Origin of the sequence: Ornithinimicrobium cryptoxanthini (assembly GCF_023923205.1) — a bacterium.
Classification (GTDB): domain Bacteria; phylum Actinomycetota; class Actinomycetes; order Actinomycetales; family Dermatophilaceae; genus Ornithinicoccus; species Ornithinicoccus cryptoxanthini.
Window position 1 is genome coordinate 1,428,226 of sequence record NZ_CP099490.1, and the last position, 115,343, is coordinate 1,543,568.

The 115,343-nt window shown below is 69.8% G+C and carries 101 protein-coding genes, 1 tRNA gene and 1 pseudogene (2 of these 103 only partly in view); 59 read left to right on the top strand and 44 right to left on the bottom strand.

Features of this window, described 5'->3' with window-relative positions:
- A protein-coding gene (locus NF557_RS06645; RefSeq protein WP_252622854.1) for an NAD-dependent succinate-semialdehyde dehydrogenase crosses the window boundary here: on the top strand, positions 1–721 show its 3' portion. The gene continues 776 nt to the left of window position 1, outside the view; the window shows 721 of its 1,497 coding nt (coding positions 777–1,497); its start codon lies off the left edge, out of view; it ends in the stop codon at positions 719–721.
- A 94-nt stretch (positions 722–815) separates the two neighbouring features.
- Here NF557_RS06645 and NF557_RS06650 read toward each other — a convergent pair whose 3' ends face one another.
- From NF557_RS06650 to NF557_RS06675, 6 genes are all read right to left on the bottom strand, one after another.
- Positions 816–1,505 carry a GntR family transcriptional regulator gene (locus NF557_RS06650; protein ID WP_252622856.1) on the bottom strand — a complete coding sequence of 230 codons (690 nt, stop codon included), beginning with the start codon at positions 1,503–1,505 and terminating at the stop codon, positions 816–818.
- Positions 1,502–2,248, bottom strand: a complete 747-nt coding sequence (locus NF557_RS06655) for a maleate cis-trans isomerase family protein (RefSeq protein ID WP_252622858.1) — start codon at positions 2,246–2,248, stop codon at positions 1,502–1,504. The genes NF557_RS06650 and NF557_RS06655 overlap by 4 nt, the downstream gene beginning before the upstream one ends.
- Positions 2,249–2,287: 39 nt before the next feature.
- A complete protein-coding gene (locus tag NF557_RS06660) occupies positions 2,288–3,514 on the bottom strand; it encodes a M20 family metallopeptidase (RefSeq protein ID WP_256855750.1) in 1,227 nt (408 codons plus the stop codon).
- Positions 3,515–3,639: 125 nt separating this feature from the next.
- A complete protein-coding gene (locus NF557_RS06665; protein ID WP_252623985.1) occupies positions 3,640–4,827 on the bottom strand; it encodes an aminotransferase-like domain-containing protein in 1,188 nt (395 codons plus the stop codon).
- 110 nt (positions 4,828–4,937) lie between these two features.
- A complete protein-coding gene (locus NF557_RS06670) occupies positions 4,938–6,191 on the bottom strand; it encodes a M24 family metallopeptidase (protein ID WP_252622861.1) in 1,254 nt (417 codons plus the stop codon).
- On the bottom strand, positions 6,188–7,027 hold the full coding sequence (locus NF557_RS06675; protein ID WP_252622864.1) for a maleate cis-trans isomerase family protein: 840 nt from the start codon (positions 7,025–7,027) through the stop codon (positions 6,188–6,190). The genes NF557_RS06670 and NF557_RS06675 overlap by 4 nt, the downstream gene beginning before the upstream one ends.
- A gap of 64 nt (positions 7,028–7,091) precedes the next feature.
- Between NF557_RS06675 and NF557_RS06680 the strand changes: the two genes are divergently transcribed.
- The 4 genes from NF557_RS06680 to NF557_RS06695 all read left to right on the top strand — a co-directional run bounded on the left by NF557_RS06680 (position 7,092) and on the right by NF557_RS06695 (position 11,592).
- Complete coding sequence (locus NF557_RS06680; protein ID WP_252622866.1) at positions 7,092–8,090, top strand: D-2-hydroxyacid dehydrogenase; 999 nt, start codon at positions 7,092–7,094, stop codon at positions 8,088–8,090.
- Positions 8,087–9,583: an amidase gene (locus NF557_RS06685; protein ID WP_252622868.1), complete on the top strand. Its 1,497-nt coding sequence runs from the start codon at positions 8,087–8,089 to the stop codon at positions 9,581–9,583. The genes NF557_RS06680 and NF557_RS06685 overlap by 4 nt, the downstream gene beginning before the upstream one ends.
- A 2-nt stretch (positions 9,584–9,585) precedes the next feature.
- Positions 9,586–10,098 (top strand): DUF3830 family protein, encoded by a 513-nt coding sequence (locus NF557_RS06690; protein ID WP_252622870.1) that lies wholly within the window; start codon positions 9,586–9,588, stop codon positions 10,096–10,098.
- Between the two features lie 93 nt (positions 10,099–10,191).
- Positions 10,192–11,592, top strand: coding sequence for an MFS transporter (locus NF557_RS06695; RefSeq protein ID WP_252622872.1), 1,401 nt, complete (start codon positions 10,192–10,194; stop codon positions 11,590–11,592).
- A gap of 25 nt (positions 11,593–11,617) precedes the next feature.
- On the opposite strand, the gene NF557_RS06700 is transcribed toward NF557_RS06695, so the two are convergent.
- Together NF557_RS06700 and NF557_RS06705 are read right to left on the bottom strand one after the other, a co-directional pair.
- On the bottom strand, positions 11,618–12,100 hold the full coding sequence (locus NF557_RS06700; protein ID WP_252622873.1) for a DUF456 domain-containing protein: 483 nt from the start codon (positions 12,098–12,100) through the stop codon (positions 11,618–11,620).
- 115 nt (positions 12,101–12,215) lie between these two features.
- Positions 12,216–12,449 (bottom strand): DUF7455 domain-containing protein, encoded by a 234-nt coding sequence (locus tag NF557_RS06705; RefSeq protein WP_252622875.1) that lies wholly within the window; start codon positions 12,447–12,449, stop codon positions 12,216–12,218.
- A gap of 215 nt (positions 12,450–12,664) precedes the next feature.
- On the opposite strand from NF557_RS06705, the gene NF557_RS06710 reads away from it, so the two are divergent.
- Positions 12,665–14,743 (top strand): DNA gyrase/topoisomerase IV subunit B, encoded by a 2,079-nt coding sequence (locus NF557_RS06710; RefSeq protein ID WP_252622877.1) that lies wholly within the window; start codon positions 12,665–12,667, stop codon positions 14,741–14,743.
- Between the two features lie 21 nt (positions 14,744–14,764).
- Here NF557_RS06710 and NF557_RS06715 read toward each other — a convergent pair whose 3' ends face one another.
- Positions 14,765–15,919, bottom strand: a complete 1,155-nt coding sequence (locus NF557_RS06715; RefSeq protein WP_252622879.1) for an MFS transporter — start codon at positions 15,917–15,919, stop codon at positions 14,765–14,767.
- A 235-nt stretch (positions 15,920–16,154) separates the two neighbouring features.
- Here NF557_RS06715 and NF557_RS06720 point away from each other — a divergent pair, with 235 nt between their 5' ends.
- Genes NF557_RS06720 through NF557_RS06740 form a run of 5 tightly spaced genes read left to right on the top strand, consistent with a single transcriptional unit; the run spans position 16,155 to position 21,751 of the window.
- Complete coding sequence (locus NF557_RS06720) at positions 16,155–17,441, top strand: ABC transporter substrate-binding protein (RefSeq protein ID WP_306254956.1); 1,287 nt, start codon at positions 16,155–16,157, stop codon at positions 17,439–17,441.
- A 3-nt stretch (positions 17,442–17,444) separates the two neighbouring features.
- On the top strand, positions 17,445–18,416 hold the full coding sequence (locus NF557_RS06725) for a carbohydrate ABC transporter permease (RefSeq protein WP_252622889.1): 972 nt from the start codon (positions 17,445–17,447) through the stop codon (positions 18,414–18,416).
- Positions 18,413–19,321 (top strand): carbohydrate ABC transporter permease, encoded by a 909-nt coding sequence (locus tag NF557_RS06730; RefSeq protein WP_252622891.1) that lies wholly within the window; start codon positions 18,413–18,415, stop codon positions 19,319–19,321. Before NF557_RS06725 ends, NF557_RS06730 begins: the two co-directional genes overlap by 4 nt.
- A complete protein-coding gene (locus NF557_RS06735; protein WP_252622901.1) occupies positions 19,318–20,730 on the top strand; it encodes a GH1 family beta-glucosidase in 1,413 nt (470 codons plus the stop codon). Before NF557_RS06730 ends, NF557_RS06735 begins: the two co-directional genes overlap by 4 nt.
- A 13-nt stretch (positions 20,731–20,743) precedes the next feature.
- The gene (locus NF557_RS06740; protein ID WP_252622902.1) at positions 20,744–21,751 is read left to right on the top strand and encodes a LacI family DNA-binding transcriptional regulator; all 1,008 of its coding nucleotides are present in this window, start codon (positions 20,744–20,746) and stop codon (positions 21,749–21,751) included.
- Positions 21,752–22,006: 255 nt separating this feature from the next.
- Here NF557_RS06740 and NF557_RS06745 read toward each other — a convergent pair whose 3' ends face one another.
- On the bottom strand, positions 22,007–22,594 hold the full coding sequence (locus NF557_RS06745) for an NADPH-dependent FMN reductase (RefSeq protein ID WP_252622904.1): 588 nt from the start codon (positions 22,592–22,594) through the stop codon (positions 22,007–22,009).
- Positions 22,595–22,761: 167 nt separating this feature from the next.
- Between NF557_RS06745 and gdhA the strand changes: the two genes are divergently transcribed.
- Together gdhA and NF557_RS06755 are read left to right on the top strand one after the other, a co-directional pair.
- Positions 22,762–24,105 carry an NADP-specific glutamate dehydrogenase gene (gene gdhA, locus NF557_RS06750; RefSeq protein ID WP_252622906.1) on the top strand — a complete coding sequence of 448 codons (1,344 nt, stop codon included), beginning with the start codon at positions 22,762–22,764 and terminating at the stop codon, positions 24,103–24,105.
- 317 nt (positions 24,106–24,422) lie between these two features.
- Positions 24,423–25,715: a hypothetical protein gene (locus NF557_RS06755; protein WP_252622908.1), complete on the top strand. Its 1,293-nt coding sequence runs from the start codon at positions 24,423–24,425 to the stop codon at positions 25,713–25,715.
- Positions 25,716–25,806: 91 nt separating this feature from the next.
- Here the strand turns inward: NF557_RS06755 and NF557_RS06760 are convergent, their stop codons facing one another.
- Positions 25,807–26,436, bottom strand: coding sequence for a DedA family protein (locus NF557_RS06760; RefSeq protein WP_252622909.1), 630 nt, complete (start codon positions 26,434–26,436; stop codon positions 25,807–25,809).
- A 166-nt stretch (positions 26,437–26,602) separates the two neighbouring features.
- Between NF557_RS06760 and NF557_RS06765 the strand changes: the two genes are divergently transcribed.
- Positions 26,603–28,072, top strand: a complete 1,470-nt coding sequence (locus NF557_RS06765; RefSeq protein WP_252622911.1) for an APC family permease — start codon at positions 26,603–26,605, stop codon at positions 28,070–28,072.
- A 278-nt stretch (positions 28,073–28,350) separates the two neighbouring features.
- Positions 28,351–30,474, top strand: coding sequence for a DEAD/DEAH box helicase (locus NF557_RS06770; protein WP_252622913.1), 2,124 nt, complete (start codon positions 28,351–28,353; stop codon positions 30,472–30,474).
- An 87-nt stretch (positions 30,475–30,561) separates the two neighbouring features.
- Here the strand turns inward: NF557_RS06770 and NF557_RS06775 are convergent, their stop codons facing one another.
- From NF557_RS06775 to NF557_RS06815, 9 genes are all read right to left on the bottom strand, one after another.
- Positions 30,562–31,242: a hypothetical protein gene (locus tag NF557_RS06775; protein ID WP_252622915.1), complete on the bottom strand. Its 681-nt coding sequence runs from the start codon at positions 31,240–31,242 to the stop codon at positions 30,562–30,564.
- Between the two features lie 227 nt (positions 31,243–31,469).
- Positions 31,470–32,093: a DUF6318 family protein gene (locus tag NF557_RS06780; RefSeq protein WP_252622916.1), complete on the bottom strand. Its 624-nt coding sequence runs from the start codon at positions 32,091–32,093 to the stop codon at positions 31,470–31,472.
- Between the two features lie 139 nt (positions 32,094–32,232).
- On the bottom strand, positions 32,233–32,898 hold the full coding sequence (locus tag NF557_RS06785) for a GTP pyrophosphokinase (protein ID WP_252623987.1): 666 nt from the start codon (positions 32,896–32,898) through the stop codon (positions 32,233–32,235).
- A gap of 172 nt (positions 32,899–33,070) precedes the next feature.
- Positions 33,071–34,234, bottom strand: coding sequence for an ABC transporter permease (locus NF557_RS06790; RefSeq protein ID WP_252622917.1), 1,164 nt, complete (start codon positions 34,232–34,234; stop codon positions 33,071–33,073).
- A complete protein-coding gene (locus NF557_RS06795; RefSeq protein ID WP_252622919.1) occupies positions 34,231–35,394 on the bottom strand; it encodes an ABC transporter permease in 1,164 nt (387 codons plus the stop codon). Before NF557_RS06795 ends, NF557_RS06790 begins: the two co-directional genes overlap by 4 nt.
- Before the next feature lie 2 nt (positions 35,395–35,396).
- Entirely contained in the window at positions 35,397–36,374 is a 978-nt protein-coding gene (locus NF557_RS06800) for an ABC transporter ATP-binding protein (RefSeq protein WP_252622921.1), read from the bottom strand.
- A gap of 139 nt (positions 36,375–36,513) precedes the next feature.
- Complete coding sequence (locus NF557_RS06805) at positions 36,514–37,329, bottom strand: maleylpyruvate isomerase family mycothiol-dependent enzyme (protein WP_252622923.1); 816 nt, start codon at positions 37,327–37,329, stop codon at positions 36,514–36,516.
- Positions 37,330–37,399: 70 nt separating this feature from the next.
- A complete protein-coding gene (locus NF557_RS06810) occupies positions 37,400–39,052 on the bottom strand; it encodes an AMP-binding protein (protein WP_252622925.1) in 1,653 nt (550 codons plus the stop codon).
- 75 nt (positions 39,053–39,127) lie between these two features.
- Entirely contained in the window at positions 39,128–41,578 is a 2,451-nt protein-coding gene (locus NF557_RS06815; protein WP_252622927.1) for a DNA gyrase/topoisomerase IV subunit A, read from the bottom strand.
- A gap of 146 nt (positions 41,579–41,724) precedes the next feature.
- On the opposite strand from NF557_RS06815, the gene NF557_RS06820 reads away from it, so the two are divergent.
- The 3 genes from NF557_RS06820 to NF557_RS06830 all read left to right on the top strand — a co-directional run bounded on the left by NF557_RS06820 (position 41,725) and on the right by NF557_RS06830 (position 45,959).
- Complete coding sequence (locus NF557_RS06820; protein ID WP_252622929.1) at positions 41,725–42,636, top strand: PfkB family carbohydrate kinase; 912 nt, start codon at positions 41,725–41,727, stop codon at positions 42,634–42,636.
- A 112-nt stretch (positions 42,637–42,748) separates the two neighbouring features.
- Positions 42,749–44,134, top strand: coding sequence for a pyridoxal phosphate-dependent decarboxylase family protein (locus tag NF557_RS06825; protein ID WP_252622931.1), 1,386 nt, complete (start codon positions 42,749–42,751; stop codon positions 44,132–44,134).
- Positions 44,135–44,210: 76 nt separating this feature from the next.
- The gene (locus NF557_RS06830; protein ID WP_252622933.1) at positions 44,211–45,959 is read left to right on the top strand and encodes a cell wall-binding repeat-containing protein; all 1,749 of its coding nucleotides are present in this window, start codon (positions 44,211–44,213) and stop codon (positions 45,957–45,959) included.
- 83 nt (positions 45,960–46,042) lie between these two features.
- Here the strand turns inward: NF557_RS06830 and NF557_RS06835 are convergent, their stop codons facing one another.
- Positions 46,043–46,663, bottom strand: coding sequence for a nitroreductase family protein (locus tag NF557_RS06835; RefSeq protein ID WP_252622934.1), 621 nt, complete (start codon positions 46,661–46,663; stop codon positions 46,043–46,045).
- A 439-nt stretch (positions 46,664–47,102) separates the two neighbouring features.
- Here NF557_RS06835 and NF557_RS06840 point away from each other — a divergent pair, with 439 nt between their 5' ends.
- The 3 genes from NF557_RS06840 (at position 47,103) to NF557_RS06850 (ending at position 51,768) form a co-directional block, all read left to right on the top strand.
- Positions 47,103–47,606: an RNA polymerase sigma factor gene (locus tag NF557_RS06840; RefSeq protein ID WP_252622936.1), complete on the top strand. Its 504-nt coding sequence runs from the start codon at positions 47,103–47,105 to the stop codon at positions 47,604–47,606.
- Positions 47,603–49,060, top strand: a complete 1,458-nt coding sequence (locus tag NF557_RS06845) for a beta propeller repeat protein (protein WP_252622938.1) — start codon at positions 47,603–47,605, stop codon at positions 49,058–49,060. Before NF557_RS06840 ends, NF557_RS06845 begins: the two co-directional genes overlap by 4 nt.
- Before the next feature lie 71 nt (positions 49,061–49,131).
- Positions 49,132–51,768 carry a bifunctional acetate--CoA ligase family protein/GNAT family N-acetyltransferase gene (locus NF557_RS06850; protein ID WP_252622940.1) on the top strand — a complete coding sequence of 879 codons (2,637 nt, stop codon included), beginning with the start codon at positions 49,132–49,134 and terminating at the stop codon, positions 51,766–51,768.
- Between the two features lie 15 nt (positions 51,769–51,783).
- Here the strand turns inward: NF557_RS06850 and NF557_RS06855 are convergent, their stop codons facing one another.
- Entirely contained in the window at positions 51,784–52,599 is an 816-nt protein-coding gene (locus NF557_RS06855; RefSeq protein ID WP_252622942.1) for a hypothetical protein, read from the bottom strand.
- Between the two features lie 80 nt (positions 52,600–52,679).
- Here NF557_RS06855 and NF557_RS06860 point away from each other — a divergent pair, with 80 nt between their 5' ends.
- From NF557_RS06860 to NF557_RS06885, 6 genes are all read left to right on the top strand, one after another.
- Positions 52,680–53,261: a DUF5998 family protein gene (locus NF557_RS06860; protein ID WP_252622949.1), complete on the top strand. Its 582-nt coding sequence runs from the start codon at positions 52,680–52,682 to the stop codon at positions 53,259–53,261.
- Positions 53,262–53,274: 13 nt separating this feature from the next.
- Positions 53,275–54,438: an alkaline phosphatase family protein gene (locus tag NF557_RS06865; protein ID WP_252622950.1), complete on the top strand. Its 1,164-nt coding sequence runs from the start codon at positions 53,275–53,277 to the stop codon at positions 54,436–54,438.
- A gap of 10 nt (positions 54,439–54,448) precedes the next feature.
- Positions 54,449–55,156 carry a thymidine kinase gene (locus NF557_RS06870; RefSeq protein ID WP_252622952.1) on the top strand — a complete coding sequence of 236 codons (708 nt, stop codon included), beginning with the start codon at positions 54,449–54,451 and terminating at the stop codon, positions 55,154–55,156.
- Complete coding sequence (locus NF557_RS06875; RefSeq protein WP_252622954.1) at positions 55,153–56,628, top strand: MFS transporter; 1,476 nt, start codon at positions 55,153–55,155, stop codon at positions 56,626–56,628. Before NF557_RS06870 ends, NF557_RS06875 begins: the two co-directional genes overlap by 4 nt.
- Positions 56,629–56,765: 137 nt before the next feature.
- A complete protein-coding gene (locus NF557_RS06880) occupies positions 56,766–57,032 on the top strand; it encodes a hypothetical protein (protein WP_252622956.1) in 267 nt (88 codons plus the stop codon).
- Positions 57,033–57,084: 52 nt separating this feature from the next.
- Positions 57,085–57,528: a hypothetical protein gene (locus NF557_RS06885; RefSeq protein ID WP_252622958.1), complete on the top strand. Its 444-nt coding sequence runs from the start codon at positions 57,085–57,087 to the stop codon at positions 57,526–57,528.
- Between the two features lie 28 nt (positions 57,529–57,556).
- Here NF557_RS06885 and NF557_RS06890 read toward each other — a convergent pair whose 3' ends face one another.
- Positions 57,557–57,946, bottom strand: coding sequence for a hypothetical protein (locus tag NF557_RS06890; RefSeq protein ID WP_252622960.1), 390 nt, complete (start codon positions 57,944–57,946; stop codon positions 57,557–57,559).
- Positions 57,947–58,006: 60 nt separating this feature from the next.
- Positions 58,007–59,515, bottom strand: a complete 1,509-nt coding sequence (gene sepH / locus NF557_RS06895; protein ID WP_252622962.1) for a septation protein SepH — start codon at positions 59,513–59,515, stop codon at positions 58,007–58,009.
- Between the two features lie 111 nt (positions 59,516–59,626).
- On the opposite strand from sepH, the gene NF557_RS06900 reads away from it, so the two are divergent.
- From NF557_RS06900 to NF557_RS06930, 7 genes are all read left to right on the top strand, one after another.
- On the top strand, positions 59,627–60,301 hold the full coding sequence (locus tag NF557_RS06900) for a trimeric intracellular cation channel family protein (protein ID WP_252622964.1): 675 nt from the start codon (positions 59,627–59,629) through the stop codon (positions 60,299–60,301).
- The gene (locus NF557_RS06905) at positions 60,298–61,542 is read left to right on the top strand and encodes a ferrochelatase (RefSeq protein ID WP_370584437.1); all 1,245 of its coding nucleotides are present in this window, start codon (positions 60,298–60,300) and stop codon (positions 61,540–61,542) included. Before NF557_RS06900 ends, NF557_RS06905 begins: the two co-directional genes overlap by 4 nt.
- A 329-nt stretch (positions 61,543–61,871) precedes the next feature.
- Positions 61,872–62,171 (top strand): DUF4193 domain-containing protein, encoded by a 300-nt coding sequence (locus tag NF557_RS06910; RefSeq protein ID WP_252622966.1) that lies wholly within the window; start codon positions 61,872–61,874, stop codon positions 62,169–62,171.
- Between the two features lie 49 nt (positions 62,172–62,220).
- Entirely contained in the window at positions 62,221–62,715 is a 495-nt protein-coding gene (dut, locus tag NF557_RS06915; RefSeq protein WP_252622968.1) for a dUTP diphosphatase, read from the top strand.
- A gap of 6 nt (positions 62,716–62,721) precedes the next feature.
- Complete coding sequence (locus NF557_RS06920; protein ID WP_252622970.1) at positions 62,722–63,459, top strand: DUF3710 domain-containing protein; 738 nt, start codon at positions 62,722–62,724, stop codon at positions 63,457–63,459.
- Positions 63,456–63,818 carry an OB-fold nucleic acid binding domain-containing protein gene (locus NF557_RS06925; RefSeq protein ID WP_252622971.1) on the top strand — a complete coding sequence of 121 codons (363 nt, stop codon included), beginning with the start codon at positions 63,456–63,458 and terminating at the stop codon, positions 63,816–63,818. The genes NF557_RS06920 and NF557_RS06925 overlap by 4 nt, the downstream gene beginning before the upstream one ends.
- Positions 63,811–64,524 carry a DUF3159 domain-containing protein gene (locus NF557_RS06930; protein ID WP_252622973.1) on the top strand — a complete coding sequence of 238 codons (714 nt, stop codon included), beginning with the start codon at positions 63,811–63,813 and terminating at the stop codon, positions 64,522–64,524. The genes NF557_RS06925 and NF557_RS06930 overlap by 8 nt, the downstream gene beginning before the upstream one ends.
- 14 nt (positions 64,525–64,538) lie before the next feature.
- On the opposite strand, the gene NF557_RS06935 is transcribed toward NF557_RS06930, so the two are convergent.
- Both NF557_RS06935 and NF557_RS06940 read right to left on the bottom strand, forming a co-directional pair.
- Positions 64,539–65,771, bottom strand: coding sequence for a class I SAM-dependent RNA methyltransferase (locus NF557_RS06935; protein WP_252622975.1), 1,233 nt, complete (start codon positions 65,769–65,771; stop codon positions 64,539–64,541).
- Complete coding sequence (locus NF557_RS06940; RefSeq protein WP_252622977.1) at positions 65,755–67,719, bottom strand: APC family permease; 1,965 nt, start codon at positions 67,717–67,719, stop codon at positions 65,755–65,757. Before NF557_RS06940 ends, NF557_RS06935 begins: the two co-directional genes overlap by 17 nt.
- A gap of 148 nt (positions 67,720–67,867) precedes the next feature.
- Here NF557_RS06940 and NF557_RS06945 point away from each other — a divergent pair, with 148 nt between their 5' ends.
- The 5 genes from NF557_RS06945 to NF557_RS06965 all read left to right on the top strand — a co-directional run bounded on the left by NF557_RS06945 (position 67,868) and on the right by NF557_RS06965 (position 73,994).
- On the top strand, positions 67,868–68,515 hold the full coding sequence (locus NF557_RS06945; RefSeq protein WP_252623992.1) for a potassium channel family protein: 648 nt from the start codon (positions 67,868–67,870) through the stop codon (positions 68,513–68,515).
- A gap of 10 nt (positions 68,516–68,525) precedes the next feature.
- Positions 68,526–69,224 (top strand): potassium channel family protein, encoded by a 699-nt coding sequence (locus tag NF557_RS06950; RefSeq protein WP_252622979.1) that lies wholly within the window; start codon positions 68,526–68,528, stop codon positions 69,222–69,224.
- 109 nt (positions 69,225–69,333) lie between these two features.
- Complete coding sequence (gene acnA / locus NF557_RS06955; RefSeq protein ID WP_252622981.1) at positions 69,334–72,156, top strand: aconitate hydratase; 2,823 nt, start codon at positions 69,334–69,336, stop codon at positions 72,154–72,156.
- A gap of 196 nt (positions 72,157–72,352) precedes the next feature.
- A complete protein-coding gene (locus tag NF557_RS06960; protein WP_252622983.1) occupies positions 72,353–73,243 on the top strand; it encodes a VOC family protein in 891 nt (296 codons plus the stop codon).
- Between the two features lie 43 nt (positions 73,244–73,286).
- Positions 73,287–73,994, top strand: a complete 708-nt coding sequence (locus NF557_RS06965) for a hypothetical protein (protein ID WP_252622985.1) — start codon at positions 73,287–73,289, stop codon at positions 73,992–73,994.
- 10 nt (positions 73,995–74,004) lie between these two features.
- On the opposite strand, the gene NF557_RS06970 is transcribed toward NF557_RS06965, so the two are convergent.
- Positions 74,005–75,234 carry an NAD(P)/FAD-dependent oxidoreductase gene (locus NF557_RS06970; protein WP_252622987.1) on the bottom strand — a complete coding sequence of 410 codons (1,230 nt, stop codon included), beginning with the start codon at positions 75,232–75,234 and terminating at the stop codon, positions 74,005–74,007.
- A 16-nt stretch (positions 75,235–75,250) separates the two neighbouring features.
- On the bottom strand, positions 75,251–75,880 hold the full coding sequence (gene folE, locus NF557_RS06975; RefSeq protein ID WP_252622989.1) for a GTP cyclohydrolase I: 630 nt from the start codon (positions 75,878–75,880) through the stop codon (positions 75,251–75,253).
- Positions 75,881–75,972: 92 nt separating this feature from the next.
- Between folE and NF557_RS06980 the strand changes: the two genes are divergently transcribed.
- Positions 75,973–76,692 carry a helix-turn-helix transcriptional regulator gene (locus tag NF557_RS06980; protein ID WP_252622991.1) on the top strand — a complete coding sequence of 240 codons (720 nt, stop codon included), beginning with the start codon at positions 75,973–75,975 and terminating at the stop codon, positions 76,690–76,692.
- Here the strand turns inward: NF557_RS06980 and NF557_RS06985 are convergent.
- From NF557_RS06985 to NF557_RS07000, 4 genes are read right to left on the bottom strand one after another with little or no spacing between them, the layout of a single operon-like run.
- On the bottom strand, positions 76,689–77,531 hold the full coding sequence (locus NF557_RS06985; protein WP_252622993.1) for an iron ABC transporter ATP-binding protein: 843 nt from the start codon (positions 77,529–77,531) through the stop codon (positions 76,689–76,691). The genes NF557_RS06980 and NF557_RS06985 overlap by 4 nt on opposite strands.
- Complete coding sequence (locus tag NF557_RS06990) at positions 77,528–78,562, bottom strand: iron chelate uptake ABC transporter family permease subunit (protein WP_252622995.1); 1,035 nt, start codon at positions 78,560–78,562, stop codon at positions 77,528–77,530. Before NF557_RS06990 ends, NF557_RS06985 begins: the two co-directional genes overlap by 4 nt.
- The gene (locus NF557_RS06995; protein WP_252622997.1) at positions 78,559–79,575 is read right to left on the bottom strand and encodes an ABC transporter permease; all 1,017 of its coding nucleotides are present in this window, start codon (positions 79,573–79,575) and stop codon (positions 78,559–78,561) included. Before NF557_RS06995 ends, NF557_RS06990 begins: the two co-directional genes overlap by 4 nt.
- Before the next feature lie 44 nt (positions 79,576–79,619).
- Positions 79,620–80,606 (bottom strand): siderophore ABC transporter substrate-binding protein, encoded by a 987-nt coding sequence (locus NF557_RS07000; protein ID WP_252622998.1) that lies wholly within the window; start codon positions 80,604–80,606, stop codon positions 79,620–79,622.
- 253 nt (positions 80,607–80,859) lie between these two features.
- Between NF557_RS07000 and NF557_RS07005 the strand changes: the two genes are divergently transcribed.
- The 3 genes from NF557_RS07005 (at position 80,860) to NF557_RS07015 (ending at position 85,222) form a co-directional block, all read left to right on the top strand.
- Positions 80,860–81,222 carry a hypothetical protein gene (locus tag NF557_RS07005; RefSeq protein WP_252623000.1) on the top strand — a complete coding sequence of 121 codons (363 nt, stop codon included), beginning with the start codon at positions 80,860–80,862 and terminating at the stop codon, positions 81,220–81,222.
- Between the two features lie 111 nt (positions 81,223–81,333).
- Complete coding sequence (dxs, locus tag NF557_RS07010) at positions 81,334–83,199, top strand: 1-deoxy-D-xylulose-5-phosphate synthase (protein ID WP_252623002.1); 1,866 nt, start codon at positions 81,334–81,336, stop codon at positions 83,197–83,199.
- A gap of 4 nt (positions 83,200–83,203) precedes the next feature.
- Positions 83,204–85,222: a diacylglycerol kinase family protein gene (locus NF557_RS07015; RefSeq protein ID WP_252623004.1), complete on the top strand. Its 2,019-nt coding sequence runs from the start codon at positions 83,204–83,206 to the stop codon at positions 85,220–85,222.
- Here the strand turns inward: NF557_RS07015 and NF557_RS07020 are convergent.
- From NF557_RS07020 to NF557_RS07060, 9 genes are all read right to left on the bottom strand, one after another.
- Positions 85,219–86,478 carry an MFS transporter gene (locus tag NF557_RS07020; protein ID WP_252623006.1) on the bottom strand — a complete coding sequence of 420 codons (1,260 nt, stop codon included), beginning with the start codon at positions 86,476–86,478 and terminating at the stop codon, positions 85,219–85,221. The two genes, NF557_RS07015 and NF557_RS07020, sit on opposite strands and share 4 nt — an antisense overlap.
- 11 nt (positions 86,479–86,489) lie before the next feature.
- Entirely contained in the window at positions 86,490–87,419 is a 930-nt protein-coding gene (locus NF557_RS07025) for a serine protein kinase RIO (RefSeq protein WP_252623008.1), read from the bottom strand.
- Positions 87,420–87,654: 235 nt separating this feature from the next.
- Positions 87,655–89,502 carry a selenocysteine-specific translation elongation factor gene (locus NF557_RS07030; RefSeq protein WP_252623010.1) on the bottom strand — a complete coding sequence of 616 codons (1,848 nt, stop codon included), beginning with the start codon at positions 89,500–89,502 and terminating at the stop codon, positions 87,655–87,657.
- 39 nt (positions 89,503–89,541) lie between these two features.
- Positions 89,542–89,637, bottom strand: a tRNA-Sec gene (locus NF557_RS07035).
- Between the two features lie 25 nt (positions 89,638–89,662).
- Positions 89,663–91,027, bottom strand: coding sequence for an L-lactate MFS transporter (locus NF557_RS07040; RefSeq protein ID WP_252623012.1), 1,365 nt, complete (start codon positions 91,025–91,027; stop codon positions 89,663–89,665).
- Between the two features lie 55 nt (positions 91,028–91,082).
- The gene (nrfD, locus tag NF557_RS07045; protein ID WP_252623014.1) at positions 91,083–92,258 is read right to left on the bottom strand and encodes an NrfD/PsrC family molybdoenzyme membrane anchor subunit; all 1,176 of its coding nucleotides are present in this window, start codon (positions 92,256–92,258) and stop codon (positions 91,083–91,085) included.
- The gene (locus NF557_RS07050; RefSeq protein ID WP_252623016.1) at positions 92,255–93,454 is read right to left on the bottom strand and encodes a 4Fe-4S dicluster domain-containing protein; all 1,200 of its coding nucleotides are present in this window, start codon (positions 93,452–93,454) and stop codon (positions 92,255–92,257) included. The genes nrfD and NF557_RS07050 overlap by 4 nt, the downstream gene beginning before the upstream one ends.
- Positions 93,454–96,870, bottom strand: a complete 3,417-nt coding sequence (fdh, locus tag NF557_RS07055) for a formate dehydrogenase (RefSeq protein ID WP_252623018.1) — start codon at positions 96,868–96,870, stop codon at positions 93,454–93,456. The genes NF557_RS07050 and fdh overlap by 1 nt, the downstream gene beginning before the upstream one ends.
- 179 nt (positions 96,871–97,049) lie before the next feature.
- Positions 97,050–98,084: a Gfo/Idh/MocA family protein gene (locus tag NF557_RS07060; RefSeq protein ID WP_252623020.1), complete on the bottom strand. Its 1,035-nt coding sequence runs from the start codon at positions 98,082–98,084 to the stop codon at positions 97,050–97,052.
- Between the two features lie 49 nt (positions 98,085–98,133).
- Here NF557_RS07060 and NF557_RS07065 point away from each other — a divergent pair.
- The 12 genes and pseudogenes from NF557_RS07065 to NF557_RS07120 all read left to right on the top strand — a co-directional run bounded on the left by NF557_RS07065 (position 98,134) and on the right by NF557_RS07120 (position 110,478).
- Positions 98,134–98,698 (top strand): annotated as a pseudogene (locus tag NF557_RS07065) (gamma carbonic anhydrase family protein).
- 106 nt (positions 98,699–98,804) lie between these two features.
- The gene (locus NF557_RS07070; RefSeq protein ID WP_252623028.1) at positions 98,805–99,578 is read left to right on the top strand and encodes an inositol monophosphatase family protein; all 774 of its coding nucleotides are present in this window, start codon (positions 98,805–98,807) and stop codon (positions 99,576–99,578) included.
- A 282-nt stretch (positions 99,579–99,860) separates the two neighbouring features.
- A complete protein-coding gene (locus tag NF557_RS07075) occupies positions 99,861–101,117 on the top strand; it encodes a substrate-binding domain-containing protein (protein ID WP_252623030.1) in 1,257 nt (418 codons plus the stop codon).
- Entirely contained in the window at positions 101,114–101,908 is a 795-nt protein-coding gene (locus tag NF557_RS07080; protein WP_370584144.1) for an ABC transporter ATP-binding protein, read from the top strand. Before NF557_RS07075 ends, NF557_RS07080 begins: the two co-directional genes overlap by 4 nt.
- Positions 101,905–102,684 (top strand): ABC transporter ATP-binding protein, encoded by a 780-nt coding sequence (locus tag NF557_RS07085; RefSeq protein ID WP_252623032.1) that lies wholly within the window; start codon positions 101,905–101,907, stop codon positions 102,682–102,684. Before NF557_RS07080 ends, NF557_RS07085 begins: the two co-directional genes overlap by 4 nt.
- Positions 102,681–103,559 (top strand): branched-chain amino acid ABC transporter permease, encoded by an 879-nt coding sequence (locus NF557_RS07090; protein WP_252623034.1) that lies wholly within the window; start codon positions 102,681–102,683, stop codon positions 103,557–103,559. The genes NF557_RS07085 and NF557_RS07090 overlap by 4 nt, the downstream gene beginning before the upstream one ends.
- Positions 103,556–104,725: a branched-chain amino acid ABC transporter permease gene (locus tag NF557_RS07095; RefSeq protein WP_252623036.1), complete on the top strand. Its 1,170-nt coding sequence runs from the start codon at positions 103,556–103,558 to the stop codon at positions 104,723–104,725. The genes NF557_RS07090 and NF557_RS07095 overlap by 4 nt, the downstream gene beginning before the upstream one ends.
- A complete protein-coding gene (locus NF557_RS07100; protein ID WP_252623037.1) occupies positions 104,722–106,386 on the top strand; it encodes a class I adenylate-forming enzyme family protein in 1,665 nt (554 codons plus the stop codon). Before NF557_RS07095 ends, NF557_RS07100 begins: the two co-directional genes overlap by 4 nt.
- Positions 106,387–106,415: 29 nt before the next feature.
- Positions 106,416–107,027 (top strand): TetR/AcrR family transcriptional regulator, encoded by a 612-nt coding sequence (locus NF557_RS07105; RefSeq protein WP_252623039.1) that lies wholly within the window; start codon positions 106,416–106,418, stop codon positions 107,025–107,027.
- On the top strand, positions 107,024–107,758 hold the full coding sequence (locus NF557_RS07110) for a 3-hydroxybutyrate dehydrogenase (protein ID WP_252623040.1): 735 nt from the start codon (positions 107,024–107,026) through the stop codon (positions 107,756–107,758). The genes NF557_RS07105 and NF557_RS07110 overlap by 4 nt, the downstream gene beginning before the upstream one ends.
- A complete protein-coding gene (locus NF557_RS07115; protein WP_252623042.1) occupies positions 107,755–108,687 on the top strand; it encodes an alpha/beta fold hydrolase in 933 nt (310 codons plus the stop codon). The genes NF557_RS07110 and NF557_RS07115 overlap by 4 nt, the downstream gene beginning before the upstream one ends.
- 84 nt (positions 108,688–108,771) lie before the next feature.
- Entirely contained in the window at positions 108,772–110,478 is a 1,707-nt protein-coding gene (locus NF557_RS07120; RefSeq protein WP_252623044.1) for a glycoside hydrolase family 15 protein, read from the top strand.
- A 78-nt stretch (positions 110,479–110,556) separates the two neighbouring features.
- On the opposite strand, the gene NF557_RS07125 is transcribed toward NF557_RS07120, so the two are convergent.
- The 3 genes from NF557_RS07125 to NF557_RS07135 all read right to left on the bottom strand — a co-directional run bounded on the left by NF557_RS07125 (position 110,557) and on the right by NF557_RS07135 (position 112,215).
- Positions 110,557–111,057 (bottom strand): ASCH domain-containing protein, encoded by a 501-nt coding sequence (locus tag NF557_RS07125; RefSeq protein ID WP_252623046.1) that lies wholly within the window; start codon positions 111,055–111,057, stop codon positions 110,557–110,559.
- 83 nt (positions 111,058–111,140) lie between these two features.
- Positions 111,141–111,509, bottom strand: a complete 369-nt coding sequence (locus NF557_RS07130; RefSeq protein WP_252623047.1) for a DUF2304 domain-containing protein — start codon at positions 111,507–111,509, stop codon at positions 111,141–111,143.
- 10 nt (positions 111,510–111,519) lie between these two features.
- Positions 111,520–112,215, bottom strand: a complete 696-nt coding sequence (locus tag NF557_RS07135) for a glycosyltransferase family 2 protein (protein ID WP_252623049.1) — start codon at positions 112,213–112,215, stop codon at positions 111,520–111,522.
- Between NF557_RS07135 and NF557_RS07140 the strand changes: the two genes are divergently transcribed.
- The 4 genes from NF557_RS07140 to NF557_RS07155 form a co-directional block, all read left to right on the top strand.
- On the top strand, positions 112,214–112,858 hold the full coding sequence (locus tag NF557_RS07140; RefSeq protein WP_252623051.1) for an acyltransferase: 645 nt from the start codon (positions 112,214–112,216) through the stop codon (positions 112,856–112,858). The two genes, NF557_RS07135 and NF557_RS07140, sit on opposite strands and share 2 nt — an antisense overlap.
- Before the next feature lie 73 nt (positions 112,859–112,931).
- Complete coding sequence (locus tag NF557_RS07145) at positions 112,932–114,047, top strand: DegT/DnrJ/EryC1/StrS family aminotransferase (RefSeq protein WP_252623053.1); 1,116 nt, start codon at positions 112,932–112,934, stop codon at positions 114,045–114,047.
- A 68-nt stretch (positions 114,048–114,115) separates the two neighbouring features.
- Complete coding sequence (locus tag NF557_RS07150) at positions 114,116–115,087, top strand: Gfo/Idh/MocA family protein (protein ID WP_252623998.1); 972 nt, start codon at positions 114,116–114,118, stop codon at positions 115,085–115,087.
- On the top strand, positions 115,084–115,343 hold the 5' end (the start) of the coding sequence (locus NF557_RS07155; protein ID WP_252623055.1) for a glycosyltransferase family 4 protein. Its footprint extends 925 nt past the window's final position; 260 of the gene's 1,185 nt are visible here — the first part of the coding sequence; the start codon lies at positions 115,084–115,086; the stop codon falls past the right edge of the window. The genes NF557_RS07150 and NF557_RS07155 overlap by 4 nt, the downstream gene beginning before the upstream one ends.

The window sequence follows — 115,343 nt, forward strand, 5'->3', positions numbered from 1 at the left end:
GCAGTGCGCCGAGAAGGTGCTCCGCACCTCGATGGAACTGGGTGGCAACGCCCCGTTCCTCGTCTTCGAGGACGCTGACGTGGATGCTGCGGTGGAGGGTGCGCTCGCGGCCAAGATGCGCAACATGGGGGAGGCCTGCACGGCTGCCAACCGCATCTATGTGCACGAGAGCGTCATCGAGGAGTTCGGCTCGCGGCTCGCTGAGGCTATGGCGGCACTGCCGGTCGGGCGCGGCACCGGTGAAGGCGTGCGGGTGGGCCCGTTGATCGACCAGGACGCCCAGGACAAGGTCACCACCCTGGTCGCGGACGCCGTGGACCGGGGCGCGCAGGTGCTCACCGGTGGGTCAGCACCCGAGGGTGAGGGCTACTTCTTCACCCCGACCGTGCTCACCGGGGTGTCGACCGATGCCCGGATGGCCTCGGAGGAGATTTTTGGGCCGGTCGCGCCGCTGACGCCGTTCAGCACTGAGGACGAGGCGGTGGCGGCAGCCAACGACACCCCGTTCGGGCTGGTCTCCTACGTCTACACCACCAACCTCCAGCGTGCGCTGCGGGTGGCGGAGGCTCTGGAGAGCGGCATGGTCGGACTCAACCAGGGCGTGGTCTCCAACCCGGCGGCCCCCTTCGGCGGCATCAAGGAGTCCGGGCTCGGGCGAGAGGGCGGCTCCGTCGGCCTCGACGAGTTCCTCGAGATCAAGTATGTCGGGATCGCCATGTGAGCACGCCGCCTCCCGTGCAGTTGGCCGGATAGTTCGCGCGGAACCCGGACCTCGTGTGAAGGATGCGTGCAGTTGGACGGGTCGTTCGCGCGGCTCAGCCGATGGTGCCGGTCGCCGTGGTCGTCCCACTGAGTCGCTCAACGGCATCCTGCATGTGCGCGACGATCAGCCGGTCGGTGATCGCGGGGTCTCCCTCGGCGAAGGACCGGGCGATCGCCTCGTGCTCCCCGACCCGGGTCTCCGGGACCGTGTAGGTCGCCGCGAGCGCGTGGATGCACATCCGCGTCTCGGTCAGCAGGGTGTCGTGAATCCTGTGCAGCCGAGGGCTCTGCGCCGCGTCCACGAGGGTGCGGTGGAAGGCGATGTCGGCGTTGGTGAACGCCGCCGTGTCGCGCGCGTGCGCCGCACGCGCCATGTCTGCGGTGATGCCGAGCAGGTCGACCGCGGCCGACCCGGGGTCGAGCCGGTGGACCTGGGCGGCAGCGGTCCGCTCGACTGCCTCTCGCGCGAGATACATGTCGGCGACGTTCTCGGGGGTCATCTCAATGACAAACAGGCCACGGTTGCGGATCGAGATGAGCAGTCCCTCCTGGGTCAGGCGCTGCAGCCCCTCGCGCAGCGGACCACGGCTGACGCCCAGCTGGCTGGCATAGGCGGCCTCGCCGAGCTGACTGCCCGGTGCGATCTGCCCGCTGGCGATGGCCTCGCGCACCCGGGAGGCGATCATGCTGGGAGTCGACTCCTGGGGCAGTGGTTCGACCTGTCCCGGATCGGCCTTGCTCATGACGACGTCCGGGTGGGGACAAAGAGGGCTCCGAGTCCGGGCAGCCGCGGCACCGGCCCGAGGAGCCGCAACCCCTCGTGGACCGTCACCTGGTTGGCGGTGAGCACCGGCATCCCGGCCGTGCCTTCCAGGTCCTCGATCCAGGACAGAGTGTGCATCGCGGTGTCCGGCACCAGGACCGCCTGGGCGTCGCGGCGTTCTGCCCCCTCCACGATCGCCATCACCTGCTCGCGCCCGAGGGTCCCCACCTCGGCCGCCGTCACGATGTCGTGACTGCCCATCGCGGTCACCTCGATGCCGCCCCGCCTCAGGAACGTCACGAAGTGCTCGGCCACATCGTGCGGATAGGACGCCGCGACCGCCACCCGCTCCGCGCCCAGCGACCGACAGGCCTGGACGAAGGCCAGCGAGGTCGAGGAGGTGGGCAGTCCGGTCAGGTCACTGAGGGCCGCCACCTGCTCGTGCGCCCCGTCCCAGCCGAAGACGAAGCTGCCGCTGGTGCAGGCCCACATCAGGGCATCGAGTGAGTGCCTCTCCTGCAGGCTGCGGGCACCCTCCGCCAGCCGGTCGGTGCCACCGAGGTCCAGCAGGGCGTCCACCCGGTGGGCATCCTCACCGACCGAGGTGTGGACCAGCGGCAGCCGCAGCTCGGCGTCCGGCGCGTCCTGGCGCAGACGCGTCTCCAGACGGGGGTAGTCGTCCTCGGCGCTGTGGCCGGGATACAACAGTCCGATGGTGGCCATGAGCCGCCTCCTGGGGCGCGAGTCAGATTGTCGACAATACTAGGCTGCCGGGCCACCCAGGAGGCGCAGCGCGGCCAGCGCATAGCAGCGCGCCGCCACCACCAGCTCGTCCACGCCGACGGACTCGTCCGCGCGGTGTGCCTGGACATTGACCGAGCCCGGGCCGAGCACCAGCACCGGCACGTCCCACCGCTGCGCCACGTGGCCCCCGTCGCAGGACGCCGTCCAGCCACCCAACGGTTGGCCCGGTCCACCGGCCGCGTCCAGGGCAGCGTCGACGAGGCTCACGAAAGGGTCCTCGGGCGCCGTCTCAAACCCGGGCATGTCCATCGGCGACTCCACCGACCAGGTCAGCCCCCGGTCCTCGAGCCCGAGGGTCGCCACGCGCTCCCGCACTCCGGCCAGCATGGAGGCGCCGCTCTCACCCGGCATCAGCCGGCGGTCGACCTCGATCCGGCACTCGGCCGGGACGACGCTGCCACCGGTGCCACCGGCGACCACCCCGACGTTGAACGTCGGCGCGCCCACCAACGGGTGCGGGTCGGCGGCATACTCGTGGTGCCAGCGCTCCAGGTCGCTGATGATCGTGGCGGCACCATAGATCGCGTTGCGCCCGTCGTCCGGGCGCCCGGCGTGCGCTGCCTGCCCCTGCACCGAGATCGACAGATAGCTGGCCCCGCGTGCCGCGATGATCGTCTGCAGGTCGGTGGGCTCGGCGACGATGCACCCCAGCAGCGCGGGGTGGCTCCGGGCGACCCAGTCCTGCACGCCCAGCCCGTTCTGCTCCTCGTCCATCAGCGCGACGAGGTGGACCGGGCCGCGGAGCGGCACACCGGCCTGCCGCAGCGCCGACATGGCGATCAACGCGCTGGCCAGACCGCCCTTCATGTCGGTGGCACCTCGGCCGAACAGGCGCCCGTCGTGCAGCACGGCAGCGAACGGGTCGACCGTCCAACCGTCTCCGACCGGGACCACATCCGTGTGCCCCAGCACGAGCAGTCCCGGTGGGGCGTCCTGGTCGGCCCAGTGGGCACCGACCCGGCCGGTGCCCGGCAGGGTCACCGTCACGTTGGGGCGCCCCTCGACCACGTCGTATGCCGTGTGCTCCAGTCCCAGCTCAGCTGCCAGCTCGCCGAGCACGGCAGCCGTGGCTGCCTCCTGGCCCGGCGGGTTCTCGCCGGGTGCCCGCACCAGGCGCTGCGCGGTTGAGACCAGCGCGTCGACCGAGATGAGGTCGAGGACCGCCTGTTCTGCGGCAGTGACGATGGACGACGGCGGCGCTGACGACGATGGCGCTGGCGACGATGGCGCTGGCGACGACGACGGTGACGCTGACGACGCTGACGACGGTGAGGCTGGTGCTGACGCTAGCGACGACGACTCCGGCACGGTCACGCGGTGCTCTCCCGCAACCGGTCGACGGCGGCGCGCAGCCGGGCCACCCCTTCGCGGATCCGGTCCGGTGCCGTCGACGCGAAGCAGAGCCGCAGGTCGTGGGGGAAGCGCTTGGCGGGGGAGAAGGCGTTGCCGGGGATGTAGGCCACGCCCTCCGCCAGGGCCACCTCGAAGAGCGCCTCGGTGTCGACCGGCTGGTCGAAGCTGACCCAGAGGAAGAAGCCGCCCTCGGGGTCGGTCCAGTGCGCCAGGTCGGCGAAGTGCTCGCTGAGCGACTCCTGCATCGCGACCTTGCGGCGCTGGTACTCAGCCCGCTGGGTGACGAGGTGGTCCGCCAGGTGCCCCTCGCGCAGGAACCCGGCCACCAGACGCTGGGCGGGCAGGTTGGTGCAGGTGTCCATCGCCTGCTTGGCGGCGATGAGCAGCGGCTGGAGGCTGGGATCGGCGTCGACCCAGCCCACGCGCAGCCCGGGCGCGATGATCTTGCTGAACGTGCGGACCGAGAAGACCAGCGGGTCACCCTCCGCGAGCTCGTGCAGGGTCGGCACGTCGGTCCCGGCAAAGCGCAGCAGTCCGTAGGGGTCGTCGTCGATGACCACGCTGCCCCACCTCAGGGCCAGCTCGAGCAGGCGGCGCCGGCGCTCCAGGCTCATCGTGGTGCCCGAGGGGTTCTGGAAGGTCGGGACGGTGTAGATCGCCTTGGGCGCCCGACCGGTGCGCTCGACCTCCTGCGCCAGGAACTCCACGTCCATGCCGTCCGTGTCGACCGGCACCTCGAGCAGCTCGGCCTGGTAGGACAGCGCGGTGCCGCTGCCGTTGGTGTAGGTCGGGGACTCGACCACGACGAGGTCACCGGGGTCGACGAAGAGCTTGCAGGCCAGATCAAGCCCCTGCATCCCGCCGGCGGTGATGGTCAGCCGGTCGGCGCTCGTCTCGTCGCTGGTGCCCTCCAGCGCGCGCAGGAGCGCCTCGCGGATGCTCGGGTCACCCTCGGTCGCCGCATAGTCGAAGGCGTCGGCACCCTTGAGCTCGGTCGCCGCGATCTCGGTGAGCACCTCGGTGGGGATCGCCTCGGCCGCCGGACTGCCCATGGCGAAGCGCACGATGTCGTGGGTCTGCGCGGCCAGCAGGGAGGTGCTGGAGTCGATCGGGCTGCCGATCATGTGGCTGGCACGGGCTGCCATCCGGCTCTGCAGGTCGGTGGTGGTCACCTGGATCAGTCCTTTGGTCGGGGTGGGTTGCGTATGTCGTGGGTTGCGTATGTCGTGGGGCGGCGGTCGTCCCAGCGTCTCAGTCAGGGTTTCACCAGCAGCCCCTGGGGGACGTCGGTGAGCAGCGCGTGCCCGGTCGGGGTCAGCAACACCGACTCGGAGGTCTCGTAACCCCAGTTGTCCTGCCACATGCCCAGGATGATGTGGAAGGCCATGCCCGCGGCCAGCGGGGTCTCCTCCTCCGCGCGCAGGCTGACGGTGCGCTCGCCCCAGTCCGGGGGATAGCCGATGCCGATCGAGTAGCCGATCCGTGACTCCTTGAAGAACCCCCGCCGCTCGATGCAGGCGATGAACGCGGCGTGCACCTCGCGCCCGGTCGTGCCGGGGGTGAAGATGTCCAGCGCGGCAGTCAGTCCCTCGGCGACAGCCTCGGAGCAGTCCCGCAGCCGTGGCGTCGGCTCGCCCAGGCTGACGGTGCGTGCCAGCGGGGCGTGATAGCGGTCGTGGACGCCGGCCAGCTCGATGGTCGTGGCCTCGCCGGAGCGCAGCGACTGCTGGCTCCAGGTCAGGTGAGGCGTCCCGGCCGACGCGCCGGTCGGCAGCATCGGCACGATGGCGGGGTAGTCGCCCCCGACCCCTGGTGTGCCGAAGGCCTGGGCGCGCTGGATCTCGGAGACCACCTCATACTGCGGTGCCCCGGCCAGCACGCCCTCGAGGCCGATCGTCATGGCGGCCGTGGCGATCCGACCGGCCAGCAGCAGCTTCGTCTGCTCCTGCGGGCTCTTGATCACCCGCACCCAGTTCACCAGCTCGTGGCTGTCGATGAGCGAGGCCTGCCGGATCCGGCCGTGCAGCGCCAGGAACCCGCGCGGCGAGAAGAAGTGCGCGTCGGTCTCGACGCCGATGACCACCTCGGCCCCGTCCTCGAGCACGCCGATCTCGAGCGCCCGCTCGGTGATCCAGTCCCACGGGTGGATATCGGGTCGGTGCACGTAGTGCTCGGGATAGCCGTGGATCTGCTCCGGGCCCAGACAGCACGTGTGGTGTGCGCCCTGGGCGTCCATCGCGCGGGCAAACAGGTGCGCCGGACCTGCCGCAGGCACGATGATCGCCTGCGGCATATAGAACGACCACGCGTTGTAGCCGGTCAGATAGAAGAGGTTGGCCGGGTCGACCACGACCAGGCTGGCCATGCCGCGCTCGTGCATCAGCTCCTGGACGCGGGCCAGCCGGTCGGCATACTCCGTCAGAGAGAACACACCCTGTGGGTCGGTCTCCTCGGGAGTGGCCTGGTCAGACGCGCCGGGGTAGGGCAGGGCGGGCGAGATCGTGGTCACGACACTCCTTCGGTGATAAGGCGCTGGTCCGGGCCGACCGCCGAGGTGGCGAGCGCGCGCAGCGCCGCCCACATGGTGACCTGGTTTGCGGTGAGCACCGGGATGCCGAGCTCGGCCTCCAACGGTGCGATCACGTCATACGTCGGCAGGTTGGTGCAGGAGACGAAGACCGCCTCGTCCCCGGGCCGGACGCACCGGCGGACCAGGTCGGCGGTCACCCCGTAGGGCACCGTCCAGATCTGCCGGTGCAGGCCCAGGTTGTGGCTGCCGTTGACCTGCACCCCGGCGGAGTCGAGGAAGTGCCGCAGGGCGTCGCCGATCTCGTCGTCGTATGGCGTGGCGACCGACAGGGAGTGGATGTCCAGCGCCTCCAGCGCGGCCAGGAGGGCACCGCTGGTCGTGACCGCTGCCGGGATGCCGGTGCCCAGCAGCGCCTCGACGATCTCGGCCTGACCCAGCTGTCCGCGCACGAAACTGCCTGCGGTGCAGGCATAGACGATGGCGTCGGGCTGGATCTCGACCAGGTCGTGGGCGCGGTCGGCGACCATCGAGGGCACCCCGATGAGACGGGCCTGCTCCAGGCTGACCGGCAGGTCCTCATAGGGCGTGCGGGTCAGGTGCAGGGTGACGTGGTCGGGCACCCACCGCCAGAGCTCTCGGTCCAGCGCGAAGTCATAAGGGGCGACGATGCCGATGCCCAAGCGGCCGATCAGCGCGGCGGTGGGGTGCTGGGACAGGGGTGGAGCAGCGGGCGCTGGGGGAGCGTCCAGGGCGAGGGCATCGGGCAGCTCGGGGCCCCCGGGCACCAGGTGGATGCCATCGTGGTCACGGGTCACGAGGCCATCGTGCCGCCTTTCCCTGATTGTTGACAATCCGACGAACCGTTCGTACCTTGAGCACGTGACTCAGCCGCCCGTGCGGGACGCGGATCTGCCCGTCCTGGCCGTCCTCGGACGCCATGCGGACGACCTCCCCCCGCACCTCGAGCCGCTAGAGGACCGGGTCCAGATCAGGGTCGCCGACGAGGCGGGTCTGGCGGAGGCGGTCCAGGGCGCGCGCGCCCTGTTCTTGTGGGACTTCTTCTCCTCGAGCCTGGAGCAGGTCTGGGAGCACTGCGAGGACCTGGAGTGGGTCCATGTGGCCGCGGCCGGCGTGGACAAGCTGCTCTTCCCGGCGCTGCGTGACTCCCCGGTCGTGGTCACCAACGCTCGTGGCACCTTCGACCGGCCGATCGCCGAGTTCGTCCTGGGTGCGGTGCTGGCCCGGGCCAAGCGGCTGCACGAGAGCGCCGAGCTGCAGCGCCAGCACATCTGGGAGCACCGTGAGACGGCCTCGGTCCAGGGGGCGACCGCGCTGGTGGTGGGCACGGGAGCCATCGCCCGGGAGATCGCGCGGCTGCTGCGCGCGGTCGGCATGCAGGTGCGCGGCGCAGGGCGCCGAGAGCGGGAGCACGACCCGGACCTGGGGACCGTGGTGTCCAGCGCGCACCTGCCCGAGCATGTCGGGTGGGCCGACCACGTCATCAACGCCACCCCCCTGACTGAGCAGACCCGCGGCCTGTTCGACGCCTCGGTCTTCGATGCCATGGCACCGGGCGCGCACTTCGTCAACATCGGCCGCGGCGAGAGCGTGGTGGAGGCGGACCTGGTCGCTGCGCTCGAGGGCCGGCACCTGGGGGGAGCCAGCCTCGACGTCTTCGTGACCGAGCCGCTGCCGCCGCAGTCGCCGCTGTGGGACTGTCCGGGTCTGGTGATCTCGGCGCACCTGTCCGGTGACGTCGTCGGCTGGCGGGACGCCCTGGCCCGTCAGTTCGTGGACAACGCCCTGCGGTGGCTGGACGGGGCCGACCTGCACAACGTGGTGGACAAGGAGCTGGGTTACGTGAGGAGTGCGGGATGACCCCCGGGCAGACGACCGGCCAGGCGGCGGCCACCGACCAGGGTTCTCGCCCTGGCGCTGGGCTGTCGATGCGCTCGGCCACCGAGCTGGTGGCCGGCTTCGCCGACGGGTCGATCGACCCGGTCGCGGTCACGCATGACGCGCTCGCGGCCATCGAGGCCCATGACGAGCAGGTCAACGCGATGGTGCTGGTCGACGCGGAGGGCGCGCTGGAGGCAGCCCGGGCCTCGGCCCGGCGGTGGGAGCAGGGCAGTCCGCTCGGGCCGGCCGACGGCGTGCCGACGACCATCAAGGACATCCTGCTCACCCGGGGCTGGCCCACTCTGCGCGGGAGCCGGCTGATCGAGGAGGCCGGCCCCTGGCCCGACGATGCTCCGGCCGTCGCGCGGCTGCGCGAGAGCGGGTCCGTCCTGCTGGGCAAGAACACCGCCCCCGAGTTCGCCTGGAAGGGCGTGACCGACTCGCTGCGCCACGGGGCGACCGGCAACCCGTGGGGTGCTGAGCTCACCGCGGGTGGTTCCAGCGGTGGCGCTGCTGCCGCGGTCGGGCTGGGGATGGGAGTCTGGGCGCCGGGGACCGACGGCGGCGGGTCGGTGCGGATCCCGGCCTCGTTCACCGGGACGGTCGCGCTCAAAGGCACCTATGGTCGGGTGCCGATGTTCCCCTCCAGCCCGTATGGCACGGTCGCGCACGCCGGCCCGATGACCCGCTCGGTGCGCGACGCGGCGTTCCTGCTCGACATCCTCAGCGGCCCCGACTCCCGCGACTGGTCCGCCGAGGCGCCGCCGACGAGCTCGTTCCTCGAAGGCCTGGACGCCGGGGTGCGCGGTCTGCGGATCGCCTTCTCACCGACCCTCGGCTTCGACGTCACCAACGACCCGGAGGTCGAGGCAGCCGTGCGCGCGGCGGCCGAGATCCTCGCGCGGGCCGGAGCCGAGGTCGAGGAGATCGACCCTGGGATCGACGACCCGGTCGATGCCTTCCACGTGCTGTGGTTCACCGGCGCCGCCAAGGTCCTCGAGGGCTACGGCCCGGGGGCGATCGAGCAGATCGACCCCGGTCTGGCCGAGGCGATCCGCTCCTTCGGGCTCGGCGTCAGCGCCTCGCACTTCCTGGACGCGGTGGCCGTCCGGATGGACCTGGGCAGGACGATGGGGGCCTTCCACGAGACCCATGACGTGCTGCTGACCCCCACCATGCCGATCGCCGCGTTTCCGGTCGGTCAGCCGGCCCCCGACGGGTGGGCCAGCGACCTGTGGACCAGCTGGACGCCATACACCTATCCGTTCAACCTGACGCAGCAACCCGCGCTGTCCGTGCCCTGTGGCTTCACCGCCGACGAGCGACCGGTCGGCCTGCAGGTGGTCGGGGCGCGGCATGCCGACGCGCTCGTGCTCCGGGTGGGGCAGGCCTACGAGGCGCTGACCGACTGGCACCGTTGCGTCCCGACCCTGTTGCGGCACAACGCGACCGACACCCACCACCAGGAGTGAGCATGCCCCGCTACATCACGGTCAGCCTGGACTCGCGCGGCGTGAGCTGCACCGCCCGCCTCCTCGAGGAGGCAGCCCCCCGCACCTGCGCCGCCGTCTGGGACGCACTGCCGCTGAGCTCTGCGGTCTTCCACGGCAAATACGCCCGCAACGAGATCTATGCGCTCTTCCCGGCCTTCGCCCCGCAGGACCCGGGCAAGGAGAACACCACGATCACGCCCTTCACCGGAGACCTGTGCTGGTTCAGCTTCAGCGGCGACGACCTCGGCAACCCGGCCTATGGCTATGAGACCGAGGAGGAGCACCGGGCCAGTGGGGGACTGGTCGACCTGGCGCTGTTCTATGGCCGCAACAACCTGTTGATCAACGGCGACCAGGGGTGGGTGCCCGGCAACGTCTTCGGCGAGGTGGTCGAGGGCATGGAGGCCATGGCGGCCGCCTGCCAGGACGTCTGGATGGGCGGGGCCCGCGGCGAGACGCTGACCTTTGCCCGGGCAGAGGAGCCCGCCCTCTGAGATAGGCCGCGAAGGGCTCCCCACGATGTGAGCCTCACCACGTGCGGTCCTCTGGCATGGTCCTGGTGACGGCGCGTGCGGTTCACTGTGCGAATGACCTCAGCGACGCCGTCGTCCTCTGAAGCGCTCACCCGGCCCGAGAGGTTGGACCGGCTGCCGTTCACCCGCAAGCACGGGCGACTGGTCCTCGGCTCCGGCATCGGCTGGGCGCTGGACGCCATGGACGTCGGCCTGATCTCCTTCATCATGGCCGCGCTGATCGGCCAGTGGGCGCTGTCCCCGACGGAGGTCAGCTGGCTGGGGTCCATCGGCTTCGTCGGGATGGCCCTGGGCGCCTCTCTCGGCGGCCTGCTCGCCGACCGCATCGGCCGGCGGTCCGTCTTTGCGCTGACGCTGCTGGTCTATGGCCTGGCCACCGGAGCCTCCGCGCTCGCCGGTGGGCTGGCCGTGCTGCTGGTGCTGCGCTTCATCGTCGGTCTGGGACTGGGCGCCGAGCTGCCGGTGGCCTCGACGCTGGTCAGCGAGTTCGCGCCCGCCAAGATCCGCGGGCGGATGGTCGTCATCCTCGAGGCGTTCTGGGCGGTGGGCTGGCTGCTCGCCGCGCTCATCGCCTATTTTGTGGTGCCGCTGTCCGACGACGGGTGGCGCTGGGCGTTTGCGCTCGGGGTGGTCCCCGCCCTCTATGCCGTCGTCGTGCGCCGCGGGCTGCCCGAGTCCGTCCGCTTCCTGGAGGCCAAGGGCCGCCACGCCGAGGCTGAGGCCGTGGTGCGTGACTTTGAGGAGTCGGCCGGCGTGGCGGCACCCATGCAGCAGGCGCCGGCGCAGGAGTCACCCGGCCTCACGTCATACGACTCAGGGCCGCAGGGCGGCGAGAGCACGGCAACCACGACGGCTGCCCAGCCGGGCCTCGGTGACCTGTTCGGCGCGGTGCTGCGGCGTCGCACGACCGCCCTGTGGGTGACCTGGTTCGGCGTGAACTTCGCCTACTACGGGGCCTTCATCTGGATCCCCTCGCTGCTGTTCACCGAGGGCTTCACACTGGTCAAGTCCTTCCAGTTCACGCTGATCATCACGCTCGCCCAGCTGCCGGGCTATGCGCTCGCGGCGGTCCTGATCGAGGTCTGGGGCCGACGCGCGACGCTGGCCACCTTCCTGGCTGCCTCAGCGGTGTCGGCGGTTGCGTTCGGGCAGGCCGAGTCCGACACGACGCTGCTGGTGGCCGGGTGTGCGTTGTCGATGGCCAACCTGGGTGCCTGGGGCGCGTTGTATGCCGTGACGCCAGAGGTCTATCCCACCCAGGTCCGTGCGACCGGAGCCGGCTGGGCTGCGGCCTTCGGACGGATAGCCTCGATCATCGCCCCGCTGCTGGTGCCGGTGCTGCACCGGGCCGGGGGCCTGGGGCTGATCTTTGCGGTGCTCGGCGCGGCGTTCCTGATGGCCATGGTGGCCGCCCTGTTCCTGCCGGAGATGACCGGCGAGGAGCTGGTGGACTAGCGGCGGTCACCGCCACGGCGCTCCATCAGGTCCAGAAGATGACCGCGGCGACCCAGAGACCGATGATGATGACGGCGGTCGCGCCCTCGATCAGGATGTTGAGGCCGACCGCCTTGAGAGCATGCTTGGTGGCGCTCCACGCCTGCGCGTGGCCGCCGCGGCGCCCCCGCTCGACCAGGTAGATCCCGAGCGGGAAGCCGATCAGGGCCCCCACCACGGGGATGAGGAAGGCGCACACGATCGCCACCAGCACGCCGATGACCAGGGTCGAGGTCCGCACCCCAGCCCGACGCATCCGCTTGCCGGGGATGAGGAACTCCAGCACCATGCACGCGAGGAAGAGGGCGATCGAGATGCCCATCACCCACCAGGCGGCCTCGTGCTGCAGCTCGAAGGCCCAGATCACGACACCGACCAGGATGAGCAGCAGGCCGGGCAGCACCGGGATGACGATCCCGATCAGGCCCACGACCATGAGTGCGGCGACGATCCACTCGACGGCTGACATGCGACTCCTTGCTGGCGTGGCGACGCCCGCGGTTAACGTCGCCCGCGGACGACAAACGACCGATAGCCCTCCGGCTACCGGTCGTTAGTGTCTCAGGTGCGGGTTGACCCCGCGCTCACTCCGCGCCCAGGGGCTCCGGGGCGCCTGCGGGCTCGTGCAGGCGGTGGCTCTCGTCCTGGATGCGCACGTCGTCGCCGAGGTCACGCAGCTTCTCGATGTGCTTGCGCCCGTGGTGGGCGCAGAAGAGGAGCTCGAGGCCATCGCCAAGCGTCGCTCGGATGTATGCCTGGGCGCCGCAGCGGTCGCAGCGGTCAGACACCGTCAGTTCGGGTGCAAGGGTCGTGTTCACGTCGATCTCCCTAACTCTCGTCGCAACGCCTCGTCTGTCACTGATCACAACAGTCAAGCACGCAGTCCTGTTCCTGTGACGCTCAAACGCCGTCCACGGTTGCTTTTCCGCTATCGGCACAACGGGTGCGCAACCGGCTCCAGCCGCGCCTGCGGGGTGCTGTCGGCGGCGCGGGTTAACCTGCTTGCGACCCCTGGACAAAGGAGCACTCACCCGTGGCGCAGGACTACTCAGCCAGACACCTGCAGGTTCTCGAGGGCCTGGAGGCAGTCCGCAAACGCCCGGGGATGTATGTCGGGTCGACCGACTCCCGCGGTCTCATGCACTGCCTGTGGGAGATCATCGACAACTCCGTCGACGAGGCGCTGGGCGAGTTCGGTGACCGGATCGAGGTCATCCTGCTGGCCGACGGGTCGGTCGAGGTGCGCGACAACGGGCGCGGCATCCCGATCGACGTGGAGCCGCGCACCGGGCTGACCGGGGTCGAGGTCGTCTTCACCAAGCTGCACGCCGGTGGCAAGTTCGGCGGCGGCTCCTACACCGCCTCTGGTGGTCTGCACGGTGTCGGCGCGTCGGTGGTCAACGCCCTGTCCGCACGACTCGACGTCGAGGTGGACCGGGGCGGCAAGACCCACCTGATGAGCTTCCGCCGTGGCGAGCCGGGCGTCTTCACCGACCGTGGCGAGCCGAGCCCGGACGCCCCGTTCGAGCCGTTCGAGCGCACTTCCGAGCTGCGCACCAAGGGCCGTCTGAAGCGTGGTGTGACGGGCACCCGCATCCGCTACTGGGCCGATGAGCAGATCTTCCTGAAGTCCGCGCAGTTCTCCTACGACGAGCTGGTCTCCCGGGCCCGGCAGACCGCCTTCCTGGTCCCTGGGCTGACCATGGTGCTGAGGGACGAGCGGGGGGAGGATCCCTCGCAGGAGGAGTTCACCTATGACGGTGGCATCACCGAGTTCGCCGAGTTCCTGGCGGCGGACCCGCCGGTCACCGACACGTGGCGGCTGCAGGGCAGCGGAACCTTCACCGAGACCGTCCCGGTGCTCGACTCCAAGGGGCACATGACGCCCAAGGAGGTCGAGCGCGACTGCGCGGTCGACGTCGCGGTGCGCTGGGGGAGTGGCTATGAGACCACGGCCCGCAGCTTCGTCAACATCATCGCCACGCCCAAGGGCGGCACGCACGTGGCCGGCTTCGAACAGGCGGTGCTCAAGGTCTTCAAGAAGCAGCTCGAGACCAACGCGCGCCGCCTCAAGGTCGGCAACGACAAGGTCGAGAAGGACGACATCCTGGCAGGCCTGACCGCGGTCGTCACGGTCCGCCTGGCCGAGCCCCAGTTCGAGGGCCAGACCAAGGAGGTGCTCGGCACCAGCGCGGTCCGTTCGATCGTGTCCAAGGTGGTCGAGACGGAGCTGCTCGGGGTCCTCACCTCGACCAAGCGTGACCTCAAGAGCCAGTCGAGCCTGCTCCTGGAGAAGGTCGTCGCCGAGATGAAGTCCCGCATCTCGGCCCGGACGCACAAGGAGACCCAGCGTCGCAAGAACGCGCTGGAGTCCTCCTCGCTGCCGGCCAAGCTGGCTGACTGCCGCTCCACCGACCACGACAAGACCGAGCTGTTCATCGTTGAGGGCGACAGCGCCCTGGGCACCGCCAAGCTGGCCCGCACTTCCGACTACCAGGCACTGCTGCCGATCCGCGGCAAGATCCTCAACGTGCAGAAGGCCTCCGTCTCGGACATGCTCAACAACGCCGAGTGCGGGGCGATCATCCAGGTCATCGGGGCCGGCTCCGGGCGCTCGTTCGACCTCGAGATGGCGCGCTACGGCAAGGTCATCATCATGACCGACGCCGACGTGGACGGCGCCCACATCCGGACCCTGCTGCTGACCCTCTTCTTCCGCTACATGCGTCCCCTCGTCGAGGCCGGGCGGGTGTTTGCCGCGATGCCGCCGCTGCACCGCATCGAGGTCAGCGCCACCGGTCGTCGGCCCAGGGAGATGATCTACACCTACTCCGAGCAGGAGATGCGCAAGACGGTGGCCAGCCTGACCCGGCAGGGCCGCACGATCAAGCAACCGATGCAGCGTTACAAGGGGCTGGGCGAGATGGACGCCGACCAGCTCGCCGAGACCACGATGGACCCCCGCCACCGCACCCTGCGGAGGGTCACCCTCGACGACGCGGCGGAGGCGGAGGCGGTGTTTGACCTGTTGATGGGTTCGGACGTCGCCCCGCGCAAGGACTTCATCATCTCCAGGTCCGACGAGCTGGACCGCGACCGCATCGACGCCTGAGCCCAGACTGGCGCACTTCCGTCATCGTCGGGCCGGTCGACTTCGCACCAGCGCGAGCGGCAGCGTCGCCAGGCTCGTCCCGGCCACGACCATCATCGCGGTGCTGAACGACGTCCCTGCGGCTACCAGCCCCACGAGGACCGAGCCCAGGCCGGTGCCGGTGTCGAAGCCGATGTTCCACACGGCGCTGGCCTGGCTGAAGTGTCGCCGGGTCACCGCGGCAAAAGTGATCAGCATGGTCAGGTTCTGCAGGCCGCCGTAGGCGACTCCCACGACGGCCATCCCGCCCAGCAGCGCAGCTGTCGCCGTGACCGCAGGGTCGCGCACGGACCACGCGATCAGCACCATCCCCACGGCACTGAGCAGCACCAGGGGCCAGACGAACCGCCGGGGCCCGGCCCGGTCGGCCAGGGCCCCCATCCGCCACCGGGACACGGCAGCGGTCAGCGAGAAGAGCAGGAGCCCGCCCACCGTCAGTGCCGAGCTGCTGCTCATCTGCGCGGTGAAGGTGATCAGCGCCCCACCCGCCAAGGTCACGCCCAGCAGGAGCAGCATCGGTCGGACCATCCGCAGATAGGGCGCCCGATCACCGGTGTCCTCCACCGCCGGTTGGCTGTGCAGGTGCCGCGCCAGGGTGAGAGCAGCCGGGGCACCGACCACGGGCAGCGCGCCCAGCCCGAAGACCACCCAGAAGCCTAAAGCCTCGGCGACCCAGGGGGCGGCGGGCAGCAGACCGACCTGCGTGGACGCGATCGCCAGGCCATAGACCCCGATCGCCCGACCCCGCTGGGACGTGGGCACCAGGTCGGCCACCACTGCGCTGCCGGTGACGGTGAGCACGCCGAAGCCCATGCCGCGCACCGCCGAGAGCGCCAGGGTGGGCCAGAGGTCGTTGCTGAGCAGGTGCAGCAGGGACGGGACCCCGAGCAGCAGCATCCCCGCGGCCATGACCGGCCCCCACCCGAACCGTCGCAAGGCGGTCGGGACCAGCAGCTGGGTCAGCACCGTGAACAGCATGAAGACGCCGTTGACCAGGCCGGCCCCCGCCTCATCGGCCCCGCCGCGGACGGCCCAGAGCGGCGCCACCGGCAGCAGCGCGGCATAGCCGCAGAAGCCGAGGAAGCTCATGCTCAGCAGCGGCCGCATCCCGGGGACGCGCCAGACAGACGTGCTCACACCTGCGGACCCTACGCGCCCGGACGGCCGTCCGGGCACCGCGCCGGCGCGATCGGTGCTGGGGACGCGGCCACGATCGCAGAACCCTTGACAAGGTGCCTCACCGTGCGTCAGTCTGGGCCGTGAGAGCGCTCTCACAAAGCGTCTCCGGCACACTGACCGGCGGCCCACCGCCATGTGACAAAGGAGTTACACAGTGCAATCCACCCGGCGCACCATCACCGCCGCGGTCACCATGACCGCACTGACGATCAGCCTCGCCGCCTGCGGCGGAGGCGGCGACGACGAAGGAAGTGAGGGCAACACCAACGGCGCCACCAGCGGCGATGCCGGCGGCGACGGCGGTGGCGATCCGATCACGCTGTCCGTCGCCACCTTCAACGAGTTCGGCTACGAGGACCTCTTCGAGGAGTACGAGTCGCTCCACGACAACATCACCATCGAGCACGTCAAGGCGGACACCGCCGACAACGCCCGCGATGCGCTGCGCAACAGCCTGGGTGCTGACTCGGGAGCATCGGACATCGAGGCCGTCGAGGTCGACTGGCTGGTCGAGTTCATGCAGTATCCCGACAAGTTCACGGACCTGACCGACCCCTCGGTCGAGGGCCGCTGGCAGGACTGGAAATCCGACGCCGCCACCACCGACGACGGCACGCTCCTGGCCTACGGCACAGACAACGGCCCGGAGGCGATCTGCTATCGCGCCGACCTGTTTGGCGAGGCCGGTCTGCCGACCGACCGTGATGAGGTTGCCACGTTGCTCGAGGGCGACTGGCAGCACTACTTCGACGTCGGCAAGGAGTTCGTCGCGTCCTCGGACGCCGCCTGGTTCGACTCGGCCAACGCCACCTGGCAGGGCATGATCAACCAGGTCGAGGTCGCCTACCAGGACGAGTCCGGCGAGCTCATCGCCACCACCAACCCCGAGGTGAAGGCGCTCTACGACCAGGTCCTCACCGCAGCTGTCGATGACGAGCTCTCGGCCGGCCTGGGCCAGTGGAGCGCTGACTGGAACAACGGCTTCCAGCAGTCGTCCTTCGCCACGATGCTCTGCCCGGGCTGGATGCTCGGGATCGTCGAGGGCAACGCCGCAGGCATCGAGGGCTGGGACGTGGCCAACGTCTTCCCCGGTGGCGCCGGCAACTGGGGCGGGTCCTACCTGACCGTCCCCGCCCAGGGCGACAACATCGAGGCGGCCACCGCGCTGGCCAACTGGCTGACCGCCCCGGAGCAGCAGATCAAGGCCTTTGAGGCCAAGGGCACCTTCCCCAGCCAGGTCGACGCGCTGGAGTCCGAGGAGCTGCTCAGCTCGACGAACGCCTTCTTCAACAACGCTCCGACCGGTGAGATCTTCGTCGACCGGGCCAAGGCGATCACCTTCCAGCCCTACAAGGGACCGGACTACTTCTCGGTCAACACGGCCCTGCAGGACGCCCTGACCCGGGTGGACGTCGATGGCACCGACGACGCCACGAGCTCCTGGGACAAGTTCGTGGCCGACGTGGAGGCGCTGGGCTGACCGGTGAGCACCACATCCACGCTCCGACCCCCGACGGAGCACGCTGAGCCGCCCCCGAAGCGCATCGGCTTCGGGGGCCGGCTCAGCCGGTGGGACCTGCGCCTGAGCCCCTACCTGTATATCTCCCCGTTCTTCATCCTGTTCTTTGTCACCGGCCTGTTCCCGCTGGTCTACACCGGCTGGGTCGCGGTCCACGACTGGGACCTGATCATGGGCCAGGGCGAGTTCGTCGGGGCCAAGAACTTCACCGACGTGCTCGGTGGGCGTGACTTCTGGAACGCCCTGGTCAACACGTTCAGCATCTTCGTGCTCTCCTCCGTGCCGCAGGTGCTCGCCGCGATCACCATCGCCGCCCTGCTCGACGCCAACCTGCGGGCCAAGACCTTCTGGCGGATGGGTGTCCTCCTGCCGTATGTCGTGGCACCCGTTGCCGTAGCCCTGATCTTCTCCAACCTCTTTGCGGACAAGTTCGGCCTGATCAACACCCTCCTCGGCGCCGTCGGGATCGACCCGATCGGCTGGCACTCCCAACGGCTGCCCAGCCACGTGGCGATCGCCACCATGGTCAACTTCCGCTGGACCGGCTACAACGCGCTGATCTTCCTCGCCGCGATGCAGGCCATCCCACGCGACCTCTATGAGCAGGCGTCGGTCGACGGGGCCGGCAAGGTGCGCCAGTTCTTCTCGGTCACCGTGCCGCTGCTGCGCCCCACGATCATCTTCATCGTCATCACCAGCACCATCGGCGGACTGCAAATCTTTGACGAGGTCCGCCTCTATGACCAGTTCGGCCGCGGCGGCGCCGACGGGCAGTGGCAGACGCTGACGATCCTGCTCTACGAGCAGGGCTGGACCAGATCCAACTTCGGTCGGGCCTCGGCCATCGCCGTCCTGCTCTTCCTGATCATCGGCGTCATCGGGTTAATCAACTACTTCATCACCCGCCTGATCGCGACCTCGGAGGTCAAGCGATGAGCACTGTGACACCGGCACCCGGCCCGCTGCCCGTCGCCCCGGACGCACCGGTGAGCGGACGCTCCGCCCCACGCCGTCACGCGTCGTATGCCGATCGCCCCGGGTGGCTCGTCTATGGCCTGCTGGGCGCCGTCATACTCGGCGGTCTGTTCCCCCTCTGGTGGTCGTTCCTGATCGCCAGCCACGACTCCACCATCCTCTCCCGCGAGGCGTTCCCGATCGTGCCCGGCGGCAACTTCGTCAAGAACGCGGCCACGGTCATCGACACCGTGCCCTTCTGGAGGGCGACCTGGAACTCGATCCTGGTCTCCACGGTGGTCTCGGCCTCGGTCGTCTTCTTCGCCACCCTGGCCGGCTATGCCTTCGCCAAGCTGAGGTTCCGCGGGCGCGGCCCGCTGCTGGTCTTCGTGATCGCCACGATGGCGGTGCCCACCCAGCTCGGCGTCGTCCCGCTCTTCCAGGTGATGGCCAAGCTGGGCTGGACCGGTGAGCTGGTCGCGGTGATCGTGCCCGGTCTGGTGACCGCCTTCGGGGTCTTCTGGATGACGCAGTATCTCTCGCAGGCGATCCCGGACGAGCTCATCGAGGCCGCCCGGGTTGACGGGTGCAGCATGATCCGCACCTTCTGGCACGTCGGCCTCGTCGCCGCCCGACCCGCGGCCGCGATGCTCGGGCTGTTCACGTTCGTGGCCACCTGGACCAACTTCTTCTGGCCGTTCATCGTCCTGGGCCCCCAGGACCCCACCTTGCCGGTGGCGCTGCAGCAGCTGCAGGCCGCTCACTTCGTGGACTACTCGCTGGTCCTGGCCGGGGCCCTGCTGGCCACCGTGCCGCTGTTGATCCTGTTTGTCGTCGCCGGTCGCCACCTGGTGTCCGGCATCATGCAAGGAGCCGTCAAGCAATGAGCGCACCCAAGACCTTCCCGGACGGATTCCTGTGGGGCTCGGCGACCGCCGCCTACCAGGTCGAGGGCGCGGCGTGGGAGGACGGCCGCGGCGCCTGCATCTGGGACACCTATGCCCGCACACCAGGGAGGGTGCACGAGGGCCACAACGGTGACGTCGCCTGCGACCACTACCACCGTTATGCCGACGACGTGGCGCTGATGCAGAAGCTCAACCTGGGCGCCTACCGCTTCTCGACCTCCTGGGCACGGGTGATGCCCGACGGACGCACCGTCAACCGGGCGGGACTCGACTTCTACTCCCGCCTCACCGACGAGCTGCTCTCCCGCGACGTGGTGCCCTGGCTGACGCTCTATCACTGGGACCTTCCCCAGGCCCTCGAGGACGCAGGGGGCTGGCCGAGCCGCGACACGGCATACCGCTTCGTGGACTATGCGGCGGCGGTGCAGTCGGCACTGGGCGACCGCATCAACTTCTGGACCACCCTCAACGAGCCGTGGTGCAGCGCCTTCCTGGGCTATGGCTCAGGGCGGCACGCGCCCGGACGGACCGACGGTGCCGACGCCCTGCGCGCTGCGCACCACCTGATGCTCGGGCACGGGCTGGCGGTGCAGGACCTGCGCTCGCGCGACAGCAGTCTCACCCTCGGCCTGACCCTGAACTTTGCCGACGTCACGCCAGCCGACCCGCAGGAGCCTGGTGACCTGGATGCCGCGCGCCGGATCGACGGGCTGAGCAACCGCTACTTCGCCGAGCCCCTGTTCCACGGCGCCTACGCTCCGGACATCCTCGAGGACGTGCGCGAGCTGTGGCCGGCCGACCTAGTGGTCGATGGAGACCTAGAGGTCATCAGCACGCCCACGGACGTCCTCGGTGTCAACTACTACAGCGGCAACACCGTGCGCGGCGTCGGCCCCGATGAGGCGCACGCGGCCGCCGACCAGGCCCGGGCCGACGGGCCGGCCAGCGACAGCGTGGGGTCCGAGCACGTCGAGTTCCTGGCGCTTGACGTCGAGCGCACGGGGATGGGCTGGGAGGTGCGGCCCCAGGGGCTGACCCAACTGCTCGTCCGGCTCGATCGCGACTACACCGGTCCGGCCGGCACTGCGCTTTATGTGACCGAGAACGGCGCGGCCTACGACGATGTGCCGGACCAGGATGGTTTCGTCCAGGATGACGAGCGGCTGCGCTATGTCCGCGAGCACCTCGGGGCCGTCCATGACGCGATCGAGCAGGGGGTGGAGGTGAAGGGCTACTTCCTCTGGTCGCTCCTGGACAACTTCGAGTGGGCCTTCGGTTATGACAAGCGGTTCGGGATCGTGCGGGTCGACTACGACACGCTCCAGCGCATCCCCAAGGCCAGTGCCCGGTGGTATGCCGAAGTGGCAGGATCACACCAGGTCGAGTGAGAAGGAGGTGGCGATGCGCGCGCGCACCGCTCCCACCCTGGAGGATGTCGCGCGGCAGGCGGGCGTGTCCCGTGCCACGGCTTCCCGGGTGATCAACGCCGACCCACGGGTGCGTGAAGCGGCCCGGGTCGCGGTCAGTGCTGCCGTCGCCGATCTCGGCTACCGGCCCAACCGGGCCGCCCGGCGGCTGGTCACCCAGGCCGCGGACTCGATCGCCGTCGTCGTGCCGGAGTCTGACGAGCGTGTCTTCACCGACCCGTTCTTCTCCGGCCTGCTGCGGGGCGTGACGCGAGCGCTGGCCACCACGCCGTTGCAGCTGGTGCTCGTGATGGGCAAGCCCGATGACGACGACCGGCGGATGGAGCGCTACCTGCGCGGTGGGCACACCGACGGGGCCATCGTGGTCAGCCACCATCAGGACGACAACCTGTGGCGGGTGCTGGCGGAGACCAAGCTGCCCTCCGTCTTCCTGGGTCGACCGTATGCCGACGCGTCCCGGCTGCCCTATGTCGACGTGGACAACACCACGGGTGCCGAGCTGGCGGCCCAGCACCTGATCGAGCGCGGCTGTCGCCGGATCGGGACGGTCACCGGCCCGCAGGACATGAGCGCGGGGCGGGACCGGCTGCGCGGGTGGACCAACGCACTCGTGGCGGCCGGCCTGTCGGTCGACCTGGTCGAGTCCGGAGACTTCACGCCTGCCGGGGGAGCGGTCGCCACGCGGCACCTGCTCGAGCGCGCTCCCGATCTGGACGGCCTGTTCGTGGCCTCGGACCAGATGGCTGTCGCCTCGATCGCCGAGCTCGCCCAGTCAGGGCGCTCCGTGCCCGGCGACGTCGCGGTCGTGGGCTATGACGACAACACCGCGGCCACGCTGAGCCGCCCCACCCTGACCACCGTGGTCAACCCGATCTCAGAGATGGCCTCACGTGCGGTCGATCTGCTGCTGCGGGTCATGGACGGGCAGGACGTCGAGCCAGAGGTGCTCTCGACGCACCTGGTGGTGCGCGAGTCGGCCTGAGAGCGCTGGGGCGCGGGGCCCGGGCGGGGGGCTAGTGCTTTTGACCGCTGGTTTGTCTGCCGTGGCGGGCATTTGGGAGGTCGAACGCTGGGACCTGCGCGGCCCGGGCGGGGGGCTAGTGCTTTTGACCGCTGGTTTGTCTGCCATGGCAGGCATCCGGGAGGTCGAACGCGGAGGAGTGCGCGAGCCGGCGTCAGCTGGATGACGAGACGTCCGAAGCCGCGGACGCTCGGTCCGTGGCTCCCTCCGGAGTGGTCAGGCTGCCACCTCGGCGAGGGTGAACTGCCCGGCGCGCACGGCCTCCATCGCCCGGGTCCAGGTCAGCACCTGGTCGAGCATGGGGTCGACGGACGCGACCGCGGGCTCGGTCGGAGCGAAGACCGAGAAGTTCTCGAAGTCCGCAAAGAGGGACAGCAGCACGGTGTTGCGCACGTGCGCGACCTGCAGCTCGGACAGGATGCCGCGGAGGTGTTCGACCGCGCGTGCGCCGCTGGCCGAGCCATAGGACACGAAGCCTGCGGCCTTGTTCTGCAACTCGGGCTTGAGGTAGTCGATGGCGTTCTTCAGAGCGCCAGTGATCGAGTGGTTGTATTCGGAGACGACGAAGATATAGCCGTCGAACTCATCCATGCGCGAGGACCAGGCCTTGCTGTGCGGCTGGGTTCCGGGGGCCATCGACGGCGGCACTGCCTCGTCCCACACCGGCAGCTGGAAGTCGGCGATGTCGACGATCTCGAACTCTGCGTCGGTGCGCTGGTCGGCGAACGACTTGACCCAGCGTGCGACGGTCAGGCTCTGGCGTCCTGGGCGGATGCTTCCGGTGACGATGGCGATCTTGGTCATTGCTGACTCCCTCTGTTGGCTGTTTGGCTCTCATGAATTGAAACATCAACTAAGTCGGACAGATTCCCCTGGGAAGGTTGGGTCGGTCACATTCCGACCTCTTCCTGCATGACTATGCACGCTTCCGTATATTCTGACTCTTCAGTCTCGTCCCCGAAGGAGCCCCGATGACCCGACTCGACAGTGCCCTCGAGCCGATCTACGACCAGGTCCTGCAGCGCAACCCCGGCGAGACCGAGTTCCACCAGGCCGTGCTCGAGGTGCTCGACAGTCTCGGGCCTGTGGTCCGCAAGCACCCGGCATACGGCGATGCCCGTGTCATTGCGCGGCTGTGCGAGCCGGAGCGGCAGATCATCTTCCGCGTGCCGTGGGTCGATGACAAGGGCCGGATCGAGATCTTCCGCGGGTTCCGGGTCGAGTTCAACTCGGCGCTCGGCCCCTACAAGGGCGGTCTGCGCTTCCACCCCAGCGTCCTGCTGGGCACGGTGAAGTTCCTCGGCTTCGAGCAGATCTTCAAGAACGCGCTGACCGGTCTGCCGATCGGCGGCGCCAAGGGCGGGTCCGACTTCGACCCCAAGGACCGCTCCGACATGGAGATCATGCGCTTCTGCCAGTCCTTCATGACCGAGCTCTACCGCCACATCGGCGAATACACCGACGTCCCCGCGGGGGACATCGGTGTCGGTGGCCGCGAGATCGGCTACCTTTTCGGCCAGTACAAGCGGATCACCAACCGCTACGAGTCGGCCGTGCTCACCGGCAAGGGCATCGGTTGGGGCGGCTCGCAGGTGCGTCGGGAGGCGACCGGCTACGGCACCGCCGTCTTCGTCGAGGAGATGCTCCGGACCAAGGGGGGCTCCTTCGACGGCGAGAAGGTCGTCGTCTCCGGCTCCGGCAACGTCGCGATCTATGCAATGGAGAAGGTGCACCAGTTGGGCGGCACCGTCGTGGCCTGCTCCGACTCCAGCGGCTACGTCTATGACGAGCGCGGCATCGACGTCGAGCTGCTCAAGGACGTCAAGGAGGTGCGTCGCGCACGGATCTCGCAGTATGCCGAGGAGCGCGGCGCCCGGTTCGTCGCCGGCGGCAGCATCTGGGACGTGCCCTGCAGGGTCGCGCTGCCCTGTGCCACCCAGAACGAGCTGGACGGGGCCGGTGCTCTGGCGCTGGTGCGCAACGGCTGCGTCGCGGTCGGCGAGGGCGCCAACATGCCCACCACCCCTGAGGCGGTCCAGGTCTTCCGCGAGGCCGGGGTGCTCTTTGCCCCGGGCAAGGCGGCTAACGCCGGTGGCGTGGCGACAAGTGCGCTGGAGATGCAGCAGAACGCCTCCCGGGACTCGTGGAGCTTCGAGCACACCGAGGGGCGTCTTGAGGAGATCATGCGCGGCATCCACGAGCGCTGCGCTGCAACGGCCGACGAGTATGACGTGCCCGGCAACTATGTGCTGGGGGCTAACGCGGCGGCCTTCGTCCAGGTCGCCGAGGCGATGCTCGCCCAGGGCGTGATCTGAGACCTGTCTCGACCGAAAGTCGGGGCCGACGTAGTCGCGGGGACGTCAGGCCTACATCTCTGGATGGATATCGGTCGGTAGGGGTAGTGCTGGCCCGCCAGGCAGGGCTAGCGTGATCAACCGAGGCCGTCCCCTCACGATGCACAGTTCGAGTCGGGTGGTGGCGGCGTTGCCACCAGCTGACCTGGTGCAAGGGGACCGTTTCCGGGCACGTTGCCCGGACACCCAGATCTCAGTGCCATCTGCTGGGCCGTGGGAAGCCCACCGTGGCACCCTCAGCCCGCCCTCGGGCGGATGAGCACAGAAGGAAGAATCACATGAATCACCGCATCAGTGCGGCAGCCGTGGCAACGGCTGCCGCCATGGGACTAGTCGCGACAGCAGCAGCTGGCGCTGTCGACCCCATCTCCGTGAACGAGGCACTTGACCCCGGAACGTCGATCACCATCACCAAGACGGTGTCGACGCCGGCCCTGCCCCCGCAACCCGACATCGTGTTGCTGGTGGACCGCACCCTGAGCATGAACAGCGCCATCGCCGGGGTCAAAGCCAACATGGCAACCATCATCAGCACAGTCTCGGCCAGCCAGCCGGACGCGCAGTGGGCGGTTGCCAGCTATTGCGACGTGGAAGAGCCCAACCTGTTCCTCCTGCACAGCGACCTCACTGCGACCACCGCAGACACGGTTGCTGCGGTCAACTCGATCACTCTGTGTGGCGGTGGCGACGAGCCGGAGGACCAGCTCAACGCGCTCTGGGAGATCGGGTCCGGCGCCGTGAACTTCCGGACGGACTCCTCGCGCATCGTCGTGTGGTTCGGCGACGCACCGGGGCACGACCCGAGCTTGGGTCACACCCTCGCTGACGCAACCGCATCGCTGGTCAGCGCAGAGGCGAAGGTCGTGGCCATCAGCGTCGGCTTCAACCGGCTGGACGTGACCGGTCAGGCGACCGCGATCACCGACGCCACTGGGGGCACCTTGCTCAGCGGTATCGCTGTTGACGAGGTGTCAGCGGCGATCGTCGAAGGGCTGTCCAACCTGCCCGTCGAGGTTGCCGGCACCTCAGTGTGTGACCTCGGCCTGAGCACCACCCTCGACCCCGTCTCGCAGACTGTCACGAGCGGCCAGGAGGCGGTGTTCGAAGAGACCATCACCGTAGCCGCCGACGCGCCGCAGGGCACGACGCTGAACTGCGAGACACAGTTCACGCTCAACGCCGCGGACGCTGGCGACGGATTCACCCAGTCGGTCTCGATCGACGTCAATGATGTGATGGCGCCCGAGGTCGGGTGCGTGCCAGGTCCCAACCCCGGAGGCAAGATCCCCGGGTCGACCAACTCGGGCTTCTTTGAGATGGTCTCCTCCGACAACGTCGATGCGGCTGTCGGCATCTATGTCCACGACACCGCCTCGAGCGCTGTCTTCGGGCCCTATCCGTCAGGCACGACGATTAAGCTCACCCAGGCTCCGGGTGCCACACCGAGTGTCGTGCCGTTCCGTGGCGCGGTGGACTGGAAGGTGAAGCTGAAGGGCGACGCTGAGCTGCACGCCACCGACGCGGCGGGCTACGAGACCACGTCGCTGTGCCTGGTGCCGCCGCATCACTGACAGGTTGACCCGCTCGCCGCTGCAAGGGGTGGCGGGGTGACCCACGCGGTCACCCCGCCACCTGCCGCACCAACTCGTGCCGCGGCGTCAGTCAGCTGCCTGGGGCGGTCGAGGGCATCGGCGGGCGGTGGCGCCGGCGCCACCGGATCACGAGGTCGACGACAAGGCCGAGGAGCAGGGACAGCAGCACGCCCACCACCGCCCCGAGCAGCGGGTTGCCGTCGACCCAGGCGCCGGCGAGCAGGCCGAGCCCGGTCATATAGAACGCCCAGACGACGCCGCCGACGATGCTCACCGGCAGGAACCGGCGGTGGGCGTAGCCGGAGGCTCCGGCCGCCAGGTAGACCGCCACCCGCCCGACCGGGACGAAACGGCCGGTGAGGATCACCGTGGCCGGCCGACGCTCCAACTGGCGCCGACCTGCGTCCAGGGCGATCGCCATACGGCGTAGTTGCAGCCGTCCGAACCGGCCGGGACCGAGCAGGCGACCCACCGCGAAGGCCAGGTTGTCCCCGCAGATTGCGCCGAGGGCCGCCACGGCGACCAGCAGCGGGAGCGCAGGAGGTCCATCCAGCGCAGCCAGCGCCATGACCAGAGCCTCACTGGGGACGATGGGGAAGATGCCGTCAAGGACGATGAGCAGAAAGCCCAGCGCCATCAGCCACGGTTCGTCTGCGGCAGCCAGGATGGCCGCATTCACGGAGTCGAAGAAGTCGGACATCTGGTCTCTCATCGATGGGCAACCACGCTGCGGGTGACGCCCACGGCCTGCACAGATTATCTGCGTCGCGTCTGGATTGACCAAAGAGTGCGCGTGGCAAGTTGCGGCGCGTGGTGACCTGCGTCACTCTGCACAAGGCGGGGCCTTTCCTGCGCAGTGCGACCGGATGGAGGATGCCGTGAGTGAACAGGCGCTCGACCGTGACAGTGGTGAGGAACAGACCGAACTGAAGCGGGTGCTCGGGCCCAAGCTGCTGCTGCTCTTCATCGTCGGGGACATCCTCGGGACAGGCATCTATGCGCTGACCGGGAAGGTGGCAGGGGAGGTCGGCGGCGCGGTCTGGCTGCCCTTCCTGGTCGCCTTCACCATCGCGATCATCACTGCCTTCAGCTATCTGGAGCTGGTGACCAAATATCCCCGTGCGGGCGGCGCAGCCTCCTTCGTGCACCGTGCCTTCGAGATCCACTTCATCACGTTCCTGGTGACGTTCACGGTGATGGCCAGCGGCATCACGTCTGCATCCACGGCCTCGCGCGCCTTCGCCGAGAACATGTTCAAGGGGTTCAACTGGTTCGTCGGGACCAACGCGGAGGGCGACGCGGTGGTCAGCGCGGGTGCCATCAGCGTCGGCGCCCTCGGCTTCATCCTGCTCGTGATGGCGGTGAACTTCCGTGGCGTGGCGGAGTCGGTGAAGGCCAACGTGGTGCTGACCCTGATCGAGCTGTCCGGCCTGCTGCTGGTGATCTTCGTCGGGTTCTGGGCGGTCGCCGGCTTCTCCGGCGCGGAGGTCGACTTCTCCCGCATCACCGTCTTTGAGAGCCCCAGCGGCAAGAACGCCTTCATGGCGGTGACCGCGGCGACCGGCCTGGCGTTTTTTGCGATGGTCGGCTTCGAGGACTCGGTCAACATGGCTGAGGAGACCCACGAGCCGAGTCGCATCTTCCCCAAGGTGATGCTCACCGGGCTGCTGCTGACGGCGGCGATCTATCTGCTGGTGTCGATCACGGCGGTCGCGCTCGTCCCGGTGGGGGAGCTGTCCCAGGGTGGCACGCCGCTGCTGACGGTGGTCGAACGCGGCGCTCCCAACCTGCCGATCGACACGCTCTATCCGTTCATCGCGATGTTCGCCGTGGCCAACTCGGCCCTGATCAACATGATGATGGCCTCGCGACTGCTCTATGGCATGGCCAACCAAGGCGTGCTGCCCAAGCCGCTCGGCCTGGTGCACAAGGCCCGGCAGACCCCGTGGGCCGCGATCGTGTTCACCACAGCGCTGGCAGCCGGCCTGATCCTGCTGGTGACCTCGGTCTCCAACCTCGGCGACGTGACCGCGCTGCTGCTGCTCGCCGTCTTCTCCGTCGTCAACGTGGCCTGCCTCGTCCTGCGCAAGGACACCGTCGAGCACCAGCACTTCACCGCCCCCACCGCGTTGCCGGTGATCGGGGCGCTGGCTTGTGCCTACATGGTCGGGCCCTGGACGGGGCGCGACACCTCGGTCTATGCGATTGCCGGCTGGCTGGTCGTGATCGGCGTCGCGCTCTGGGTCGTGACCTGGTTCCTCAACCGGGCTCTGTATGCCAAGCCGACGCGGATCAAGGAGCCGGAGGACCTTGGCACGGGCGGTCCAAAGGTCTGACGGGCCGTCACCGCGCCCAGCTGTCCGCGCGAGGCGCACCGGCTCGCGGTGGTGACGAGCGACATACTGACCCAGTTGGCGGCGGCTGGTGATTGTCCGCTAAACTTCAACCTTGCCCGGCGAGTGCATTGATGCACTGACAGGACGGGCTCGCCGGAGGACGATCCGTTCCTTGCGGCCCATCGGGTGCCAAAGAGCACCTGGAGGTAGGTCGGTCACGCTCAGGGAGCGATGAGGCGTCCAACCTCATCGAGTTCACCAGAATTGAGCGATTCGCCATGGCCAAGGCCATCGGGCGCGCCTCCGCGCCCTCCCACAAGAAGAAGCCGCGTCACACTGCGGCCCAAAAGAAGTCAGCCGCCAAGGCGCGCGAGCTGTCTGACCGTTCGTCGCGTCGCGACGACCGCAAGTCGTATGCCGAGAAGCCGGCTCGTGAGGACCGCCCGCGTCGTGAGTGGAACCGTGACGACCGTCCGGCCCGTGATGACCGCGGCCCGCGCCGCGACTTTGACAACCGTGGCCCGCGTCGTGACTTTGACAACCGTGGCCCGCGTCGTGAGTGGAACCGCGATGACCGCCCGGCTCGTGATGACCGCGGCCCGCGCCGCGAGTGGAACCGTGACGAGCGTCCGGCTCGTGATGACCGTGGTCCCCGTCGTGACTTTGACAACCGTGGCCCGCGTCGTGACTTTGACAACCGTGGCCCGCGTCGTGAGTGGAACCGTGATGACCGCCCGGCTCGTGATGACCGCGGCCCGCGCCGCGAGTGGAACCGTGACGAGCGTCCCACTCGTGATGACCGTGGTCCCCGTCGTGACTTCGACAACCGTGGCCCGCGTCGTGAGTGGAACCGTGACGACCGCCCGACCCGCGACTTCGACCGCAGCGCCCCGCGTCGCCACTGGGACCAGGACGACCGTCCCCGCCGTCGGGACGACGCCACCCAGGCCCGCAACAACCACGACTGGGAGCGTCGCGAGCGCCGCGACAACCGGCACTTCTCCGAGGACCGGGAGCGCACGCCATACTCCCCGTCTGTCGCTCCGGCACCCAAGGCCGCGGTCGTCCATGAGGGGCCCAACGAGTTCGGCGCCCTGGGCCTGAACCCTCAGCTGGTCGACAAGCTCACCGATCTCGGGCTGGTCAAGCCTTTCCCGATCCAGGCCGCGACGATCCCGGACGCGATGGCTGGCCGTGACCTGCTCGGGCGCGGACAGACTGGCTCGGGCAAGACCCTGGCCTTCGGCCTGCCCACCCTGCACCGCCTCGCGGAGGGTGAGCGCGCCAAGCCGCACAAGCCGCACGCGCTGATCGTGACCCCGACCCGGGAGCTGGCGATGCAGATCCTGGACGCGCTGCGTCCGCTGCTGTCGACCATGCGGCTGCGCCACCAGCTGGTGGCTGGCGGCATGTCCTACACGCCGCAGCTGCGCAGCCTGGAGCAGGGGGTTGACCTCCTGGTGGCCACCCCCGGCCGTCTCGCTGACCTGCTCGAGCGCGGCGCCGCCGACCTCTCCGAGGTCAAGATCACGGTGCTGGACGAGGCCGACCACATGGCCGAGATGGGCTTTGTCGAGGCCATCTCCGAGATCCTCGACCTGACCCCGAACGATGGTCAGCGGCTGCTCTTTTCGGCGACGTTGGACCACGGGGTCGACAAGATTGCCAAGAAGTATCTGCACGACCCGGTGACGCACGAGACGGACAGCGCGACCGCGAGCGTGTCGACCATGGAGCACCACGTCTTCGTGATCGACCCGCAGCACAAGAAGCCGGTGACCGCGACCATCGCCAACCGGCCCGGTCGCACCGTCGTCTTCGTCCGCACCAAGCTGGGTGCTGACCGCGTGGCGCTGCAGCTGCGGGAGTCCGGCGTCTTTGCCGCGGCCCTGCACGGTGGCCTGAACCAGGCCCAGCGCACCCGCGTCCTGGAGGCGTTCAAGTCCGGCGAGTTGCCGGTCCTGGTCGCCACCGACGTCGCGGCGCGTGGCATCCACGTGGATGACGTCTCGCTCGTCCTGCAGGCCGACCCGCCCGCGGACCACAAGGACTATCTGCACCGTTCCGGCCGCACCGCCCGCGCGGGCGAGGCCGGTCGGGTCGTGACCCTGGCCCTGCCGCACCAGCGCAAGCAGGTGCAGCGACTCCTCGACGCTGCCGGTGTCGACGCGTCGCCCACCAAGGTGACGCCGCGCGACTCAGAGGTCCTTGAGACCGCCGGCGGTCGTGAGCCCTCGTTCGAGGCGATCCCGCAGTCGCAGCTGGACAACCTGCTGCGTCCGCGCCGTCCGCAGGGTCGTGGCAACTACCGCGGCCGCCCGCAGCGTCGCAACGGTGGCTTCGACCGCGAGCGCGGTGCGCGCGTCGGTGGTGGCTACCGAGGGAACCGCGGAGACCGCTGAGGTCGTCCACCTGAGCTGACAGCTCGGTGACCTAGAACCGGCTCCCACGCCATGGCGTGGGAGCCGGTTCGTTGTCTTGTGAGCGGGTCAGTCGTCGTAGAGGCGGCTCGTCGAAGTCAGCACATCAAGGGGGCTGGCTGGGCCATCGATGGTGGCGGTCCCGGGGATCAGTGACCAGGAACTGCCGTCGACGCTGACCTCGCCGCCGTAGACCACGGTGATGTGGGGTGCGACCTGGGCCGCCGACGTGTATTCGTGGCGGATGTCGCCGTGGGGGTAGGGACCGCCGAGGGAGGCGGTTGGACCGGCCGAGGCACCGTCGCCGAAGTGGTAGGTCACGGAGTCGAGCGTCGGCCGGATGCGCACCTCGTGGCCGATGATGTCAGTGGTGTCCGTCTCGCCGGGCTCGAAGCCGGAGTCTGGCCAGAGGAGCTCGTAGTAGACCGGCAGGTTGACCAGGGTCCGACCATCCGGTGGCTCGATCGAGATCGTCGGCAGCGCGAAGTCTGTGCGGTGGAACTGGTCGAGGATCATCGCGTCGGTCAGTTCGGCCGCGGCCTCACCCGAGCGTGCCGGCACGTCCGTGCGGAAGCAGGTCGGCCCGACATTGGTCCATCCGCCCACCGGGCCCGACGAGTCGGCAATCCGCCGGTAGATGATCGAGTAGGGGCCGGAGCTGTCGGGCTGGTTTATCTCGCAGTAGTTCGCAGCCCACTCACAGTAGACCCGGTCAGGGACCTCGGGGCTGTTGCCCTCGCAGCGGATCACGGCGACGTATTCGAACCACGGTTCGGGGCTCTCGGGGCTTGATCCTTCTGGGTACTCGGTGGCGAGGCTCCGTGTTTGCGATTTGGTGAAGCCCACATAGGAACCCCCGCCCTCGACGCCACAGTCGATAACCTGGCCGGGGACGCACTCCGCTTCGCCACTGGCAGGAGTTGCGATGGGACTAAGCAGAGCTGTGCACAAGACGGCCACTGCGATGGCGGCCACCTTCATTGCTGTACCTGAATCTCGGCAACCTCCCATGCCTGACCGTCAAGCGTGAGAGTCAGGACCATTGTGAAGGAGGTCGGCTGGGCTGAAGCGGTCACGACCGCGCCAGCAGCATCGAGGGTCGCAGGGACAGTCTGAACGGCCTCTGCAAAGACGACAGTCGTGTCACCCGTTGCCTGTGCCCGCGCCGAATCGACGGTAACGATTGGTCCTGCGGCGCGCTCATCATTCTCGATGTACTTCGCGATCATGGATTCGAAGCCCGCGCATGTGGCGCAGTCGTCCGAAGCGAGTTGCTCAAGGTGTCCTGCTTCTGGAGTCATAGCCGCGTAGTTGAAGACCTCCAGATAGTGCAGCGCGAAGGCTTCCGCGCCGGACTCCGAATCCTCCTTCGCCTCGTCGGGCATCTCGGGAGGACCGCTGGCCTCCGTCGTCTCAGTGGCATCCCCGGCTGGACTCGAGGACGTCTCCTCGACATCGTCCGGTGGCGCCGCCGTCGTGGGTGCCGGGTCCGTCGTCGTCAGCGCGTCCTGACTGGTCGGCGGCGCGGACGGCTCAGAACTACCCTGGCAGCCAGCCAGGAGCAGGGCAGCGGCACAGGCAGCAACGAACGTGGTCTTCACGAAGTCCCCCTCGTCGGCAGGTCGACCCGCGGTTCCCCCACGGATCCGGTCACCACGACAGTCTCACCCGCCAAACCTGAGCAGACAGTTTTCCACAGGTAAAACTTTGGTAAGAACCCGCGATCAGGCCCCAGCGTGTCTAGGCGAAGCGGTCCCTCACCTTCGACTCACGCAGCGCCTGCAACTGTCGGACTACCTGGTCCGAGGGCCCGAGGCGGTCCCGGTCGACGAACTCTCCGTGGGTCTTGACGTGAAGCCGCTCCATGCGATCATCCAGGTCGGCCGCGGTCCGGGCAGCGTCCTGCAGCTGGATCAGCAGGTCCTCGGGGACGGAGTCGCGATACTTGTAGTAAATCTTGTGCTCCAGGCTCGCCCAGAAGTCCATCGCGACCGTGCGCAGCTGCAGCTCCACCGTCACCGGCACGACCCGGTCGGAGAGGTGGACGGGCACCCGCACCAGTCCGTGCAGGCTGCGATAGCCGTTCTCCTTCGGGTGCTCGATGTAGTCCTTCACCGACAGCACCTCAAGGTCCGGCTGCGAGGACAACATGTCATAGACCTGATAGACGTCCCGGACAAAGCTGCAGGTCACGCGCACACCCGCGACGTCAGTGATGTTGTCCCGGATCGCCTCGAACGATGGATCCAGCCCGCGCCGCCGCACCTTCTCCAGGATCGACTCGGGCGTCTTCAGCCGGGTCAGGACGTGCTCGATCGGGTTGTAGTCGTGCAGATGGGTGAACTCCTCCTGCAGGATCGAGATCTTGGTCTCGATCTCGTCCATGCCGAACTTGTATTCCATCATCAGCCGGGTGAAGTCGGCGCGGACGCGCGCCAGGTCTCCATCAGCAGAGAGGTCGGCCAGTGGGGTCGCGGGCGTCGTTGCAGGGTCCACCGGCCGAGCGTATGCCGTCCGTCTGGGACGCCCCTGCAGGCCCGCCTGGGGTGTGGGTCACCAGGTTGCGGTTTAACTGCTGCTACATCGAGCGGGCCATGCTGCGGCGCAGTGTCCAGGCGCCGAGCACCAGGACCAGGACCGCCATCGCGGTCAGGACACCCAGCTGCGGGAGGATGTCCACGAGGCCTCCGTCGTGCCGCTGGATCTGGGCGAAGGCGTCGTAACCCCAGGCGTGCGGCGTGACGTGGGCGACCTGACGCATGGTGTCGGAAAAGAGTTCCAGCGGCAACATGCCGCCACCGATCGCGGCCAGCACCAGCCCGATGCCCACACCGGCACCCACGGCCGCGCCCTCGTTGTCCAGGACCGAGCCGAGCACCATCGCTGCGCCGGCCGCCACCAGCGCAAACACCGACAGCACCAGCAGGGACAGCCACAGGTTGCCCCAGTCGACGTCGAAGATCAGCCAGGTCGCCTGCATGATGTAGGCGCCCTGGAAGAAGGCGATCACCCAACGGCCGAACGACTGGCCGGCGATGGCCTGCACCGTGCTGACCGGAGAGGCCAGGGTGCGCGCGAGCACCCCCTGGCGCCGGGCGTTGATCAGGGTTGACGCTCCCGCGAGCGAGGTCAGGAAGGTGAAGAGCAACAACTGCGACGAGGCGCCCAGGTCGAACTGCCCCAGCCCCTGGAACTCCTGGGCGAGCTCGTCCACACTGCGGACCTCGATCGTGGGCTCGCTGACCTGACCGGTGGCAGCATCAAGGGCCTGTGCCGCGTCGGCCTCGGAGACCCCGACGTCTCCCAGGGCCCCGACCTGGATGCGGCGCAGGTCGAGATTGGAGACCGTGACCTGCACCCTCTGCTGTGCCGCCATGCTCGTGGAGGAGCTCCCGGCGATCATCTCCAGCTGCGCGGTGCCACCCTGTGAGAAGGCCTCAGCCGCCTCCGGGGTGACGACCAGGCCAGCATCGACCCGTCCCCTCGCGACCTGCTCGAGCATGTCGTCGTGATCGGCGAACTGGACGCTGACCTCACCGTCCTCAAGCTGCTCGGCAACCGCGGTGCGCAGGTCGCTGGAAGGGCCGGAGACAGTCACGCTGCCTGATGACCCCGAGCCGCCGAACTGGGATCCGAGGACGAAGACCAGCATCAGCGGGAAGATGAAGGTGAAGAAGACGTTGCCCTTGTCCTTGACGAAGCGCTGCAGCTCGACGGCTGCGATGGCGAGTGCGGCCCTCATGCCATCGCCCCCCGGTCCGGCACGAGCCGGGCGACCAGCATCGCCACCACGGCGAAGCCGAGCATGGTCACCACAGGTGTGGCGATGTCGGCCAGACCACCGCCGCCACTGGTGATGCCGAGTCCGCGGATCATGGCGCCCACGGGGTTCAGGTCCAGGAGGGTGCCGAGCAGGCCGCCGCCGCTGATGGGGAAGAAGGCGCCTCCGGCGATGCCGAGCACCATGGCCAGGATGGTCGTGATGATGCTGGCCTGCTCCGTGGTCTTGGCGAGCTTGATGACGATGAAGGTCAGCGACGTCGTGGCGATCACGGCGCAGACGATCAGCACCGCGATCGGCAGCGGATCGCCGAAGTCGACGTCGAAGAGTGCGCCGCCGGCCGTGAGCAGGATGCTCGTCGCCACCACGCCGAGCACGAAGCTGCTGAGCACCTTGGACAGGGTGACCAGGTGCGGGTTCATCGGCATGGACTGCAGCCTGGCGAGCGTGCCGAACTCCCGCTCGGCGAGCAGCCCGAGGACACCGAAGCTGACGGTGAACATCAGGAACAGGCCGGCCTGACCGGCGACTAACGCACCCTTGGGGTCCAGCTGTTCGTCAGAGGTCTGCCCCATGGCCAGGGTGACCGCTGCTTCTCCGGTCGCCACCTGCTGGGCGAGGCCGCCCAGCTGCGCGGGGGGCAGTCCCAGGGCTGCTCCTGCAGCGCTGGCCACGGCGCTGGCGCCTGCGCGGTCTAAGAACCCCTGGACCACCGAGAGCACGACGCTGGACTCGATGCCCGCGCCGTCGCCCCGGATGGCCTCCAGCGTGACCGGGTCGCCGGCCATCAACGCGTCCGAGAACCCGTCGGGGATCACCAGGCCGAGCCTGGCGTCACCGGACTCGGCCCGGGCCAGCACGTCCGCTGCGTCGGTCTCGGTGACCTCGACGTCGAGGCCCACCTCGGGCAGGGTCTGCACGAGCGCCGCCGCGAGCTGGTCGTCGGCCGGAGCCGACACCGCGACGGTCGCCGTCTCCAGGTCCATGTCCAGGGCGTCACCCATGACGAGGTTCATCGCTCCCATCAAGGCCATCGGCACGAGGACGGCGAAGATGATGACGGACTTGTCCCTGATGCGTTGCACCAGGTCGGTCGTGACCAGAGTGAAGAGCTGTCGCATGGTCAGTCCCGCAGAGCCTTGCCGGTGAGGTGCAGGAAGACGGACTCCAGGTTGGGTCGGGTGATCTGCACGTCGCTGAGCTGCATCCCCGCGCTGGTGGCCGTGGTGACGATCGGCGCCACCGCCCTCGGCGCGTCGTGCACCGTGAGCTGCAGCCGTCCCCGCTCGGCGTCGACCCGGGCGACGGAGGGCAGCGCGCGGATCGCCTCAGCGGCCGCGGTGGTGTCTCCAGATCCGCTGAGCTGGATGTGGTCCACCCCACCGGTCAGCTGGATCAGCTCGTCGCGAGTGCCCTCGGCCTGCAGAACGCCGGAGTCGATGATGCCGATCCGGTCACAGAGTCGCTCGGCCTCCTCCATGTAGTGCGTGGTGTAGAGCACCGCCATGCCCTCAACGGACAGGCTCTCCACCGACTCCAGGATCTGGTTGCGTGACTGCGGGTCGACGCCCACGGTCGGCTCGTCGAGGATGAGCAGGGTCGGTTGGTGGAGCAGTCCGATGCCGATGTTGAGCCGGCGCTTCATGCCACCCGAAAAGTCCTTGGTCGGTCCCTTGGCCCGGTCCGTCAGTCCGGTGAGCTCCAGCACCTCGGCGACCCGCTTCTTCAGGTCACCTCCGGTCAGCCCCTGCAGCTTGCCGAAGAAGTTCAGGTTCTCCCGCGCGCTGAGGTCGGGATAGATCGCCAGATCCTGGGGCACCAGGCCCAGGTGCCGCTTGGGGATCACCTTCGACGGTCCCATCGTCTCGCCCACCACCGTCACCGACCCTTTGTCGGCGGCGATCAGACCGGCGATCATCGAGATGGTCGTGGTCTTGCCCGCGCCGTTGGGGCCCAGCAGCCCGTAGGTCTCGCCAGGAGCGATCCTGAACGAGACGTCGGACACCGCGGTCAGGTCACCGAACCGGCGCACCAGCCCGTCGACGACCAGGACGTCCTGACCCGTCCCGGCCACGGGTGCCTGCTGTGCTGCCTGCGTCATCTCAGCGTCCTCTTCCTCATGCTGTTCCCACGTGTTGCTGCTCAGTATCGGTCCCCACGTGGTTCAGACTACGCAGCGAAACCGGAGGCGCGATAGGGAGATTCGTCACGTCTTGTTCGGCGGAAGTGGGGGGCCGAGTTCACTGCATCCCGGCCTGCTGGGCTGAGCGTAGGGCGTCGAGAGTCTCGGGATCCCCGTCGAGGTGAGGTTCGGGCCCGCGCCCCCACAGCCAGCGCATCAGCTCCTCGGCCGTGCCAGTGACTGAGCCAGCGGCGGGGGAGGTGCCGGTGGTGTCCGCGCCGGACGGGTCGGCGAGGGTCACCCCGGGCTCGTCGTACTCCTTGCCCGACTGGCCGACACCGCGCCACCGGCCCGGTTGCACCTGCCAGGCCTGGTCCAGGTCTGACGCGGCCAGCGTGACGTCGCCACCGACCGGATGGAACTCAAAGCCGGGGAGCGTGGACCACCAGGCCCACATGACGGTGATGGCGTGGACGATGCCGTCCGCGGCCAGGTCGGGGTCGATCGGAGCTGAGGCAAGGCCAGCGGTCAGCTCGGCGTCCACCCGGTGCATGGTGGCCTCGTGCGCCTGCATCCGACGGGTCGAACCGACGTTCTGAGCGGTCTCCAGCCAGAACCATGCAGGAGCGCCGTCGTCCCGCTCCGCGAGCTGGGCAAGCAGAGCAGCCGTCTGCTCGCGGAACAGCGCCATGGCCGCGCCCCGGTCCTGCGGCCGGCCCGGCTTGGCGGCCTCCACCGCCTCCACATCGTCGTCCGTCCGGGCCCCGCTGCGCAGGATCTCCGCCCAGAACGAGTGCACCTCGGTCAGGTGCCACAGCAGGTCGTCCGTCGTCCAGTCGGGGCACGTCGGCACCTGCGCGCCCGGGTCGGCCACCTGGATGGCCTCCAGGAACCGCTCGGACTCGCCCGCGATAGCCGCCATGAAGTCGTTCATGGCTCATCAGAGCACGTGACGGGAGATCTGTCACGCGTGTGCGTGGCCGAGGCCGATCATCGCCCGCAGATCAGTCACCCGCCCGGAGGATCTCCTCGCCCCGGTCGCGCAGCTCGACCTTGCGGATCTTGCCGGTCACCGTCATCGGGAACTCGTCGATGACCTGCACATAGCGGGGGATCTTGTAGTGGGCCAGCTTGCCCGAGCAGAACTCCCGGACCGCCTCGGCCGTGAGCGGGACGGTGCCCTCCCGCATCCGCAGCCACGCCATGACCTCCTCGCCGAACTTGGGGTCGGCCACGCCCACGACCTGTGCGTCCAGGACATCCGGGTGGGTGTAGAGGAACTCCTCGATCTCACGCGGGGAGATGTTTTCGCCGCCCCGGATCACCAGGTCCTTGATGCGACCGGTGATCTCGACATAACCGTCGTCGTCCATCACGCCGATGTCACCGGTGGCCATCCAGCCGTCCTGCAGCACCTCAGCCGTCTTTTCGGGCTGCTCCCAGTAGCCGAGCATCACCGAGTAGCCCTTGGTGCAGAACTCGCCGGCCACCCCACGCGGAACCACCTCGCGGGTGGTCGGGTCCACGATCTGGATCTGCAGGTGCGGCCCGACCCGGCCCACCGTGCCGACCTTCTTGTCGAACGGGTCGTCCGGCGTCGTCTGCGTGGAGACCGGCGAGGTCTCGGTCATGCCATAGCAGATCGTGATGTCGGTGACCCCGGCGTCGACCAGCTTGCGCATCAGCGAGGCCGGGCACAACGAGCCGGCCATGATGCCGGTGCGCACCGTCGCCAGGTCGGCGGTGGTGAACTCCTCCCCCTTGTCCATCAGCTCGAACTCGGCGACGAACATGGTGGGCACGCCATACAACGAGGTGATCTGCTCCTCGCGCACGGTGCGCAGGGTGCCGGCCGGGTCAAAACCGCGGCCGGGGATGACCATGCAGGAGCCGTGCGTGATGGCCGCCAGGTTGCCCATCACCATGCCGAAGCAGTGATAGAACGGCACCGGCAGGCAGATCCGGTCGACCTCGGTGTAGCTGCAGCCCTCTCCGACGAAGAAGCCGTTGTTGAGGATGTTGCGGTGCGAGAGCGTGGCGCCCTTGGGGAAGCCCGTGGTGCCGGAGGTGTACTGGATGTTGATCGGGTCGTGCGGGGCGAGGCCACCCTGGACCTCGGCCAGCCGCTCCGGTGAGACCTCCTCGGCGCGCTGCAGGAGCTCGTCCCAGCTGGACCGGCCGATCACGACCACGTGCTCCAGCGCCGGGCACTCGTCGCGCACCTGCTCCACCATCGTGGGGTAGTCGCTGGTCTTGAACGGCTCGGAGACCACGATCATCCGCGTCCCGGACTGGTTGAGGACAAAGGCCAGCTCGTGCGTGCGATAGCTGGGGTTGATCGTGACCAGGATGGCGCCGATCTTGGCGGTGGCGAACTGCACGAGGGTCCAGCCGGCGCAGTTCGGTGCCCAGATGCCGACGCGGTCACCCGGCCCGATCCCGGAGGCGAGCAGACCGCGAGCGAGCCGGTCGACGTCGGCCAGGAACTCGGCATACGTCCACCGCCGTCCGCTGTCCACCTCCACCAGCGCCTCACGAGACCCGTGCCTGCGCGCCGTGGCGTCGAGGGTGTCCCCGATGGTCTGCTCGATCAGGGGAGTGTCGACCCGGCCCTGTGCGTATGACGGCTGCTTGCTCATCATGTCCGTGTCCACCATGGTCCTATCCTGCCGTGCCGGGCAGGGGATGTCGCGCGGTTCGACGCGCGCGGTGCGCAGGGTGGCGTGCCCTGGTCAGGCAGGACCGGCGACCCGGGCGATCGGGGCGCTGGCCGGCGTGCCCGACCCGTCCCGCCTGCCCGTGGCCTCGGGCAGGTCGACGGCCACACCGCTGCCGGAGGCGGCCATCGGGGGAGTGGGGCCGGCCCAGCCGAGCAGCAGCGTGTCCTCGCCGCGCAGGAACCGGTGGCAGCGCACGCCGCCGGTGGCTCGACCCTTGGCGGGATACTCGGCATAGGGCGTGACCTTGACCGAGCCGCTCTCGGTGCCCGGCAGGGAGTTGGCCGAGCCGGAGACGGTGACGACCACGTTGTCGGCGGCCGGGTCGACCGCCCAGAAGCCGCGCACGGACGCGCCCGCGGACAGCTTGATGCCCGCGATGCCACCGCCGGAGCGGCCCTGCGGCCGGACGCCGTCGGCGCCGAAATGCAGCAGCTGCGCATCACTGGTGACAAAGACGAGGTCCTCACGGCCGGAGGTCAGGTCGACCGCGCCGACCACCTCGTCGCCGTCCTTGAGCGAGATGACCTCAAACTCGTCCTTGTTGCCGGGGAAGTCCGGGTTGACCCGCTTGACGACACCCTGCTTCGTCCCCAGCGCCAGGCCCGGCCCGTCGGTGGCCAGCGAGCACAGAGCCAGCGGCAGCGCCCCCGCGGGGAGGTCGACGAAGGCCGCCAGCGGCGCACCGCCGGAGAGGTTGGGCGCTCCGTTGGTCGGGGGCAGGGTCGGCAGCTCGAGCGCGGAGAGGCGCACGACGGTGCCGGCCGAGGTCACGACGCCGACCGAGCCGCGGGCTGTCGTGCGCACGGCGGAGATGATCGTGTCGTGCTTGCGGCGTGCCCCTCCGGTGCCCAGCGGCTCGTCGGTGGAGGTGCGCGCGAGCAGGCCGGTGGAGCTCAGCAGCACCCAGCACGGGTCGTCCGCGACCTCCAGCGGGGTGGCCGAGGCGGCGGTCGGGGACACACCGTCGGACTCCAGCAGCACCGTGCGCCGCGGCGTGCCGTGCTCCTTGGCGACCGCGGCCAGCTCGTCGGAGACCACGTTGAGCAGCAGCTGGTGGTCCTCCAGCAGGGCCCGCAGCCTCTCGATCTCGCGCAGCAGCTCATCCCGCTCGGACTCCAGCTCGAGGCGGGAGAACTTGGTCAGCCGGCGCAACTGCAGGTCCAGGATGTAGTTGGCCTGCAGCTCGGAGAGGTCGAAGACCTGGATCAACCGGGTGCGAGCGGTGGCCACGTCGTCAGCGGCGCGGATCAGCTGGATGACCTCGTCGATGTCCAGGATCGCGATGAGCAGCCCCTCAACCAGGTGCAGCCGCTCCTCCTTGCGGCGCAGGCGGTAGGCGGTGCGGCGACGGACCACATCGGTGCGGAACTCGACATACACCTTCAGCAGCTCGCGCAGCCCGAGCGTGCGCGGCTGACCCTCGACCAGCGCGACGTTGTTGATGCCGAAGCTCTCCTCCATCGGGGTGAGCTTGTAGAGCTGGGCCAGCACGGCCTCGGGTTTGAAACCGTTCTTGATCTCGATGACCAGGTGCAGGCCCTTGGTGCGGTCGGTCAGGTCGGTGATGTTGCTGATCCCCTGCAGCTTCTTGCCCTGCACCAGGACCTTGACCTTCTCAATCACCTTCTCGGCTCCCACGAGGTAGGGCAGCTCGGTGACCACGATGCCCTTGCGGCGTGCCGTGATGTTCTCGATCCGGGCACTCGCGCGCGTCTTGAACGAGCCACGCCCGGACTCGTAGGCGTCACGGATGCCGTCCAGACCGACGATCCGTCCACCCAGCGGCAGGTCCGGCCCCGGGACGAACCGCATCAGGTCATCCAGGGACGCGTCCGGGTGGGCGATTAGGTGCCGGCACGCGGCGATGACCTCGACGAGGTTGTGCGGGGCCATGTTGGTGGCCATGCCGACCGCGATGCCGGAGGCGCCGTTGACCAGCAGGTTCGGGAAGGCGGCGGGCAGCACCTCGGGCTGCATCAGCTGGTCGTCATAGTTGGGGACGAAGCCGACCGTCTCCTCGTCCAGGCTCGCGGTCATCAGCAGCGCGGCCGGGGCGGGACGGGCCTCGGTGTAACGGCTGGCGGCAGGACCGTCGTCGAGGGAGCCGAAGTTGCCGTGCCCGTCGACCAGCGGCAGGCGCATCGTGAACGGCTGGGCCATCCGCACCAGCGCGTCATAGATCGCGGTGTCACCGTGCGGGTGGTACTTGCCCATCACGTCACCGACGACGCGCGAGCTCTTGACGTGGCCCTTGTCTGGCCGCAGCCCCATCTCGTGCATGCCGAACAGGATCCGGCGCTGCACCGGCTTCAGGCCGTCGCGCGCGTCCGGCAGGGCCCGGGAGTAGATGACCGAGTAGGCATACTCCAGGAAGGCTCCCTGCATCTCGTCCCGGACGTCGATGTCGACGATCTTCTGCTCGACGTCGAACAGGTCCGGTCCGGGCGGGGTGCGGCGCGCCATACTGTGCAGTCCTCCGTGGGGGCATGGGTCAGGTCTGGGTGCGGGGAAGGATCGCCCTCGATCGTATGCCGTGGGCAGCCGGCTTCAGTGCAGGACCCGGGGGTGTTGTGGACGGGTTCGAGCGCTTTGGGCCTAAAGTGCTGCTCGTGACCAGGGTGATCCACACCGGGCAGGCTCTCGTCGACCTCGTGATCGAGGTCGCGGCGATCCCGCGCCGTGGCGGCAACCAGATGGCCCAGTCCTTCACCCGGTATGCCGGGGGTTCGGTGAGCGTGCTGGCGGCGGCCGCCCGGTCGGGAGCCACGGCCGTGCATGCGGGTGCGCACGGGACCGGCGCGAACGGTGACCTGGTGCGGTCGGCGCTGGCCGATGAGCACGTGACGCTGTCGGCGCCGCCCGTCGAGAACGTGGACACCGGGATCTGTGTGGTGCTGGTGGAGCCCACGGCCGAGCGGACGTTTGTCACCACGCTCGGGGCGGAACGCCAGATCACGGTGGCGAGCCTGTCGACGGCGGCACCGGTCGCTGGTGACCTGGTGTGCGTGAGCGGCTACAGCCTGTTGGAACCCACACGTGACCCGTTGCTGGCGTGGCTCGACTCGCTGGATCCGGGGGTGCGCGTGGTGCTGGACCCGGGGGCCGCCTTCGCCGCTCTGGACCCGGCCGTCCGCGGACTGATGCTCGGGCTCACCGACGTGTGGACCAGCAACGCCGAGGAGGCGCACGAGGTGTCCGGGCTCGAGGAGCTCACCGCCACGCTGCCAGCCATCAGCCAGCGGCTGCCGGAGGGCTCCGTGGTGGTCGTGCGGGACGGCCCCGAAGGTTGCTATCTGCACACGGGCGGGGAGGTGGACCACGTGCCCGGCTTTCCGCAGGAGCCGGTCGACACCAACGGCGCTGGTGATGCCCACACCGGGGTGCTGGTGGCCGAGCTCGCCGGCGGGACCGACCCCCGGACGGCCTGCACCCGCGCCAACGCTGCAGGGGCGATCAAGGTGACCCGGCGTGGACCTGCCACCGCGCCCACCCGTGCCGAGATCGACGCGTTCCTGGGCTGACCCAGTTGTGGGCAGGTTCGGACCGCCCGGCGCGTCTTGGTGGGGCGATTCGGACCGAGCCGATCCCGTCCGGCACGTGGACGGCGGACTGTCGGCCCGACATACTGCTGGGATGGGTCGGGCCGAGTCCGAGAGCACCGCCGCGCTCGACCGCGCCCACACCAAGGCTCTCGCGTGGCTGTCCTCCCTCGATGAGCGACCGGTCCCGGCGCAGGCCTCCGTCGAGGAGATGATCGCCGCGCTGGAGCCCGAGCTGCCCACCGGGAGCACCTCGGCAGAGGAGGTCATCGCACTGCTCGGTGACGCAGCGCCACCCGGCCTGGTCGCGATGCCGTCCGGGAGGTTCTTCGGCTTCGTCATCGGCGGCACCCATCCGGCGGGACTGGCTGCGGACTGGCTGGTGTCGGCCTGGGACCAGAACAGCGCGTTGTATGCCGTGACTCCCACCCACTCGGCACTGGAACGGATCACCAAGGACTGGCTGCTGGACCTGCTCGGCCTGCCGGGTTCGGCGGACGTCGGGTTCGTGACCGGCGGCACGATGGCCAACTTCACCTGCCTGGCCGCCGCGCGTGATGCCCTTCTGCGACAGGCCGGCTGGGACGTCGCGCAGCACGGGCTGGCCGGTGCCCCCAGAGTGCGGGTGATTGCCGGCGCAGAACGCCACGACACGATCGACCTGTCGCTGCGCATGCTCGGACTCGGAGCACCGGACCTCGTGGCCGTCGACGAGCAGGGCCGGTTGCGCGTGGATGCCCTGCGTGAGGCTCTGGAGGGGGCCTCGGGGCCGGTCTGCGTCTGCCTGCAGGCCGGCAACATCCACTCCGGTGCCTGTGATCCGATGACCGAGGCGATCGCGGTGGCGCACGAGGCTGGCGCCTGGGTGCACGTCGATGGTGCCTTCGGCCTGTGGGCCGCCGCGTCGGAGCGGACCCGGCACCTGGTGGCGGGGATGGAGGCTGCGGACTCCTGGAGCACGGATGCGCACAAGACCCTGAACGTTCCCTATGACTGCGGCATCGCGATCGTTGCTGCCCCGGCCGCACTGCACGCGGCAATGGGGATGCACGGCGACTACCTCATTGCGGATGACCAGGCCCGCGACCCACTGGAGACCGTGCCCGAACTGTCCCGGCGGGGCCGAGTTGTCCCGGTGTGGGCGGTCCTGCGCACCCTGGGGCGATCCGGGGTCGCCGAGCTCGTCGATCGGCTGTGCGGTCATGCCCGGGCCTTCGAGGTGCAGATCGCCGAGATCCCCGGGTGCACGGTGCTCAACGAGGTCGTCTTCACCCAGGTGAGCCTGGCCCTGCAGGATGATGCGGCGACCAGCCGGGCGGTCGAGCGCATCATGGCCGACGGCGAGTGCTGGATGACCGGGTCCCGGTGGCGCGACCGCGCCGTGGTGCGGATCTCGGTGAGCAACTGGTCGACCACGGAGGATGACGTCCGGCGCAGCGTTGCGGCCCTGCGGAGGGCGAGTGCGACATCCCAGACGTGAGCTGGCGTGTGGCCCGCCTCCAGGAGATGAACCCGACGGCCACCAACCGGACGGGACGCTGCGGCGTCCCAGTGGCATGAAGACCTTCCGCTCACTGGCGACCGGTGCGGTCGCGACGGTGCTCGTGCTGGCCTGCAGCCTCTCCCAGGGGGCGGTCGCAGACTCACCGACGGCAGTTGCAGGTTCATCACCTGCAGCCGACGCCACCCCCACGGCGGGGGACCTCAGCTTCTCTGTCGAGCGTCTCGCGGGCTCCAACCGCTATGCCACGGCAGCGGCCATCAGTCGCGAGTTCTTTGCCCCCGGAGTGCCCGTAGCCGTGGTTGCGACGGGAGCCAACTACCCCGACGGGCTCGCTGCGGGCCCGGTCGCGGACCAGTTGGGTGGCCCAGTCCTGTTCGTGACGGCCACCGGGGTCCCGGCAGCCACCCGGACCGAGCTGCTGCGCCTGAAGCCGCAGCGGATCGTGGTCGCCGGTGGCACCACCACGATCTCCGCCGCAGTGCGCGCAGAGCTGGACACGCTCACGGCCGGGGCAGCCACGCGCGTCGCCGGCGCCACCCGCTATGAGACGGCCGCAGAGCTGTCCGAGCACGCCTTCCCGAGCGGGGCGAACATCGCCTATCTCGCAACCGGCACGTCGTTCCCGGACGCGCTCACCGGTGGTGCCGCCGCCGGCATCCAGGACGCACCCATGCTCCTGACCGCCCCCACGTCGCTGCCGGCGGCCACGCGAGCCGAGCTCGTCCGACTCAACCCGGACCGGATCATGCTGCTCGGCGGCACCACCTCGATCTCGACCGCGGTCGCCCTGGAGGTGAACGAGATCGCCACCGCCGAGCGGGTGGCCGGCGCCAACCGCTACAGCACCGCCCTCGCGGTCTCCCAGCGTGTCTTCGGCCCGAACCGGCCGGGCATCATGCTCGCGACCGGCCGCGACTGGCCCGACTCGTTGGCCGCCGGGGCCGCCGTCAACCAGACCAGGGGTCCGATCCTGCTGTCGACGGGGTCCGCGCTGCCCAGCGGCACCAACGCCGAGCTGACCCGGTTGGCCCCGGGCACGGCATACGTCCTGGGTGGCCGCACGGCGCAGACCAACGAGGTCCCGCGACTGGTGCAGCGGCGACTGGGGGTGTGCTGGTCGGGGACCAGGCCGACGGCCGGTGCCCAGGAGACGATCAGCAGCGTCCCCTCGGCGACCAAGCAGATCGCCTTCACCCTCGACATGGGAGGCCGCCTGGACGGGGCGTCGCAGATCCTCGACTACCTGGTCGAGAACCAGGTGTGCACCACGTTCTTCCCCACCAGCATCATGGCCAACAGCCCCGAGGGGCGGCCGATCATGGCCAAGATCGCGGCTCATCCCGAGCTGTTCGAGATCGGCAACCACACCGTGCACCACTGTGACCTCGTCAACGGTGGCGGTGGGTCGCCGAGCGGGGCCCCGTGCCAGGTGGCGATGACCCGCTCGTTCGTCCAGCACGAGCTCACCGATGCCGAGTCGGTGCTGGAGTCGCTCGCCGGGATGCCCGCCAACCCCTACTGGCGCCCGCCGTTCGGGTCGCACAACGCGACCGTGCGCGGTTGGGTGGCCGACGTCGGCTACACCAAGACGATCTATTGGTCCCGCGACACGATCGACTGGGACCCGGCGACGACCACGCAGCAGATCATCAACCGCACGACGGTGCCCGCGCCGCCGGCCGGGACGATCGTGCTGGCCCACCTCGGCGGCTACAACACCCCAGCCGCCCTGCCGACGATCGTCAGCACGCTGCGCTCGCAGGGCTACACGTTCACGACGCTGTCGGACATGCGGGACTGAGGTCGGTCGCGCCGGACGGTTCGGCTCGTGGGGAAGGTCGGTGTTGTTGGGGTGCGCCGGACTGACCCACGAGCGGTTGCAGGTCAGCCCAGCTCGAGCGGCGTGCCGAACCGCCCGGCATGAGCGACCTGCTCCACCGGGCGGCGGCCGCGTCGCAGGCTCGGGCTCCTGCGGTCGGGCGCGGGATAGCCCAGGGCCACGACGCCGACCAGGTTGCGGTCGGCCGGGATCGCCAGCGCCTCCCGGGCCGCCTCGAGGTGCTCGACAGGGAGCCCGAAGAAGAGTCCGCCGAGCTCCTCGTCGACGGCCGTGAGCAGCATCAGCAGGGCGGCCATGCCGGTGTCGACGTCCCAGTAGGGCACCGGCCACCGCGCCTCGTCCCGGTCGGTCCACCCCTTGTCCGACTCGGCATAGCGGTCCAGATAGGCGCCCGGGCTCGAGCAGCAGACGATCAGGCACGGCGCGTGGCGTATGCCGAGCAGCCAGTTGTCCGGCTCGCTCGCCGGGTCGGTGGTCGCCGCCCAGAAGGCCTCCCGCTCCGCAGCCGTGCGCAGCACCACGAAGTCCCAGCCCTGCGAGAAGCCGGCGCTCGGCGCGCGCACCGCGTGGTCCAGCACGGTGGCGAGGACGTCGTTCGGGACGGCCCTGTTCGGGTCGTAGTTGCGAACCATCCGTCTGCGCCGCACCACCTGGGAGAACTCCATGCCCCATTGTTGCCCGGCACGGGCGCGCTGTTGGACGGCGCGTGTTGGACGGCACGGTGCGGGACGGCGCGGCGTGTCACGGCAGTCACTCTGCTCACACCTCGACGTCCAAGTGCATGCGCCCCACACGCGATTCCCGGGCTCTGTGTGAAGGATCCGTCCCAGTGCATGCATCCTTCACGCCGATGCCGGGCTCTGTGTGAAGGATCCGTCCGAGTGCATTCATCCTTCACGCGACTTTCGGGTTCTGATCCCGCGTGAAGGATCCGTCCAACTGCGGTGGCGGGGAGCGTTAGTCCTACTGACGCTCACGGGTGCGTCACGGACCTGACGGCCACCCTCGCACCCACGGTGAGGCACCAACCCGGCAGACTGGTGCGGCGTCATACTCGATATGACAGCAGTCCTGTCCCGACCCGCCCGGGTGATCGGAGGCCGCGTGGCACACTCCACGGACCCCATCGAGAGTGCCGTGCACGAGGTCTTCGTCGCGCACTACGGGCGGCTGGCCGGCTGGGCCGCGCACCTGCTGGGGGACCGGGAGCTGGGGCACGACGTGGCGACGGAGGCCTTCACCCGGCTGCTGTCGCACTGGCAACGCGTCGATGACCCGCGCCCGTGGCTCTATGCCACGGCCGGCAACCTGGTGCGCGACCACTGGCGCAAACGGGGGCGCGAGGCGAAGGCCTACGAGCTCTATCAGGGCGGGCGTCCCGACCCCGAGCAGGCTCGGCCGGGGCCGGACCAGGCACAGCTGCTCAGCGTGCGGGAGGCCGTGGAGGCGCTGCCAGACCGGATGCGGCTGCCGGTGCTGCTCTTCTATTTCGCCGACCTGTCGGTGGCCGACGTGGCGCGCCAGCTCGGCCGCTCCGAGGGAGCGGTCAAACGGGACCTGTACGACGCGCGCGCCAGGCTCGCCATGACGCTGGAGGAGGCACGATGAACGCTCAGTGGCCGGGCGAGGACCGGGAGACCGGACGCGATCCCGTCGAGGAGTTCTTCGCGGCGCACCGGGCCCAGATCCAGGACCAGGACCCGGACGAGTTGACCTGGCAGCGGATCAGGGACGGGCGGCGGCGGGCGCGCTCGCACCGCGGCGCGTGGGCCGGTGGCCTCGTCGCTGCTGCGGCGGCACTGGCGGTCGTGTTCGGGCCGAGCCTGGTCCCCGACGCCGACCTCCCGGACGTAGCCGGGCCCGCGACCAGCGTGACGGACCCGAGCCCGACGGACCCCAGCGCGACGGACCCGAGCGTGACCGACCCGGGGCTGACGGACCCCAGCGCGACCGACCCCAGCGCGACCGACCCTGGGGAGACAGAGTCCGGCGACCCCACCGACAGTGCGGCAGAGACGGTGAGCACGCCGGTCCCCGAGGGGGAGATCCCCGACGGCGCGTGGTTCACCGACACCACCACCGCCGACCCGACACCGGACACCGACTCCGGCGTGCGCCTCGGGCTGGTCGCCCGGGACTGCCCCGCCAACGGCTTCTGCGCCATGCTGGTGCGCTCGGCCGATGGTGGGATCACCTGGGCGCCGCAGGCTGACCTCGAGCAGCTGGGCCTGGTCGACCGCGTGCTCTTCAACGACCAGCAGCGCGGCTGGGCGTGGGGCGCCAAGGCGCCGCTCTGGGCCACGACCGACGGTGGCGCGACCTGGAGCACCGTCGCGACCGGTGCCAGACGCGTGCTGGACGTGTCCGTGCGTGACGACGTGCTGCTCGCGACGACCGCGACCGACCAGCGGTGCACTACCAGCCCCTGCCCGCTGCCCGACGTGTCCGTCGTGCTCACCGACCCGCTCGACACCGACTGGAGCGACGGCGTCGCCCACGACGCCGGCCCGGCCGCCACCGCTGAGGTGCTCGAGGCCGGGACCACCCGCTATGTCACGACCACGAACGCGACAGGGCAGGTGACCAGCCTGCGGCTGCAGGACGGACGGCTGGAGGCGACGGCGGAGCTCAGCGAGTGCGCGGCCGGACCGGTCGCCGTCACCGTCTCCATGGCCACCCCGGAGCACCTGGTCGCGCTCTGCGACGACGAGCGCGGGATCGCCGTGCAGGAGAGCGCCAACGGTGGCCGTTCCTGGACACCGGGCAATGTCATCGTCCCCTCGTTCGTGCTCGGAGAGCAGCCCCCGCTGCTGGCCTCCCTCGACAGTGAGCACCTGTTGCTGGTGGGGGAGGGCAACCACGCTCTGACCACCGACGGTGGCCAGACGTGGACCGCCGAGGAGTTCCTGCCCGGCGCGAGCGCCCGGCCGGAGCGGATCGAGGTGACCCAGTTCCAGGAGATCGTCGTCTATCCCACCCAGGGGCGGGGTGACCCCGACCTGGGCTACTGGCGCTCTGGTGACTGGGGCGCCACCTGGGACGTGGTGGCGCCTCAGCAGTGAGTCGGTGGTCGTTCACCAACGTGCCGTGACCCGTCACGCACGGGCCGAGGATGATCGGGCATGCTGGGTCCATGATCGACGTGCCTCCGGGATATCCGCGCGAGTGGGAGGCGGACGTGGTGCTCTCGGACGGCTCCGTGGCGCACGTCCGGCCGATCGTGCCAGGTGATGTCGAGGGACTGCACGAGTTCCACTCCGGCCAGTCCGAGGAGTCCATCTATCTGCGCTTCTTTGCCCCGCTGCGCCGGCTCTCGGACAAGGACGCCACGCGGTTCGCCACCGTGGACTATGACAAGCGGGTCGCGCTGGTGATGCTCATCGGTGACGAGATCGCCGGCATCGGCCGTTACGACCGCATCGAGGAGACCGGCTGGAGCTCGGCCGAGGTCGCGTTCAACGTCGCCGACAAGCACCAGGGCAGGGGCATCGGGTCGGTCCTGCTCGAGCACCTGGCCGCGATTGGGCGCGAGTCGGGCGTGGCGCTCTTCGTCGCCGACGTCCTGCCCCAGAACCGCAAGATGATCAACGTCTTCCAGGACGCCGGCTATGAGGTCAGCCACGAGTTCGAGGACGGGGTCATCGTGGTCAGCTTCGCGATCGAGCCCACCGAGGCCTCGCGCGCGGTGGAGCTGTCGCGCGAGCACCGGTCCGAGGCGCGCAGCATGCGCCGGGTCCTGCACCCGTCGTCGGTGGTGGTGGTCGGGGCGAGCCGTCGCCCGGGGTCCGTCGGCGGGGGACTCGTGCGCCACATGCGGGAGGGCGGCTTCGCCGGTGACCTGTATGTCGTCAACCATGCTGCCGAGGAGGTCGCCGGCCTCAAGACGTGGTCCAGCGTCTCGCAGATCGGGTCCCCGATCGACCTGGCGCTCATCGCCGTGCCGGCTGCGGAGGTGCCCAGCGTCGTGCGCGAGTGCGCCTTTGCTGGCGTCGGGGCGGTCGTGGTCGTCAGCGCCGGGTTCGCCGAGGCGGGTGAGGAGGGGGTCGAGCTGCAGCGGCAGCTCCTGGCCACCGCGCGCACCCACGGTCTGCGGGTGCTGGGTCCCAACTCGTTCGGTCTGATCAACACCACCGAGGGCGTCAGCCTCAACGCCTCGCTCTCGCCCCAGATGCCGATGATCGGCTCACTGGGGCTGTTTGCCCAGTCCGGCGCGCTGGCCATCGCGGTGCTCGCGTCGGCCGAGCGGCGCGGGCTGGGCATCTCCTCCTTCGCCTCGGCCGGCAACCGGGTCGACATCTCGGGCAACGACCTGATGCAGTACTGGATCGAGGACGAGGCGACAGCTGTCGTCGGCCTCTATCTGGAGTCCATGGGCAACCCTCGCAAGTTCACCCGGATCTCGCGCCAGCTCTCCGCCGTCAAGCCGGTGATCGTCGTCAAGAGCGGCACCGGCCAGCACGCGGTGCCGGGCCACACGGTGCGCGCGACCCGCGAGCGGCCCGAGGCCTTCGCCGAGATGCTCAAGCAGAGCGGCGTCATCAGGGTGGAGAACACCCACCAGATGTTTGACGTCGCCCAGCTCGTCGTGCACCAGCCGCTGCCGCGGGGGCGCGCGATCGCGATCGTGACCAACTCCGACGCGCTCGGGATGCTGACCGCCGACGCAGCCGAGTCCTGGGACCTGACGATCACGCACGGGCCGGTGGCCCTGCCCAGCACGGCCACGGTGGCCGAGTTCAACGAGGCTCTTGAGGCAGCCCTCACCGACCCGGCCGTGGACAGCCTGGTGGCCTGCTTCATCCCACCGATCGTGACCAGCGACACCGAGGTCGTCGCGCAGGTGGAGCAGACCGTCGCGGCGCACGACAAGCCCTGTGTCGCCACCTTCCTCGGCATGCGGGGCGTGGCACCGGGCGGCTCCCTCCCGGCCTATCCGATGCCGGAGGACGCCGTGCGGGCGCTCGCGGCCGCCACCGACTACGCCGCGTGGCGCGGACGGGAGCGGGGGGAGCGGGTGCGCCCCGGCGGAGTCAACCGGCGCCTTGCCCACGATGTGGTCGAGAGCGCCCTGGCCGGTGGTGGCGAGGGGCGGGAGATGACGGATGCCGAGGTCACCGACCTGCTGAGCGCCTACGGCATCGAGGTCGTGCCCTCCCAGCTGGTGCACACGGCTCAGGAGGCCGTCGACGCCGCCGCGCAGCTGGGCCGTCCGGTGGTCCTCAAGGCCACCAGCCCAGACCTGCGACACGGCACCGGGCACTACTGGATCCGCACCGACCTGCAGAGCCCGGAGACCGTCGCCGACGCCTTTGCGGGTCTGTCTGCCGTGCTACGGCAGCGTGGGGACGACGGGATCGTGCTCCAGGAGATGGCGCCGGCCGGGGTCGTCGTCGAGATCACCTCGGCCGAGGACCCGCTCTTCGGGCCGGTTGTCGGGTTCGGGGTGGCCGGTGTTCCCTCCGACCTGCTCGGGGACGTGACCCACCGCTTCCCGCCGCTGACCAGCACCGACGTCGCCGACATGGTCTCGGGGGTGCGTGCCGCGCCGCTGCTGGACGGCTATCGCGGCACGGACCCCGTCGACCAGGTCGCGCTGCACGACCTGCTCGCCCGGGTCTCGGTGCTGGCCGACGACCTGCCCGAGGTCCAGCTCCTGCGGCTCAACCCGGTGGTGGCCCACCAGGGAGGCATCATGGTCCTCGGCGCGACCGCCCGGATCGCGCGGGACGAGGGCCGTGCCGACGCTGGTCGGCGCTCGCTCACCCGCTGACGAACTGGCAGCAGGTCACGGCAGGTAGAGCGTGAAGTAGGCCGTCCCGTCGGGTCCGTAGCAGGAGCCGGCCGCCTTGGACGTCGCGTCGTAGGGCGTGACGAAGCACTCCCAGCCGGTGGGGGTGACCCACGGGATCGTCCAGGACGGCTCGGTGTTGGCCTCGGCCAGCCCCCACTCGGCGCGCGCCCCGTCACAGGTGACCGCGACGAGATCGGCATGCGTGTCGCCATACTCCTTGGTGCTGACCACGCACGCTGCGACCGGGTCGGTCGGCGACCCGGTGGGACCCGCGGTGGGTGCGGGTGCGTCCACGCACGGGGGGAGGAGCTTGCTGACGGCGGCCGGGGCACCCCGGGCCGACAGGTCGTCCTGGCACACCGGGTCGCCCATGGCGACGGCGTGGAACCAGCGTCCGTCCACCTGCTCGGCGATGAACTCCGGCGCCCCCGGCGCGTTCGGATAGGCCGCGAAGGCCCACCCGTCCTCGCAGAAGTCGACACTCACCCCACCGGGAAACCCGAGGATGTCCTGGCTCAACCCGTCGTCGTCGCACGCCGTGACGGCCGGTCGGGCGGGGGCGGCCGTCGTCGGCGCAGGGGCCGCCTCCGGGGCGGGCTCTGCCGTAGTCGTCTCAGCGCTGGCAGAGGTCGGCGTGACGGTGGTCGGGGCTGCCGAGGTGGGTGCCTCGTCCGCGATCTCTGTGGTTGTCGCGGTCGCCGTGCTCTCCGTCGTCGTGGTGGGGTCGGCCGGGGCACGGTCCTGCGCGTCGTCACCGCACGCGCTCAGGAGGACTGCAGCGGCAGCGGCAGCAGCGAGGAGGCGACGCATAGGGGGCCTTTCACGGTTCCGAGCGTGCGCCCTCGGCACACGGTTCGAGCAGACGACGGCAGGGGTGGGAGGATGGTCCCATGCCCCAGCCTGACAGCATGACCCTCCCACAGGAACTGCGCGAGGACATCGAGCACGCAGGATATCTGCCGGCGCTCGTGTCGGACGTGGTCGCCACGGCTGTGGCGGGTGACGAGATCGTCGGGCACCTGGTGCACCAGGAGACCACCCTGGACGAGGAGGCCGTCCGCCGCCACGTCACCGTGCTCGTCCTGACGCCGCACCGACTGGTCATCGGGCACGCCGACGACCACGAGTCCGGCGAGCCGCACGGGCACTTCGCCACCGCCACCACCGAGACCGTCCCGCTGCGCGCGGTGCGTGGCGTGATGATGACGCACGTCCTGCCCGACCCCGCGACCTATGCCGGTGGGCTGACCGGGCGCGCGCTGACCCTGACCCTCGGCTGGGGGACCGTCTCGCGGCTGGACCTGGTGCCCGCGATGTGCGCGGACCCGACCTGCGAGGGTGACCACGGCTATGAGGGCACCGTGGCCTCCGACGACATCTCGCTGCGGATCACCTCCGAGGCCGACGGACCCGAGGCGCTCACGCGGGCGCTCGCCTTTGCCCAGCAGCTCTCCGCCCGTCTCGGCCGCTGACCACCGACTGCCCGTGGTCGCCCTGCCCTCGGAGTTCATCGAGCTGGCGTATGCCGGGTCGCTGGCCACCGTCCTGCCTGCCGTCGCGCAGAGCCTGGGTGTGTCGGCCCACCCGGGGGCGGCGCCCCTCGGCCTCGACCCCCTGTTTGAGCTGCCACCGGCCCGCAGTGCCGTGCTGGTGCTCGTCGACGGGCTGGGTGCCGAGCAGCTCCGGCGGCGCAGCGGTCACGCCCAGTTCCTGCGCTCTCTGCAGAGCCCAGCGCCGCAGCTGACCTGCGGCTTCCCCGCGACGACGGCCACCAGCCTGGCCAGCCTGGGCACCGGGCTCCCGCCGGGCGCGCACGGGATGGTCGGCTGGCAGGTGCTGATGCCCGAGCACGACCGGCTGCTCAACCACCTGTCCTGGGACGAGGGGCCGGACCCCGAGCAGTGGCAGCCGCACCGCACCGTCTTTGAGCAGCTCGAGGCCGGGGGCGTCGCGGTCACCCGGATCGGGCCGGGCTACTTCGACGGCTCCGGCATGACGCGGGCCGCCCAGCGCGGGGGCAGTTTCGCGGCCGCCCGGACGCTGCCCGAGCGGGTCGACACCGCCATCGCGGCGCTCACCGCGGCGCCGCGCTCCTTCGTCTATCTCTACTGGGGCGAGGTCGACAAGATCGGGCACACCTTCGGTCCAGACTCCTGGCAGTGGGGTGAGGAGGTGGAGCGCACCGATGCTGCGCTCGCCGACCTGGCGATGCGCCTGCCGCCTGGCACCTCGCTGACCGTGACCGCCGACCACGGCATGGTCGAGGCCCCCGAGATGCTCCGCCACGACCTGGCCTGGGACGAGGACCTGGCCCGCGGCATACGTCATCTCGGTGGTGACCCCCGCGTGCCGCAACCGCACTGCGAGCCCGGGGCCGCGGCCGAGGTGCTCGAGACCTGGACTGAGCTGCTGGGGGAGCAGGCGCTGGTCGTCAGCCGCGCCGAGGCGATCGACCACGGGTGGTTCGGGCCGGTCGAGGGCGCGGTGACCCCCCGCATCGGTGACCTGGTCGTGGCGATGCGCGGCCACGCGACCGTGCTCGACTCCCGGGCTCAGCGGCCGGAGTTTCTCGCCCTGAAGGGGCACCACGGGTCACTCACCCGCGACGAGATGGCGATCCCCCTGCTGCACCTGCCCGCCGTTCCGTAGACTGCACGCCGTGGCCGAGCTTGTCTTCTTCACCGGAACGATGGATTGCGGCAAGTCGACCCTCGCGCTCCAGATGGATCACAACCACGCGACGCGTGGGCGGGCCGGGCTGATCTTCTCCAAGCACGACCGGGCCGGCCAGTCCGTGCTCTCCTCGAGGTTGGGTCTCTCGCGCGAGGCGATCGAGGTGACCGACGACCTGGAGTTCTGGGACCTCGTCGTCGACGCCGCGACCAGCGGTCGGCGGGTCGACTACCTGATCTGTGACGAGGCGCAGTTCTACACCCCTGCGCAGGTCGAGCAGCTGGCGCGGCTGGTGGACGAGATGGGCCTGGACGTCTTTGCGTTCGGCATCACCGCCGACTTCCGCACCGAGCTGTTCCCCGGGTCGCGGCGGCTGATCGAGCTCGCCGACCGCACCGAGGTGCTGCAGGTCGAGGCGCTGTGCTGGTGCGGGCGCACGGCCACCCACAACGCGCGGGTCGTCGACGGGGTCATGGTGGTGGAGGGCGCCCAGATCGTCGTGGGCGACGTTGGAGAGAGCGAGGCGGGAGAGAGCGAGGCGGGGGAGTCCAGCGCCGCTTCGGTGGTGGAGTACGAGGTGCTCTGCCGGCGCCACTACATGCGCCGGATGACCTCGCACGCGGCGCGCGCGGCGTCGCTGTCGCCGGAGGTCCTGCCGTTCGACCTCGACTTCTGCCCCGTGCCGCAGCGATGAACCGGGAGCGGGACGAGGTGGCCGAGGACCACTCGCAGGGGCGCAGCGACGAGCAGCAGCGCTGGCGCGAGCAGCATCCGCTGGAGGACGGCGCGCACTATGGCCCGATCGTCGGTCCGTCCGCGCGACCCAGGCCGTCCAAGGTGGCGCAGGCGGGCGCCGCTGTCGGCCACGGTCTCGGCAGGGGGGCCAGAGCGGTCGCGCACGGGACGAGCGCGGTCAGCCACTCGGCATACAGGGTCACGCGCCGGGCGACCCACGCCGAGGGTGCGGGGGAGACGGGACTGTCCCGGCTGATCGAGGTCCACGGCCTGCACAATGCGGGCGACGCGGTGGTCGCCATCGCCCTGGCCGGCTCGCTCTTCTTCTCTGTGCCGACCGGCGAGGCGCGCGGTCAGGTCCTGCTGTTCCTGCTGCTGACCCTGTTGCCGTTCAGCATCATCGCGCCCTTCATCGGACCGTTCCTGGACCGGTTCCGGCACGGCCGGCGGTGGGCGATCGGCACGACGATGGCGATCCGGGCCGTGCTCTGCCTCGTGCTGGCCAGCTCGCTGGACACCGCCTCGTGGTGGCAGTTCCCGATGGCGCTGGGCATCCTGGTGGCCAGCAAGGCCTACAACGTGACCCGGTCCGCGGCCACCCCGCGACTGCTGCCTCGGGGGATGACACTGGTCAAGGCCAACGGCCGGATGTCGCTGGCGGGGACCGCGGGGGCCACCCTCGCCGCGCCGCTGGCGATCGGGATCGGCTATTTCGGCTCGGACTGGACGCTGCGCCTGGGGTTTGCGGTCTTCGCGCTCGGGACCGTCCTGGCCATCATGCTGCCGCCGGCCGTCGACTCCACCAGGGGCGAGAGCGAGGTGCCCATCAGCGAGGTCGCCGGCCGCAGCAGCCGCTGGGTGCCACCTGCTGTCGTCGGCGCGCTGCGGGGCAACGTGGGGCTGCGCATGCTGTCCGGCTTCCTGACCATCTTCCTGGCGTTCCTGCTGCGGGAGTCGCCACCCACCGGCTGGACCGGCAGCAGCAGCCTCCTGCTGCTGGGCATGGTCGCCGCGGCGGCGGGGATCGGGTCGGCGATCGGCACGATGCTGGGTTCGCTGCGCACGCTGGTGCCTCCCCAGGCGCTGGTGCGGATCGCGCTGATCGTCAACGTCGTCGCGGCGGTGGCCACCGCCATCAACTTCGGGATGATCACGGTCCTGATCCTGTGCTTCCTGGTCGGCATGAACCAGCAGCTGGGCAAGCTCGCGCTCGACGCAGTCATCCAGGAGACCGTGCCCGAGCACACGCGCACCTCGGTGTTCGGCCGGTCCGAGACCCTGATCCAGCTCGCCTGGGTCGTCGGAGGTGGCCTCGCGGTCCTGCTGCCGGCCGACTCCACCATCGGGATGACGGTGATCGCGGTGGTCCTGGTCGCCTGGCTCCTCGTCGTGCTGCTGACCGGGAAGGGACGGGTCCCGCGCCGGGCCTGAGCGATCGCTCCCTCTCCCGGCAGCGGTGTCCGCGCCGGACCAACCCCGCTGACCACACCAGCGTTCGACCATTGTCACTGAGTGCGCTGGGACCCTAGGGTGGACCGGGACATGACGACACGGGATCGAGGCTGGTCATGACGGAGCAGACCCACATCACAGATCCGCATCAACCCGACGACGCCCGGCCCGAGCGGGCCCATGATCCAGGCGTCGTGAGTCCGACCGACGCGGATCCGGTCGGTGCGCAGACCCCGGGCTCACCCTCGGACCGCGTCACGTGGCTTGGCGTCGATGACCTGAACACTCCTGTCCCGTTCGAGGATGTCACCGGTCAGACGCATGCCTACCGCGGCGACCCCGATCCACCGCCGTTCGAGGCCTTCGATCTGGACTCTGACTGACTTCGTGTTGGAGCCGATGCGCACACGGCAGGGTTCGACGGAGGAGGACCGCGTGCAGATGACGTTGAGCTATGACAGGGCAGGCAGTCGCCTTCGCCAGATCGGCGACGTCCAGATCTCCTATGACAGGGCGGGCAGCCGACCCAGCCGGCTCGGGGAGCTCGACCTCGACTATGACCGGGCGGGCAGCCGTCTGCGGCACGTCGGAGGAGACCGGATCGACTACGACAAGCTAGGCAGCCGGCCGGTGCGGTTCGGAGAGTTCGACCTGGACTACGACCACCTCGGCAGCAGACTCCGCCGGGTCGGCCGCGTGGACATCGACTACGACAAGCTCGGCAACAGGGTCCGCCGGATCGGCGGCCTCACCGTCGACTACGACCGCCTGGGATCGCGCCCCCGACAACTGGTCGCTGCTGACGAGTCACCGCTTGACGTGCAGCTCGCGGTGGTGATCGCCTTCCTGGTCCTGGTCGCGTTCAAGGACGACGACTGACCGTTTGTCCTCGCTCGGAGGCGGTTGGTCAGAACAGCGTGACGAGGAACGTGACCGGGCTGATGCCGAGCATGAGCAGCAGCACACTGCCGGCCACCGTGAGGCTGAGGACCGCGGCCAGCGCCGCCACCGCGATCGGTGGCCAACCGCGAGCACGTGTCCTCCCGGCAGACCACGCCAGCGCCAGGGCCAGCACCACGTTGACGGTCACCCCGACCAACAGGGCGCTGTCGTAACGGCGGAACTCTGGGGGAAGGGCTCGTGCCTGAGGCCGCAGCACCTCGAAGATGCCATAAGTCATGCCATGCATGACGAGCAGCGCCCACGCGAGCAGCACCAGCGTGGCCGTGGTCAGGACGAGGAGCGGCAGGGTCCACCACACCGGGGCGAGCCCGCGACGAGGCCGCCGCTCACTCACTACTGGTGCCAATGCCCCTCCGAGACGACCTCGATGGTCGCGTCCAGACGCCGATGCGGGTCAGTGACCGCGGTCCTTGGCGCCAAACATGATGTCGTCCCAGCTGGGCACGCCCGGCCGCCCGTCCTTGCGTCGCGGGGCTTTCGTGGCCTCCTGATCCACTGCGGGGCCATCATCCGTCGCCCTGGTGTCGGCCGGGTCCGCGGCCGAGGCTGCAGCGCCACTGTTGACGGACTCTTCGTCGACGGACTCTTCGTCGGCGGACTCTCCGTCGTCGGACTTCGCGTCCGCCGAAGCGTCGTGGAGAGGCTCGGCGTCCGCCGAAGCGTCGTCGGGCTCGTCCTCCGGGCCATCCAGCTCGTCCTCGGGCTCCTCGTCGGAGTCATCCTCGGAGTCCTCCGCTGAGTCATCCTCCGAGTCATCCTCAGACGGTGTCGACGCCCGGTCATAGGCGACCTCGTGACCGAACAGGTCGGCCAACGTCGCCTCCTGCGGGCTCGGGTCGACCTCGTAGTCGTCGTCGAAGTCGAGCTCGATGTCATAGGTCGTGGCGGCGTCAGACGCATCCGTCTGCTCCGCCGCGGCGGTCCCGGCGGACGCTGCGTCCTGCTCCTCGACGCTGCCCTGGCCTGCTCGCTCTTGGTCCCCAGGCTCCTGGTCAGGCCCGGCACCGGCCGAGCCCTGGCGTGGTGAGTCCTGGCGTGCTGAGTCCTTGCGCGCAGCCCTCCTGCGCGCAGCACGTGCACCCGCACGTCCCGGTGACTCCCCACGAGCAGCGGGCGGCAGCCCCATGCTGTCCGGGTCGTAGGCCAGCTCCTCCAGCGGCAGCACCTGCTCGGGAGCGTCTGCCAGGGAGGGCAGCTCTGCAGGGTCGGCACTGGCCGTGGGTGACTTCTTGCGGCGACCACGCGAGCGGCTGCGCTCACGCATCGTGGTCATCAGGTCGACCTCCTCGGCCGCCCCCGCCCCACCGAAGAGCTCCTTGCCGGCCGCGCTGCCGGGCAGGGCCTGCTCGTCCTCACTCAGCCAGCGCGCCTCGTCGTCCAGCGCCTCCACCGTGCGGTCTGCCGGGTCGAACTGCCAGGCAGCAGCACGCTGCCGCTGACCGGCCACGAACGTGACCAGCACCGTCCAGGTGCCGCCCTCGGGCCGGGTCGCGTCCCACCCGGTGTTGTCAGCGTCGACGCCGCGGGCCGTGAGGCGCTCACGCACCCTGGACTCCAGCGTCGGGATCGTCCCGTCCGGCCCGCGCCCGCGCACGTGCGCCGCCCGGGCCATCCCGGCCACGTGCTCGCGCTCGGCCAGGATCGGCCCCTCGAACCGGGCGACCCGCTCAGCTGGCCACCCGGTGATCTCGGCCACCTCCGCGGGGCTTAGACCGGCCCGGATCATCGCCTGCACGTGGCGTGGCCGCAGATCGGTGGCCGGAGCGTCGACCGCAGCAGGACGGGGCCGCAGCGCAGCCCGGAGCCGCTCGTCGACCGTGAGCAGCATCTCGGTGCCGTCCGACGACGACAGGACCAGGTGCTGGCCGTCCTCGTGGACAGCGGTGAACCGCAGCTGTTGCATGCAGCCTCTTCTCGTGTGTCGACCGTTCTGACGACTGTGCCACTTCTCACCCCGTGGCACCATCAGGCCACGCCGCTGCAATGACACTCCGAGGGTTACCTTAGGCAGACCATGCTGACCGTCGACGTCAACCTCCAGGTGTTGCTGGACATCCTCGGGGTGTTCGTGTTCGCCCTTTCGGGCGGTCTCGTCGCCGTCCGCAAGGGGTTGGACCTGGTCGGTGTGGTGGTCCTGGCCTGGGTCGCCGGACTCGGCGGTGGCATCATGCGCGACGTGCTCCTCGGCGCGACACCGCCCGTGGGGATCAGCGACTGGCGGCTGCTCGCCAGCGTCGTGGTCGCCGGCGCCCTGACCTTCCTGTGGCAGCGGCGCCTGCGCAGCGCCTATCTCGGACGCGCCCGTGGCCGGATGACGCTGCTCACCCGCTCGGTGCGGACCCTGGACGCCGTCGGCCTCGCCTTCTTTGCCGTCAGCGGCTCCCTCAAGGCCCTGGACTATGACACCGGCGCGCTGGCGGCCGTGCTTCTCGGGGTGCTCACCGCCGTGGGAGGAGGCGCCCTGCGCGACGTCCTGGCCGGCCAGGTGCCCGAGGTGCTGCGTCGTGAGCTGTATGCCGTGCCCGCCCTGATCGGAGCCAGCGTCGTCGTCCTGGCCGACCGCTGGGGACATCTCAACCCAGTCGTCATCTGGGGTTCGGTCATGCTTGTCTTCGCCATCCGCATGGCCGCCGTCGCCCTCAACCTCAACGCCCCCACCGCACTACGCACGACAGGAGAAACCCAGTGAGCAACCCGATCGTCGACCCGGTCGACCCGACCCAGGGCGAAGCCGAGCCCACGACACCGCACGCAGGCACGCCGACCGGGGAGTCGGCATACGAGACAGAGACCCTGGCCGAGCTCGAGCAGGACGCGGACGAGGAGGCGAGGGGAGAGACGCAGCCCTATGACGCGGTCGTCCTGGTCTCGTTCGGCGGTCCGGAGGGTCCTGACGAGGTGATGCCGTTCCTGCGGCGCGTGACCCGCGGGCGGGGCATCCCTGACGAGCGTCTCGAGGAGGTCGCCGAGCACTACCATGCCTTCGGCGGCAAGAGCCCGATCAACGACCAGAACCGGGCCCTCCTGGCAGCCCTCACCCAGGAGTTCGCGCGCCGTGAGATCCACACGCCGCTGCTGTGGGGCAACCGCAACTCCGAGCCCTTCCTCACCGACACGCTGCGCGCGGCCGCGGGGGAGGGGATGACCCGGTTCCTGGCGATCACGACCAGCGCCTACTCGTCCTACAGCTCGTGCCGGCAGTACCGCGAGGACATCGCCGAGTCCATCGACGAGCTGACCCAGGAGGGGGTCCCGGTGCGGGTCGACAAGATCCGGCAGTACTGGAATCACCCAGGCTTTTCCTCCACCAACGCCCGGATCGTCAGCGAGGGAGCCCGCCAGCTCCGCGACCGCACGGGAGCCGTGCCCCGCCTGGTCTTCGTCACGCACTCGATCCCGGACGCGATGGACGACACCTCAGGGCCGGGGGACGGGGAGGGCAACGCCTACAGCGCCCAGCACGAGGAGCTGGCGCGCGCGATCACCGAGGAGACGCGAGCGACGCTGGGGGAGGACGTGGTCGGCGAGCTGACCTACTGCTCCCGGTCGGGTCCGCCCACGCAGCCGTGGCTGGAGCCGGACGTCAACGACCGGCTGCGCGAGCTGGCGGCCGACGGGGTGACGCACGTGGTGCTGGCGCCCATCGGGTTCGTCTCTGACCACATGGAGGTCGTCTTCGACCTCGACACCGAGGCGCAGGAGACCGCGGCCGAGGTCGGGATCGAGGTGCTGCGGGTGCCCACGGTCGGGATTGACCCGCAGTTCGTGTCCGGTCTGACGGACCTGGCCCTGGAGCGCGCCGCCGAGGCGCGTGGCGAGTCTCCCGACCGGCCCACCTGGCCCGGTGCGCAGCCGAGGCCGTCAGTCTGCGCGCCGGGTTGCTGCCCGAACCTGCGCGTCGCCAAGCCGGCGGCATGCGGGTCGGACTGACCCAGTTTTCGTAGCGGGTTTGCTGGTGCCGCCCGTCTTCTCGTAGTGGTTTTGCGTGTCCGACGGGCCAGCAAAACCACTGCGAAAAGACGTTCTCGACCAGCAAAACCACTACAAAAATTGGTGGGACCGGATCCCAGTTCGACGGAAGGGGTCCTCATGCGGCACAATCCCCGCGACACCTGCGCACGAGCTGGTGACCGCTCCGGCAGACAGTTGTCGGGCTCGGGCACAAAATCGGGGCACCCGACGTTCATACGCAGACAACACGCAGACCGCAGGGTCACGCCAGGCCCTGCGACACCAGCTCATGAGAGGAGAGGGACGTCATGGCAACTGACTACGACGCACCTCGCAAGTCCGAGGACGACATCAGTGAAGACTCTCTGGAGGAGCTGAAGGCGCGGCGGGCTAACAAGAGCTCCTCCAGCGTCGACGTCGACGAGACGGAGCACGCCGAGGGGTTTGAGCTTCCGGGTGCCGACCTGTCGGGCGAGGAGCTGTCGGTGCGGGTGCTCCCGCGCCAGGCCGACGAGTTCACCTGCTCGCGATGCTTCCTGGTCCACCACCGCAGCCAGCTCGCCAAGGAGGTCGGTGGCCTGCCGGTCTGCACCGAGTGTGCGGCCTGACCACCGATGAGGCGGGGGTGCCCGCGCTTTGCGGGTACCCTCGATCCACGTGAGCACCCAACCCGTGCCGTTGCTGCTGCGCCGGCTGGACGACACCCTTCCGGTCCCGACCCGGGCCCATCCGGGAGACGCCGGCGTTGACCTGCACGCGCGCGAGGACGTGACCCTCGCGCCTGGTCAGCGGGCGCTCGTGCCGACCGGTGTCGCGATCGCCCTACCCGACGGCTACGCCGCCTTCACCCATCCCCGCTCCGGATTGGCGACGCGGCACGGGATCACCATTCTCAACGCGCCCGGCACCATCGACGCCGGCTATCGCGGCGAGATCATGGTCAACCTGCACAATACGGACGCGGGCGAGACGTTCACGGTCCACCGCGGCGACCGGATCGCCCAGCTCATCGTGCAGCCGGTCTGCGTCGTGTCCTTCACCGAGGTGGCCGCGTTGCCGGGCAGCGCCCGCGGCGCGAGCGGGCACGGGGGCTCCGGCGGTTTCGGCGTCCCGGACCGCACCACCCAGACCATCACCACCCCAAAGGACTGACGCACAGTGGCCATCTTCGGACGCAAGAAGAACGAGATCGTCGAGCCGATCGACGAGGCCCCGGTCAAGCCGGAGGGCGAGCCGGGGGTGGACCGCGACTGGCAGCGCGAGTTCGACGGTCCCTTCGACATCGGTGAGGTCCCCGAGCTCAACGGGCGGATCGACCTGGGCGCGCTGCGCGTGCCGGCGGTGCCTGGCATGGAGATGCGCCTGGACATCGAGAAGGGGTCGAACAAGATCATCGGCCTGACCGCCACCATCCAGAGCTCGAAGCTGCAGCTGCAGGCGTTTGCCGCACCGCGCAGCGAGGGGCTGTGGGACGAGATCCGCGAGGGCCTCACCGAGGGCATCAAGGGGGCCGGCGGCTCCTCGCAGGTCGACGCCGACGGCGTGATGGGTCAGGAACTGCTGGGTCGTATGCCGGGGCAGGACCCGGCCGGTCGCGTTGCCTTCGCGCCCAACCGGTTCATCGGGGTCGACGGTCCGCGCTGGTTCCTCAGGGCCGTCATCAACGGCCCGGCCGCCACCGACGCCAAGGCGCTCGCCGTGGTGCGCGCCTTCCTGCGTGAGGTCGTGGTCGACCGCGGCACCGAGCCGCGTCCGCCCCGCGAGGTGCTGACGCTGACCGCGCCCAAGGGAGTCATCGAGGAGGCTGCGCGTCGACGCGCGGCTGCCCGGGCCGCGGCACCGGGCGCGAGCAGCGACGTCGCGCAGGGTGGCGGCGCGGCGCCGACCGGCCCATGAGCCTGCGCAAGGTCCTCGACGACCTGGCCACCCATCCCTCGCAGACCGCCGCCGAGGAGCTGGCGCGCGAGTGCGCCCGCCCCGGCTGCACCAGGATCGCTGACCTGGCACCGCGCGACGTCGTCTCGGTGACCGGCACGGTCCACAGCATCGCCGTGCTCCCACTCGAGGAGGCGCCCGAGCTGCGCATCGAGCTGTTTGACGGCACCGGCATCGTCGACGTGGTCTGGCTCGGTCGGCGTGCCATCGAAGGGATCCGGCCCGGGGCCTACCTGACCCTGACCGGTCGGGTGACGCTGGTCGACGGGCGCCGCACGATCTTCAACCCCGGCTACGAGATGCTGCCCGGTCATGGCTGAGCCGTCGCCGGAGTCCGAGGCAGCGACCGTCGCCACGGTCGAGGACGTGATCCGGCACCGGGTCTCGGAGGTGCTCGGCGGATGGTACGGCTCGCTCGAGACGGCCCTGCCCACCGTCGCCTTCGTGGTCGTCTGGCTGATCCGTTCCGAGATCCGCCCCGCCCTGCTGGCCGCGGCCGGGGTCGCGCTGGTGCTGCTGGGCATCCGGCTAACGGTCGGCGGGTCGGTCAGATATGTCCTCACCTCGATCTTCGCCACCGCCCTGGCCGCCTTCTTCGCGCTGCGTTCGGGCCGGGCCGAGGACGCGTTCCTGCCCGGCATCCTGACCTCTGCGGCGTATGCCGTGGCGACCCTGATCTCGATCCTCACCCGGTGGCCTGCGGTCGGTTTCCTGGTGGCCGCCGGGGACCCGGAGTTCGCCGAGCACCCCAGCCGGTGGCGCAGGGACAGCGCGCTGGTGCGCGTCTGCTCGCGCCTCACCTGGGTGCTGGTCGCGCTGTTCGTGGTCCGGGTGGGCATCATGGCGCCCCTCTACCTCGCCGGTGAGGTGGCCTGGCTCGGGGTGGCCAAGATCGTCCTGGGGTGGCCGCTCTATCTGCTGGCCATCGTGGTGATGGGCCTGATGCTGGCGGTGGGGCAGACCCCGTTGACCAACTCCACCAGCGCCAACGGGGTGCCCTCGACCCGGAAGAGCCCGGACTCCTAGCCCGACGGGCGAGCTCAGACCGGGTCGAGGACGGCCACCAGCTCCATGTGGTGGGTCATCGGGAAGGCGTCGAAGGCCCGCAGGTCACGCAGCCGATAGCCGTAGTTGCTGAGATAACCGACGTCCCGGGCCAGCGCCGCGGGGTCGCAGGCGACATAGCCGATCGAGCGGGGGCGCAGGCCGGCGATGTCGCGGCAGACCTGCCGGCCGGCACCGGTGCGTGGCGGGTCGAGCACGACGAGGTCGATCTCCTGCTCGGAGCGCAGGAGCCGGCGCACCGCCCGGTCCACCCGGTCACGCTGCACCCGCACCCACGGGCGCTGAGCCAGGTTGCCCCGGGCGTTGTCGGTGGCCACCCGGTCGGACTCGATGGCCAGGACCGAGCCCTCGGTCCCGACCCGGTCGGCCAGCGCGGCGGCGAAGAGCCCGACACCGGCATACAGGTCGACAGCGTGCTCACCCGCGCGAGGCTGCAGCCAGTCCAGGACCGTCGTCACAAAGGTGGTGGCGGCCCCGGGGTGCACCTGCCAGAAGCCTCTGGCCGAGACGCCGAGCTCAAGGTCACCGCCGGGCACGGCGACGCGTTCGCGCACGACGGGCGGGTCCTCGCCGGGCACCTCGACGATGACGGGGTGCCCGACCGATGGCGCCACCACGTCGACGGCGGTCGCTCCGGGATAGGTCGTGCCCAGCACCCCCGTGCCGATCACCCGACCGTCGGCGATCAGGCAGTCCTCGATCGGGACGATGTCGTGACTGCGGTGTCTGCGAAGGCCCGGCCGACCGCCCTGGTCCACCGCGAACTCGACCCGCGTGCGCCAGCCGAGGCCGTCCTGGTCGCCGGGCACCGCCTCGACCGGCACCGGGTGACCCAGGTGATCGGTGAGGTCCAGGTCGGCCAACCGGGCGAACTGCTCCACCACCACGGCCGCCTTCAGGTCCCGCTGTGCCACCAGGTCCACGTGCTGCCAGTCGCACCCACCGCACAGTCCCGGGCCGGCCCAGGGACACGGGGCCGGGACGCGTTCCGGCGCGGCCCGCAGGACGTCGACAGCGTCGGCGCGCAGGAACTTGCCGCCTGCCCCGACCTCGGTGACGACGGCGCGCACCTGCTCGCCGGGCAGCGTGTGACGCACGAACACCACCTGTCCGTGGTGACGGGCGACGCAGTGTCCGCCGTGGGCGACCGGCCCCACCTCCAGCACCAGGTGGGCGCCGACCGGGACGCTCTCAGGTGTGTTCGCCATCGCTCTCCTCTCCCTGCCACGGCACGGTCACCAGCATGACCCCCGGCGTGCGCAGCAGCTCCCGGCGGAGCCGCTCGAGCGTGCGGTCGCGGATCAGCCTGACCCACCAACCCTCGCGCGCGACATACTCCGCGACATAGACCACCACCACCTCCCGGGGCCGGTCCCCCCGGACCCGACGGACATAGTCGATGACGGGCCGGACGGCGTCGCGGTAGGGGGAGTCGAGCGCCCGCAGGATGACCGGCAGCCCGCGGGTCGTCCACTCCGCACGCAGCGCCTGCGTCTCCTCGGGCACCACGTCCACGGTGATCGCCTCCAGCGTCTGCGGCCTGGTCGCCCGGGCATAGGCGAGCGCGCGCATCACCGGCCGGTCCAGCCGCGGGATATAGACGAGGGCATGCACCCGGGACGGGACCACCTGGCTGGCGTCCACCCCTTCAGGCAGCGAGATGTCGTTGTCCATCGAGCGGTGATAGCGGTAGACCATGGTCATCCCCATCCAGATGAGGCCGATTGCGAGCAGGGACAGTCCCGCGCCGTGCAGGAAGCGGGTGAGCAGGACGACCACCAGCACCGTGACGGAGACGCTGACGCCGATCAGGTTGATCGTGCGGCTGCGGATCATGCCGACCCGTTGCCGCAGGCTCACCTCGGTGCGCAGCTGGCGGTTCCAGTGCCGCACCATGCCGGCCTGGCTGAAGCTGAAGCTGATGAAGACGCCCACGATATACATCTGGATCAGCTCGGTGACGGTGGCGCGATAGACCAGCACGAGGGCGGCCGCCGCAGCGGCGAGCAGGAGTATGCCGTTGGAGTAGGTCAGGCGTTGGCCGCGGGTGACCAGGCCGCGGGGCAGGAAGCGGTCTCGGGCCAGGCGCGAGGCCAGGACCGGGAACCCGTTGAACGCGGTGTTGGCGGCGACGAAGAGCATCACACCGGTCGTGATCGCCACGAGCAGCACACCCAAGCCCTCGGCACCGAAGACCACCTTGGACAGCTGGCCGAGCACCGGGTCCTGGACGAAGTCCGGGCCGACCGGGTCGCCCTGGTCGCGCAGCTGTTGCTGCGGGTCCACGGCCATCTGGATGCCGGTCTCCCGGGTGAGCCACAGGACCGCCATCGTGATGGTGATCGAGATGGCGGCCATGATCGCCAGGATCGAGGCGGCGTTCTGGCTCTTGGGCCGGCTCAGGGCGGGCACCCCGTTGGCCACGCCCTGCACCCCGGTCAGCGCCACCGAGCCCGAGGCGAAGGAGCGCAGCAGCAGGAAGACGAGGAAGACTCCGGTCACCTCGGAATACCCCTCGGCCGGGAGCAGCTCGTAACGCGCGCTGTCGGCGCGGCTCAGGTTGCCGGTAACCGCCTGCCCGACCCCGGTCACGATGAGGATGGCCAGCGACCCCAGGAAGGCGTAGACGGGCACCGCCAGGGCTCGGCCGGACTCGCGCACCCCGCGCAGGTTGATCAGCGTCAGGAGCGCGATCAGGCCGGCGGCGACCGGTGCCTCGTAGCCGCGCAGGAACTCCAGGGCGGCCGCCGCGTTCTGCACGCCGGCAGAGACCGACACCGCGACGGTCAGGACGTAGTCGACGATGAGCGCCGAACCGACGACGACTCCGGCCCGTGGCCCGAGGTTGACCGAAGCCACCTCGTAGTCGCCGCCCCCTCCGGGGTAGGCGTGCACCGTCTGCCGGTAGGACGCGACGATGACCAGCATCACCAGGCAGACGGCCGCCCCGACCTCCCAGGAGTAGAGGTAGACCGCGGCACCACCGGCCAGGGCGAGGGTCAGCACGATCTCGTCCACGGCATACGCCACCGAGGAGAGGGCGTCGCTGGCGAAGACCGGCATGCCCAGGCGGCGCGGCAGCAGGGTGTCGCTGAGCCGGTCGGTGCGCAGCGCGCGACCGAGGAACACCCGCTTGAGCAGGCTGCCGGACTCCATGACGGCCACTCTAGGGACGGACAGGGGTGTCGGCCGACATCTGTGCAGCGGGGAGGCGCAAAACCCCTACAAAAAGACGTGGGGCACCGTCAAAACCCCTACAAAAATTGGTGAGCGGGGTAGCGTCGGCACCGTGCACTTCGTCATCATGGGCTGCGGCCGAGTCGGGTCGACCCTGGCGCACAGCCTGGTCAAGCGTGGTCATGACGTCGCGGTGATCGACCAGGACCCTGCGGCCTTCCACCGGCTCGGGCCGGGCTTCCCCGGCCTGCGCGTGCAGGGGGTCGGCTTCGACCGCGAGGTGATGAAGGACGCCGGCGTGCCCGACGCGTTCGCCTTCGCGGCGGTGAGCAGCGGTGACAACTCCAACATCATCGCGGCCCGGGTGGCCCGTGAGACCTTCGGGGTGCAGCACGTGGTGGCCCGCATCTATGACCCGGCGCGGGCGGAGATCTACCAGCGCCTCGGCATACCGACCGTGGCCACCGTGCGGTGGGCTGCCGACCAGACCCTGCACCACCTGCTGCCCGAGGGGACGATCCCGGACTACTTCGACCCCAGCGGGGCCCTCGCCCTGTCGCGGGTGCACGTCGACAAGCGGTGGGTGGGGCGCCGGCTCTCCGAGATCGAGCGCCTTTTCGGCTGTCGGGTGGCGTTCGTGACCCGGCTGGGTGACGGGATCATCCCCACCGACGAGACCGTCTATCAGGAGGGCGACGAGCTGCACCTGGTCGCCCCGCGCGGCACCCTGCCCGAGCTCGAGCACAAGCTGGACACCGTCCAGCCACCAGACTGAGGAGGTTGCCGTGCGCGTTGCCGTCATCGGCGCGGGGAGCGTGGGCCGCTCCATCTGTCGTGAGCTGATCCTCAACGGGCACGACGTGCTCGTCATCGACCGGGACGCCACGACCCAGCGCACCTCTCGGGTGCCCTCGGCCGAGTGGATCATCGGTGATGCGTGTGAGATCAGCACGCTCACGAGCGCCCGGCTGGACACCTTTGACCACGTCGTGTGCGCCACTGGTGACGACAAGGTCAACCTGGTGGTCTCCTTCCTGGCTCGCACCGAGTTTGCCGTGCCACGCACCGTGGCCAGGGTCAACAACCCGCGCAACGAGTGGTTGTTCGACGAGTCCTGGGGGGTCGATGTCGCGGTGTCCACGCCGCGGTTGATGACGGCGCTGGTCGAGGAGGCCGTCACCGTGGGTGAGGTGGTCCAGCTCTTTGAGTTCCAGCAGGGTCGGGTGCACATGGTCGAGCTGACGCTGCCCGAGACCAGCCCGTATGCCGGCGCCCGGGTCGGCGACGTGCCGTTGCCGCCCGACACGACGCTGGTGACCATCCTGCGCGACGGGCAGGCGATCATCCCCAGCCCGGACGAGGCGATCGAGGCCGGCGACGAGATCCTGTTCCTGTGCCCGCCCGAGTCCGAGCTCCAGCTGGGCCGGACGCTGAACCCGGAGAGCAGGACACGGGCCCCACGCGAGGACGAGGACGAGGTCTGAGGGCGGGCCCCGCCATGGACGCGATCTGCCGGGTGGGGGAGACTGGCTGCTGAGGACGGTTCTGTGATAGAACTATCTTGACGTCAAGATAAATCTGAGAGGAGTCGGCGTGAGCGACACGACCAACAGTTTCGGGGCCAAGGGCACCCTCCAGGTGGGTGACGCCAGTTATGAGATCTATCGCATCACCGACCTCGACGGCGCGGCCGACCTGCCATACAGCCTCAAGGTGCTGCTCGAGAACCTGCTGCGCACCGAGGACGGCAAGAACACCACCGCCGAGCACATCAACGCGCTCGCCCAGTGGGACGAGAACGCCGAGCCGTCCACCGAGATCCAGTTCACCCCCGCCCGCGTGATCATGCAGGACTTCACCGGCGTGCCGTGCGTGGTGGACCTGGCGACCATGCGTGAGGCGATGGTCGACCTGGGCGGTGACCCGACCAAGATCAACCCGCTCGCCCCCGCCGAGCTGGTCATCGACCACTCCGTGATCATCGACGTGTTCGGCCGGGCGGACGCCTTTGAGCGCAACGTGGAGATTGAGTACGAGCGCAACGGCGAGCGCTACCAGTTCCTGCGCTGGGGCCAGACCGCCTTTGAGGACTTCAAGGTGGTCCCCCCGGGCACCGGCATCGTCCACCAGGTCAACATCGAGCACCTGGCGCGCGTGACGATGACTCGTGAGGTCGACGGTGAGCTGCTGGCCTACCCCGACACGCTCGTCGGCACCGACAGCCACACCACCATGGTCAACGGCCTGGGCGTGCTGGGCTGGGGCGTCGGCGGCATCGAGGCCGAGGCGGCCATGTTGGGCCAGCCCGTCTCCATGCTGATCCCCAAGGTCGTGGGCTTCAAGCTGTCCGGGTCGATCCCCGCCGGTGCCACCGCGACCGACGTGGTGCTCACCATCACCGAGCAGCTGCGTGAGCACGGTGTGGTCGGCAAGTTCGTGGAGTTCTATGGCGAGGGCGTCGCTCAGGTGCCGCTGGCCAACCGCGCCACGATCGGCAACATGAGCCCGGAGTTCGGCTCGACGTGCGCGATCTTCCCCATCGACGACGTCACGCTCGACTACCTGCGTCTGACGGGTCGCTCCGACGAGCAGGTCGCACTGGTCGAGGCCTATGCCAAGGAGCAGGGCATGTGGCTCGACGCGTCCCAGGAGGCTCGTTACAGCGAGCGCCTCGAGCTGGACCTGTCGACGGTCGTCCCCTCCATCGCGGGCCCGAAGCGGCCGCAGGACCGCATCGCGCTGACCGGGTCGAAGCAGCAGTTCTGGGCGGACCTGCAGAACTACGTGGTCGACGGCAACGGCATCGAGAAGAGCTCGGTGGACGAGGAGCTCAGGGACACCTTCCCGGCCTCGGACGCTCCCTCCCACGACGTGCACGAGAGCTCCGAGTCGGCCGGTCGCCCCGAGCACTCCCCGGCGGTGACCAACGGCAACAAGCGCGCGACCAACCCGGCCACCGTCTCCATCAACGGCCAGCAGGTCGAGGTCGACCACGGGCACGTCGTGATCGCCTCCATCACCAGCTGCACCAACACCTCCAACCCCTCGGTGATGATGGCCGCCGCGATGCTCGCCAAGAGCGCGGTGGAGCGCGGGCTGACCGTGCCACCGTGGGTGAAGACGTCGATGGCGCCGGGGTCGAAGGTCGTCACCGGTTACTTCGAGAAGGCCGGCATGTGGCCCTACCTGGAGAAGCTCGGCTTCCACCTGGTCGGCTACGGCTGCACCACGTGCATCGGCAACTCCGGCCCGATCATCGAGGAGGTCTCCGAGGCGGTCAACGCCCACGACCTGGCGGTGACCTCCGTGCTCTCCGGCAACCGCAACTTCGAGGGCCGGATCAACCCGGACGTCAAGATGAACTACCTGGCCTCCCCGCCGCTGGTCATCGCCTATGCGCTGGCCGGCACGATGGACTTCGACTTCGAGTCCCAGCCGCTGGGCGTCGACACCGAGGGCAACGAGGTCTTCCTCAGGGACATCTGGCCCAACCCGGATGAGGTCGAGGCCACGATCGCCACCTCGATCAGCAGCGAGATGTTCACCGAGGACTACGCCGACGTCTTCGCCGGTGACGAGCGCTGGCAGGCGCTGCCGACGCCCGACGGGGACACCTTCGAGTGGGTCGACGACTCCACCTACGTGCGCAAGCCCCCCTACTTCGACGGCATGCAGGCCGAGCCTGCCGCGCTCGAGGACGTCAGCGGCGCACGGGTGCTGGCCAAGCTGGGTGACTCGGTCACGACTGACCACATCAGCCCGGCGGGGTCGATCAAGGGCGACAGCCCGGCGGGCAGGTACCTCGCCGACCACGGCATCGAGCGCAAGAACTTCAACTCCTACGGCTCGCGTCGTGGCAACCACGAGGTGATGATCCGCGGCACCTTCGCCAACATCCGGCTGCGCAACCAGCTGCTGGACGATGTCGAGGGCGGCTTCACCCGCAACCTGCTGGACGGCTCCACCGAGCCGGTGTCCATCTATGACGCGGCGCAGGCCTATGCCGAGGCCGGGGTCCCGCTGGTCATCCTGACCGGCAAGGAGTACGGCTCCGGCTCCTCGCGTGACTGGGCTGCCAAGGGCACCCGTCTGCTGGGCGTCAAGGTCGTCATCGCCGAGTCCTATGAGCGCATCCACCGCTCAAACCTGATCGGCATGGGCGTCCTGCCGCTGGAGTACCCCTCCGGGCAGACCGCGGACTCGCTGGGCCTCGACGGCACCGAGACGTTCTCGTTCACCGGCATCACCGCGCTGAACGACGGCATCCCGGAGACGGTCCACGTCGTCGCAGAGAAGGAGGGCGGCGAGAAGGTCGAGTTCGACGCTGTGGTTCGCATCGACACCCCGGGTGAGGCGGACTACTACCGCAACGACGGCATCCTGCAGTACGTCCTGCGCTCGCTGGTCTCTGCCTGACCCTCAGCGCACGACGCGCGGCCCCGCACCAGTTCGCTGGTGCGGGGCCGGCCCATTTTCTGGGGTGGTTCGGACCGGTCATCACCGGCTCAGTCCGGGAGAAGGTCTGGACGAGGCCAGATTTCTCGGAGAGTGGGAATGGACAGGAGGGCACCTCTGTTGGAATACTTGAAACATCAACGAAAGGGATGCCCGCATGAACTCGACGCCTGAACTGCTCACCCCCAAGGACCTGCTCGCAGCCGACACGGCCATGGGAGCGGTGACGCTGGACGTCGCCGACCTCGACGTGATGACCGCCTACTATCGCGACGCGATCGCCCTGGAGGTGATCTCCAGCCAGGGGTCCTCGGTGACGCTGGGTCGCGGGACCGAGCCTGTCGTCATCCTCCGGCACAGTCCTGAGCTCAAGGCCGCCAGCCCCGGACAGGCCGGCCTCTTCCACACCGCCATCCTGTTCGAGACCCAGGAGGCGCTGGCCGCGACGGTTGCCACCGCCGGGCAGTACCCAGGCGTGCGTTTCGTCGGCTCCAGCGACCACCTGGTCAGCCAGGCCTTCTATTTTGACGACCCCGAGGGCAACGGCATCGAGCTCTACTGGGACCGCGACCGCACCCAGTGGAGCTGGACGCACGGTCAGGTGGAGATGTCCACCCTCTATCTCGACCCGAACCAGTTCCTGCGCGAGCACCTCACGGAGCAGGGTTTGGCCGACCCCACCGCGCTGGGCGGCGCCGTTGTCGGACACGTCCACCTGTCCGTGGGTGACGTGGCGACCGCGCAAGAGTTCTATGTCCACAAGCTCGGCTTCGAGACGACCGCCGCCATGGGCAACCAGGCGCTGTTCGTCAGCGCGGGCAAATATCACCACCACATGGCGATGAACGTGTGGAACTCCCGCGGCGCCGGCCCCCGCCAGCGCACTCTGGGGCTGGGCCAGGTCGACATCGTCGTCCCGACCGCCGACGAGGTCGGTGCGCTCACCGAGCGGATGAAGCACTTCGGCATGCAGACGCGCGACGACGGCCAGACGGTGTCGTTCGACGACCCGTGGGCCAACCTGATCAACGTCCGCGCCGCGAACTGACCGGGGGGCGTGGCGTCCGCGCCTGACCTGCTAGCGTCGCGGCATGGCAACATCGACGGTTGCCCCGGGGGGCGTGGGGGCGAAGCGTGAGGGCGTCAACGCGTGGCAGGTCGCGCGCTGGCTGACTCTCGTGCTGTATGCCGTCACTCTCCTGGGTGTTGCCGTCGGCGGGGCCCGGACGGCGTCCGTGGAGGACCTGCAGGCAGCTCTGCAACAGGGCGCGGTCGACCAGGTGCGCGTCGTAGGGGCGCTGGATGGTCCTGGTGGCTACTCGGACGCAGTGCAGGGGGTCTCCACCGTCCGCCTCGAGTGGCAGGACGGCTGGCACCGAAGCGTTGCCGAGATCTGGCAGGTCAGCTCGCTGGAAGAGCTTCGGTCGCAGGGGTTCGACGAGACGTCGCGGGACTACATCATCGGGGACGTCGGGCAGGAGCTGCGTCGGATCGCGCCCGGTGTGGAGATCGTCAGCGCTGAGTGGCCGAACGGCATCTACGGGTCCTTCGGTGGCTGGGAGGTGCGCGGCGCGTATGCCTATCTGCCGATGGCGCTGCTGGTGGCCTGCCTCATCGTCCTGGTGAACTCACCACAGCCCCGACTCGCCACCCGCTGGGGATGGGCCTGGCTCATGCTGAGCCCCACGATCCTCGTCGCCGCGCCCGCCTACCTCATCCTCGGGGCACGCGGCCAGCTCCCGGGGCGCCGCCGCCTCAACGGGATCGTCGCCTTCCTGATCGTCGGCCTGCTGCTGTAGCCCAGGTTGCTCAGAGGTCGGTCAGTTCGACGTCGCTGTCAGCAAGTCGCTCGGGCGCGACCTCCGTGCCGATCAACGCACGCAGGTGCTCGTTGACGTCCCAGATGTTGACGTTCATCGCCGCGCTCACCGTGCCGTCGCGCAGCCAGAACGCGATGAACTCACCAGAGCCCAGCTCGCCGCGGATCACCACGTCGTCGTCCTCGCGGCCGTGCCCGACATACTCCATGCCCAGGTCGAACTGGTCGGTGAAGAAGTAGGGAGCCCAGTCGTAGGCGTCGTCACCGCCGGCGATCACGGCGCCAGCGAGCTTGCCCTGCCGGATCGCGTTGTCCCAGTGCTCGACCCGCAGCAGGTGACCGGTCAACGTGTTCTGCGCCTCGGCGACGTCGCCGACGGCCAGGATGTCGCGGTCGTCCACCGATCGCAGGTGCTCGTCGGTCACGACCCCGGACTCCACGGTCAGCCCGGCCGCGGCGGCCAGGTCGGTGTTGGGCGCCGCCCCGATGCCCACCACCACCACGTCCGCAGGGAAGGTCTCGCCGTCCACGACGACGCCCGTGACGCGGCCGTCCTCGCCGGTGAACGCCTCGCAGGAGGCGCCGGTGCGCAGGTCGACGCCCTGGTCCCGGTGCAGTTGGGCGAAGTGCCCAGCCACCTGGGGGCCAAGGACCGCGAGAAGGGGGAGCTCTGAACTCTCGATGACGGCCACCTCGCACCCGCCCGCACGGGCTGCCGCGGCGACCTCGAGCCCGATCCAGCCCCCACCGATGATGACTATCCGCGAGTGCGCTGCAATGGCCTCCTTGATGGCGTCGCTGTCGGCGATGCGACGCAGGGTCAGCACACCGCTCAGGTCGCTGCCCGGGAGGGGCAGGCGCCGGGGTGTGGCACCGGTGGCCACTACCAGCTCCTGATAGGCGATCCGCTCTCCGCCCGCGAGCTCGACCTCGTGCGCGTCGCGGTCGATGGCGACCGCCTCCTCCCCGAGCCGGGTGGTGACGTCGTGCTCGGCATACCAACCTGCCGGGTGCACGTAGGCCTCATCGATCTCCGCCTGACCCTGCAGGTAGCCCTTGCTCAAGGGGGGTCGCTCGTAGGGACGGTCCGTCTCGTCGCCGACCAGGGTGATGGGTCCGGCATAGTCGTGTGCGCGCAACGACTCGACGACATGGGCGCCTGCCAGACCGGCCCCGATGACGACGACGCCGGCCGCGGGTGCGGAGTGCTGGGTTGTCATGGCTGACCTTCCGGAGCTAGTGGATGAGGCTGAAGAACTCGGCGCGCTGGGCGGTCTCGCGCAGGGAGCCGCGCAGCGCGCTGGTGCGGGTCGTGGTGCCGGCGGCACGCACACCGCGCAGGGTCATGCAGGTGTGCTCCGCCTCGATGACGACCCCGACCCCGCGCGGTTGGAGCTCACGGTCGATCCAGTCGGCAACCTGCTGGGTGAGCCGCTCCTGGACCTGGGGGCGGCGGGCAAACATCTCCACGACCCGGGCAAACTTGGACAGCCCGAGGATCCGGCTGCCCGGCAGGTAGCCCACGTGGGCCGTGCCGGTGAACGGCAGGAAGTGGTGCTCGCACAGGGACTGGACGGGGATCGACTTGACCAGCACGAGCTCGTCATAGCCCTCGTCGTTGTCGAACGTGGTCATCTCGAACGGGCGCGCGGTCAGCATCGCGGCATAGGCCCTGGCCATGCGGCGCGGGCTGGCCGCCCTGGCAGTGGTGTCGCAGTCGACGCCGAGGGCGGCCAGGAAGTCGGCGGCCGCCCGGGTCGCCCGGTCGAGGTGGTCGCTGGCCGGGACGGGAAGGTCGGTGGCCAGCTCTGCCCACCCGGTCTCGTGCGAGAGTGGGGCGCGGGAGCGCTCGGTGCCTGTCGTCATACTGGCCAGCCCTTCTAAAGGAGAGTAGGCTTCACGTTAGACCGGTGGCGCTGTTCCGTCAAGACGTATGCCGTTTGTTCCAGGAGGTGGCGATGGTGGCCGACAGTGACTTCGACAAGGCCGTGGCAGGCATCGGCTCGCTGACCGAGCCGGCCCGGCGCGAGCTGTATCGCTATGTCTGCAGCCGGGACGACTCGGTGGGCCGTGAGGAGGCCGCGGCGGCGACCGGTCTGAGCCACCACCGGGCCAAGTTCCACCTGGACCGGCTGGCGGCGGACGGGCTGCTCGAGGTCGACTACCGGCGGCTGGGGGAGCGGACCGGGCCTGGGGCAGGGCGGCCCGCCAAGGTCTATCGGCGCTCGAATGCGGAGCTGGCGGTCTCGCTCCCGGAGCGGGACTACGAGCTGGTGGGGCGGTTGCTGGCGGCCGCGATCGAGGCGTCCGCGCAGAGCGGGCGACCGGTGCTGGACGCCCTGGGCGAGGTCGCCGCTGAGCACGGCCGCCGTCTCGCGGCCGGACTGGGCGTGCAGGCCAGCGCCCCCGAGCTCGTGGACCGCGTCCTCGCGCTGCTGTCCGAGCACGGCTACGAGCCTCGTGAGGAGTCCCGGAGCATCACGCTGGAGAACTGTCCGTTCCACACGCTCTCCCAGGAGCACACGAGCCTGGTGTGCGGGATGAACCACGCCATGCTCGAGGGCTTCACCCAGGAGCTGCAGCCGCCCTGCCTGCGGGCAGAGCTGGAGCCTGCCCCGGGTCGCTGCTGCGTCGTGCTGCACGCACAGGAGCCCGCAGCATCCGGCAGCGCTGACTAGCGTCGCGCGACGACCGGCTCGGCCTCGTCCGGCTCCATCAGCGGCTCCCCGAAGCCTGGGGTGGGACCGACCGGTGCACCTGTGGTCCAGAAGATGCCCAGGCGCACGCCGTTGAGGTCCTGCACGTGGATGTCCATGTCGAAGACCTCGCGCAACGTCTGACGGTGCATGATCTGCGCCGGCGTGCCCTGCACCACGACCTTGCCGTCGCGCATCGCGACGATGTGGTCGGAGAAGCAGGACGCGAAGTTGATGTCGTGCAGCACCAGCACGATCGTCTTGCCGAGGTCGTCGGCGGCGCGGCGCAGCAACGTCATCATCGACGACGAGTGCTTCATGTCCAGGTTGTTCAGCGGCTCGTCAAGCAGGATGTAGTCGGTGTCCTGCGCCAGGATCATCGCGATGTAGGCCCGCTGTCGCTGACCACCCGAGAGCTGGTCGAGATAGCGGTCCCGCAGGGGCTGCAGGTCCAGGTAGTCCAGCGCCTCGTCGACGATCACGTGGTCCTCCGGAGTCAGCCGCCCCTTGCTGTAGGGGAAGCGCCCGAAGCGGGCCAGGTCGACCACGCTGAGCCGCGCGGTGATCCGGTTGTCCTGCCGCAGCACCGCGAGCCGCTTGGCGACGGCGTCGTCGCCGGCGCTCTGCACGTCCAGGTCGTCGATGAAGACGCTGCCCGACTCGGGCTTGATCAGCCGGCTGATGACCGACAGCAGGGTGGACTTGCCGGCACCGTTGGCGCCGACGATCGAGGTCAGCTGACCGACGGGCAGGGTCAGCCCCACCTCGTCGAGCACCACCTGCTTGTCGTAGCGGTGGCTGACGTCGCGCACGGTGATCACAGTCGGACCGTCCTCATCAGGAGCAGGATGAAATAGATGCCGCCGACCAGGTTGACGACGACGCTGAGGGTAGTGCCATTGTCCAGCAGGTGGCCCACCACGAACTGACCGGCCACCGTGCAGAGCACGCCGACCAGCGCAGAGCCGATGACCAGGTCCGTATGCCGATGGCTCGGGATGATCTGCCGCGCCAGGTTGGCCACGATCAGACCGAGGAAGAGCATCGGACCGACCAGGGCGGTCGAGACCGCCACCAGCAGGGTGATCACACCGAGGCTGAGGGTGACGACGCGGTGGTAGGGCACCCCAAGTGCCACTGCGGCATCGAAGCCCAGGTCCACGACGTCGAGATAGCGCAGGAGCGGCACCAGCGCGAGCATCCCGACGACCGAGACGGCGGCCACGATCCACAACAGGTCGGCGTCGACCGTGTTGAAACTGGCAAACATCACGTCCTGCAGGGTCAGGAAGTCATTGGGGCTGAGCACGCGGGAGGCCAACGAGGTCAGGCTGTTGAACAGGGAGCCGATCACGATGCCGACCAGCACCAGGACCAGCAGGTTGCGGCTGCTGCGCCCGAAGAGCCAGCGGAAGAGCAGCATCCCGAAGACCAGCAGCACGGCGGCGTTGATCAGGAACCGTGGGCCGACCCCCATCAGCATGAAGGTGGTGCTGCCGAAGAAGAAGACGATGACGGTCTGCACCAGCAGATAGAGGGCGTCGAAGCCCATCACGCTCGGGGTCAGGATCCGGCTGCCGGCAATGGTCTGGAACACCAGGCTGGAGGCGCCGACCGTGGCGCCGACCACGATCAGCGAGCCGACCTGGCGGCTGCGCAGGTCCATCGCGTAGTCCCACGAGCCGCGCACGTCGTAGGTCAGGTAGGCGGTCACGGCCAGGACGGACAGCAGGCCGAGCACGCCCAGGGTCACCCGGATCCGGGTCCGCCGGCGACGTTCCTCCGCGCTGGTGTGTTCGGCGTCGGACGCGACGCGGGTCGCGCGCTGCCTGCGGGACTCGAGCAGCGTCATACGGACGCCCCCTTGGCCGAGCGCAGGATGAGCCAGATGAAGACGACCCCGCCGATGGCCCCGGCGATGGTGGCGACCGGCAGCTCGTAGGGGTGGATGATGACCCGGCCGGCGACGTCGCAGGCCAGCACGAACCCGGCCCCGGCGAGGGCGGTGAGCGGCAGGACCTTCTTGATGTTGTCGCCCAGGAGCAGGGTCACGACGTTGGGCACGATCAGCCCGAGGAACGGGATCGCGCCGACGACCACCACGACCACGGCAGCCATCACGGAGACCACGATCAGACCGATATAGAGGATGCGCTGGTAGTTCAGGCCGAGGTTGGTGGCGAACGACTCGCCCATCCCGATCACGGTGAACTTGTCGGCGAAGACGTAGCCGATGATGCCGACGACCAGCACGATGTAGAGCGGTTCGTAGCGACCCTCGAGCACCGAGGAGAACGAGCCGGTGGTCCAGATGTCGAGATACTGGATGAGGTCGCGCTGATAGGCGACGAAGGTCGTGATGGCGGCCAGGACCCCGCCATACATCAAGCCCACCAGGGCGACCACGATGCCCTCGCGGTGCTGGATGCGCTGGAGCATCTGCAGGAAGATCAGGGTGCCGGCGATCGCGGTGACGATCGCGATGCCCATCTTGACGATGAGTGAGGTCCCGCCGAAGAACATCGTGGCGATCAGGATGCCCAGGACCGCGGCCTCCACGGTGCCGGAGGTGCTGGGGGAGACGAAACGGTTGGCGGTGATCCGCTGCATGATCAGGCCGGCCACCGACAGGGACGCTCCCGCCAGCAGGATCGCGATGAGCCGTGGGATGCGGGAGGTGGTCAGGATGTGCCAGGCCTCGGGGCTGGGGTTGAGCAGGTCAACCACGCCCACACTGCTGGCGCCCACACCGAGGGACAGATAGCTGCCGACCGCCAGGACACCGGCCCCGAGCCAGAGGTGGACGGGCCGCACCCCGCCAGAACGGGTGGTCCGGGCGGGGTGGGTGGTGGTCGGTGCGGTCACGCGGTGGGCTCTCCGATGTGAGTCAGGGTCGGTCCGTCAGGGTGTCAGAGGGTGGCCTCGATGTCGGCGATCATCTGACGCAGGCTGCTGGGGGAGGCGTTGGCGATGTACCAGGAGAAGCCGTCGACGACGTGGATCTTGTCGTTGGTGGCCGCGGACGTGGTGTTGACCAGGTCGTTGTTGAGCACCTCCAGCGCCGGCGCCTCGTCAGCACCGATCGCCGCAGCGCGGTCCAGGACGAGCAGGACGTCGGGGTTGAACTCGGTGAAGAACTCCTGGCTGATCTCCTGGCCGTGGGAGCCCTCCTCGTCGACCGGGGCGCCGGTGTCGGCATAGCCGAACGCGTCATAGACGATGCCGAAGCGCGAGCCGGGGCCGTAGGCGCTCGCGGTGCCGCCCGAGACCTGCACGAACAGAGCCGTGTCGCCGGTCTCGGCGGCCGCCGTGCCGACCTCCTCGACCTGGGCCATGATCTCGTCCATCTGCTCCTGGGCCTCGGTCTCCTTGGCAAAGATCGAGCCGAGCTGCACGACGCGCTCCTCGGTGACGGTCAGCTGCCCGGACGGCTCCTCGTAGCGGACGGACATGTCGAGCACGACGGGAGAGATCTTCTCCATCTCGGCCAGGATCTCGGGGTTGCCGCTGCGCCCCGCGATGATGATCAGGTCAGGCTCGAGCTCGTTGATCGCCTCGTAGTCCGGCTCCTGCAGGGTCCCGACGGTGGGGATGTCTCCGTCGACATAGGCCGCGAGGTCGTCGGGCAGATCGATGTTGGCGGTCGGGGCGGCGTCGACCTCGATGCCGAGGTCGCCCAGCGTGCGGATGACGCTCCAGTCGGTCACGACGACGGTCTCGGGATCGACCGGCACGTCGACCGAGCGCCCCTGGGCGTCGGTGATCGAGATGGTCTCGGCACCAGCGGCCGCGGCGTCGCCGCCACCGTCGTCGGCGCTGCTGCCCCCGCCGCAGGCGGAGAGGGTGAGTGCGGCGGTCAGGGCGGTGGCGGCGACAGCGTGGTGACGCAGGTTCATGAGGTCGTGCTCCGATGTGTGGGGACAGGCGGTCCGTGACGTGCAGACCCAGCCGACTATTTCGAGCCAGGTAAGGCTAACCTAACTAGGGCACCGTCATTTAGCAAACGCCTGCGTGTCGTATCTCCATCTCCAAGAATGGCACGCGGGCCCGGCTCGGACACATCCGGGTCCGGCGCCCCGATCGAAGGCCGGGGTCGAGGGCCGGGGCCGACAGTGGGGGCTGTCGGTCCGGCGTCGTACACTTGTTCGCATGTCGGGACCTCCTGGATGGCCAGAGCGCGTGCCTCCGACGGGTGTGCCCGGCTGGGAGGAGGCCGCCGTGTCCTGGCTGCTGGACCAGTGCCCGGCCGACTACCGGGCCTACCGCGCCTGGCGCCGGCACCCGGTGGCCCTGGCCTGGATCACCGTGCGCCACCTGCAGGCCGAGCTCGACGCGATGCGGGGCGCCTGGCGCGATGTGCGGGCCGACCTGGGTCCGCTGCTGCCCCCGGGCTCGTTGGGTGACGTGCTCGGGTCGCTGACCCAGGAGGGACTGCGGCTGCGCGCCGCGCTGCGCAGTGCCCAGCTGCTCCTGGAGGCGATGCGGGTGAGGGCGCCGATTGCGCCACGCTGACCCGTGCCCAGCCTGTTCGCAGCCCACAGGACGTAGACTCGACCAGCACGTCAACGCGAGACGTCTCCCTCGGAGAGACATCTCCATCGCAGAGAAAGGCGCCGACGCATCGTGGGTCTGCTCAACAGCATTGCCGGTCCGGCCGACCTGAAGCGGCTCTCGTCGGCACAGCTTGCCGAACTCGCCCAGGAGATCAGGACCTATCTGATCGACTCGGTCTCGCGCACGGGCGGACATCTCGGCCCCAACCTGGGGGTCGTGGAGCTGACCATGGCGATCCACCGGGTCTTCGACAGCCCGCACGACACGGTCGTCTTCGACACCGGGCACCAGTCCTATGTGCACAAGCTGCTCACCGGACGCCATGACTTCGCGACGCTGCGCAAGCAGGGTGGCCTGTCCGGCTATCCCAGCCGCGCCGAGTCCGAGCACGACGTGGTGGAGAACTCCCACGCCAGCACCTCCCTGTCCTGGGCGATCGGCATCGCCACCGGACGCAAGCTGCGCGGCGAGACCGATCGGCATACCGTCGCGGTCATCGGTGACGGCGCGCTGACCGGTGGCATGGCCTGGGAGGCCCTCAACAACATCGCGGCCAACCCGGACCTGCCACTGATCGTCGTGGTCAACGACAACGAGCGGTCCTATGCGCCGACCATCGGCGGGATGGCCGACTACCTCGCCTCGCTGCGGTCCTCGCGCAACTACGAGAACGTCCTGTCCTGGGGCAAGCGCCTCCTGCACCGCACCCCGGTCGTCGGGCGGCAGATGTATGACACGCTCCACGGGGTCAAGAAGGGCCTCAAGGACATCGTCAGCCCGCAGGGCATGTTCGAGGACCTCGGTCTGAAGTATCTCGGGCCCGTCGACGGCCACGACCTTGCGGCGATGGAGACGGCCCTGCGCCGCGCCCACGACTTCGGTGGCGTGGTGCTGGTGCACGCCATCACCGAGAAGGGTCACGGCTATCAGCCCGCGACCAACGACGAGGCCGACCGGTTCCACGCGGTCGGTGTCATCAACCCCGAGACGGGGCTGCCGCTGGAGCTGTCCGGACGGTCCTGGACCGATGAGTTCAGCGACGAGCTGCTCGACCTGGCCGACGAGCGCGAGGACATCGTGGCCCTCACCGCCTCGATGCTCATCCCCGTCGGGCTCTCGGGGTTTGCCAAGAAGCACCCGCAACGGGTCTTCGACGTCGGCATCGCCGAGCAGCACGCGGTGACCATGGCGGCGGGACTGTCCTTTGCGGGGATGCACCCAGTGGTGGCGGTCTATGCGACCTTCCTCAACCGGGCCTTCGACCAGCTCCTGATGGACTGCGCCCTGCACCGTCAGGGTGTGACCTTCATCCTGGACCGTGCCGGCGTGACCGGCACCGATGGTGCCAGCCACAACGGCATGTGGGACATGGCCCTCGTCTCGATCGTGCCGGGGCTGCGGCTGGCCGCCCCACGTGACGGCGCGCAGATCCGGGTGGCGCTGCGCGAAGCCGTCGACGTGGCTGATGCACCCACCGTGATCCGCTTCCCCAAGGGGACGGTCGCCGAGCCCATCCAGGCGGTGGGGGCTCACGGAAGCGTCGACATCCTGCGGGAGAGCGAGCAGCCGGACCTGCTCCTCGTCTCCGTGGGCGCCCTTGCCAGCGTTGCGCTCGAGGTCGCCGAAAAGCTTGGTGCGCAGGGGATCTCCGTCAAGGTTGTGGACCCTCGCTGGGTCCTGCCGATCAGTGCTGACCTGGTGGAGCTGACGGGGCAGGCTGAGGCTGTCGCGGTGATCGAGGACAACCTGGTGGCGAGCGGGGTCGGCGCCGCACTGGCGGCCTGCCTGCGCGGCGAGGACGACCCCCGGCCGGTGTGGACCTATGGCATCCCCAAGGAATTCCTCGACCACGGCTCGCGTGGGCAGGTCCTGGAGCGGATCGGCCTGACCCCGGACACGGTCGCGACCTCGCTGACCACGCGCCTGCGCGGCTAGCCCGATGACCGGGACCACCCAGGTGGCCGCGGTGCTCAACCCCGCTGCCGACCATGCCTGGGCGGCGCAGGCCGAGCTGCAGCGGGTGTGCCGGCTGCTGGAGTGGCCCGACCCCGACATCTACTACACGACCGTCACCGAGCCGGGCGCTCGTCAGGCCCGGGCTGCGCTCCGCGAGGGTGCGCAGCTGGTGGTCGTGGGCGGCGGCGACGGCACGGTCCGGCAGGTCGCTGGCGTCCTGGCCGGCACCGGCGTGCCGCTCGGCATCCTGCCACTGGGGACGGCCAACCTGTTTGCGCGCAACCTCGGTCTGGCGCGCTCCGACGTGACGGAGATGGTGCAGGCCGCGCTGCTGGGGCAGACACGCCACCTGGACATCGGCCTGGTCCGCTATGTGCAGCTGGGACCCGCGGGGCCGGTGGAGTCCCCACCGCACCACTTCCTGGTCCTGGTCGGCGCCGGGCACGACGCGGCCACGGTCGCCGACACGAGACAGGCTCTCAAGCGGTGGGTGAGCTGGCTGGCCTATTTTGAGCCCGGCGCCCGCCGACTGACCAAGGCCCTGCTGCCACTGCGGGTCGAGGTCGACGGCGGCCGGCGTGAGGACCTCAGCGCGTGGAGCCTGCTGGTGAGCAACTGCGGGCTCATCCCGGCCGGCATCAAGGTGGCCGCCGATGCCGAGGTGGATGACGGTCTGCTGGACCTGGTGCACGTCGCGCCACCGACCGTGGCGCACTGGGCCCCGATCGCGTTGAAGGGGCTGCTCGGCTTCCGTCGGGAGGTGCCCGGTCTGTCCTACCGTCAGGCCCGCACCGTCAAGGTCTTCAGCGAGGAACCCGTCGTGATCCAGATCGACGGGGACCCGCACCCGGACATCCTGGAGCTCGACTGCACCGTGCTGCCCGGGCAGCTGACCGTGCGGACCGCACGGTCCACTCAGGCGAGCACGATCAGCACCTTGATGCGGGGCTGGACCGGCCGCGGTGCGGAGCGGCGCATCCTGCGGGTGCTGCGGCATACGCCCCCTGAGGAGCTGGACGCCGTCCTCGGCGAGGTCGACCTGGAGGCCCTCGTGCGCAAGCTGGACGACCACCGGCCCGGCCCGGACCACCGCAGCGCCCTGCTGGACCTGCTGGTCCGCGAGCGCCGGCAGGTGCTCACCGTGGCCCGTCTGGCGCAGCTGGCGACGGCGCTGCACCGGGGGCCGACCCCGCGCAGCCACGAGCTGGCGATCCGGGACCTCGTCCTGTCGCTGCGCGGCGAGGAGCTCGAGGAGTTCAAGTCCATGGTCAACAGCAGCGGCAGCTATCACGACCTCGACCACCTGGTCTTCGACGACATCGGCGACGACGAGCTGCGCACCCAGATCCTGGCGCACATCGCCGCCGAAGCGGTGGGCCGTGCCTCAGCTGACCTGCGCATCCTGTGCGACATCGACGACACGGTGCTCTGCATGTTGCACGACCGTCGATATCCGCGGGGGACGGTCTATCCGGGCGTCGTGGAGTTCCTGCTCGCCCTGGACCACGGAGCCGCCCGTGAGCCGGGTCGCCCTGGTGACCTGACCTTCATCACCGCACGCCCGAGCGACCCGCGGGGGCTGGTCGAGAGCTACACCCGCAACGGCCTGGCAGAGCTCGGGCTGCCGCCGCACTCGGTGATGACCGGGCACATCCTCAACGTGGCCACCAAGGGGAGGATCGCCGAGCGCAAGATGGCCAACTTCGACCGCTCGCGCCTGCTGTTCCCCGAGTGCCAGGTCGTCTTCATCGGAGACAACGGGCAGGCCGACGTCGAGGTGGGTCGCGCGATGCTCGCACGTGACCCCGAGCACGTGCGGGCGGTGTTCATCCACCACGTGAGCCCGGTCGGGCCGGACGTGCGTGCGTCGCTGGCTGCCGAGGGGATCTGGCTCTTCGACACGTATGCCGACGCCGCGGCCCGGGCGCACGAGCTGGGCCTGATCTCGGAGCAGGGGTTCGAGCAGGTGCGTGCCGCGGTCGAGGCGACCAGGTCGGGCTAGGTGGACGGCGCCTCGTCGTCGGGCAGCTGCACACTCCGGAAGGGGGACAGCGTCGGGATCAGCGCTGCCACCACGAGGCCCACGACGCAGACCAGGATCGTCGGCCGGTTGCCATAGGTGAGCGCGAACCACCCGGCCAGCGGCGCGGACACGGTGATCGTGCCCCAGTTGAGCGACCGGATGGTGGAGTTCATCCGGGCCCGCAGGCGGTCGGGGGTGACGGCGTTGCGATAGCTCATCTCCAGCGGCCCGCGCAGACCGTTGCTCACGCCATAGATCAGCTGGCCGGCGACCAGGACCGGGAGGCCAGCGTCCCCTTCGGGCGCCAGCGCGGCCAACAGGAATGCCAGCGGGGCCAGCCAGGTGGCCGCGCAGATGACCGACCCGGCGCCGAATCGGTCCGCGGCCCGTGGGGTCAGGCCGGCAGCGGCCACGCCGGTGAGGCCCGCGGACGCGAGGACCAGCCCGATCGCCACTGGCCCCAGCCCGATCTCCTCGGAGGCATAGAAGACCAGGATGGTCATGACGGCGGAGTTGAAGAAGAACCAGGTGTGCAGCCCGATCGCGTAGGGCGCGAGCGTGGGGTGCCGATAGACCCAACGGGCCCCCTCCCGCAGCTCGCGCCACAGGTGCCGCTCGGTGCCGTCAGCCGGAGGGGGCTCGGTGACCCGGATCGTGGAGAGCACGAGAGCCGACACGGCATAGGTGCCAGCGTTGACGAGGATCGCGATGGGCGCTGACGCCACCCGGACCAGGACGCCGGCGAGCAGGGGGCCGAGAGCCTCGGCCGCCGTCATGGACTGTTCGATGCGCGCATTGGCGCGGGACAGCATCGAGGTGGGCACCAGGCGCGGCAGGAACGACTGGTGGGCAGCGGTGGCAGACAGGGACGCTGTGCCTGCGACGAAGACCAGGACGGCCACCAGGGGCACGGTCAGCCACCCCAGCAGGCCGAGCCCGCCGATGGCACCGAACGCCAGGGCACACACCGCGTCACCGACGACCAGCACCGGCTTGCGACGGACCCGGTCGATCAGGACCCCTGCGACGAGGCCAAAGAGCAGCATCGGCAACCACTGGGCCGACCGGACCAGTCCCAGTGCCACCTGGTCGGCCCCGAGCGTCTCGATGAGCAGCAGCTGGAGGGCCAGCCCCGAGGTGAACACACCCAGCCACTTGGCGGTGTCGGAGATCCAGAGCTGCACGAACGCGGGATAGCTGAACACCCCGGCGCCCCTGGTCATGGGCTCAGTCAAACAGGTCGATGCTAGACCGGCTTGACCTCCTCGAACAGTTCGTGGGGGTCGGCGTCGAGCCCGCGTGCCTGGAACCAGGAGCAGACGTTGCGGCAGTCCCTCATCAGCAGCTCCGGGCCGTTGGGGTTGGCGATCAGGTCGACGATCTGGGGCAGGTCGATGATGACTAGCCGCTCGCCGGCCGCCAGGATGTTGTATGCCGAGAGGTCGCCGTGGGCGACCCCCTCGGCTGCCATGACGGAGATCGCGGTCCGGACCTGGACGAAGTACTCCTCCAGCAACCCGGCACCAGGTCTGACCTGGGCCAGTCGTGGGGCCGGTGCGTCGTCATACTGGATGAGCTCCATGAGGATCTCGGTGCCGTCGAGCTGGACAGGGTAGGGGACCGGGAGCCCGGCGGTCCAGTAGCGGCACAGGGCATCCCACTCGGCGACCGCCCACTGCCCGGCGGCGACGCTGCGTCCCCACTCGGACTTGCGGGCGAGGGCGCGCTGGTCGCGGCTGCGACGGACCGTGCGGCCCTCGGTGTAGTCGCTGCTGCGGCGGAAGCTGCGGTGGTCCAGGTCGCGATAGCGCTTGGCCGCCATGACCACGCCGGTGCCGTCCGGTGCGGTGCGCTCGAGCAGGAAGACGTCCGCCTCCTTGCCGGTCTTGAGGATGCCGAGCTCGGTGTCGAGGGCGCCCGAGTCGGTGATCACCCAGTCGGGCAGCGGCTCGGGGCCGCGACAGCCCTTCTCGACGTCCCAGTAGGTGGTGAACGTGGGGCCGTCATCGGGGGAGTCAGGGCCGCGGGGACCGTCGGGCGGCCGGTCGTCGGGGCCGTCGAGGGGGACGTAGTCGAAGACGAAGAACGGGTCGATGTCGTCGGCGCGGTGGCCGTCTGGGCGCTCGCCGTGGCGCTGGTCAGTGCTGGACGCGTGGTCCTGGTGCTGCAGGGACAAGAGAACTCCTGAGAGAAGGATGGTGGCTGGTGGGCACACCAGAGGCAGTCATAGACACGTCACTGCTCCTCTCGTCAGGGGTCCGCCGCAGCGGTCCGGGCTCGGCGGCCGATCGCCGCGACGGGTCCTAGCCTCTCGCAGGCCCCCGCCGGTCCGCAACGGGTTTTGTGGGTGGCTGCGAAACCGCTGAAAAAAGACGGGGCGGACCCGCGAAACCACTACCAAAATTGGTGGGCTAGCGGACGACCTGGCGCAGCTGGCCGTCGACGCGACGGGTCCAGCCGCGTGCGTCCAGGTGCTCCAGCAGTGGAACCGCGACCCGCCGTGTGGTGCCGAGCGCCTGGCGGGCGGCGCTGAGGGTGAAGGGCTGTTCCAGGGCGGCGAGCCGGCGCATCGCGAGGGCCGGGGCGTCAGGTAGGAGCACGATGTCATCGGCCAGCCGCAGCAGCCGTCCGATCCGGGCTGCGGCCGCCAGCTCGGTCGGACCCAGTCCGAAGGCAGTCAGGTCGTCGCGCTCGGGAGCGTCGAACGGTGCCGCCCGCAGACGTCGCTCGACCTCAGCCACGGCGGTCTCGGCGGCACCGAGACCACCAGCGTCCGCCGGGCGCACGCGTCCGTCCGCCACGACGAGTCTGGCGGCGTCGGCGAGGTGTCGGACCAGGTCGGCAGTCAATGGCGGTATGCCGTGCTGCAGCGTCCCGCCGTCCGCCGTCACGCGCAGGTGGTCCGGCAGGTCGAGGAGCCGGCCGGCCTCGGCGAGCGGGACCCCCTGGCTCAGCGGGTTGGCCTGGTGGTGGGCCCGGACCCGTTCCGTGAGCAGGTCTCCCCAGTCGTTGAGGGCTGCCTCGTCGACCCACCACTGGCCGACCCGGACACCCGAGGTGGGGGCAGGCAGCCCGAGCTGCGTCAGGACCGTGGGGTGGTCGGCGGCACGTGATCGCAGCCGGAGATCAGCGGGGGAGTCCGCCCCGTCCAGCTCCTGAGCCCGCCGTCCCGCGGCACCCCGGCGCCGCAGCGGGAGCGGGTCGACGTCGACGACGGTCAGGGACCACAGGCGCCGGTCGCCGGGGTCGCGCAAGATGGTGCGGTCGCCGACGTGCCACGGCAGCGGCGTCGAGAGGGTGAGTCGTGCGTAGCCGCTGCCCAGGGGACGGACGTGGGTCGGCTGGGCCGCGGTCCCGACATGAAGGATGGCCTCGACCGGCGGTGTCGCCCGCTCCTGACGGGAGTGGCCGAGCCCGGTGTCGACCGGCTCAAGGGCAACGTCGACGACCTGTGCCTCGGCATATGCACCAGGGGTGAACAGGACGGACGAGCGAGCGGCGAGGTCGGTCTCGGTGCGGCGCAGATTGACAGCGACCCGGGACACCGGGCCGACCACGTCGTGGGGCAGGTCCTCGCTCTGCAGACCGCGCACGACCACCTCGCGCGATCGCTCCCCGGAGAGCAGGGTCAGGTGATCACCGGTGCGCAGGGTGCCGGCGCCGAGCGTGCCAGTCACCACGGTCCCGGCACCTGAGATGGTGAACGAGCGATCGCACCACAGACGCACCGGGGCGTCCGCGTCGGGGGCGGGCATCCGGGTCACGAGGTCGTCGAGGGCCTCGCGCAGCTCGTCCAGACCCTCGCCGGTCACCGCTGAGACCGGACACACCGGCAAGGACAGGCCCGCCCCGGCGAGGTGCCGGCTGGCCTCCTCGCGCACGGCGTCCGCGCGCGCAGGGTCGGCCAGGTCGCACCGGGTGAGCACGAGCACGCCGTCGCGGATGCCGAGGGCGCGCACTGCCGCCAGGTGCTCAGAGCTCTGCGCCTGCCACCCCTGGTCGGCCGCGACCACGAAGACCACGGCTGCGGACGGTCCCAGGCCGGAGAGGGTGGTCGCGATGAAGCGCTGGTGCCCGGGCACGTCCACGAACGCGACGTCCGCTCCACTGGGCAGCTTCGTCCAGGCAAAACCGAGCTCGATGGTCAGTCCGCGGGACTTCTCCTCACCGAGGCGGTCGGGATCCCGGTCGGTGAGCGCCCGCACCAGCGTCGACTTGCCGTGGTCGACGTGACCGGCCGTGGCCAGCACCCGCTTCACCGCGCTCCTTCCCGCGCCGGGACCCTCCGGCAGACGTGTTGGCGGAGGCGGACGGGAATCGAACCCGCCAGACCGAGATGCTCGGCCTCACCGGTGTTGAAGACCGGGGGGCCCACCAGGAACCCAGACGCCTCCGCCCGGCAGCCTACCGGCCGACGAGCTAGGCGGCGGCTGCCGTGCGGTCTGGGTGCTTCGGGGGGCGGGTGATGAACGGCAGGATCGCTCCGGCCAGGGCGAGGATGCCGACGACGGTGTAGCCGAGGACGTAGGCACCGTCCTCGCCGACCAGCCACGAGATCAGCATCGGGCCGATGATGCCGCCGATGGACCAGCCGAGCAGCATCAGGCCATAGATCGCACCGGCGTGCCGCACCCCGAAGAAGTCCCCCGCGGTGGACGGCATCGTGCCGAACGCACCGCCGTAGCAGGTGTAGATCACGGCCGCGAGGATGTAGAACAGCGCGACGTTGCCGGCGTGGGGGATCGCCAGCAGCGCCACGCCCTGGATGACGAGGATGCCCAGGAAGGCCGGCATCCGCCCGATCTTGTCGGAGATGCCGGCCCACAGGATGCGGCCACCACCGTTGAACAGGCCCATGATGCCCACCAGGGTCGCCGCACCCGCGGCGGTGAAGCCGGCCACGTCGGTGGCCGTGTCCGCTGCGATCGAGATCAGCGAGATGCCAGCGCTGACCGAGATGGTCAGGATCAGGGTCAGCAGATACCACTGCGGCGTGCTGAGGGCTTCCTTGGGGGTGAAGTCGTGACCCGCGGCGTTGTGCGCGGGGGCTGGCTTCGCGTCGTCCGTGACCACCGCGTCCGCTGCCGCCTCGGTCGCCGTGTCTTCAGCTTCCACTGCTGCTGCCGGGGCCGCAGAACCCGGGACGGTGTAGCCCTCCGGCGGGTCGCGGAAGACCGACGCACCGAGGACTCCGGCCACGAGGTAGGCGACGCCGAGCCAGAGGAACACCTTGGTCGGATACTGCTGGTAGTCCTCGCTGCCGGCGATCATCTGCTGGGCCAGCGGTGAGGTGATGACCGCACCGAAGCCGAACCCACCGACGGCGATGCCCGTAATGAGGCCGCGCTTGTCCGGGAACCACTTCTGCAGCATCGCGATCGGCACGATGTAGGCCAGGCCGAGACCGAAGCCGCCGAGCACGCCGTAGCCCAGGATGAGCATCCACAGGTCGGAGCCGTCGCGCGTGAAGCTGGCCAGCATGATGCCCAGTGAATAGATCGTGACGCCGACGAGCGCCACGATGCGAGGTCCGCGCTTGTCCTGGGCCCGCCCACCCAGGAAGCTGCCGACGAAGATCATGCCGATGGCGACGGTGAACGGCAGCGTGGCCTGCACCGGGGTGAGCTCGATGGCCGATGGGTCAGCCTGGATCGCCTTGCTGAACGTGCTCCAGGCATAGACTGCGCCGATCGCGAGCTGCACGAGCACCCCGCCTGCGAGGATGAGCCATCGATTGCCACCGCGGGTGGCCGTGCGGGCAGAGACGTCGGGTGCTGCGGACATGCGTTCTCCTCCTGGTGAGGGGGGACGGGGTCAGCTGACTAGTGGTGCAGTGACGTCACCGGACCGTCACGATGCTGTCGTGGACGGTGCCGGCCGCCCGGCGCTCCTCGAGGCGACGCTTCTGTGGACCGACGGTGTATTTCGGGTCCTTGGCAGAGACCATCCCCGCATCAACCAGGCCGAAACGGGTCAGGGCAGAGGCACCAGCCAGGGCCAGGCCGGAGGCGACGGCCACCACCCGGCTGCGTCCGGCGGCCAGCGTGCCCAGGCCGCCCGCGATCGTCAGGGCCTTGGCGAGGCGCAGCTTGGCGCCCCCGTCACCGGTGCGGAGCGGCTCGTCGAGATCCTGCCGTGTGAGGTGCTCCTCCAGGCGGTGCATGGCCACGAGGTCGGCCACGACCCCCAGGAGGGCGAAGCGGCGTGCAGGGCCGGTCTGCTCGGTCGGGGTGAGGACCATCTGCACCCCGGCCGAGGCCAGGGCGGCCGACCCGACGAAGACGAAGGGCAGCTGGCGCCGGGACTCGAACCAGACGGGTGTCACCGTGTCGGAGAGCAGGACCGCGGTGTAGGCCGCCAGCGGCGGCGCGAAGAAGGCCTGGCCGACGGAGGCCGGTGCGTCGACCACATCGAGCGCCCGGGTCAGGACGCCGACCACTCCACGCTCCGGGAGCGGCAGCAGGCGGGCCACCTCGGACGCGGTCGTCACGCCCGCGAAGGCCGCGTAGCCGGACAGGATCCAGGTGCCGACCGACATGGGCGAGGTGAGCTTGACCGTGCGCATCATGTTGAGGAAGCGCTCGGGACGGCCCAGGTCCGCCACCAGGAAGGCGCCGCTGAGGGCGACCCCCGTCATCGCGGTGAGCCGACTGTTGCGGCGCAGCAGCTCTCGTCCGGTGGCTGCGGCACCGGAGGCGATGAGACCGGAGCCGGCCGCGATGCCACCGACAAAGAGATAGGCGGGGATCTTGTAGTCCCACGGGACGGGCTTGATGACGGCCCGTCCGTAGTAGCTGGAGAACTCGGCGTCGGGGACGGCGGGCGCCTCGCGTCGGCCGCCACCGTCGCGCTTGAGCCAGTTCGTGCCGCCCCGTGCTGCGCCACGGCCGCCCTTGGCGACACCCCGGGCCGCGTCGGAGACCGCACCGGTCACGGCACCGCGCACGCCACTGCGGCGCCGACGTCGGCCACCCTCCTCAGGCGGTCGATAGCTGTCGAAGGGGGAGGTGGTCACCGCCGGCCTCCCAGGAACGCAGCGGCGGCAGCAGCCAGCAGACCGGTGCCCGCCCAGCCGGCCACGCGGAACATCTCGGGCAGCTTAAAGGTCGCACACACGGGGTCCGGCGGGAGCCCATAGACCTCGGGCTCGTCGAGCAGCAGGAAGACCGACCCGGTCCCACCGACCCCGTCGTCATCGTTGGCGCCATAGAGCCGGGCCTCGGTGAAGCCCTGCTCGTGGAGCTGGGCGACGCGATCCTGCGCGGCCGTCACCATGTCCTCGCGGGCGCCGAACTGGATCGAGGTCGTCGGGCAGGTCTGTGCGCAGGCGGGAGTCTGGTCGTGGCTGAGGCGGTCGTAGCAGAGCGTGCACTTCTGTGCGACACCAACATCGGGGACGTGCCCGTCACCGCGCACGGAGACCGCGTCGTCGCTGCGCCGCTCGATGACCCCGAACGGGCAGGCCCCGACGCAGTAGCCGCAGCCGTTGCAGATGTCGGCCTGGACCACGACGGTGCCGTGCTCGCTGCGGAACAGTGCGCCCGTCGGGCAGACGTCCAGACAGCCGGCATGGGTGCAGTGCTTGCAGACGTCGGAGGCCATCAGCCAGCGGAACTCCGGCAGCGGCCCGACCATCGGGGTCCCGTCCACCGTGGTCCCCAGCCCACCACCCGCGGAGAGGGGGTCGGCCCCGTTGTCGACGGCCTCCTTCTCGGTGAGCATGTCGCCGAGGCTGGGACCACCGTGCTCCGGCGGAGCCGGCAACGTGCCGTAGCCCGCCGGCGTGCCTCCCCCCGAATTTTGGTAGGGGTTTCGTAGGTCCTCCCCGTCTTTTGATAGGGGTTTCGCAGACGCTGAACCCGCCACCCCCGGTGCCTGGGAGGGAGAACCGACTGTCGGCATACCCAGATCGACCAGGCGCTGACCGGACTCCCGCGCAGCCTCGATGCGGTCCTTGCTCTGCTCCACGAAGGCGACGTGGCGCCAGGTGCTGGCGCCCAGGTCTCCGGTGTTGTCGTAGGAGTTGCCGGTGAGGTCCAGGCTCCCGTCCATCGGCAGGGCGTTCCACTCCTTACACGCCACCTCGCAGGCCTTGCAGCCGATGCAGATCGAGGTGTCGGTGAAGAAACCCTTGCGCGACGGTGGCTCCTCCCACCCGGCGTCCAGGGCGGGGTCGGTGCGTCCGGCGAGTTGGCGGGCGAGGTATCCCACTATTGGTCTCCATCCACGTCGGGGGGCGGGGTGTCGCCGCCGGCGACGGAGTCCCGTCGCGCCTGGACCTCGGTCGACACGTCTGAGAGCCGCTGGCTGCTGGTCTCGGCGGTGGAGCCCGACCGCGACTGGTATTCGGCCACCAGCCGCAGCAGTGCCTCGCCGCGGGGGCGACGACCGGGCTGGATGTCGCACGAGCCCACCTTGGACTCCTGGATCTGGACGTTGGGGTCGAGCACGATGCCGAGCAGGTCGTTGGCGCCGTCGCCCTCGACCACGGCGTCACCGCCGACGCCCCAGTGGTAGGGCAACCCGATCTGGTGGACCGTGTGCCCCTTGATCGTCAGCGGGGTCATCCGCTCGGTGACCAGCACCCGGGCCTCGATCGCGCTGCGCGCGGAGACGATCGTGGCCCACTCACCGTTGACCAGACCGCGCTCTGCCGCCAGCTCGGGCGAGACCTCGCAGAACATCTCCGGCTGCAGCTCGGACAGGTAGGGCAGCCACCGGCTCATGCCGCCCGCCGTGTGGTGCTCGGTCAACCGGTAGGTCGTGAAGACATAGGGGTAGACCTCCGACCCGGGCTCGGTGCCCGACGGCGCCCACAGATTGTCCTTGCGCGGGTAGATCAGCCGGCTCGGGTTGCTCTGCTGCGGATAGAGCGGGTTGGGGACCGGCGACTCGTGTGCCTCGTAGTGGGTGGGCAGCGGGCCGTCGACCATGCCCTTGGGCGCAAAGAGCCAGCCCTTGCCGTCAGCCTGCATGATGAACGGGTCGTCGCCGGCCAGCGCTGCAGGTCCGCCCACATCAGGGTCCGGCCGGAACGAGGGGTCCCGGTCGAGCGGGAAGTCCGGGACGTCCTTGCCGACCCACTTGCGCTGGTCCTCGTCCCACCAGACATACTTCTTGCGCTCGCTCCACGGCTTGCCCTGCGGGTCTGCGGAAGCGCGGTTGTAGAGGATCCGGCGGTTCATCGGCCAGGCCCAGCCCCACTCGGCAGCGACCTCGTCCTGCTCCGAGCCGGGCACCCGCTTGTCCGAGCGGTTGACCCCGCCGGCAAAGACACCGGTGTAGATCCAGCACCCACCGGAGGTCGACCCGTCGGCCTTCATGTCGGCGAACTTGTCGAGCAGCTGCCCCGCGCGCTCACCGGTCAGGTGATAGCCGTTGATCTCCTTCAGGACGGCCTCACCGTCGGGCTCGCCGTGCTCGTCGACGGGGTAGTCCCACGTCAGGTCGAGAAGTGGGCGGTCGCGCTCGTCGGTCGAGCCCGCCAGGCGCTCGCGCAGGCGGTTGCCCAGGTCGTAGAAGAACTCCAGCTCGCTGCGGGCGTCACCCGGTGGCTGCACCGCCTGGTGGCGCCATTGGAGCATCCGCTGGGTCTGGGTGAAGGTGCCCGACTTTTCCACGTGGTTGGCCGCGGGGAAGAAGAAGACCTCGGTGTCGATGTCTTCGGTGCGCAGCTCGCCCGTCGCGATCTCGGGGGAGTCCTTCCAGAAGGTTGCGGTCTCGATGAGCTGGAAGTCGCGCACCACGACCCACTTCAGGTGGGTCAACGCCATCCGCTGCATCTTGCCGTGGGCCGACCCCACCGCAGGGTTCTGGCCCAGGACGAAGTAGCCCTCGACCTCGTCATCCAGCATCGCCATGGCCGTCTGGTAGGTGCCGTGCGCGCCGGTCAGCTTGGGCAGGTAGTCGAAGCAGAAGTCGTTCTCCGGCGTGGCCGCATCGCCCCACCAGGCCTTGAGCAGGCTGGCGGTGTAGGCGTCGGCCTCGGTCCAGAAGCCCTTCTGCAGCGGCGAGGAGATCGTGGACAGGTAGTCCTGCAGGTTGTCGTGCTCGCCCGCCATCGGCATCGGCAGGTAGCCCGGCAGGATGTTGAACAACGTCGGGATGTCGGTCGAGCCCTGGATGCTGGCGTGGCCGCGCAGGGCCATGATCCCGCCGCCGGGACGGCCCATGTTGCCCATCAACAGCTGGAGTATGGCGGCAGTCCGGATGAACTGTGCGCCCAGGCTGTGCTGGGTCCAGCCGAGGGCATAGGCGAAGCAGGTCGTCCGCTCCCGCCCGGAGTTCTCGGTCAGCGCGCGGGCCACCTCGTCGAACAGCGCGACGGGGATGCCGCAGACCTCCTCCACCATCTCGGGGGTGTAGCGCGAGTAGTGGCGCTTGAGGATCTGGAAGACCGAGCGTGGGTGCTGCAGCGTCTCGTCGCGCACCACGTTGGCGTGCTCCAGCGCCGCACCGGCGGCGCCGAGCTCGTGCCCGGCGGCGCGGGAACGCTTGCTGGCACCGTGCTCGTCGTCACCGTCCGGCTCCTCGATCTTGCCGTCCGTGGAGTCACCACCCTCGCCCGCCGGACCACCGGCCCCTGGTGAGGAGCCCTCGGGGTCTCGGCGCTCGGCATACGACCATGAAGAGGTGTCGTAGGTGCCGGTCTCGGGGTCGAACCCGGAGAAGATGCCGCCCAGGTCCTCGGTGTCGACGAAGTCTTCGTTGATGAGGGTGGCGGCGTTGGTGTAGGCGACGACGTAGTCGTGGAAGTAGAGGTCCTTGCTCAGCACGTGGTTGATCAGGGCACCCAGCAGCACGACGTCCGTGCCGGCGCGCAGCGGGACGTGCGTGTCAGCGATCGCCGAGGTGCGGGTGAAGCGCGGGTCGATGTGGATGATCCGCGCGCCCTTGGCCTTGGCCTCCGAGACCCACTGGAACCCGACCGGGTGGCACTCGGCCATGTTGGAGCCCTGGATGATGACGCAGTCGGCATTGGCCATGTCCTGCAGGGACTGGGTGGCGCCACCACGACCGAACGAGGATCCCAGACTGGGAACCGTGGAGCTGTGTCATATGCGTGCCTGGTTCTCGATCTGGATCGCCCCGGAAGCCGTGTAGAGCTTCTTCATCAGATAGTTTTCCTCGTTGTCGAGGGTGGCTCCCCCGAGCGAGGCGATGCCCATCGTGCGGCGCACGCGACGGCCCTTGTCGTCGAGCTCCTGCCACTTGTTCTTGCGGGCCTCGAGATAGCGGTCTGCCACCATGTCCATGGCCTTGTCGAGCTCGATCCGCTGGAACTCGGTCCCGCCGGGGGCGCGATAGAGCACGTGGGTCTGGCGGGTGGGGGAGTTGACGAGCTGCTCGCTGGCCGCACCCTTGGGGCACAGCCGCCCGCGGCTGATCGGCGAGTCCGGGTCACCCTCGATCTGGACGACCTTCTCGTCCTTGACGAAGACCTTCTGGCCACAGCCGACGGCGCAGTAGGGGCACACACTCTGGACGACACGGTCCGCGGTCGTGGTGCGCGCCTCGACCTCTCGGGTGCGCCGGGAGGTCACAGCCGCCCCCCGTCCCAGGAAGTCGCCGGTGGCCAGCTGTCGCAGCACTGGCCAGCCGAGGAAGGTTCCATCCTTGGGCGCCATCGTCGTTCCTCTCACGCCGTCGTGTGATGAGCATCACCGTAACCTCTCTGCGATGGATCGGCACCCCGGCACAGTGCGGGCGCGTCTCGTCACTCCACAGAGTCGCGGGTGGTGTTCCGAACCACCCCACATCGCGCGGGCAGTGTCCCGAACCACGCCAGGAATGGAGGTGGGTTGGATCACTCGCCGGGGAAGGTGACGCCGAGCTGGCGGCGGATCTCGTCGGTCGTGGCGAGGATGCTGATCGTCTCGTCCAGCGGCAGGAGCGGGGAGTCAGTGGCACCGTCGGCGACGAGCTGGGCAAGGTGGGCCGCCTGATAGACCAGCCCCTCGTGGCCCAGGATCGACCCCGGGTCCGCGGTCAGGACACGTCGCCCCCCATCCGCGCTGGTGAGTGTCAGGGGGACGGGGGTGTAGAAGTCCGCCGGCAGGTCCACGCGCGCGAGGTCCCCCGTCACCCGCGCCGTGTTGTGGGTGCGCTCCCGAAGCGTCGTGGTCAGCGTGGCCTGCGCCGCGCCGACGCGCAGCACCGCGGTGACCTGCTCGTCGACCCCTGATGTGGTCAGGCTGCCGGTGGCCGTCACCTCCTGCGGCGGGCCCAGCACCAGCGAGGCGAACGACACGGGATAGATGCCGAGATCGAGCAGGGCCCCACCGGCCAGACGCGGGTCGTGCAGGCGCTGGGCGTCGTCCGGCCCGATGAGCTGCCCGTGGTCGGCGGTGAGGGAGGAGACCTCGCCCAGGGCTCCGTCGGACAGCAGCTGGCGCAGCACATCGGCACCCGGCAGGAAGCGGCTCCACATCGCCTCGAGCACCACGACCCCGGCGGCGCGGGCGGCGTCGGCGACCTCGCGCGCGTCCGAGGCGTTGCGGGTGAACGCCTTCTCGACGAGGACGTGCTTGCCGGCGGCGATCGCCAGGAGAGCCTGCGCGTGGTGGTGCGAGTGGGGAGTGGCGACATAGACGACGTCGACGTCCGGGTCCGCGACGAGCTCCTCATAGCTGGAGTGCACGCGCGTGACGTCGAACTCGGCGGCAAACTGGTCGGCGCGCTCTCGCGACCGGGAACCGACGGCGACAACCTGTTGTCTGGAGTGCTTCTGCAGCGCGCCGGCCAGGACGTGGGCGATCGTGCCGGGGCCGAGGACGCCCCAGCGCAGGGGTGGCGCGAGCGCGGGGTCCGGGACGCGGCTGCTCGGCAGGGAGGTGATCACCGGCTCACGCTAGCGGCTGCGCCCTGACCGGTCGATAGGATCACGCGCCATGACGCACAAGCAGACGAGCACTGGTCCGACTACGCCGTCGGCGGGGCTGGTCCTGCCCCTCGGGGACCGGGTGCCCCAGGTCCACCCCGAGGCATGGCTGGCCCCGCTGAGCGTGGTGTCCGGCAGCGTCACGATCGGCGCGGGGACCAGCATCTGGTATGGCGCATCCGTGCGGGGCGATGCCGAGCAGATCCGGCTGGGGGAGCGGTCCAACCTGCAGGACAACGCCGTCATCCACGCCGACCTTCCCCGCCGTGATCGGGGACGACGTCTCCGTCGGGCACGCCGCCGTGCTGCACGGCTGCACGGTCGGGGACGGCACCATCATCGGGATGGGCTCGGTGGTGCTCAACGGTGCAGTGATCGGAGCCGGCTCGATGGTCGCGGCCGGGGCCGTGGTGCTCGAGGGCACGCAGGTGCCGCCCGGCTCGCTGGTCGCCGGTGTCCCGGCCAAGGTCCGGCGCGAGCTGACCGAGGCTGAGCGCGCCGGGATGCGAGAGGGCATCGGGCACTACCCCGGGCTGGCAGCGCTGCACCGCAGCTCTCTGTCGCCCTCCGACTGAGGGAGCGCACGTCGTCCGCCTGCCTGACGGTGGCTGCCGGCACACCCCACGGCACACCCCACGGGGCGGTCGCGGGTCTGCCCGTGCCGACGGCTAGGTTGAGGGCGTGGATACGGACGGGGTGCTCGCGCTGCTGCAAGAGGTGGCCGAAGAGGTCATCAACCCCCGCTTCCGGGCGCTGCGTGAGGGCCAGGTCATCGAGAAGAAGCCGGGCGACCTGGTCACCGTGGCCGACCGCGAGGCCGAACTGCTGATCACCGCCCGGCTCCGGGAGGCCTACCCTGACGCGGTCGTCCTCGGGGAGGAGCACTACGAGGCCAACCCCCGGGTGCTCGAAGAGTTTGCCGCGGCCGAGCATGCCTTCACGGTCGACCCGATCGACGGCACCAAGAACTTCGTCAACGGCTCGACGGACCACGGCGTGATGGTCGCGGAGATCCGGGGGCCAGACGTCGTCCGGAGCTGGATCTGGCAGCCGCAGCACGAGCTGGCCTACGTCGCCGAGCGTGGCGCGGGGGCCTTCCGCAACGGTGAGCGGCTCACTCGTCCGCCGGTCGCCGACGATCAGCCGCCGCGCGGAGTGACCTCGCACCGCAAGTGGATCGGGACGAGCCTGGGGGAGCTGCCGCCGCTGGAGCTGACGTGGGTCTGCTGCGCGGTGGACTATCCGATGCTGGTGCGGGGTGCGACGGACTACATCGTCTACAAGGGGCGCCAACCCTGGGACCATGCGCCCGGGTCCCTGCTGCTCACCGAGGCCGGGGCCTATCTCGGCGACTTCGACGGGCAGCCGTATGACGCCCGCACCCGTCCCGCGGGCGGCCTCCTGGGCGCGGCCGACGAGGAACTTTTCGACCGCATCCGGCCCCTCCTGCCCTAGCCGGTGCGCCGGGTGCGTCGGTACGCCCCGGCTGCAGAGTGCAGGTGCACGCTCCAGCCGACGACACGCCGGGCGGGATCGGCCCCACAGTGCAGGTGCACGCTCCAGCCGGCGACACGCCGGGCGGGACCGCCAGGGCGCTGACCTGCGGAGATGACGTCGTGACCACATCGTGACCCGCCGTTGCGTTGACTTCGGCAAGTCAGCCGGATACCTTTCATCCGAAACCTGAATCACCTTTCAGGTTGAGTTCACCCACAGCAGTCAACAAAGGAGTGCTCGATGTCCCGCTCGTCCCTCATGGCCCTATCGGTGGCCGCGGTCTTGGCGCTGGCAGCGTGCGCCCCGTCTGCCGACGACACCGACTCAACCGACGACAACAACGACAACAACGCCAGCGACACCAACGACAGCGCCGACGGCACCGCTGGCGCTGAGGAGCAGGGTGGCGGCGACCCCTACCAGGTCGGCATCATCTACTCCGAGACCGGCCCGCTGGCCGCCTACGGTGCGCAGTACAAGGAGGGCCTCGAGGCCGGCATCGCCTTCGCCACCGACGGCTCCGGCGCGATTGACGGCCGCGACATCGAGATCACCTACCGCGACGACACGGGTGTCCCGGACACCGCGGTGGCCGCGGCCAAGGACCTGATCGGTCAGGACTACCAGATCCTCGGCGGCACCATCGTCTCCGGCATCGCCCTCGCGCTGGCCGAGCAGGCCGAGCAGAACGAGATCCTCTACATCTCCGGTCCCGCCGCCGTCGACGGCATCACCGGCGTCAACGACTACACCTTCCGCTCCGGCCGGCAGAGCCTGCAGGACGTCGCCGCCGCCGGTGCCTTCCTGGAGGGTGACGCCAACAAGGTCGTCGTCTTCGCCCAGGACACCGCTTTCGGTCAGGGCAACCTGGCTGCCGTCGAGGCCGTCCTCGGCGGTCAGGGTGCCGAGGTCAGCAGTGTCCTCGTGCCCGAGGACGCCACCGAGTTCACCCCCTTCGCGGCCCAGCTGCTCGAGGCCGACCCGGACATGATCTTCGTCGCCTGGGCGGGCGCCACCTCCGGCAGCATGTGGGAGGCACTGCAGCAGCAGGAGGTCTTTGACGTCGCCCCGGTCGTGACCGGCCTGGGTGACTCGGTCACCTTCGACGCCTACGGTCCGGTCGCTGAGAACATCAGCTTCCTGAACCACTACTTCCCCGGTGCCCCGGACAACGAGATCAACACCGCGATGGTCGAGGCCGTCGAGGAGGCCGGGGGCACCCCCGACCTGTTCACGCCGGACGGCTTCGTGGCCGGCCAGATGATCGTGCACGCCCTGACCGAGGGCGACGGCGAGGTCAACGCCATGATCGACGCGCTCGAGGGCTGGACCTTCCAGGGTCCCAAGGGTGACTACGAGATCCGCGCCAGCGACCACGCCCTGATCCAGGACATGTACACCGCCAAGCTCGTGGCGGACGGCGACTCCTGGATGCCGGAGCTCATCTCGGTCGTCCCGGCTGCCGATGTCGCACCGCCGGAGGCGTCCGGGAAGTGACGACCCCACAGCCCCACTCCAGCGCGGGAGCGGCCACCGCCGCTCCCGCGTTGGAGGTCCGGGACCTGTCGCTGCGCATCGGCGGCGCACAGATCCTGGAAGACATCAGCTTCACCGTCCCGACCGGCCAGATCGTCGGCGTCATCGGCCCCAACGGTGCCGGCAAGACGACGCTGTTCAACCTGATCTCCGGCGTGATGACCCCGAGCACCGGCAGCGTCCTGCTGGGCGGGCGTGAGGTCACGAACCGATCCGTCACCCAGCGCGCGGTCGCCGGGCTCGGTCGCACCTTCCAGACCTCGTCGATCTTCCCCGCGCTGTCGGTGGAGGAGAACGTGCGCCTGGCGGCTCAGGTCACCGAGGGCGGTGCCATCTCCGTGTTCACCTTCCCCCGCCGCGGGGACAGAGCCAGCGCCCGCGCCCGTGAGCTGCTGCACGAGGTCGGTCTCGGAGCGCGACTGGCGCACCGGGCCGGCGACCTCCCGCACGGCGACAAGCGCAAGCTGGAGATCGCCATGCTGCTCGCCACGGATCCGTCGGTCGTGCTCCTGGACGAGCCGATGGCCGGCGTCGCCTCCGGTGACGTCGCCGGGCTGACTGAGGTCATCCGCAGGCTGCACACGGACTACGGCTGCACCGTCCTGATGGTGGAGCACCACATGGAGGTCCTGCTCGGTCTGGTCGAGCGGGTCGCAGTCCTCCATTTCGGACACCTGCTCGCGCTGGACACCCCGGAGGCCGTGATGGCCGACCCGACTGTCCAGAGCGCCTACCTGGGAGAGCCTGTATGACGACCGCTGCCGTGCCCGACCCCGGATCCGGTCCGGCGTCGGTCACCTCCGCCGAGGTCCCCGACCCTGTCCTGTCCGTCCGCGGACTGCAGGCCCACGTGGCCGGCCAGCAGGTCGTCGAGCACGTCGACCTCGATGTCGCCGCGACCGGGGTGACCGCACTGCTGGGCCGCAACGGGGTCGGCAAGACCTCGACGATCAAGGCGATCATGGGCCTGATCGGCCGCTCCGGCGCGATCACCCTCGACGGTCGCGACATCGCCGCCCTGCCGACCCACAAGGTCGCCCTGCTGGGAGTCGGCTATGTCCCCGAGGACCGTGAGGTCTTCTCCGCCCTGAGCGTCAGCGAGAACCTCCGCATCGCCGAGCGCAAGGGTCACGACCACCGCTACGACCTGATCTATGAGCTCTTCCCCGAGCTCAAGGAGCGCGCCAACCAGGCTGCCGGCACCCTGTCCGGTGGCCAGCAGCAGATGGTGTCGCTCGCGCGTGCCCTGCTCAACGACAACCGGGTCCTGCTGGTCGACGAGCCGACCAAGGGCCTGGCGCCGCGCCTGGTCCAGGACGTGGGCCGGGTGCTCGCCCGCGCCGCCGAGGCCGTCCCGGTCCTGCTGGTCGAGCAGAACCTGCAGGTGGTGCGCGATCTGGCGGACCACGCTGTCGTCCTGACCGGTGGCCGAAGCGTCCATCACGGACCCGCCGCCGAGTTCCTCAACAACCCCGACCTGACGCAACGCCTGCTGGGCGTCAGCACCGGATCGGAGGGAGCAGCATGAGCACCGTCATCCTCCTCGCGATCACCGGCGTCGGCCTGGGCGCGATCTATTTCCTCGTCGCCTCCGGACTGTCCCTGATCTATGGCCTGATGGGCGTGCTGAACTTCGCCCACGGAGTCTTCCTGTCCCTCGGCGGTCTGCTCGGCCTGGAGGTCGCGCTGCGCCTGGGCGCCGCCACCTGGACCGGGTTCGCGGTCTCGCTGCTCGTGGGTGCCCTCGCCGGCGCCGTGTTCGCCGCGGCGACCGAGCGGATCCTGGTGCAGAAGCTCTACAACCGCCACATCGAGCAGGTGCTGGTCACCGTCGGTCTGGCCCTGGCGGCGGTCGCGCTCTTCGACGGCATCTGGGGCACCGACCCGCGCTTCCCGCGGGCTCCTGCCTGGCTCGGTGAGACCACCTCGATCGGCGGCGCCAACGTCCCGAACCGGGTCTTCGTGGCGATCATCGCCGCGGCGGTCGTGCTGGCCGCGATCGTGCTCTTCCTCAAGTACACGCGCTACGGCATGATCATCCGCGCGGGCGTGGAGAACCGTGCGATGGTCACCGCCCTGGGCATCGACGTGCGCACCGCGTTCACCCTCGTGTTCACCATCGGTGGTGCCGCCGCCGGCATGGGTGGCGTGCTCGCCTCGCACCACTTCGGCTATGTCTCACCGATGCTCGGACAGACCCTGCTGATCTTTGCCTTCATCGTCACCGTCATCGGTGGCCTGGGGTCGCTGATCGGCGCCGCGGTCGCCTCCGTGCTGGTGGCACTGCTCCAGCAGTTCGCCAACTTCTATCTGGGCGGCACCGGCGACTTCGCCGTGGTCATCCTGCTGGCAGTGGTGCTGCTCACCCGACCCTCCGGCCTCATGGGGAGGAAGGCACTATGACCGCCGTCGACACTCAGCGTCCCGAAGGGGACCAGATCGTCCGGGACCAGCAGCCGAGCACCGATCTGCGGGCCCGGCTGACCGGACTCATCGTGCCGGTCGGGCTCGTGGTGCTGCTGGCGTGCCTGCCGCTGCTGAACCTCTCGGTGCCCGGCGTGCTGCCGGGTGCGACCTACACCCCGGGGACGCTGCACATGCTGGCCCTGGCGATGGTGATGGCCGGCCTGGCCCTCTCCTACCACCTGCTCTTCGGCGTGGCCGGCCTGCTCTCCTTCGGGCACGCGCTCTATTTCGGGCTCGGCGCCTACGGCGTGGGCATCGTCATGGAGAAGCTCGAGCTCGGCATCGTGCCGTCGGCGATCCTGATCATCGTGGCCGGGATCGTCATCTCCACCCTGCTCGGAGCGGTCTCGCTCCAGGTCACCGGCATCCCCTTCGCGATGGTCACCCTGGCCTTCGCCCAGGCGGGCTTCGTGCTGGTGCGCAAGGACCCCGGTCGCCTCACCGGTGGCGAGGAGGGCATGCGGCTGCCGACCGACTACGTCCCTGACTGGCTGGTGGGCGTCGCCGACACGCGCAACCTCTACTGGGTGGCCCTCGCAGCACTCGTCGTCGCCTTCGTCGTGGTGACCTGGGTGCAGCGCAGCCGCGCGGGCCACGTCGCCGAGGCCGTGCGCGAGAACGAGCTGCGGGTGCAGGTCCTGGGCATGCGTCCCTTCCTGGTCAAGCTGGCGATCTTCGTGGCGGCCTCGGTCATCGCGATGGGCATGGGCATGGTGCACCTGCTGCTCAACTCGGGTGCGGTGCCCCACATCCTCAGTGCCGAGCTGACCATCTCGCTGCTGCTGATGGTGGTGCTGGGCGGCGTCGGCTCGCGCTGGGGTGCGGTCGCCGGTGCGTTCGTCTATGTCATCCTCAGCCAGCGCCTGGCGGTGCTGGCGCAGTCGCCGACCATCAGCGACCTGCCGGCCGTCCTGCGGATCCCGCTGTCGGAGCCGATGTTCATCCTGGGCGCGATCTTCGTGCTCGTCGTGATGTTCCTGCCGGGCGGTCTCGCCGGACTGGGGCGGCGGGTGCAGGCACTGTTCTCACGCAGGGCAGCCGCCGACCTCAAGGACGACAACCGCACGCCGGAGGACCTGGTGGAGGAGGATCAGACACCATGACCCCCGGCGAGCTCGGCCCCCAGGGCTCAGCGCAGACCTCCAGGCCCAGCGCCCAGGGTGCCCACACCCTGGGCCGCTGGCCGACCGACCGCGCCCGGTTGCACCCGGACCGCACGGCGATCGTGGACCGGGGTGTCGAGCTGACCTATCAGGGCCTGGACCAGCGCGCTGAGGCGCTGGCCAGGGACCTGGTGCGGGCCGGCTATCGCCGGGGCGACCGGGTTGCCACCCTCGTGGGCAACAGCGCCGAGCACGTGATCACCTTCTTCGCCTGCGCGCGCACCGGCCTGGTGCTCGTGCCGCTGTCGTGGCGGCTGACAGCCACGGAGCTGGCCGACCAGCTCACCCAGTGCGACCCGGCGCTCCTGCTGGTCGAGGAGATGACCGAGACCCTCGCCCGAGGTGCTCTCTCGCGCGTCGCGGCCCTCGTGCCCACGGCCCACATCGGGCAGGTGGGCGTGGAGGCGCCGGTGCCGACTCCCTGGCACAGCGACTCCAGCGGAGTCCTGCTGCGCGAGGCCGGCCCGGTGCGTGACGACGACCCGCTGCTGATGGCCTTCACCTCCGGCAGCTCGGCCCGGCCCAAGGCGGCCGTGCTGACCCACGCCAGCTGCTTCTGGACCAACCTGTCGCTCTCGCGCACCGTGGAGCTCGACGAGACCGACATCGTGCTGAGCGTCCTGCCGCAGTTCCACGTCGGCGGCTGGAACATCCAGCCCCTGCTGGCCTGGTGGACCGGCGCGACCGTGGTGCTGGAGCGCTCCTTCGACCCCGGTCGCGCCCTGTGCCTGATCGCCGAGCACCGGGTCACCACCATGATGGGTGTCCCCACGCACTATGCCCGGCTCGCCGAGCACCCCAACTTCGAGCGGACCGACCTCAGCGCGTTGCGCAGCGCCGTGGTCGGGGGAGCGCCGATGCCGGCGCCGCTGCTGCGGATCTTCCACGCCCACGGCGTGGCTCTCACCCAGGGTTATGGTCTGACCGAGGCCGGCCCCAACGTGCTGTGCGTCCCGCCGCGGGAGGCCGGTGAACGGGTCGGCTGGGCCGGCGTGCCCTACCCCCACGTCGAGGTCCAGCTGGTCGACACGGTGACCGGCGAGCCGCTCGAGGGGCCGGCCACGGGCGAGCTGCTGGTGCGCGGTCCGGGCATGTTCGCCGGCTACTTCCGCGACGAGGCCGCCACCGCGGCCATCTGGCGCAACGGCTGGCTGGCCACGGGCGATGTCGCCACGCGGGACGAGGCGGGCTACCTCAAGATCGTGGACCGACTGCGCAACATCTTCATCTCTGGCGGTGAGAACGTCGCCCCGGCCGAGGTGGAGGCGACGCTGCTGACGCACCCTGCCGTCGCGGACGCTGCCGTCGTCGGCGTGCCTGACGACCGGTGGGGTGAGCACGGCGTCGCCCTGGTTATCCGGCGTGCCGGCGTGGTCACCGACCAGGCGGAGCTGATCGAGCACTGCCGCGACCGCCTGGCCGCGTTCAAGGTGCCGGCCGCGGTCCACTTCGTGACCGAGCTGCCCTACAACACGATGGGCAAGGTCTCCCGGCAGGCGGCCCTGGAGCTGGCGCTGCGCACCGAGGAGGCCGGCGCTGACCGCCGCACCACTCGCCCGGACACGACCGGCCGGCACACGGCATACAGAGGTCTGTCATGAGCGCGCCGGGGTCCGTGCGACCTGATCGCATGGCTCGCACGCCGCGCGGTGCCCGCACCCGCGCCAAGCTGCTCGAGGCCGCCGAGCACGTCTTCGCCACCGTCGGCTACCACGACGCCTCGATCGTCAAGATCACCGAGGAGGCCAAGGTCGCGCTGGGCACCTTCTACACCCATTTCGAGGGCAAGAAGGAGATCTTCGACGAGGTCGTCCTGGACCTGTCCCACCGCGTCCGGCTGACGATGAGCGAGGCCTCCACCGGCGTCGCGGACCGCATCGAGGCCGAGCGGGCCGGCTTCCGGGCCTTCTTCGGCTTCACGGCGCAGCACCCCGCGCTCTATCGCATCATCCGCCAGGCCGAGTTCGTCTCGCCCGAGTCGATGCGCAAGCACTACGACAACATCGTCGACGGGTATGCCGCGGGGCTGAGCTCGGCGCGCGCGGCGGGGGAGATCCGGCCGGTCGACCCGGTGGTCTCGGCCTGGGCCCTGATGGGTGCCGGTGAGCTGATCGGCATGCGCTGGATCCTGTGGGAGAACGCGGACCAGATCCCCGAGCACGTCTTCGAGGGACTGATGGACCTGATCGCGGGGGCCCTGGCCCCGACAGACACGACACCACACGAAGGGAGCGCCCCATGAGGCGCAAGGCACTGGTCACCGGCGGGGCGAGCGGCATCGGGGCCGCCATCGCCGAGCGGTTCGCCGCCGACGGCATGCACGTGGTGGTGGCCGATCGGGACGCCGGGGCCGCTGAGGCGCTGGCGTCGTCGATCGGTGGCGAGGCGTGGGTCGTCGACCTGGCGGACACCGCCACCCTGGAGCAGACCCGGCTCGACTGTGACGTGCTGGTCAACAACGCCGGCATCCAGCGGGTCGCCCCGATCCACGAGTTCGCACCCGAGGACTTCCGGCTGATCCAGCGGTTGATGCTCGAGTCACCCTTCCTGCTGGTCCGCGCCGCACTGCCGCACATGTATGAGCGCGGCTGGGGCCGCATCATCAACGTCTCCTCGGCGCACGGGCTGCGCGCCTCGGAGTTCAAGGTGGCCTATGTGTCGGCCAAGCACGGGCTCGAGGGACTGTCCAAGGTGACTGCTCTCGAGGGCGCGCCCCACGGTGTGACGTCCAACTGCATCAACCCCGGCTATGTCCGGACTCCGTTGGTGGAGAAGCAGATTGCCGACCAGGCGAGCACCCACGGCATCCCCGAGGACGAGGTCATCGAGAAGATCATGCTGACCCGCTCGGCGATCAAGGAGCTGATCGAGCCCCAGGACGTCGGCGCCCTGGCCAGCTTCCTGGCCAGCGACAGCGCCGGCATGGTGACGGGCAGCAGCTATGTGATGGACGGCGGGTGGACGGCCCAGTGACCGCCACCGAACTCTCTGCCTCGCTGGCGACCGTCGTCGGCGAGCGCTATCGCCCCCTGGACGTGCCCGTGCGTGGTGGGACGATGCGGGTCGCCGTGTGGGAGCCGCGCAGCGGTGACCCGCAGGCCCCGACCATCGTCGCCGTGCACGGGATCACCTCCTCCCACGTCGCGTGGGCGCTGGTCGCGCAGGCGCTGCCGGACGTGCGGATCGTCGCCCCGGACCTGCGCGGTCGCGGTGGCTCACGCGACCTGCCGGCGCCCTACGGCATGCCCAGCCACGCCGACGACGTCGCGACCGTCCTGGACTTCCTGGACGTCGAGCAGGCCGTTGCCGTCGGGCACTCCATGGGCGCCTTCGTCTCCCTGGTGCTGGCCCACCGGCACCCGGAGAAGGTCAGCTCGCTGGTCCTCGTCGATGGCGGTATGCCGTTGCTCCCGCCTCCCGGCGTCGCACCGGAGGACCTGGCCTCGGCCGTCCTGGGGCCCGCCGCAGAGCGGCTGGAGATGACCTTCCCGGACCTGGCGGCATACGAGGAGATCTGGCGCAACCACCCGGCGTTCAGCGAGTGGGTCGACCTGACGACCGCCTATGTGGACTATGACCTGGTGCCCGCTGAGGGCGGTGCCTTCCGCCCGGCCACCCGCGTCGAGGCGCTCCACGAGGACATCCGCGAGCTGGTGGACGGCGACTCGCTGTTGACGGCCCTGTCCAACCTGCGGCACCCGACCTCCTGGCTGGTCGCCCCGCGGGGTCTGATGGATGAGGTGCCGCCGCTCTATCCGGACAGTGCGCGAGAGCACTGGGTCGCGGCGCACCCCGAGGTGCGCATGGTGGCGGTCGAGGACGTCAACCACTACACGATCGTGATGCTGCAGCGCGGCGTCGACCAGGTGATCCCGCTGGTCCGCGAGGCCCTCGCGCGCTGATGGTGCGCAGGGACGTTGCCCGGGTCTGGTGACGATCAGATCACGATTGACGGTGCTGTCCCGTCCCGGACGTAGTGTGCACTCGTGACATCCCGTGGCTGGCCCGCGCGGGTGGTGGTCGCGGCGGCTCTCGGGTGGTTCCTGGCACTGACGGTGCTGCCACCGCGCGGAGGGCCGGTGCCGGCCCTGACCCGCGTCTTCGACCCTGATCTCGACTTCCTGCTGTGGCCCTGGGAGTGGGCCCAGGCAGACCCGCGACTGGTGCCCATCCTGCTGATGGCCCTCGTGGGCGCGCTGCTGGTGCGGGCTCCCCGATGGCTGGCCGTCGTGCCAGTGGTGCCGGTCGTGGTCGAGGCCTGGCAGTTCCTGGTGCCGGGACTGGGGCAGGTCGCCTCGGCCCGCGATGTGGCGCACGCGTGGATCGGGCTCGCGACCGGTGCACTCGTCGGCGCGGTGCTCTGGGCCTCGGCGCGTCTCGTCGACCGGCTGGTGAGGCGTTCGAGCCAGAAGCGGGCTGCCGGCGCGGTCCGGAGCGCCGCGCGGGCGCGTCGCACAGCCCTGGCCGCCGGGCTCACCGCGGTCCTGCTGCTGGGTGCCTCGAGCGTCTGGCCCCGCGCCGACGGGGAAGCCGTCGCCGCCGGGCCGACGGTTGGACCCCAGGGTGCGCTGCTGGGTGCCGAGTTCCACGGTGCAGAGGTCCACGGTGCTCAGGTCCACGGTGCAGGGGGGCACACCGCGGGACCGGGCGCGGCGGCGACGGAGTGGCTGAGGGCCGGTGGGCTGCCGGGTGAGGGCACGGCATACGAGCACATGGCCGAGGTCGCGCTGTGGGACCTCTATCTGCTCACCCGTGACCCGTTGCCACCGGCCGGTCCAGGGGCCCGGTGGGACTACTTCTGGCCGCGGGACGGGGCCTTCGTGGCCGTGGCCCTGCTGCGGACCGGGCACGCTGCTGACGCGGTCGCCATCCTGGAGCAGCAGAGCCAGCTCTATCTGGACCCGCTCTATGGGTTTGATGCTCGCTATCTCCTCGACGGGCAGCGGGTCATCGACGACCCACGCGGTGCCCAGGTGGACGGGTGCGGCTGGGTGCTGTGGGCGATCCATGAGGTCACCCGGACCACCGATGTGCCGAAGGGGGTCGCCGGGCTGCGCGACAGGTGCACCGAGCAGGTCCTCCGGGCGACCGGTGGGGGCACGCGACTGCCCGCGCCCAGTCCCGACTACTGGGAGCGCGCCACCTTTGACCGCCTGCTCGGGGCCAGCGCACCGCTGCTGCTCGGGCTCGACTCCGCGGCTGCCGACTACCGCGCGGGCGGAGAGGCGGAGCGGGCCGAGTCACTGCTCAAGGCGGCCGAGTCGTTCAGGGCCGAGGTCGCCAGCTCCTTCGGGCCGACGTTCTCCCGGACCACCCGTGGTGGTGGCGGCCTGGACGCGGCGACCGCGATGCTCATGCCGCCCTTCAGCGCGGACCCGCTGCCCGGCGTCCGCGAGGCATGGGAGGGCTACCAGGAGGGGGCGTCACGCCCGGGGGGTGGCCTGGCGCCCGGCACGGACTGGAAGCAGGACGGGGTCTCCTGGACTCCAGAGGTGGCGTTGGTCGCCCTCACCGCCGCCGCTGACGCTCAGACGGGGGTCGCGACGGCCTGGCTGGACTGGCTGGACGCCCATCGCGCGCCGTGGGGATCACTGCCGGAGAAGATCGGCCCGGACGGCACACCCGGTGGCTCGGCGCCCCTGGGCTGGACGAGTTCCCTGGTGCTGCTCACGCTGGTGGAACTGGGTCTGTAGCGCCGCCTTCGCGAGCACGGCCCTCGTCCGCACGCCCCTCGGTCCGCACGACCCTCGCTCGGTCCGCACGCCCCCGGGCTAGGAGTCCGCGGTGTCCGCAGCGTGCAGGACGATGAACTCCTCGAGCACGACGGGCATGTCGTCGGTGACGGGGGCCCCGCCGCCCGACTTCTCGAAGAAGGCGCGGTGCACCTCGCGCCAGTGCTCCAGGCTGAGATCGCCCTCACCCTCCGCCTCCGCGTGCGCCGCGCCCACCTCGGCGAAGGGCACCGTGCGCACCTGGGTCGTCTGGACCAGTGCACGGGGGTGGCCTGCGCCATCGGTGATGATCGACAGGTCGCCGTCGGTCGGCACGACGTCGTCGCCGTCGGAGTAGTCCCGCAGGGCCGAGGACGTCGCGGTCTTGGTGCCGGCCAGCACCAGCGCCAGCAGTTCGTCGGCCTCCTCAGGGCTGGCGCCAAAGGACCAGACCGGGGGCGCGAGGGTCTCGCGGGCGTTGACCCCGAGATAGCCGGGCACCCGGTTGACCTTGGCCCGCAGGCGGGCGTCATCCCAGAAGGACTGGATCTCGTCGCTCATCGCTTGACCCTATCGGTGCGCCATCGCCCGCAGCGGGACCGGCACGCGTGGTCAGTGCTGGTCGCCGTCAGTGCTGGTCGTGGTCAGCGTTGGTCGCGCTCCTGCGGCGCGGACCGCAGGGCGAGCTCGCGCGCCAGGATCGTGTTCTGCGCCTCCAGCTGGCGCATCCGCCGATAGCTGGCGGCGACATAGCCCAGGAACGTGATCGTCAGGCCATAGAGCAGCAGGTCCGCGCCACGACCGACCCCGACCGCGCGGGCGACCTGCGTGAGCAGCGGGGGGAACACCACGGCCATGGCAGCGAGGACGACGAAGCCGACCAGCAGGAGGCGACGGACGGCCTGATGGCTGGCGCCGGCGGTGGACCGGGTCAGCAGCACCGTGACGCCGACGATCGCGACGAGCAGGATGACCTTGATGATCATCTGGTCGAGCAGGGGTTGGTCCAGCATCGGTGCGTCCTCACTTCACGATCGTGTCGATCAGGATGTTGATCGAGTTCATCAACGACTGACCCTTCTTGCGGGAGTAGTCCGTATAAAGAATGTGCACCGGGTGCTCGACCCACGGCAACCTGGTCCGGGCGAGCTGGAGCACGATCTCGGTGGCGTGGGCCATCCGGTTCTGCTCGAGCCGCAGACTCTGGGCGGCGTCGCGCCGGATGACGCGCAGCCCGTTGTGCGCATCGGACAGGCGCAGGCCGGTCTGCTGGTTGGTGATCCAGACGGCACCCCACAGGATGATCCGCCGCAGGAAGCCGGGCTTGGTCCGTTTGTCCAGGAACCGGGAGCCGAAGACGATGGCCACGTCCTCGTCCCTGGCCCGCTGGACCATCTGGGCCGCCTCCTGCACCTGGTGCTGGCCGTCGGCGTCGAACGTGACGACATACGCCGCGTCGGTGGCCTGCAGGACATAGCTGATGCCGGTCTGCAGGGCTGCTCCCTGCCCGAGGTTGAACGGGTGGGTGACCACGACCGCCCCCGCCCGGCGAGCCTCGACCGCCGAGCCGTCCGTGGAGGCGTCGTCCACGCACACGATGTGCGGGAACGTGCCGAGTGCCCCGGCGACGACCTCCGCGATCACGGTCGCCTCGTTGAACAGGGGTATGACGAGCCACGCGTCCTGGACAGGTCCAGCGACCGGGGGCGTTAGGCTCATGTCTGCATTGTCTCCCACGCCAGGACCAACACCTTGGAGGACGCCGGTGGCGACCCGCATTGTCGACAGCGCAGAGGTCTCGGACGACGCCACCATCGGTGACGGCACCTCGGTCTGGCACCTCGCGCAGGTCCGGGAGGGAGCGGTCCTCGGGCAGGGCTGCATCATCGGGCGAGGCGCCTACATCGGCACGGGGGTGCGACTGGGCGACCACTGCAAGGTGCAGAACTACGCCCTGGTCTATGAGCCGGCGGTGCTGGCGGACGGTGTGTTTATCGGCCCGGCCGTGGTGCTGACCAACGACACGTTTCCCCGGGCCATCAACCCGGACGGCAGCCTCAAGAGTGCCGACGATTGGGAGCCGGTCGGGGTCACGATCGGGCGCGGCGCCTCCATCGGCGCGCGTTCCGTGTGCGTCGCGCCAGTCACGATCGGGGCCTGGGCGACTGTCGCGGCCGGTGCCGTGGTGACCAAGGACGTGCCCGACCACGCCCTCGTGGCGGGGGTCCCGGCTCGGCGCATCGGCTGGGTCGGCGAGGCCGGCCACCCGCTGCGCGAGGATGGTCCCGGCCGGTGGTCCTGTCCGGTGAGCGGCACGGCATACGAAGAGCATGAGCAGACCCTGCGGAAGGTGGAGCTATGAGGTGCGACAGGACCAGCGAGGACACGAGCTTGCGAGGCCCGGAGCGGGCCGCGGAGCACCGGAAGGTGGAACTATGAGTGAACTGGCGATGATCCCGGCGGCGAGGCCGATTATTGGTGATGAGGAGCGGGCGGCTGTTGATCGGGTGATGCGTTCGGGGATGGTGGCGCAGGGTCCGGAGGTGGCGGCGTTTGAGGAGGAGTTCGCGGCGCAGCTGGTGGGTGGGCGCACGTGTGTGGCGGTGAACTCGGGGACGTCGGGGTTGCATCTGGGGTTGTTGGCGGCGGGGATCGGTCTTGGGGATGAGGTGATCGTGCCGTCGTTCACGTTTGCGGCGACGGCGAACTCGGTGGCGTTGACGGGGGCGACGCCGGTGTTTGCGGACATTGAGGCGGACACGTTCAACTTGGACCCGGTCAGTGTGCGGGCTGCGGTGACGGATGCGACGGCGGCGATCATGCCGGTGCATCTGTATGGTCACCCGGCGGACCTGGCTGGTCTGCAGGGGGTCGCGGACGAGGCGGGGTTGCAGCTGTTTGAGGACGCGGCGCAGGCGCACGGGGCGCGGTATGCCGGTGCGCCGGTGGGTTCGTTCGGCACGTTTGGAATGTTCAGTTTGTATCCGACGAAGAACATGACCTCGGGTGAGGGGGGCATGGTGGCGTGTGAGGATGAGGAGATCGCCCGGGGGGTGCGGTTGTTGCGCAACCAGGGGATGGAGAAGCAGTACGAGAACGAGCTGGTGGGGTTGAACAACCGGATGACGGATATCCACGCGGCGATCGGGCGGGTGCAGCTGACCAAGGTGGAGGCGTGGACGGCGGCGCGGCAGGCCAACGCGGCGTGGTTGGACGCGAACCTGTCCGGGGTGGTGGTGCCGCCGGTGCGGGCGGGGTGCACGCACGTGTATCACCAGTACACGGTGCGGTTGGAGGGCGCGAGCGGGGCTGAGCGGGACGCGGTGGTGGCGGCGTTGCGTGAGGAGCACAAGGTGGGGTGTGGGGTGTACTACCCGATCCCGAACCATGAGCTGGTGTCGTTGGCGCGGTTCGCCCCGGAGCATGAGCTGCCGGTGACGGCGCGGGCGGCGGCTGAGGTGATCAGCCTGCCGGTGCACCCGTCGCTGAGCCAGGAGGACCTGGAGCGGATCGCGGCCGCCGTCACCACGGTTGTGGGGGCGGGTTCCTGATGGGCGCGTGGGGTGGCACCGATGGTGGCCCGTCGGGTGCGGTGGTCCCGGAGGGGCAGCCGATCCGGATGGGGTTGATCGGGTTGGGCGCGATGGGGCGCCACCATGCGCGGGTGATCCGTGAGGTGGAGGGGATGGAGCTGGTCGCGGTTGCTGATGCGCAGGGCGATAAGCACGGGGTGGCCCGTGAGCTGGAGGTGTTGCCGGATGTGGCGGCGTTGATCGGTGAGGGGATCGACGCGGCGATGGTGGCGGTGCCGACGTATCTGCATGAGCAGGTGGCGTTGGAGCTGGCCGGCGCGGGGGTGCACGCGATGATCGAGAAGCCGATCGCGGCGACGGTGGCCGAGGGGGAGGCGGTCGCGGCGGCGTTTGCGGACGCTGGCCTGGTGGGGTGTGTGGGTTATGTCGAGCGGTGCAACCCGGCGCTGTTGGAGATGCGGCACCGGATCGAGGCCGGTGAGCTGGGGGATGTTTATCAGATCACCACCTCGCGGCAGGGGCCGTTCCCGGCGCGGATCGCGGATGTGGGGGTGGTGAAGGACCTGGCGACTCATGATGTGGATCTGACGTCCTGGATCGCGCAGTCGCCCTATGCGATGGTCAGCGCGCAGGTCACGCACCGGTCGGGGCGTGAGCACGAGGACATGATGGTGGCCTCGGGGCGGTTGGCCAACGGGATCATCGTCAACCACATCGTGAACTGGCTCTCGCCGTTAAAGGTGCGTGAGACGGTCGCGACGGGGGAGAAGGGTTCGTTCGTGGCCAACACCCTCTCGGGGGACCTGACCTATGTGGCCAATGGTGATGTGCGTTCGGACTGGGACCGGGTCACCGTGTTCCGGGGCGTCTCCGAGGGCGACTCGATCCGCTATGCGATCGCCAAGCGGGAGCCCCTGCGGGTGGAGCAGGAGAACTTCCGGGATCGCTTGTGGGGCAGGGAGTCTGAGTCGGTCAGCATGTCCGAGGGCGTGCACGCGCTCAAGGTCGTCGAGGCGGTGCTCGAGTCCGCCGCCAGCGGCACGACCGTCGGGCTGTGACCTCGGCCCGGGTGGTGCTGGTCTCCCGGATCTTCGCGCCCGAGGCCGCTGCCGCGACGTTCCGGCTGACCGCGCTGGTGCGGGCTCTGGTCTCCCGTGGAGCAGCGGTGCAGGTGCTGACCAGCGCCCCGCCGCCGGGCCGTGCCGCTCAGGACCAGCTGGATGTGCCGGGTGCGGAGGTGGAGCGGGCGCCGGTGCTGCGTGACGCCAGCGGCTATGTGCGCGGCTATCTGCAGTATCTCTCGTTCGACGTGCC

Excerpts from the sequence above, each read along its gene's own strand:
- NF557_RS06800 (WP_252622921.1), bottom strand. The coding sequence starts at position 36,374 with ATGACGCAGGCAGCACAGCAGGCACCCGTGGCCGGGACGGGTCAGGAC.
- NF557_RS06925 (WP_252622971.1), top strand. The coding sequence starts at position 63,456 with ATGAGCCTGCGCAAGGTCCTCGACGACCTGGCCACCCATCCCTCGCAG.
- NF557_RS06695 (WP_252622872.1), top strand. The coding sequence starts at position 10,192 with ATGACCTCAGCGACGCCGTCGTCCTCTGAAGCGCTCACCCGGCCCGAG.
- NF557_RS07005 (WP_252623000.1), top strand. The coding sequence starts at position 80,860 with ATGTCGGGACCTCCTGGATGGCCAGAGCGCGTGCCTCCGACGGGTGTG.
- NF557_RS07130 (WP_252623047.1), bottom strand. The coding sequence starts at position 111,509 with ATGCTGGACCAACCCCTGCTCGACCAGATGATCATCAAGGTCATCCTG.
- NF557_RS06850 (WP_252622940.1), top strand. The coding sequence starts at position 49,132 with ATGATCGACGTGCCTCCGGGATATCCGCGCGAGTGGGAGGCGGACGTG.
- NF557_RS06830 (WP_252622933.1), top strand. The coding sequence starts at position 44,211 with ATGAAGACCTTCCGCTCACTGGCGACCGGTGCGGTCGCGACGGTGCTC.
- NF557_RS06810 (WP_252622925.1), bottom strand. The coding sequence starts at position 39,052 with ATGGTGGACACGGACATGATGAGCAAGCAGCCGTCATACGCACAGGGC.
- NF557_RS06650 (WP_252622856.1), bottom strand. The coding sequence starts at position 1,505 with ATGAGCAAGGCCGATCCGGGACAGGTCGAACCACTGCCCCAGGAGTCG.
- NF557_RS06855 (WP_252622942.1), bottom strand. The coding sequence starts at position 52,599 with ATGCGTCGCCTCCTCGCTGCTGCCGCTGCCGCTGCAGTCCTCCTGAGC.
- NF557_RS07095 (WP_252623036.1), top strand. The coding sequence starts at position 103,556 with ATGACCGCCGTCGACACTCAGCGTCCCGAAGGGGACCAGATCGTCCGG.
- NF557_RS06740 (WP_252622902.1), top strand. The coding sequence starts at position 20,744 with ATGCGCGCGCGCACCGCTCCCACCCTGGAGGATGTCGCGCGGCAGGCG.
- NF557_RS07015 (WP_252623004.1), top strand. The coding sequence starts at position 83,204 with ATGACCGGGACCACCCAGGTGGCCGCGGTGCTCAACCCCGCTGCCGAC.
- NF557_RS06655 (WP_252622858.1), bottom strand. The coding sequence starts at position 2,248 with ATGGCCACCATCGGACTGTTGTATCCCGGCCACAGCGCCGAGGACGAC.
- sepH (WP_252622962.1), bottom strand. The coding sequence starts at position 59,515 with ATGCAACAGCTGCGGTTCACCGCTGTCCACGAGGACGGCCAGCACCTG.
- NF557_RS06700 (WP_252622873.1), bottom strand. The coding sequence starts at position 12,100 with ATGTCAGCCGTCGAGTGGATCGTCGCCGCACTCATGGTCGTGGGCCTG.
- NF557_RS07000 (WP_252622998.1), bottom strand. The coding sequence starts at position 80,606 with ATGAACCTGCGTCACCACGCTGTCGCCGCCACCGCCCTGACCGCCGCA.
- NF557_RS07105 (WP_252623039.1), top strand. The coding sequence starts at position 106,416 with ATGGCTCGCACGCCGCGCGGTGCCCGCACCCGCGCCAAGCTGCTCGAG.
- NF557_RS06760 (WP_252622909.1), bottom strand. The coding sequence starts at position 26,436 with ATGTCCGACTTCTTCGACTCCGTGAATGCGGCCATCCTGGCTGCCGCA.
- NF557_RS06770 (WP_252622913.1), top strand. The coding sequence starts at position 28,351 with ATGGCCAAGGCCATCGGGCGCGCCTCCGCGCCCTCCCACAAGAAGAAG.
- NF557_RS07085 (WP_252623032.1), top strand. The coding sequence starts at position 101,905 with ATGACGACCGCTGCCGTGCCCGACCCCGGATCCGGTCCGGCGTCGGTC.
- NF557_RS07140 (WP_252623051.1), top strand. The coding sequence starts at position 112,214 with ATGTCTGCATTGTCTCCCACGCCAGGACCAACACCTTGGAGGACGCCG.
- NF557_RS07150 (WP_252623998.1), top strand. The coding sequence starts at position 114,116 with ATGGGGTTGATCGGGTTGGGCGCGATGGGGCGCCACCATGCGCGGGTG.
- NF557_RS06805 (WP_252622923.1), bottom strand. The coding sequence starts at position 37,329 with ATGAACGACTTCATGGCGGCTATCGCGGGCGAGTCCGAGCGGTTCCTG.
- NF557_RS07040 (WP_252623012.1), bottom strand. The coding sequence starts at position 91,027 with ATGTCCGCAGCACCCGACGTCTCTGCCCGCACGGCCACCCGCGGTGGC.
- NF557_RS07090 (WP_252623034.1), top strand. The coding sequence starts at position 102,681 with ATGAGCACCGTCATCCTCCTCGCGATCACCGGCGTCGGCCTGGGCGCG.
- NF557_RS06690 (WP_252622870.1), top strand. The coding sequence starts at position 9,586 with ATGCCCCGCTACATCACGGTCAGCCTGGACTCGCGCGGCGTGAGCTGC.
- NF557_RS06980 (WP_252622991.1), top strand. The coding sequence starts at position 75,973 with ATGGTGGCCGACAGTGACTTCGACAAGGCCGTGGCAGGCATCGGCTCG.
- NF557_RS06875 (WP_252622954.1), top strand. The coding sequence starts at position 55,153 with ATGAACCGGGAGCGGGACGAGGTGGCCGAGGACCACTCGCAGGGGCGC.
- NF557_RS06735 (WP_252622901.1), top strand. The coding sequence starts at position 19,318 with ATGAGCGCACCCAAGACCTTCCCGGACGGATTCCTGTGGGGCTCGGCG.
- NF557_RS07100 (WP_252623037.1), top strand. The coding sequence starts at position 104,722 with ATGACCCCCGGCGAGCTCGGCCCCCAGGGCTCAGCGCAGACCTCCAGG.
- NF557_RS06990 (WP_252622995.1), bottom strand. The coding sequence starts at position 78,562 with ATGACGCTGCTCGAGTCCCGCAGGCAGCGCGCGACCCGCGTCGCGTCC.
- NF557_RS06910 (WP_252622966.1), top strand. The coding sequence starts at position 61,872 with ATGGCAACTGACTACGACGCACCTCGCAAGTCCGAGGACGACATCAGT.
- NF557_RS06795 (WP_252622919.1), bottom strand. The coding sequence starts at position 35,394 with ATGCGACAGCTCTTCACTCTGGTCACGACCGACCTGGTGCAACGCATC.
- NF557_RS07135 (WP_252623049.1), bottom strand. The coding sequence starts at position 112,215 with ATGAGCCTAACGCCCCCGGTCGCTGGACCTGTCCAGGACGCGTGGCTC.
- NF557_RS06860 (WP_252622949.1), top strand. The coding sequence starts at position 52,680 with ATGCCCCAGCCTGACAGCATGACCCTCCCACAGGAACTGCGCGAGGAC.
- NF557_RS06755 (WP_252622908.1), top strand. The coding sequence starts at position 24,423 with ATGAATCACCGCATCAGTGCGGCAGCCGTGGCAACGGCTGCCGCCATG.
- NF557_RS06790 (WP_252622917.1), bottom strand. The coding sequence starts at position 34,234 with ATGAGGGCCGCACTCGCCATCGCAGCCGTCGAGCTGCAGCGCTTCGTC.
- NF557_RS06945 (WP_252623992.1), top strand. The coding sequence starts at position 67,868 with ATGGGCTGCGGCCGAGTCGGGTCGACCCTGGCGCACAGCCTGGTCAAG.
- NF557_RS06745 (WP_252622904.1), bottom strand. The coding sequence starts at position 22,594 with ATGACCAAGATCGCCATCGTCACCGGAAGCATCCGCCCAGGACGCCAG.
- NF557_RS07145 (WP_252623053.1), top strand. The coding sequence starts at position 112,932 with ATGAGTGAACTGGCGATGATCCCGGCGGCGAGGCCGATTATTGGTGAT.
- NF557_RS06835 (WP_252622934.1), bottom strand. The coding sequence starts at position 46,663 with ATGGAGTTCTCCCAGGTGGTGCGGCGCAGACGGATGGTTCGCAACTAC.
- NF557_RS06665 (WP_252623985.1), bottom strand. The coding sequence starts at position 4,827 with ATGGCAGCCCGTGCCAGCCACATGATCGGCAGCCCGATCGACTCCAGC.
- NF557_RS06720 (WP_306254956.1), top strand. The coding sequence starts at position 16,155 with ATGACCGCACTGACGATCAGCCTCGCCGCCTGCGGCGGAGGCGGCGAC.
- NF557_RS06730 (WP_252622891.1), top strand. The coding sequence starts at position 18,413 with ATGAGCACTGTGACACCGGCACCCGGCCCGCTGCCCGTCGCCCCGGAC.
- NF557_RS06845 (WP_252622938.1), top strand. The coding sequence starts at position 47,603 with ATGAACGCTCAGTGGCCGGGCGAGGACCGGGAGACCGGACGCGATCCC.
- NF557_RS06935 (WP_252622975.1), bottom strand. The coding sequence starts at position 65,771 with ATGGCGAACACACCTGAGAGCGTCCCGGTCGGCGCCCACCTGGTGCTG.
- NF557_RS06785 (WP_252623987.1), bottom strand. The coding sequence starts at position 32,898 with ATGATGGAATACAAGTTCGGCATGGACGAGATCGAGACCAAGATCTCG.
- NF557_RS06685 (WP_252622868.1), top strand. The coding sequence starts at position 8,087 with ATGACCCCCGGGCAGACGACCGGCCAGGCGGCGGCCACCGACCAGGGT.
- folE (WP_252622989.1), bottom strand. The coding sequence starts at position 75,880 with ATGACGACAGGCACCGAGCGCTCCCGCGCCCCACTCTCGCACGAGACC.
- NF557_RS06815 (WP_252622927.1), bottom strand. The coding sequence starts at position 41,578 with ATGGCGCGCCGCACCCCGCCCGGACCGGACCTGTTCGACGTCGAGCAG.
- NF557_RS07110 (WP_252623040.1), top strand. The coding sequence starts at position 107,024 with ATGAGGCGCAAGGCACTGGTCACCGGCGGGGCGAGCGGCATCGGGGCC.
- NF557_RS06940 (WP_252622977.1), bottom strand. The coding sequence starts at position 67,719 with ATGGAGTCCGGCAGCCTGCTCAAGCGGGTGTTCCTCGGTCGCGCGCTG.
- NF557_RS07125 (WP_252623046.1), bottom strand. The coding sequence starts at position 111,057 with ATGAGCGACGAGATCCAGTCCTTCTGGGATGACGCCCGCCTGCGGGCC.
- NF557_RS06880 (WP_252622956.1), top strand. The coding sequence starts at position 56,766 with ATGACGGAGCAGACCCACATCACAGATCCGCATCAACCCGACGACGCC.
- NF557_RS06960 (WP_252622983.1), top strand. The coding sequence starts at position 72,353 with ATGAACTCGACGCCTGAACTGCTCACCCCCAAGGACCTGCTCGCAGCC.
- NF557_RS06900 (WP_252622964.1), top strand. The coding sequence starts at position 59,627 with ATGCTGACCGTCGACGTCAACCTCCAGGTGTTGCTGGACATCCTCGGG.
- NF557_RS06765 (WP_252622911.1), top strand. The coding sequence starts at position 26,603 with ATGGAGGATGCCGTGAGTGAACAGGCGCTCGACCGTGACAGTGGTGAG.
- NF557_RS06965 (WP_252622985.1), top strand. The coding sequence starts at position 73,287 with ATGGCAACATCGACGGTTGCCCCGGGGGGCGTGGGGGCGAAGCGTGAG.
- NF557_RS07075 (WP_252623030.1), top strand. The coding sequence starts at position 99,861 with ATGTCCCGCTCGTCCCTCATGGCCCTATCGGTGGCCGCGGTCTTGGCG.
- NF557_RS06930 (WP_252622973.1), top strand. The coding sequence starts at position 63,811 with ATGGCTGAGCCGTCGCCGGAGTCCGAGGCAGCGACCGTCGCCACGGTC.
- gdhA (WP_252622906.1), top strand. The coding sequence starts at position 22,762 with ATGACCCGACTCGACAGTGCCCTCGAGCCGATCTACGACCAGGTCCTG.
- NF557_RS06970 (WP_252622987.1), bottom strand. The coding sequence starts at position 75,234 with ATGACAACCCAGCACTCCGCACCCGCGGCCGGCGTCGTCGTCATCGGG.
- NF557_RS06825 (WP_252622931.1), top strand. The coding sequence starts at position 42,749 with ATGGGTCGGGCCGAGTCCGAGAGCACCGCCGCGCTCGACCGCGCCCAC.